The organism is Shinella zoogloeoides (assembly GCF_003574625.1).
In the GTDB taxonomy this organism is placed as follows: Bacteria; Pseudomonadota; Alphaproteobacteria; order Rhizobiales; family Rhizobiaceae; genus Shinella; species Shinella zoogloeoides_A.
Genome location: NZ_QNUJ01000001.1, coordinates 563,332 through 675,932, shown reverse-complemented (window position 1 = coordinate 675,932; position 112,601 = coordinate 563,332). Strand labels below are relative to the sequence as shown.

Annotated in this window: 112 protein-coding genes, 4 pseudogenes and 1 other annotated feature (2 of these 117 only partly in view); of the genes and pseudogenes, 44 read left to right on the top strand and 72 right to left on the bottom strand. The window is 63.9% G+C overall.

The genetic code is table 11. The features are described 5' to 3' along the window. The 4 genes from DSD28_RS03295 to DSD28_RS03280 all read right to left on the bottom strand — a co-directional run. Positions 1-435 carry the 5' portion of an ABC transporter ATP-binding protein gene (locus DSD28_RS03295; protein ID WP_119254902.1) on the bottom strand. It extends 666 nt beyond the left edge of the window, so only the first 435 of its 1,101 coding nucleotides appear in the window; it begins with the start codon at positions 433-435; its stop codon lies beyond the left edge, outside the window. Beyond that, positions 432-2,177: an ABC transporter permease gene (locus tag DSD28_RS03290; protein ID WP_119254901.1), complete on the bottom strand. Its 1,746-nt coding sequence runs from the start codon at positions 2,175-2,177 to the stop codon at positions 432-434. The genes DSD28_RS03295 and DSD28_RS03290 overlap by 4 nt, the downstream gene beginning before the upstream one ends. 88 nt (positions 2,178-2,265) lie before the next feature. After that, positions 2,266-3,384 carry an ABC transporter substrate-binding protein gene (locus DSD28_RS03285; protein WP_432430836.1) on the bottom strand — a complete coding sequence of 373 codons (1,119 nt, stop codon included), beginning with the start codon at positions 3,382-3,384 and terminating at the stop codon, positions 2,266-2,268. Between the two features lie 25 nt (positions 3,385-3,409). After that, complete coding sequence (locus DSD28_RS03280; RefSeq protein ID WP_119254899.1) at positions 3,410-4,246, bottom strand: MurR/RpiR family transcriptional regulator; 837 nt, start codon at positions 4,244-4,246, stop codon at positions 3,410-3,412. Positions 4,247-4,500: 254 nt separating this feature from the next. On the opposite strand from DSD28_RS03280, the gene DSD28_RS03275 reads away from it, so the two are divergent. Genes DSD28_RS03275 through DSD28_RS03265 form a run of 3 tightly spaced genes read left to right on the top strand, consistent with a single transcriptional unit; the run spans position 4,501 to position 6,424 of the window. Then, the gene (locus tag DSD28_RS03275; protein ID WP_119254898.1) at positions 4,501-5,244 is read left to right on the top strand and encodes a GntR family transcriptional regulator; all 744 of its coding nucleotides are present in this window, start codon (positions 4,501-4,503) and stop codon (positions 5,242-5,244) included. Between the two features lie 14 nt (positions 5,245-5,258). Further along, complete coding sequence (locus tag DSD28_RS03270) at positions 5,259-6,110, top strand: sulfite exporter TauE/SafE family protein (RefSeq protein ID WP_119254897.1); 852 nt, start codon at positions 5,259-5,261, stop codon at positions 6,108-6,110. Further along, positions 6,107-6,424 (top strand): DUF1634 domain-containing protein, encoded by a 318-nt coding sequence (locus tag DSD28_RS03265; RefSeq protein WP_119254896.1) that lies wholly within the window; start codon positions 6,107-6,109, stop codon positions 6,422-6,424. Before DSD28_RS03270 ends, DSD28_RS03265 begins: the two co-directional genes overlap by 4 nt. Positions 6,425-6,509: 85 nt before the next feature. Here DSD28_RS03265 and DSD28_RS03260 read toward each other — a convergent pair whose 3' ends face one another. The 6 genes from DSD28_RS03260 to DSD28_RS03235 form a co-directional block, all read right to left on the bottom strand. Next, positions 6,510-7,295 (bottom strand): inositol monophosphatase family protein, encoded by a 786-nt coding sequence (locus DSD28_RS03260; protein WP_119254895.1) that lies wholly within the window; start codon positions 7,293-7,295, stop codon positions 6,510-6,512. Beyond that, the gene (locus DSD28_RS03255; RefSeq protein WP_162911209.1) at positions 7,292-8,272 is read right to left on the bottom strand and encodes a sugar phosphate isomerase/epimerase family protein; all 981 of its coding nucleotides are present in this window, start codon (positions 8,270-8,272) and stop codon (positions 7,292-7,294) included. Before DSD28_RS03255 ends, DSD28_RS03260 begins: the two co-directional genes overlap by 4 nt. Before the next feature lie 89 nt (positions 8,273-8,361). Next, positions 8,362-9,420, bottom strand: a complete 1,059-nt coding sequence (locus DSD28_RS03250; RefSeq protein WP_119254893.1) for an ABC transporter ATP-binding protein — start codon at positions 9,418-9,420, stop codon at positions 8,362-8,364. A gap of 2 nt (positions 9,421-9,422) precedes the next feature. Next, complete coding sequence (locus DSD28_RS03245; RefSeq protein WP_119254892.1) at positions 9,423-10,211, bottom strand: ABC transporter permease; 789 nt, start codon at positions 10,209-10,211, stop codon at positions 9,423-9,425. Next, positions 10,208-11,092, bottom strand: coding sequence for an ABC transporter permease (locus DSD28_RS03240; RefSeq protein WP_119254891.1), 885 nt, complete (start codon positions 11,090-11,092; stop codon positions 10,208-10,210). Before DSD28_RS03240 ends, DSD28_RS03245 begins: the two co-directional genes overlap by 4 nt. A 66-nt stretch (positions 11,093-11,158) precedes the next feature. Further along, a complete protein-coding gene (locus DSD28_RS03235) occupies positions 11,159-12,277 on the bottom strand; it encodes an ABC transporter substrate-binding protein (RefSeq protein WP_119254890.1) in 1,119 nt (372 codons plus the stop codon). 220 nt (positions 12,278-12,497) lie between these two features. Here DSD28_RS03235 and DSD28_RS03230 point away from each other — a divergent pair, with 220 nt between their 5' ends. Beyond that, on the top strand, positions 12,498-13,979 hold the full coding sequence (locus DSD28_RS03230; protein ID WP_162911208.1) for a PLP-dependent aminotransferase family protein: 1,482 nt from the start codon (positions 12,498-12,500) through the stop codon (positions 13,977-13,979). Positions 13,980-14,136: 157 nt separating this feature from the next. Here DSD28_RS03230 and betA read toward each other — a convergent pair whose 3' ends face one another. The 5 genes from betA to speB form a co-directional block, all read right to left on the bottom strand. Continuing rightward, complete coding sequence (gene betA, locus DSD28_RS03225; RefSeq protein ID WP_119254888.1) at positions 14,137-15,825, bottom strand: choline dehydrogenase; 1,689 nt, start codon at positions 15,823-15,825, stop codon at positions 14,137-14,139. 16 nt (positions 15,826-15,841) lie between these two features. Continuing rightward, positions 15,842-17,305, bottom strand: a complete 1,464-nt coding sequence (locus tag DSD28_RS03220) for a purine-cytosine permease family protein (RefSeq protein WP_119254887.1) — start codon at positions 17,303-17,305, stop codon at positions 15,842-15,844. 1 nt (position 17,306) lies between these two features. Next, positions 17,307-17,474: a hypothetical protein gene (locus tag DSD28_RS03215; protein WP_119254886.1), complete on the bottom strand. Its 168-nt coding sequence runs from the start codon at positions 17,472-17,474 to the stop codon at positions 17,307-17,309. A 111-nt stretch (positions 17,475-17,585) separates the two neighbouring features. Next, positions 17,586-19,094 (bottom strand): aldehyde dehydrogenase family protein, encoded by a 1,509-nt coding sequence (locus DSD28_RS03210; protein WP_119254885.1) that lies wholly within the window; start codon positions 19,092-19,094, stop codon positions 17,586-17,588. Positions 19,095-19,152: 58 nt separating this feature from the next. Further along, entirely contained in the window at positions 19,153-20,124 is a 972-nt protein-coding gene (gene speB, locus DSD28_RS03205; protein WP_119254884.1) for an agmatinase, read from the bottom strand. A gap of 93 nt (positions 20,125-20,217) precedes the next feature. Between speB and DSD28_RS03200 the strand changes: the two genes are divergently transcribed. The 8 genes from DSD28_RS03200 to DSD28_RS03165 all read left to right on the top strand — a co-directional run bounded on the left by DSD28_RS03200 (position 20,218) and on the right by DSD28_RS03165 (position 26,873). Then, positions 20,218-21,150 (top strand): LysR family transcriptional regulator, encoded by a 933-nt coding sequence (locus tag DSD28_RS03200; protein ID WP_119254883.1) that lies wholly within the window; start codon positions 20,218-20,220, stop codon positions 21,148-21,150. 109 nt (positions 21,151-21,259) lie between these two features. Continuing rightward, the gene (locus tag DSD28_RS03195) at positions 21,260-22,186 is read left to right on the top strand and encodes an amino acid ABC transporter permease (RefSeq protein ID WP_119254977.1); all 927 of its coding nucleotides are present in this window, start codon (positions 21,260-21,262) and stop codon (positions 22,184-22,186) included. After that, the gene (locus DSD28_RS03190) at positions 22,183-22,947 is read left to right on the top strand and encodes an amino acid ABC transporter ATP-binding protein (protein ID WP_119254882.1); all 765 of its coding nucleotides are present in this window, start codon (positions 22,183-22,185) and stop codon (positions 22,945-22,947) included. The genes DSD28_RS03195 and DSD28_RS03190 overlap by 4 nt, the downstream gene beginning before the upstream one ends. A 61-nt stretch (positions 22,948-23,008) precedes the next feature. After that, positions 23,009-23,866 carry an ABC transporter substrate-binding protein gene (locus tag DSD28_RS03185; RefSeq protein ID WP_119254881.1) on the top strand — a complete coding sequence of 286 codons (858 nt, stop codon included), beginning with the start codon at positions 23,009-23,011 and terminating at the stop codon, positions 23,864-23,866. Positions 23,867-23,888: 22 nt separating this feature from the next. Beyond that, positions 23,889-24,674, top strand: a complete 786-nt coding sequence (locus DSD28_RS03180; protein WP_119254880.1) for a GntR family transcriptional regulator — start codon at positions 23,889-23,891, stop codon at positions 24,672-24,674. A gap of 26 nt (positions 24,675-24,700) precedes the next feature. Beyond that, positions 24,701-25,441, top strand: coding sequence for a BtpA/SgcQ family protein (locus DSD28_RS03175; protein ID WP_119254879.1), 741 nt, complete (start codon positions 24,701-24,703; stop codon positions 25,439-25,441). After that, positions 25,438-25,941 carry an ureidoglycolate lyase gene (locus DSD28_RS03170; RefSeq protein ID WP_119254878.1) on the top strand — a complete coding sequence of 168 codons (504 nt, stop codon included), beginning with the start codon at positions 25,438-25,440 and terminating at the stop codon, positions 25,939-25,941. Before DSD28_RS03175 ends, DSD28_RS03170 begins: the two co-directional genes overlap by 4 nt. Further along, a complete protein-coding gene (locus DSD28_RS03165) occupies positions 25,938-26,873 on the top strand; it encodes a carbohydrate kinase family protein (protein ID WP_119254877.1) in 936 nt (311 codons plus the stop codon). Before DSD28_RS03170 ends, DSD28_RS03165 begins: the two co-directional genes overlap by 4 nt. A 131-nt stretch (positions 26,874-27,004) precedes the next feature. On the opposite strand, the gene DSD28_RS03160 is transcribed toward DSD28_RS03165, so the two are convergent. The 9 genes from DSD28_RS03160 to DSD28_RS03120 form a co-directional block, all read right to left on the bottom strand. Then, positions 27,005-28,630, bottom strand: a complete 1,626-nt coding sequence (locus tag DSD28_RS03160; protein ID WP_119254876.1) for a GMC family oxidoreductase — start codon at positions 28,628-28,630, stop codon at positions 27,005-27,007. Next, positions 28,627-30,156 (bottom strand): FGGY-family carbohydrate kinase, encoded by a 1,530-nt coding sequence (locus DSD28_RS03155; protein ID WP_119254875.1) that lies wholly within the window; start codon positions 30,154-30,156, stop codon positions 28,627-28,629. Before DSD28_RS03155 ends, DSD28_RS03160 begins: the two co-directional genes overlap by 4 nt. A gap of 79 nt (positions 30,157-30,235) precedes the next feature. Then, entirely contained in the window at positions 30,236-31,078 is an 843-nt protein-coding gene (locus DSD28_RS03150; RefSeq protein WP_119254874.1) for a class I fructose-bisphosphate aldolase, read from the bottom strand. Beyond that, the gene (locus DSD28_RS03145) at positions 31,051-32,799 is read right to left on the bottom strand and encodes a glycerol-3-phosphate dehydrogenase/oxidase (protein WP_162911207.1); all 1,749 of its coding nucleotides are present in this window, start codon (positions 32,797-32,799) and stop codon (positions 31,051-31,053) included. Before DSD28_RS03145 ends, DSD28_RS03150 begins: the two co-directional genes overlap by 28 nt. 12 nt (positions 32,800-32,811) lie before the next feature. Then, positions 32,812-33,807: an aldo/keto reductase gene (locus DSD28_RS03140; RefSeq protein ID WP_119254872.1), complete on the bottom strand. Its 996-nt coding sequence runs from the start codon at positions 33,805-33,807 to the stop codon at positions 32,812-32,814. Continuing rightward, positions 33,804-34,811: a sugar-binding transcriptional regulator gene (locus tag DSD28_RS03135; protein WP_119254871.1), complete on the bottom strand. Its 1,008-nt coding sequence runs from the start codon at positions 34,809-34,811 to the stop codon at positions 33,804-33,806. The genes DSD28_RS03140 and DSD28_RS03135 overlap by 4 nt, the downstream gene beginning before the upstream one ends. 1 nt (position 34,812) lies before the next feature. Then, positions 34,813-35,802 (bottom strand): ABC transporter permease, encoded by a 990-nt coding sequence (locus tag DSD28_RS03130; RefSeq protein WP_162911206.1) that lies wholly within the window; start codon positions 35,800-35,802, stop codon positions 34,813-34,815. 22 nt (positions 35,803-35,824) lie between these two features. Further along, positions 35,825-37,351 (bottom strand): sugar ABC transporter ATP-binding protein, encoded by a 1,527-nt coding sequence (locus DSD28_RS03125; protein WP_119254869.1) that lies wholly within the window; start codon positions 37,349-37,351, stop codon positions 35,825-35,827. 64 nt (positions 37,352-37,415) lie between these two features. Continuing rightward, positions 37,416-38,417 carry a substrate-binding domain-containing protein gene (locus tag DSD28_RS03120; protein ID WP_413251198.1) on the bottom strand — a complete coding sequence of 334 codons (1,002 nt, stop codon included), beginning with the start codon at positions 38,415-38,417 and terminating at the stop codon, positions 37,416-37,418. A 411-nt stretch (positions 38,418-38,828) separates the two neighbouring features. Between DSD28_RS03120 and DSD28_RS03115 the strand changes: the two genes are divergently transcribed. The 5 genes from DSD28_RS03115 to DSD28_RS03095 all read left to right on the top strand — a co-directional run bounded on the left by DSD28_RS03115 (position 38,829) and on the right by DSD28_RS03095 (position 43,680). After that, positions 38,829-39,689, top strand: coding sequence for an ABC transporter substrate-binding protein (locus DSD28_RS03115; RefSeq protein WP_119254867.1), 861 nt, complete (start codon positions 38,829-38,831; stop codon positions 39,687-39,689). Positions 39,690-39,762: 73 nt separating this feature from the next. Next, entirely contained in the window at positions 39,763-41,286 is a 1,524-nt protein-coding gene (locus DSD28_RS03110; RefSeq protein WP_119254866.1) for an amino acid ABC transporter permease/ATP-binding protein, read from the top strand. Between the two features lie 8 nt (positions 41,287-41,294). Then, positions 41,295-41,939 (top strand): GntR family transcriptional regulator, encoded by a 645-nt coding sequence (locus DSD28_RS03105; RefSeq protein ID WP_119254865.1) that lies wholly within the window; start codon positions 41,295-41,297, stop codon positions 41,937-41,939. Between the two features lie 19 nt (positions 41,940-41,958). Next, a complete protein-coding gene (locus DSD28_RS03100; protein ID WP_245424730.1) occupies positions 41,959-43,278 on the top strand; it encodes an amidase in 1,320 nt (439 codons plus the stop codon). Positions 43,279-43,296: 18 nt separating this feature from the next. Continuing rightward, positions 43,297-43,680 (top strand): ectoine synthase, encoded by a 384-nt coding sequence (locus DSD28_RS03095; protein ID WP_119254863.1) that lies wholly within the window; start codon positions 43,297-43,299, stop codon positions 43,678-43,680. 364 nt (positions 43,681-44,044) lie between these two features. Here DSD28_RS03095 and DSD28_RS26465 read toward each other — a convergent pair. The 10 genes and pseudogenes from DSD28_RS26465 to DSD28_RS03040 all read right to left on the bottom strand — a co-directional run. Then, positions 44,045-44,380 (bottom strand): annotated as a pseudogene (locus DSD28_RS26465) (FCD domain-containing protein); the annotation flags it as partial. Positions 44,381-44,513: 133 nt separating this feature from the next. Next, a complete protein-coding gene (locus DSD28_RS03080; RefSeq protein ID WP_119254861.1) occupies positions 44,514-45,512 on the bottom strand; it encodes an ROK family protein in 999 nt (332 codons plus the stop codon). A 138-nt stretch (positions 45,513-45,650) separates the two neighbouring features. Further along, positions 45,651-46,454 (bottom strand): alpha/beta fold hydrolase, encoded by an 804-nt coding sequence (locus DSD28_RS03075; RefSeq protein WP_119254860.1) that lies wholly within the window; start codon positions 46,452-46,454, stop codon positions 45,651-45,653. Continuing rightward, on the bottom strand, positions 46,451-47,290 hold the full coding sequence (locus tag DSD28_RS03070) for a sugar phosphate isomerase/epimerase family protein (RefSeq protein ID WP_119254859.1): 840 nt from the start codon (positions 47,288-47,290) through the stop codon (positions 46,451-46,453). Before DSD28_RS03070 ends, DSD28_RS03075 begins: the two co-directional genes overlap by 4 nt. Further along, positions 47,290-48,363 (bottom strand): Gfo/Idh/MocA family protein, encoded by a 1,074-nt coding sequence (locus DSD28_RS03065; protein ID WP_119254858.1) that lies wholly within the window; start codon positions 48,361-48,363, stop codon positions 47,290-47,292. Before DSD28_RS03065 ends, DSD28_RS03070 begins: the two co-directional genes overlap by 1 nt. A 51-nt stretch (positions 48,364-48,414) precedes the next feature. After that, positions 48,415-49,443, bottom strand: coding sequence for a hydroxyacid dehydrogenase (locus DSD28_RS03060; protein ID WP_119254857.1), 1,029 nt, complete (start codon positions 49,441-49,443; stop codon positions 48,415-48,417). Between the two features lie 12 nt (positions 49,444-49,455). After that, complete coding sequence (locus DSD28_RS03055) at positions 49,456-50,580, bottom strand: Gfo/Idh/MocA family protein (RefSeq protein ID WP_205536144.1); 1,125 nt, start codon at positions 50,578-50,580, stop codon at positions 49,456-49,458. 65 nt (positions 50,581-50,645) lie between these two features. Beyond that, positions 50,646-51,662 carry a sugar-binding protein gene (locus tag DSD28_RS03050; RefSeq protein WP_119254855.1) on the bottom strand — a complete coding sequence of 339 codons (1,017 nt, stop codon included), beginning with the start codon at positions 51,660-51,662 and terminating at the stop codon, positions 50,646-50,648. Between the two features lie 93 nt (positions 51,663-51,755). After that, positions 51,756-52,736 carry an ABC transporter permease gene (locus DSD28_RS03045; RefSeq protein ID WP_119254976.1) on the bottom strand — a complete coding sequence of 327 codons (981 nt, stop codon included), beginning with the start codon at positions 52,734-52,736 and terminating at the stop codon, positions 51,756-51,758. Between the two features lie 38 nt (positions 52,737-52,774). Continuing rightward, positions 52,775-53,518, bottom strand: coding sequence for an ATP-binding cassette domain-containing protein (locus DSD28_RS03040; protein WP_119254854.1), 744 nt, complete (start codon positions 53,516-53,518; stop codon positions 52,775-52,777). Between the two features lie 273 nt (positions 53,519-53,791). Here DSD28_RS03040 and DSD28_RS03035 point away from each other — a divergent pair, with 273 nt between their 5' ends. Next, entirely contained in the window at positions 53,792-54,991 is a 1,200-nt protein-coding gene (locus tag DSD28_RS03035; protein WP_119254853.1) for an ROK family transcriptional regulator, read from the top strand. A gap of 63 nt (positions 54,992-55,054) precedes the next feature. Here DSD28_RS03035 and DSD28_RS03030 read toward each other — a convergent pair whose 3' ends face one another. The 3 genes from DSD28_RS03030 to DSD28_RS03020 form a co-directional block, all read right to left on the bottom strand. After that, positions 55,055-55,537 (bottom strand): DUF2269 family protein, encoded by a 483-nt coding sequence (locus tag DSD28_RS03030; RefSeq protein ID WP_432430832.1) that lies wholly within the window; start codon positions 55,535-55,537, stop codon positions 55,055-55,057. Then, positions 55,537-56,838 (bottom strand): SDR family oxidoreductase, encoded by a 1,302-nt coding sequence (locus tag DSD28_RS03025; RefSeq protein WP_119254852.1) that lies wholly within the window; start codon positions 56,836-56,838, stop codon positions 55,537-55,539. Before DSD28_RS03025 ends, DSD28_RS03030 begins: the two co-directional genes overlap by 1 nt. Positions 56,839-56,982: 144 nt before the next feature. Next, positions 56,983-57,708 carry a FadR/GntR family transcriptional regulator gene (locus DSD28_RS03020; RefSeq protein WP_119254851.1) on the bottom strand — a complete coding sequence of 242 codons (726 nt, stop codon included), beginning with the start codon at positions 57,706-57,708 and terminating at the stop codon, positions 56,983-56,985. Positions 57,709-57,783: 75 nt separating this feature from the next. Between DSD28_RS03020 and DSD28_RS03015 the strand changes: the two genes are divergently transcribed. Both DSD28_RS03015 and DSD28_RS03010 read left to right on the top strand, forming a co-directional pair. Continuing rightward, complete coding sequence (locus DSD28_RS03015) at positions 57,784-58,800, top strand: bile acid:sodium symporter (protein ID WP_119254850.1); 1,017 nt, start codon at positions 57,784-57,786, stop codon at positions 58,798-58,800. After that, entirely contained in the window at positions 58,797-59,078 is a 282-nt protein-coding gene (locus tag DSD28_RS03010; RefSeq protein WP_119254849.1) for a GntR family transcriptional regulator, read from the top strand. The genes DSD28_RS03015 and DSD28_RS03010 overlap by 4 nt, the downstream gene beginning before the upstream one ends. A gap of 169 nt (positions 59,079-59,247) precedes the next feature. Here DSD28_RS03010 and DSD28_RS03005 read toward each other — a convergent pair whose 3' ends face one another. The 7 genes from DSD28_RS03005 to DSD28_RS02975 all read right to left on the bottom strand — a co-directional run bounded on the left by DSD28_RS03005 (position 59,248) and on the right by DSD28_RS02975 (position 65,718). After that, the gene (locus DSD28_RS03005; RefSeq protein ID WP_119254848.1) at positions 59,248-59,586 is read right to left on the bottom strand and encodes a cupin domain-containing protein; all 339 of its coding nucleotides are present in this window, start codon (positions 59,584-59,586) and stop codon (positions 59,248-59,250) included. Between the two features lie 8 nt (positions 59,587-59,594). After that, positions 59,595-60,350, bottom strand: coding sequence for a 2-dehydro-3-deoxy-D-gluconate 5-dehydrogenase KduD (kduD, locus tag DSD28_RS03000; RefSeq protein WP_119254847.1), 756 nt, complete (start codon positions 60,348-60,350; stop codon positions 59,595-59,597). Further along, a complete protein-coding gene (gene kduI, locus DSD28_RS02995; RefSeq protein WP_119254846.1) occupies positions 60,347-61,189 on the bottom strand; it encodes a 5-dehydro-4-deoxy-D-glucuronate isomerase in 843 nt (280 codons plus the stop codon). Before kduI ends, kduD begins: the two co-directional genes overlap by 4 nt. A 25-nt stretch (positions 61,190-61,214) precedes the next feature. Then, positions 61,215-61,946 carry an ATP-binding cassette domain-containing protein gene (locus DSD28_RS02990; protein ID WP_119254845.1) on the bottom strand — a complete coding sequence of 244 codons (732 nt, stop codon included), beginning with the start codon at positions 61,944-61,946 and terminating at the stop codon, positions 61,215-61,217. Then, entirely contained in the window at positions 61,946-62,965 is a 1,020-nt protein-coding gene (locus DSD28_RS02985; protein WP_205536142.1) for an ABC transporter permease, read from the bottom strand. The genes DSD28_RS02990 and DSD28_RS02985 overlap by 1 nt, the downstream gene beginning before the upstream one ends. A gap of 70 nt (positions 62,966-63,035) precedes the next feature. Continuing rightward, positions 63,036-63,986: a sugar ABC transporter substrate-binding protein gene (locus DSD28_RS02980; RefSeq protein WP_119254843.1), complete on the bottom strand. Its 951-nt coding sequence runs from the start codon at positions 63,984-63,986 to the stop codon at positions 63,036-63,038. A 217-nt stretch (positions 63,987-64,203) separates the two neighbouring features. After that, positions 64,204-65,718 (bottom strand): aldehyde dehydrogenase family protein, encoded by a 1,515-nt coding sequence (locus DSD28_RS02975; protein ID WP_119254842.1) that lies wholly within the window; start codon positions 65,716-65,718, stop codon positions 64,204-64,206. Positions 65,719-65,842: 124 nt separating this feature from the next. On the opposite strand from DSD28_RS02975, the gene DSD28_RS02970 reads away from it, so the two are divergent. After that, positions 65,843-66,544 carry a GntR family transcriptional regulator gene (locus DSD28_RS02970; protein ID WP_162911204.1) on the top strand — a complete coding sequence of 234 codons (702 nt, stop codon included), beginning with the start codon at positions 65,843-65,845 and terminating at the stop codon, positions 66,542-66,544. A 5-nt stretch (positions 66,545-66,549) separates the two neighbouring features. Here DSD28_RS02970 and DSD28_RS02965 read toward each other — a convergent pair whose 3' ends face one another. After that, positions 66,550-67,623 (bottom strand): LacI family DNA-binding transcriptional regulator, encoded by a 1,074-nt coding sequence (locus tag DSD28_RS02965; RefSeq protein ID WP_162911203.1) that lies wholly within the window; start codon positions 67,621-67,623, stop codon positions 66,550-66,552. A 174-nt stretch (positions 67,624-67,797) separates the two neighbouring features. Between DSD28_RS02965 and DSD28_RS02960 the strand changes: the two genes are divergently transcribed. From DSD28_RS02960 to DSD28_RS02945, 4 genes are all read left to right on the top strand, one after another. Next, a complete protein-coding gene (locus DSD28_RS02960; protein ID WP_119254839.1) occupies positions 67,798-68,778 on the top strand; it encodes an ABC transporter substrate-binding protein in 981 nt (326 codons plus the stop codon). 114 nt (positions 68,779-68,892) lie between these two features. After that, positions 68,893-70,401, top strand: a complete 1,509-nt coding sequence (locus DSD28_RS02955; protein ID WP_119254838.1) for a sugar ABC transporter ATP-binding protein — start codon at positions 68,893-68,895, stop codon at positions 70,399-70,401. Beyond that, positions 70,398-71,408 (top strand): ABC transporter permease, encoded by a 1,011-nt coding sequence (locus DSD28_RS02950; protein WP_119254837.1) that lies wholly within the window; start codon positions 70,398-70,400, stop codon positions 71,406-71,408. The genes DSD28_RS02955 and DSD28_RS02950 overlap by 4 nt, the downstream gene beginning before the upstream one ends. A gap of 11 nt (positions 71,409-71,419) precedes the next feature. Further along, a complete protein-coding gene (locus DSD28_RS02945; protein WP_119254836.1) occupies positions 71,420-72,403 on the top strand; it encodes an ABC transporter permease in 984 nt (327 codons plus the stop codon). On the opposite strand, the gene DSD28_RS02940 is transcribed toward DSD28_RS02945, so the two are convergent. From DSD28_RS02940 to DSD28_RS02930, 3 genes are all read right to left on the bottom strand, one after another. Further along, positions 72,316-72,588, bottom strand: a complete 273-nt coding sequence (locus DSD28_RS02940; protein ID WP_119254835.1) for a hypothetical protein — start codon at positions 72,586-72,588, stop codon at positions 72,316-72,318. The two genes, DSD28_RS02945 and DSD28_RS02940, sit on opposite strands and share 88 nt — an antisense overlap. Positions 72,589-72,695: 107 nt before the next feature. Then, a complete protein-coding gene (locus DSD28_RS02935) occupies positions 72,696-73,331 on the bottom strand; it encodes an NrsF family protein (RefSeq protein ID WP_119254834.1) in 636 nt (211 codons plus the stop codon). Between the two features lie 3 nt (positions 73,332-73,334). Further along, on the bottom strand, positions 73,335-73,889 hold the full coding sequence (locus DSD28_RS02930; RefSeq protein WP_119254833.1) for a sigma-70 family RNA polymerase sigma factor: 555 nt from the start codon (positions 73,887-73,889) through the stop codon (positions 73,335-73,337). Positions 73,890-74,116: 227 nt separating this feature from the next. Here DSD28_RS02930 and DSD28_RS02925 point away from each other — a divergent pair, with 227 nt between their 5' ends. The 8 genes and pseudogenes from DSD28_RS02925 to DSD28_RS02895 all read left to right on the top strand — a co-directional run. Further along, a complete protein-coding gene (locus DSD28_RS02925) occupies positions 74,117-74,398 on the top strand; it encodes a BufA1 family periplasmic bufferin-type metallophore (protein ID WP_119254832.1) in 282 nt (93 codons plus the stop codon). 63 nt (positions 74,399-74,461) lie between these two features. Next, entirely contained in the window at positions 74,462-75,316 is an 855-nt protein-coding gene (gene bufB / locus DSD28_RS02920) for an MNIO family bufferin maturase (protein ID WP_119254831.1), read from the top strand. Between the two features lie 2 nt (positions 75,317-75,318). Continuing rightward, positions 75,319-76,077, top strand: a complete 759-nt coding sequence (locus tag DSD28_RS02915; RefSeq protein WP_119254830.1) for an HvfC/BufC N-terminal domain-containing protein — start codon at positions 75,319-75,321, stop codon at positions 76,075-76,077. After that, positions 76,074-76,553: a DoxX family protein gene (locus tag DSD28_RS02910; RefSeq protein ID WP_432430831.1), complete on the top strand. Its 480-nt coding sequence runs from the start codon at positions 76,074-76,076 to the stop codon at positions 76,551-76,553. The genes DSD28_RS02915 and DSD28_RS02910 overlap by 4 nt, the downstream gene beginning before the upstream one ends. Positions 76,554-76,744: 191 nt before the next feature. After that, positions 76,745-77,239: a hypothetical protein gene (locus DSD28_RS25740; protein ID WP_162911202.1), complete on the top strand. Its 495-nt coding sequence runs from the start codon at positions 76,745-76,747 to the stop codon at positions 77,237-77,239. A 109-nt stretch (positions 77,240-77,348) separates the two neighbouring features. Further along, a complete protein-coding gene (locus DSD28_RS02905) occupies positions 77,349-78,572 on the top strand; it encodes a mechanosensitive ion channel family protein (RefSeq protein WP_119254829.1) in 1,224 nt (407 codons plus the stop codon). 205 nt (positions 78,573-78,777) lie between these two features. Beyond that, positions 78,778-80,139 (top strand): chloride channel protein, encoded by a 1,362-nt coding sequence (locus DSD28_RS02900; protein WP_119254828.1) that lies wholly within the window; start codon positions 78,778-78,780, stop codon positions 80,137-80,139. 72 nt (positions 80,140-80,211) lie between these two features. Then, positions 80,212-80,267, top strand: a sequence feature (sul1 is cis-regulatory element that is thought to sense ions involved in sulfur or methionine metabolism; They are found in Alphaproteobacteria). Next, positions 80,267-80,457: pseudogene (locus tag DSD28_RS02895) on the top strand (sodium-independent anion transporter); the annotation flags it as partial. (Overlaps the previous feature by 1 nt.) A gap of 236 nt (positions 80,458-80,693) precedes the next feature. Here the strand turns inward: DSD28_RS02895 and DSD28_RS02890 are convergent. From DSD28_RS02890 to DSD28_RS02865, 6 genes are all read right to left on the bottom strand, one after another. Continuing rightward, entirely contained in the window at positions 80,694-82,346 is a 1,653-nt protein-coding gene (locus DSD28_RS02890) for an OFA family MFS transporter (protein ID WP_119254827.1), read from the bottom strand. A gap of 233 nt (positions 82,347-82,579) precedes the next feature. Beyond that, positions 82,580-84,589 (bottom strand): sensor histidine kinase, encoded by a 2,010-nt coding sequence (locus tag DSD28_RS02885; RefSeq protein WP_119254826.1) that lies wholly within the window; start codon positions 84,587-84,589, stop codon positions 82,580-82,582. Beyond that, the gene (locus DSD28_RS02880; protein WP_245424717.1) at positions 84,582-85,967 is read right to left on the bottom strand and encodes a sigma-54-dependent transcriptional regulator; all 1,386 of its coding nucleotides are present in this window, start codon (positions 85,965-85,967) and stop codon (positions 84,582-84,584) included. Before DSD28_RS02880 ends, DSD28_RS02885 begins: the two co-directional genes overlap by 8 nt. A gap of 427 nt (positions 85,968-86,394) precedes the next feature. After that, on the bottom strand, positions 86,395-86,613 hold the full coding sequence (locus DSD28_RS02875) for a hypothetical protein (protein ID WP_162911201.1): 219 nt from the start codon (positions 86,611-86,613) through the stop codon (positions 86,395-86,397). Between the two features lie 68 nt (positions 86,614-86,681). Continuing rightward, entirely contained in the window at positions 86,682-87,701 is a 1,020-nt protein-coding gene (locus DSD28_RS02870; RefSeq protein ID WP_119254823.1) for a GntR family transcriptional regulator, read from the bottom strand. Then, entirely contained in the window at positions 87,677-89,218 is a 1,542-nt protein-coding gene (locus DSD28_RS02865; protein WP_119254822.1) for a UxaA family hydrolase, read from the bottom strand. Before DSD28_RS02865 ends, DSD28_RS02870 begins: the two co-directional genes overlap by 25 nt. 201 nt (positions 89,219-89,419) lie before the next feature. Between DSD28_RS02865 and DSD28_RS02860 the strand changes: the two genes are divergently transcribed. From DSD28_RS02860 to DSD28_RS02820, 9 genes and pseudogenes are all read left to right on the top strand, one after another. After that, a complete protein-coding gene (locus DSD28_RS02860; RefSeq protein WP_119254821.1) occupies positions 89,420-90,100 on the top strand; it encodes an amino acid ABC transporter permease in 681 nt (226 codons plus the stop codon). 9 nt (positions 90,101-90,109) lie between these two features. Then, positions 90,110-90,754 carry an amino acid ABC transporter permease gene (locus DSD28_RS02855; protein WP_119254820.1) on the top strand — a complete coding sequence of 215 codons (645 nt, stop codon included), beginning with the start codon at positions 90,110-90,112 and terminating at the stop codon, positions 90,752-90,754. A gap of 74 nt (positions 90,755-90,828) precedes the next feature. Continuing rightward, positions 90,829-91,548: an amino acid ABC transporter ATP-binding protein gene (locus DSD28_RS02850; protein ID WP_245424716.1), complete on the top strand. Its 720-nt coding sequence runs from the start codon at positions 90,829-90,831 to the stop codon at positions 91,546-91,548. A gap of 26 nt (positions 91,549-91,574) precedes the next feature. Next, positions 91,575-92,384 carry a transporter substrate-binding domain-containing protein gene (locus DSD28_RS02845; protein WP_119254818.1) on the top strand — a complete coding sequence of 270 codons (810 nt, stop codon included), beginning with the start codon at positions 91,575-91,577 and terminating at the stop codon, positions 92,382-92,384. A gap of 67 nt (positions 92,385-92,451) precedes the next feature. Then, positions 92,452-93,381 carry a dihydrodipicolinate synthase family protein gene (locus DSD28_RS02840; RefSeq protein ID WP_205536141.1) on the top strand — a complete coding sequence of 310 codons (930 nt, stop codon included), beginning with the start codon at positions 92,452-92,454 and terminating at the stop codon, positions 93,379-93,381. A gap of 3 nt (positions 93,382-93,384) precedes the next feature. Next, positions 93,385-94,191, top strand: a complete 807-nt coding sequence (locus DSD28_RS02835) for a shikimate dehydrogenase family protein (protein ID WP_119254817.1) — start codon at positions 93,385-93,387, stop codon at positions 94,189-94,191. A 1,327-nt stretch (positions 94,192-95,518) separates the two neighbouring features. Continuing rightward, positions 95,519-95,959, top strand: a pseudogene (locus DSD28_RS02830) (TIM barrel protein); the annotation flags it as partial. Between the two features lie 25 nt (positions 95,960-95,984). Continuing rightward, positions 95,985-97,007 (top strand): Gfo/Idh/MocA family oxidoreductase, encoded by a 1,023-nt coding sequence (locus DSD28_RS02825; protein ID WP_119254816.1) that lies wholly within the window; start codon positions 95,985-95,987, stop codon positions 97,005-97,007. A gap of 13 nt (positions 97,008-97,020) precedes the next feature. After that, complete coding sequence (locus DSD28_RS02820) at positions 97,021-97,332, top strand: MurR/RpiR family transcriptional regulator (protein ID WP_119254815.1); 312 nt, start codon at positions 97,021-97,023, stop codon at positions 97,330-97,332. 100 nt (positions 97,333-97,432) lie between these two features. Here DSD28_RS02820 and DSD28_RS02815 read toward each other — a convergent pair whose 3' ends face one another. The 6 genes from DSD28_RS02815 to DSD28_RS02790 form a co-directional block, all read right to left on the bottom strand. Next, positions 97,433-98,158 (bottom strand): MBL fold metallo-hydrolase, encoded by a 726-nt coding sequence (locus DSD28_RS02815; protein ID WP_245424715.1) that lies wholly within the window; start codon positions 98,156-98,158, stop codon positions 97,433-97,435. A gap of 8 nt (positions 98,159-98,166) precedes the next feature. Beyond that, positions 98,167-98,907 (bottom strand): amino acid ABC transporter ATP-binding protein, encoded by a 741-nt coding sequence (locus DSD28_RS02810; RefSeq protein ID WP_119254813.1) that lies wholly within the window; start codon positions 98,905-98,907, stop codon positions 98,167-98,169. A gap of 24 nt (positions 98,908-98,931) precedes the next feature. After that, complete coding sequence (locus DSD28_RS02805; RefSeq protein ID WP_119254812.1) at positions 98,932-99,609, bottom strand: amino acid ABC transporter permease; 678 nt, start codon at positions 99,607-99,609, stop codon at positions 98,932-98,934. 16 nt (positions 99,610-99,625) lie between these two features. Beyond that, entirely contained in the window at positions 99,626-100,438 is an 813-nt protein-coding gene (locus DSD28_RS02800) for a transporter substrate-binding domain-containing protein (protein WP_245424714.1), read from the bottom strand. A gap of 147 nt (positions 100,439-100,585) precedes the next feature. After that, positions 100,586-100,888 (bottom strand): GYD domain-containing protein, encoded by a 303-nt coding sequence (locus DSD28_RS02795; RefSeq protein ID WP_119254810.1) that lies wholly within the window; start codon positions 100,886-100,888, stop codon positions 100,586-100,588. Next, positions 100,885-101,559 carry a cysteine hydrolase family protein gene (locus DSD28_RS02790; protein ID WP_119254809.1) on the bottom strand — a complete coding sequence of 225 codons (675 nt, stop codon included), beginning with the start codon at positions 101,557-101,559 and terminating at the stop codon, positions 100,885-100,887. Before DSD28_RS02790 ends, DSD28_RS02795 begins: the two co-directional genes overlap by 4 nt. A gap of 108 nt (positions 101,560-101,667) precedes the next feature. On the opposite strand from DSD28_RS02790, the gene DSD28_RS02785 reads away from it, so the two are divergent. Continuing rightward, entirely contained in the window at positions 101,668-102,576 is a 909-nt protein-coding gene (locus DSD28_RS02785; protein WP_245424713.1) for a LysR substrate-binding domain-containing protein, read from the top strand. Between the two features lie 31 nt (positions 102,577-102,607). After that, on the top strand, positions 102,608-103,543 hold the full coding sequence (locus tag DSD28_RS02780; RefSeq protein ID WP_119254807.1) for a LysR substrate-binding domain-containing protein: 936 nt from the start codon (positions 102,608-102,610) through the stop codon (positions 103,541-103,543). A gap of 122 nt (positions 103,544-103,665) precedes the next feature. Here DSD28_RS02780 and DSD28_RS02775 read toward each other — a convergent pair. From DSD28_RS02775 to DSD28_RS02720, 12 genes and pseudogenes are all read right to left on the bottom strand, one after another. Next, positions 103,666-103,776 (bottom strand): annotated as a pseudogene (locus tag DSD28_RS02775) (type II toxin-antitoxin system RelB/DinJ family antitoxin); the annotation flags it as partial. 153 nt (positions 103,777-103,929) lie between these two features. Continuing rightward, positions 103,930-104,694, bottom strand: coding sequence for an SDR family NAD(P)-dependent oxidoreductase (locus DSD28_RS02770; protein WP_119254806.1), 765 nt, complete (start codon positions 104,692-104,694; stop codon positions 103,930-103,932). A 20-nt stretch (positions 104,695-104,714) separates the two neighbouring features. After that, positions 104,715-105,299: a helix-turn-helix domain-containing protein gene (locus DSD28_RS02765; protein ID WP_117372207.1), complete on the bottom strand. Its 585-nt coding sequence runs from the start codon at positions 105,297-105,299 to the stop codon at positions 104,715-104,717. 119 nt (positions 105,300-105,418) lie between these two features. Next, entirely contained in the window at positions 105,419-106,186 is a 768-nt protein-coding gene (locus DSD28_RS02760; protein WP_119254805.1) for an SDR family NAD(P)-dependent oxidoreductase, read from the bottom strand. A gap of 21 nt (positions 106,187-106,207) precedes the next feature. Further along, positions 106,208-106,909, bottom strand: a complete 702-nt coding sequence (locus DSD28_RS02755) for an ABC transporter ATP-binding protein (protein WP_205536140.1) — start codon at positions 106,907-106,909, stop codon at positions 106,208-106,210. Further along, positions 106,848-107,606: an ABC transporter ATP-binding protein gene (locus DSD28_RS02750; protein WP_162911200.1), complete on the bottom strand. Its 759-nt coding sequence runs from the start codon at positions 107,604-107,606 to the stop codon at positions 106,848-106,850. Before DSD28_RS02750 ends, DSD28_RS02755 begins: the two co-directional genes overlap by 62 nt. Before the next feature lie 41 nt (positions 107,607-107,647). Next, positions 107,648-108,643, bottom strand: a complete 996-nt coding sequence (locus DSD28_RS02745) for a branched-chain amino acid ABC transporter permease (RefSeq protein ID WP_119254802.1) — start codon at positions 108,641-108,643, stop codon at positions 107,648-107,650. A gap of 3 nt (positions 108,644-108,646) precedes the next feature. Continuing rightward, on the bottom strand, positions 108,647-109,597 hold the full coding sequence (locus DSD28_RS02740; protein WP_119254801.1) for a branched-chain amino acid ABC transporter permease: 951 nt from the start codon (positions 109,595-109,597) through the stop codon (positions 108,647-108,649). A gap of 68 nt (positions 109,598-109,665) precedes the next feature. Further along, complete coding sequence (locus DSD28_RS02735) at positions 109,666-110,784, bottom strand: branched-chain amino acid ABC transporter substrate-binding protein (protein WP_162911199.1); 1,119 nt, start codon at positions 110,782-110,784, stop codon at positions 109,666-109,668. A gap of 133 nt (positions 110,785-110,917) precedes the next feature. Continuing rightward, positions 110,918-111,706: an SDR family NAD(P)-dependent oxidoreductase gene (locus tag DSD28_RS02730; protein WP_245424712.1), complete on the bottom strand. Its 789-nt coding sequence runs from the start codon at positions 111,704-111,706 to the stop codon at positions 110,918-110,920. Positions 111,707-111,733: 27 nt separating this feature from the next. Next, positions 111,734-112,429: an acetoacetate decarboxylase family protein gene (locus DSD28_RS02725; protein WP_119254799.1), complete on the bottom strand. Its 696-nt coding sequence runs from the start codon at positions 112,427-112,429 to the stop codon at positions 111,734-111,736. A gap of 87 nt (positions 112,430-112,516) precedes the next feature. Continuing rightward, a protein-coding gene (locus tag DSD28_RS02720; RefSeq protein WP_119254798.1) for an NAD-dependent succinate-semialdehyde dehydrogenase crosses the window boundary here: on the bottom strand, positions 112,517-112,601 show its 3' portion. It continues 1,349 nt past the right edge of the window; 85 of the gene's 1,434 nt are visible here — the last part of the coding sequence; the start codon falls outside the window, past its right edge — the gene reads right to left on this strand; it ends in the stop codon at positions 112,517-112,519.

Sequence of the window (112,601 nt, the reverse complement as noted above, 5' to 3'; positions counted from 1 at the left end):
CGGGTAGCGCTCGCCGAGCGCATCGATGCCGAGAAGGGCGAGGACTTCCTTCACCCGCTTCTCGCGCTTTTCCCGCGGCCAGCCGGCAACCTTCAGCGGCCAGGCGATATTGCCCGCGACGGTCATGTGCGGCCAGAGCGCGTAGCTCTGGAAGACGAGGCCGGCATTGCGGCGGCCGGCATCGGCGATGACGCCGCCCGCCCCGCTGGAAACCGTCTTGCCGACGAAGGCTATCTCCCCTTCGCTCGGGCTTTCGAGGCCGGCCAGCATACGCAGCAGCGTGGACTTGCCGCAGCCGGAGGGACCGACCAGCACCAGGAAGGAGCCGGCGGGCACGGAGATATCGACGTCCTTGACGGCGGTGAAGGCGCCGAAGCGTTTGACGAGATTGCGGATTTGTATGGCGTCCGCAGCGCCGGTGGCGATGGCGTTCATTGCTCTTTCCATTTCTGGACGCGGTTCTGCAGAACATGGGCCAGGAACGAGGCCGCAAGGCAGACGACGAGGATGACGAGGGTGATGGCATTGGCGAACTGCATGAAGCCTTCCGACGCATAGCGGTAGGCGACCATGCTGAGCACCGGCGAGGTGGCGGTGAAGAGAAGCACGACCAGCGAGAGGTCACGCACCATCTTCACGAAGACGAGGATCGCCCCGGCGAAGAGACCGCGGATCGCCAGCGGGAAGATGATGGCGACGAGCCGGCGGATGAGGCCCGCACCGGTCAGCCGCGCGCTCTCCTCGATATCCGCCGAGATCTGGCCGAGCACCGAGCGGCCGGACTGCACCGCGAAAGGCAGGTTATGCGCGGAAGCCGCGACGACGAGCAGCGCGAAGGTGCCGTAGAGCGAGGGGAACGGGCCGATGGGCGCACCGAACAGCGCGATATAGGCCGCGGCGAAGGCGATGCTCGGCACCAGCAGGGGCAGGAAGGCGAGCTGGCTGAGCAGCGTCGCGAGGAGAGTGCCCTTGCGCTGCACGATCGTATAGGCGAGCGCCAGCCCGAGCAGCATGGTGGTGAAGGCGACGACGAGGCCGAGGCGGATGGTGTTCCAGAGCGCGTCGATCAGCACCGGATTGCGGAAGATGCCTGCCTGGCCCTGCGCGATCTCGCCGCCCCCCTCGCCGATCCAGAAATGCAGCGTCCAGTTGGAGAACAGCGCTCCGCTCTGCGGCGCGAGGCTGGATGCGGCCAGCACCAGCACCGGCGTGACGGTGGTCAGGAGGCCGATCAGCAGTGCGACGGCAAAGAGCGGCCAGCGCCAGGCGCCGAGTGGAAAGCGCTTCGTGCGGCCGCCCTTGCCCGTGACCGTGATGAAGGCCTTGCGACCCGACACCAGACGGTCGGACAGGAAGAGGAACAGCGCGGAAACGGCGATGAGCAGCAGCGCGAGCACGAAGCCGCGTTCGTTCTGCCCCGTCTCGATCATGCCGAAGAGGCGGGTGGAGAGCGTCTGCATGCGCACCGGCAGGCCGAGCAGCGCGGGCGCCGCGAAATTGGCGACGGCACCGGCGAAGGTGAGCGAGGCCGCGGCGATCAGCGCCGGCGTGACGACGGGCAGGATGATGCCGAAGAAGATGCGCGGCCGCCTTGCGCCCGCCATCTGCCCGGCCTCGACGAGATCGGCCCCGACGGAGCCGAGCGCGGCGGCGATGATGGTGTAGGCGAGCGAATAATAGTGGGCGATCAGCACGATGGCCGTGGGGATGAGGCCCCAGGCGAGCCAGTCTGGAATGGCAAGGCCGTTCGTCTCGAAGAAGCCGGCCGAACCGCCGAGGCGTGAATTGCGGAACAGCGTGCCCCAGGCGAGCGCGGCGGCAAAGCTCGGGATCATGTAGGGCAGCGAGGCCATCATGCCGAGGAAGCGCCGACCGGGCACATCGGTAAGCACGACGAGCCAGGCGAGGAAGCCGCCGATCAGCAGGCAGCCGCTGGCGACGCTGAAGCCGAGCAGCATGGTGTTCAGCAGCGGCCGCCACCAAAGATTGGTCGAAAGCGGGCTGGCGAGCACCGCCGTCCAGGCGGCAAACCCCTCCGGCGTCAGTGTCGACAGGAGAATGCGCAGGAGCGGCGCGACCACCAGCACGGCGACGATGAGCACCAGCGCGGCCGGCAACAGGAAGCCCGATCGGAACAGCCGGCTGCCCGATGGCACGGAAAGCGAAGTCGATGTCATGAAAACCCTCCGCGCGGACCGGCGCGCCCGTGTTGATGCCTTTGCAGCTCCCACAAGGAACCGCGCGACACGCCGGCCTGCGGGTTCGTTACTGGAGCGTGATGATGAGGTCGGAAATGCGCCCGCGCGCAGCCGCCGTCTTTGCCGGATCGATCGTCCAGGCCTTCAGTTCGCCGAGCTTCACGGAATCGGGATGATCGGCGATGGACGGACGCACCGCATAGTCGCCCGGCACGTTGAAGGGCTCGAAGCCCGGACCGCCGGTCGGCGTGTCGTCACCGAACATGAAGTCGATGAGCAGGCGCGCGGCCGCCGGATGCGGCGCCTTGTCGGCGATGGTCAGGATCGCCGGGAAGAGGATGCCGTTGGCAGGCTCGACATTGTTGGCGACCTGCAGGGCCCAGCCCTCCTTCTCGTTGTCGCGGCGGTCGGAATAGGTGCCGAAGCCGACGGGCGGGTTCTTGGCGTTGACGTCGCCGACCGACTTGTTGAGCACGTCGCTGTTGGGCAGCATGATCAGGTCGTTTTCGATGAGTGCCTTGATGAACTGCTCCCCGGCGCCTTCAAGCCCGTCCTCGACTTCGATATCCTTGCCGAACTCGGCCTTGTAGGCGGCCGCCATCTCGTCGGGATGGAGCGAGATTTCAGTGAGCAGATCAAGCAGTTCGCCGCGCTGGCTCGGATCGACCATCAGCACCCGGCCCTGCCATTCCGGCTTGGTGAGCTGCCAGAGATTGGTGACGGGCGAACCATCCGGGAAGGCCTTCTCGTTGTACATCAGCACCTTGGTCGACAGACGCTGCGTGAGGAGCGGCGCCTTGTAGCGATCCTCCAGCACGCCCGCGACGCGCGGCGGCACGTAGTTCACGATGCGCTTCTCCTCCAGGAGCTTCGTGAAGACGACCGGGGAATCGGCGATGTAGAGCACGTCGACGGCATGCACGCCGGCCTGCTGCTCAGCCTCCACACGGGCGATCTGCTTTGTCGAGCTCATGTCGAGGCCGATGAGGTCGATGCCCGGATAGGCCGCCTCGAAAGCTGCTTCGATCTTGGCGATGCGGCTCGACAGCGAGAACACGGTGACGCTGCCCTCCTTCTGGGCGAGCGGCAGCAATTGCTCCGGCGTCAGCCCGTCGAGATCGTCGGCCATCGCGGCGGCCGGCAGAACGAGAAAGGCCGCAAGGGCGGTCGAACACAGTCGTTTCAGCATGGTTTCCTCCTCCAGGTTTCGTTCAGTTGAAGTCGTTGAAAAGCCCCGACAGTTTTTCCAGTCTTCCAATGATCTCCCGTTCATGCCGCCCCGCGATCGTCAGCACGATGCCGTTGACGATGGCGAAGGGGATGGTCGGGGTCTGGAATTCGCTTCCCGAGCGGCCGCGCGGGGCGGCCAGCATGAGATCGGCCGGCGGCTCCATCAGCGGACCGGCGAGGTCCGAGATCAGGATGGTGCGCGCGCCGACGCGGGCGGCATGGCGCACCAGCGGCGCATAGCTTTGCGGCTGCTTGCGGAAGGCGAGCGAGATGACGATGTCGTTGCCGTCCATGCCGACGAGACGCTCGGCGATGTCGCGGCCGCGGCCGGTGAGCGCGATGGTCGTCATGCCGAAACGGTCGAGCCGGCGCTGCAGGAAGCCGGCGACGGACTGCGCATGGCCCTGCCCGAAGACGAAGACCCGGCGTGCCTCGAAGATCATGTCGGCGGCGCGGTCGATATCGGCCTGCGGCACGGCGCGGGCGAGCGTTTCCAGCGCGGCGATCTCGGCATCGATGAGGTCCGTCAGATAGTCGCCGTGCTCGACCTTGGCGACCGAGCGGCGCATGCGGTTCGCCGCATCCTGGTCCAGCAGCACTTCGCGCTGTAGCTCTGCGCGCAGGTCCGGAAAGCCCTTGTAGCCGAGCTTCTGCGCCAGCCTTGTCGCGGTCGCTTCATGAACGCCTGCACGCTGGGCGATCTGCGGCCCCGACAGGAAGGCTGCCTCCGCGCGGTTCGTCAGCATGGTCGCGACCAGCTTCTGATCCGCGTCTGTCAGCTTCTTCGACTTGGCCTTTATGCGATCAAGAATGTTCATTGCGCCCGACAAAGTTGTTTGCAGCGCCGATTGTGTTGGCAAAGATGTTTGCAGTCAAGTTGCGTCGGGTAAGAATCCTTGCAAAGGCCTGCAAGGCGGAACCCTTTCCCGTAGCGCCCGGCTCCCGACAACAAACGATGCCTTCACCACGTTCGCTCCGTTACGCAGGACCGCTCGCGATCGGCATCTCATGTCAAATGTGGCGTAACGGGAAAGCATCGACATAGTGACGTCATTATGTCATTACGACCGTCATGAACATTGACGATGACCACAGCCCCCTCTACGCAAAAGTTGAAGCGGCGCTGATATCCGACATATCCGCCGGCGTGCTTCATCCCGGCAACCAACTTCCACCGGAAGATCGTCTGATTGAACGCTTCGGCGTCAGCCGCACGACGGTTCGCAAAGCGATCGCAAACCTTGTGTCGCGTGGACGGGTCGAAATCCGTCGCGGCAAAGGCACCTTCATCGCGCCGCCGAAGGTGACCCAGGAACTGACCCAGTTGACAGGCTTTGTCGAGGACATGCGGGCGCTTGGCCGCACGGCGACCACCCAGCTGCTGGACAAGCAAAGCGTGCCTGCCGATGAGGTCGCCGGCAGGCAACTGGCCGTGCCGCCCGGGAGCCTCGTCATGCGGATTCAGCGCGTCCGGATGGCCGATGGCGTCGCCATGTCATTTGATGAAACCTACTTGCCGCACGAGATCGGGAAGAAGATCGTCACCCATGATCTGGATGCCGAGCCTATCTTTTCGCTGCTCGAAGACAGGTATGACCTGCCGCTTGTCGAAGCGGAGTACCGGCTGGAAGCCACGACCGCCGCGCCTGACGTAGCACAGGCCCTCTGCATCGAGCCCGGCAGCGCGATTTTCCTGATCGAGCGGACGTCCTACACCGAAGGGCATCGCCCCGTCGATTATGAAAGGCTCTACTATCGCGGCGACCTGATCAGCTTTGTCACGCGTCTGGAACGGCGCCCGCGCAGCCGTTCGTGACGGGAGGCGGGGCAATGGAAACCCTGTGGCTATTCGTGGCCGCGTTCGGCGCCAGTGCTCTCGGCGGTGTGCTGGGCATGGCCAGCGGCATTTTCATCGTGCCGATCCTCACCTTGCTGTTCGGCGTGGACATTCATGTCGCGATTGGCGCGAGCATCGTTTCGGTTATCGCATGCTCATGCGGCAGTGCGGCCCCGTTTCTGGAAGGACGCCTGACCAATATCCGCCTTGCCATCGTGCTGGAGACGGCCACCACGCTCGGGGCCCTGACCGGCGTGCTCCTCGTCGGGATCGTCTCGACGCGAGCCCTCTACGGTCTCTTTGCGGCCATTCTGGCGATTTCTGCCAAGCAGATGCTTGCGCGACGGCACGAGGCGATTGATACGGCCGCACCGAACGTGAAGGATTGGGGTTCGGTCCTGCGCTTGCATTCCAGCTTTCCCGATCCGGCGTCGGGGCAGATCGTATCGTACCAGGTTGGCCGCGTCCCGCTCGGCATGGCGCTGATGTATGGCGCAGGCCTCATCTCCGCACTGCTGGGGATCGGCTCCGGCGTCCTGAAAATCCCGGCCATGGACACCGCCTTGCGGCTTCCCATCAAAGTCTCGTCCGCCACCTCGAATTTCATGATCGGCGTCACCGCAGCCGCCAGTGCCGGCGCTTATTTCGTCAGAGGCGATATCAACATCGGCATTGCCGGCCCCATCGCGATCGGCTCGGTCGGCGGCGCGCTTCTGGGCGCGCGCCTGCTGATATGGCTTCCGGCCGACAGGCTGCGCGTCTTCTTCGTGATCGTGCTTTCGCTGCTGGCGGTTTTGATGGTGCTGAGCGCCTTCGATCTCAACTTTGCCGGAGGATTTGCATGAAGCCCGGGACAGACGATTTCGAACGGCGGGACCAGATCATTGCCGGACTTCTCCGATATGGAACCTGGCTCGCCACCGCGCTGGTCGCCTTCGGTCTTCTCCTGACCCTTTTCGAACCGGTGCCACGCTGGCCGGCCCTCCCGCTGAGCGGACATGACGCCATGAGAGCGGGCATCGTGATGTTCATCTCGCTGCCGGTCGCGCGCGTGGCGTTGCTGCTGGCCATCTTTTTGCGAGAAAGAGACTACGCCTACACGGCTATCGCGGCGCTTGTGCTGGCAATCATCGCCGCCGGCCTCATCCTTGAAGCGTGAACGGCCTGATGCCGGAGTAAATTCAATTCAGGCTTTCATTCCCGAGCTTATGCATGATCAGGCCATGGATTTACCGTCCGCCGTATTATTGGTTCAATATGTCCAAGGCCCTACGGTGAATCTCCTGATTGGCCGCCATCAGCACAGCCTCGTATCGACGGGCATCGACAAGCGGCCGCCCCTCCCAGTCGGTCACGATGCCGCCAGCCGCCTCCACGATGGGCATCTGGGGCAGGATGTCGTAGTCGAAGACGTTGCTTTCAACGAGCAGGTCGATGCCGCCGAGCGCGAGCATGCCGGCGGCGTAGCAATCGTGCGAGAACCGGCTGAAGCTGACCTTCGCCGCAAGCGCCGCGAAACGGTCGTGGCCCACGCGGTCGAACTGCTCCGGGGCGGATGTATAGAGAATGGCCTCAGCGAGCCCGGTTTTGTCGCTGGTGCGGATCGGCTCGCCGTTAAGGGTCGCCGCCGCGTCTGTGCCGAGCCAGCGCTCGCCGGTGATCGGCTGGTTGATCAGGCCGAGAACGGGCTCGCCACGATGAAGAAGCGCGATCTGGGTGCCAAAGGCGAATGACCCCGAAAGGAAGGATTTCGTGCCGTCGATCGGATCCAGAACCCAGACCCAGTCCGCATCGCTACGGCAGACACCGAATTCCTCACCCCTGATGCCATGGTCCGGGAATGCAGCTTCGATCATGCCGCGCATGACCGTTTCCGCGTTGCGGTCGGCGATCGTGACGGGACTGGCGTCGGCCTTGGCATCGATGGCGATCCGTTTGCGAAACCACGGCCGGATCGCTTCGGCGGCGGCATCGGCCATGGCGTGCGCCAAGGCCAGGAATTCCGGCGGGCAAGTGATATGGGCGCTCATCCTTCGGTCCTTTCAGCTTCATGGGCGATGTCTTCGAGCATGGCGCGGATCGTTTCCACCTGCCGTCGGGCGGCAGCCGCCTCCCGGCTCAGGCGCACCTCGATATTGCCCGGACCGATATCGGTAAAGCTTGCCGTACGGCCGGGAATGAAGGGATCCGGTCCGTCCGAGGGCCGGCGTAAAGCCGGTGCGAAATAACCTTCCTCTTCCTCCAGGCCGAAGGCCAGGACCTGGGGCCGGTCTCGCCCCAGCACAAGCAGGTCCACGAACATCGCCTGCATCGGCAGATGGCCCTCGCCCGACAGGCAGGCAAGGTGCGCCCAGCCACCATTATCAGGCTGCACGAGGCAGTCCTTGACATGGACTTCGGTGACATATGGCGCCTGGATCGCGAGCGCCGGCATCGGCAGTTCATAGGCATTGATCATGTTGCCGAAGTCGAAAAGCAGGCCGAGGCGCGGATTGGCGACGGCATTCACGATATGAACGAGCTCTTCCGATTTCAGGTCCTCATGCTGTTCGAGCGTCAAGCGCAACCGGCCCTCGGGATCGAAATCGGCAAGGCGGCGCAGATCGGCGATCGTCCAGGCGATGATTTGCGATACCCGCCCCTCGTAGCGCGGATAGCACCGCAGGGAGGTCGCCTCCGTGGCCAGCCCGATACGCACGGCGTCTGCAAGACCGCTCGCATGCGTCGTGCTGGTTTCGATATGAAGTTCCAATCCCCGCGCCTTCAGTTGCGCGGCGAAGGCAGTGAGCGCATCGTCGCTCATCCGGCTGAGGCTGGCCTGTTCTCCGTCGTCGACATGCAGCTTGAGACCGGCAAGGCATTGCGCTTCGGCAAAATCCACGAGCTGCAGCGGCGTCATGCCGCCGAAGCGCATGTTGAGATGGAAGGCATAAGCGTGGGCGAAGAGCGGTGCGCTGCGTGCCCGAGCGGCAAGCCGGAGGCGGCTTGCCGCAGGCAACGCGGCCACTCTTTCACGCCAATCCCGAGACGCTTCCCGGCCCCATGGCATTTCCGTCACGATGTCGGCTCCTCCTTGAGAATGACTGTGCTCCGCGTTCAGGCGGCGAGCACCAGCAGATCGCGCCCGGATACGCTGACCTCGACAGGCGCGCCCACCGCCGGGGGTGGCCGGTCGGGCTGGTTGAATGTATCGAGGGAGAGAATCTGGCCGCCCACCGCCACGCGGATACGGATCACCGACCCGAGGAAATGCACTTCGGCGATGCGGCCGGAAAGCACGACGTCATGCCCCTCGGCGCGCCCGAGCGCCACGATTTCCGGCCGCAGCGCCAGACTGATGCGCTCACCGGCGCGCGCAGACAGGGGACGATTCAGCGCGACGGGCACTTCGCCGAAGCGCACCCTGCCGCTCTCCGCCTCGACCACATCGGCATCGACAAGATTGAGCGTGCCGACGAATTCCGCCACGAAACGCGTCGCCGGGCGGTTGTAGATCTCGAAAGGCGTGCCGACCTGATCGGCGATACCCTGATGCATGACGACAATGCGGTCCGAGATGGAGAGGGCTTCCTCCTGATCGTGCGTGACGAAGATGGTGGTAATGCCAAGCTCCTGTTGGATGCGGCGAATTTCCTCGCGCAGGCTGATGCGGATTTTTGCATCGAGCGCCGAAAGCGGTTCATCGAGCAGCAGAACCTGCGGGCGCGGGGCAAGCGCGCGGGCAAGCGCCACGCGCTGCTGCTGGCCGCCGGAAAGCTGGAAGGGATAGCGCTCGCCCAGTTGCGGCAGGCCGATCAGTTCCAGCATTTCCGAAACGCGGCGGGCAATCTGCGCCTTCCCCTCCCCGGCAACCTTGAGGCCGAAGCCGATATTGTCGGCCACCGTCAGGTTGGGAAAAAGCGCATAGGCCTGGAAGACCATGCCGATCTTGCGCCGGTTGGCAGGAAGGTCCGTCACATCCCGCCCGTCGATGCGGATCGTGCCGGATGTCTGCGTCTCGAAACCGGCGACCATGCGCAGCACCGTGGTCTTCCCGCAACCGGACGGGCCGAGGAAGGAAACGAACTCGCCCTTTTCGATGCCGAGATTGAAATCCTTGACGACGCGGAGCGAGCCGAAGGTTTTTTCCAGATGCTGGATGTCGAGAAAAGCCATGGTCAGCGCCTCGCAGTGGAGAATTTCGAAAAACGGGTGAAGAGCTGGATCAGCCCCATGCAGGCCCAGGTGATGGCAAAGGCGACAACGGCGAGCGCAGAAGGCTCATAGGCGCGGTTGCTGCCCATCCAGACCATGTAGGGCCCGAAGGAATTGACGTTCAGCAGGGCGGCGAAGACATATTCGCCGATAACGATCGCAAAGGTCAGGAACGCCCCCGACAGGACCGAGACGAAGACATTCGGCAGGATGACGACCGCAAGGATTCGCGCCCAGCCGGCCCCCAGCGACTGCGCCGCCTCGGTAAGGCTGGCGATATCGATGGTGCGCAGGCCCGTATCGACCGAGCGGTACATGTAGGGCAGCGCAAGCGTCGCATAGCCGAAGAGCAGGAGGAGGTTGGTGCCCCACCAGGTTCCCGTCAACGGCAGGATGGAGGACGTGTTGTAGATACGAATATAGCCGAAGACGATGACGATGGGCGGAATGACCAGCGGCAGCAGCGTGATGAACTCGATGACAGGCCGCAGGCCCGGAAGTTTCAGCCGTACGAAGAAGGCGGTCGGTACGACAAGGAGAATACCGAGGGCGATGGTGAGCAACGCCAGCCCGACCGAATAGAGGAAAGTCTGCTGGAACTGCGGATCGGCCAGCACGATGCGATAGGCTTCGAAGCTGTATTCGCCGCGTTTCATGCGCATCGAAAAATCGACCATGCCGGCGAGCGGCAGCAGGAAATAGAGGCCGCCCAGCGCGACGGCGACAAGAGACCAGAAGCGTTTTCCCGTCATTTGACCCACCGTTCGGCGCGCATGCGCAGGAGGATGTAGATGCCGTTGGCAATCGCGGTCAGCAGGATCATGCCGAAGGCGATGGCATAGCCGAGATGCGGATCGTTCAGCACGTCGCCGCGGATCTGCGCAAAGAGCACGATGGGTGCGATGGAGAGTGAGGAACCGGTGAGCGCGATGGCCGTGGCGACGGCGCCGAAGGCATTGGCGAAGAGCAGCGCCAGCGTACCCAGCAGCGACGGCCACAGGACGGGCAGGGCCACCATCCGCCAATATTGCGCACCGGAGGCACCGAGGCTTTCGGCCGCCTCGCGCCATTCGCGGCGCAAGCCTTCGAGCGCGGGAGCGATGATCAAGACCATCAACGGGATCTGGAAATAAAGATAGGTGAGCGCCAGCCCGAGGAACGAGACGATGTTGAACCCGGAGCCATAGAGATTGATGCCGAACCAGTTACGCAGCAGCATCGTCACGAAACCGAGCCGGCCGAGCGTGGCGATGAACGCGAAGGCGAGCGGCACGCCGGCGAAATTGGAAGCGACACCGGAGAAGGTGACGATACCGTTGCGCAGCCAGCGCGGCAGGCCGCCGAGCGTGATGGCGGCTGCGATGAGGAAGCCGAAAAGGCAGCCAAGCACCGCCGTCAGCAGGCTGAGCTCGATGGAAATCCAAAAGGCCGCGCTGATCGAGGGCGAGAGCAGCTTGCCGAGATTTTCGAGGGTCACCTCACCCTGTGCGTTGCGGAAGGCGCCGACGACGATGTTGAGCGTCGGCAGGATCAGGAACAACGTGGCAAAGAGAAAGAAGGGGGCGACCCCGACCCAGTTGAGAAGCCGCCGCGGCCGCAAGGCCGCCGGCAGCAGTGCGGCGCTTGTCGTCATCGGATTGTTTCCTGAGGGGAGTTCGGCCGGACGCCGGGTAGAAAGCTGGGCCTCCGGCCGGGTCTGTTACTTCACGTTGGCGCCGACGACCTTGTCCCAGCCTTCGATGATCGCGCCCTTGTTGGCGTCAAGCGCCTCGACGCTCGGGAAGGCCGCCTTTTCGTAGGCTTCGGCCGGCGGCAGCTTGTCGAGCAGGTCCTGGGGGAACTTCCCCGCCTTCAGCATGGCGTTGAAGCGGGCGGGATGGCAGTAGCCCTTCAGCCAGCCGATCTGCCCCTCGTCAGAGTAAAGATACTCCATCCAGAGCTTGGCCGCGTTCGGGTGCGGCGCATAGGCCGAGATGGCCTGCACATAGACGCCGGCGACCACGCCCGTCTTCGGCACGATGACATCCATCGGCGGGTTGCCGTTCAGCGCATCGCGCCAGGCGAGCAGGTTGTAGTCCCAGGCCGCGATGATCGGCGTCTGGCCCTGCGCGATGGTTCCGGCCTTGCCGAGGACGGGCACGAAATTGCCGGCCTTGTTCAGTTCGGCGAAGAGTTCCAGCCCCTTCCTGCCGGATTCCGCACCTGGTTCTGCGCCGCGCGAAATGCCGGCCGACATCAGGGCGAGGATCGCCTGTGCGGAGGAACGCGGATCGCCGGTTAGTGCGACCGAACCGGAATATTCAGCCTTGGTAAGATCGGACCAGTCGGCCGGCGAGGTCTGGATCAGGTCCTTGTTGATGCCGAAGGCCATGACGCCGTAGTAATCGCCGTACCAGTTGCCGTCCGCATCCTTGATGTTGTCGGGAATTTCGTCCCAGGTCGCCACCTTGTAGGGCTGCAGCAGACCTTCCTTCGTGGCAGCCGGCGCAAAGGCGAGGCCAAGGTCCACAACGTCAGGAGCCTGCGAGCCCGTATTGCCCTTGTTGGAACGGATCGCTTCCAGCTCGTCAGCCGTGCCGGCGTCGGGATTCAGCTCATTGACGGTGATGCCTGCATACTTCGCCTTGAAGCCTTCGATGACTTCGCCGTAGTTGCACCAGTCGTGCGGCAACGCGATGACCGTCAGCATGCCCTCTTTCTTGGCTGCATCGATGAGTTCCTGGGGCGCTTCGGCGCGGGCAAGGCCCGGTAGCGCAGCAGCAATGGCGAGCGTGGAGACGAACGTCGAGCGGACGGTGTGGGATAGGTGCTTCTTCATGAATTCCTCCTGTTTGGCATCTTCGACAATTGGTGGTCGCTGGCTACTGGCCGGCCCTGGCAATGGGCCGCAGTGCCGCCGCGTATTCCGGTTCCCCCGCACTCTGTCTGCGTCCCGGGGGCTGCATCGGTGCGTTTCGTGTAGATGGAGCATGTAACAATTGGACAACAATAAAATGTCCATTATTGTGCTTTTGATTGTACCAATTTACGAGGTCGCCATGGCCAAGCAGTTCGAAGGCCCGATCTTGCCTTTCCTTCGCCTGGATGCGGCGGCGGCCGTCCCGAAATTCCGGCAGGTGCAGGACCAGTTGCGCCAGGCGATCCTCAAGGGATATCTGCGTGCAGGCACGCGCCTGCCGGCAAGCCGCATTCTCTGCGAGGAGCTCGGCCTGTCACGCCAGACGCTGGTGCGCGTGCTGGAGAACCTGAAAGCCGAGGGATATCTCGAGGCGCGCCAGGGAGCCGGCACCTTCGTCTCTGCCGCCCTGCCGACACCGGCGGCAAGACCGTACAGGCGCAAACCCGTGGCCAATGCACCCGATACGCTGCCGCTCCGGCTGTCGCGGATCGGCACTCTCTCCCGGCAGATGTCGGCCGATATCGGCCAGTTCGAGGCGATGCCCTTCCTTCCCAACCGACCGGCTATCGACCGCTTTCCCTTTGCACTGTGGCGCAAATGCTGGAATTCGGTGACGCGCGGCGGCAGGGTGGCCGCGCTTGGCTATGGCGATCTTGGCGGCGAACTCATTCTGCGCCAGCGGATCGCCGAATATCTCGCCGTGCATCGGCACGACCCTTGCGATCCCGAGCAGATTGTCATCACACCCGGCGGGCACGCGGCCTTCACGCTCGCGGTGCTCGCGCTGGCCGATCCGGGTGACGGCATCTGGTTCGAGGATCCTGGCCCTGTCACCGCCTACAACCTCTTCCATACGCTTGGCTTCCGGATGTGCCTTGCCGATGTCGACAGCGAAGGCATGGACGTCGCCGGTGCGGCGATGCGCTATCCGGATGCACGGATCGCCTTCGTCATGCCCTCACGGCACCATCCGCTCGGCGTGACGCTTTCGCTTCCGCGCCGGCTCGCGCTTCTCGAATGGGCACGGATGAACGATGCCTGGATTATCGAGGACGACTATGACAGCGAGTTCCGCTACGACGGTGCCCCGCTGCCCTCGATGCGTTCCATCGACGGCCATGACCGCGTCATCTACGCCGGAAGCTTCAGCAAGGCACTTTATCCCGGGGTGCGCGTAGGCTATCTCGTGCTGCCGCCGCGGCTTGTCGATACCTTCCGCAACCTTTCGGGCCTGATCAATCGAAGCGTGCCCGTGGAAACCCAGCTCGTGCTCGCAGAATTCATCGGCGGAGGCCACTTCGCCAGCCATCTACGCCGCATGCGCAGCCTTTATTCGGAGCGCCGCGAAGCCTTTCTGGAGGCGGGTCAAGCCGCGCTCGCCGGGCTCGCCCGCATCGACTGTTCCGAAAGCGGTCTCAACGCGCTTGCCTGGCTTTCGAGCGAACGGGAGGACAGCGCCGTTCGCCGCGATGTTCTCGAAGCGGGCCTGCAATGCTACCCGCTCTCCGATTACACCGTCGCGATCCCAAAGCCTGGTGCGCTCATCCTCGGCTATGCCGGCGTGCCCGCCGAACGGATGAAGCCCTATCTCGGGCGCCTCGCAGAGGCTCTTTCCCGATAATGCCCCCCGTGAATCCGCGAGGACCAGATGGCGAAGCGGGCCTGCAGGCCACGAAACAGGGCCTCTATGAAGAGCGCCCAATCGTGCCGTTCCTCCGGGTCTTCCCGTTCCCGCCGGGCAACAACATGTCCTATCACCCGCGGCATCGTTGATCCCCTCAATGCTGCAGGGTACGCACCGGCGAGCCGCTGCGCTGGGTCGTGCCAACACCGGGCGCAACACCGACCTCCGCATTCGAGGCGGCGAGCAGCGGCTTGCCGCGCACGATATCCGAGGCACGTTCGGCCAGCATGATGGTCGGCGCGTTGAGGTTCGCATTCGGCTCGGCCGGGAAGACGGAGCTGTCGATCACCCGCAGCCCTTCGAGGCCGCGCACCTTGAGGTCGCTGTCGACGACCGCCATGGCGTCCTCGCCCATGCGGCAGGAGCCACAGGGATGATAGGTGCTCTCCATGGTCTCGCGCACCCAGGCGTCGATCTCGTCATTGCTGCGCACATCCTTGCCCGGCGCGATCTCCTCGCCGCGGAACCGGTCGAAGGCCGGCTGGGCGATGATCTCGCGGGTAAGCCGCAGGCAGCGGCGGAAGCCTTCGCGGTCCTCCTCGCGGTCGAGATAGTTGAAGAGGATATCCGGCTGCTCGTGCGCCTCCGGCGAGCGCAGGCGCACATGGCCGCGACTCTTCGGCTTGTTCGGGCCGGTCAGCACCATGAAGCCGTGCCCGTCGAGCGGTTTCTTGCCGTCGTAGCGCATGGCGGCTGGCAGGAAGTGGAACTGGATATCCGGCCATTGCAGCGACGCATCGGAACGGATGAAGCCGCCGCTCTCGAAATGGTTGGAGACCGAAAGGCCTTTCTTGAACAGCAGCCACTCCGCGCCGATCATGGCGCGGCTCAGCAGCCCCATCTTGCCGTTCAGCGTGATCGGCTCCTTGCAGGCATACTGGATATAGACCTCGGAATGATCCTGCAGGTTCTCGCCGACGCCCGGCAGATCATGCAGCACCGCGACGCCCGCCTTCCGCAGCACGGCGGCCGGGCCGATGCCGGAGCGCTGCAGGAGATGCGGCGAGCCGATCGGGCCGGAGGAGATCAGAACCTCGCGGCTGGCCTTCGCCACGATGCGCTCGCCGCCGGCCAGTTCGTATTCGACACCGACGGCGCGCTTGCCTTCCAGCAGCACGCGCCGCGTCATGGCGTGGGTGACGACCCTGAGGTTCGGCCGGCTCATCGCCGGCTTCAGGTAGGCGTTGGCCGTCGACCAGCGCACGCCGTCCTTGACGGTCATGTGCATGGGGCCGAAGCCCTCCTGCATATGGCCGTTCGGATCGTTCGTGGTGATGTATCCCGCCTCGTGCCCGGCATCGACGAAGGCCTTGTAGAGCGGGTTCTTCATCTTGTTGCCGGCATTGGTGGCGAGCGGGCCGTCGGCACCGCGATAAGCATCGCTGCCGTCCTGCCAGCTTTCGGCCCGCTGGAAATAGGGCAGGCAATTGGCATAGCGCCAGCCGCGCGCGCCCAGTTCCTCCCACTCGTCGAAGTCACGCGCATTGCCGCGCATGTAGACGAGCCCGTTGATCGAGGAAGAGCCGCCGATGACTTTTCCACGCGGGCAATGCACCTGCCGGCCGTCGAGGCCCGGCTCCGGCAGGGTCATGTATTTCCAGTTGTACTTGGTACCGTTCATCGGAATGGACAGCGCCGTCGGCATCTGGATGAAGATCGACTTGTCGCTGCCGCCATATTCGAGAACCAGAACCCTGGTGGCCGGGTCCTCCGAAAGACGGTTGGCAAGCACGCAGCCGGCCGATCCGGCGCCGATGATGATGTAGTCGTAGGTCTCGGTCATGGCGGTCATCCAGAGGTTACGGGTAGAGGCCCCAGCCGCGCCCGCGGGCGAAGAGCCGGGTCAGGACATAGTGAACCGTGCCGGCCGCAAGGCAGGAGGGCACGGAGGCGGTGAGGTATTTGAAGACCGGCAGGCTCGCGAGCGTCTGCGGATTGAAGACGAGCACGTAGACGCCGAAGCCGATGGCAAGCGCGAAGAGGCCGATCGGGTTGAAGCCACCCCAGAACCGGTAGGGACCGTTTTCCTGCGGGCCATGCAGGCTACGCATGTCGAGCTTCTGGCGGCGCAGGAAGAAGTAGTCGGCGATGCCGATGCCGGCGAGCGCGGAATTCAGCGCCGAGGTCCAGACGAGGAAGATGAAGAAGCCGTCGTACATCTGCGGATAGAAGACCACGAGGCCGAGCGGGATGATGCAGAACAGGAAGAGGATCGCCCCCCAGGAGATGGCGCGGATCGACGCCGTGCCCACCTGCCGCAGGCCGACGATGGAGGTGTAGAGGATATTGGCCATCGAGGTCATGTTGGCGAAGGCGACGAAGAGCAGCGCGATGATACCGATGACGGGACCTGCGATCTTGGTCATCCAGATCGTCGGGTCGCTGTCGCCGAGTGCGACGGCGGCAAGCAGGCCGACGATCTCACCGAGAGCCGCCGCCCCGAAGATGCCGACGACGTTGGGCCAGAAGGCCGTGCGTTCGTTCTTCGTCAGGCGAGCCAGGTTGCCGATATAGGGCCACCAGGAGAAGCCGGCGGCAAGGTTGACCTCCACGGCGATGATGAAGTTGAGCGTGTTGTCCTCGAAGGGCGGGGCGAGCGCGGGCATCGCCAGCAATTCGGAGAAGGAACGATGCTGGAGGATAAGGTACAGCATCACGATCATCAGGATCACCAGCGCGGGCGAGACGACCATGTTGAAGAACTTGATCGAGGTCGGCCCCTTCGCGACGATGAACCAGGTGACGAGAATGGCGCCGACGGCGGCGACGATCATCTTGATGCCGGTGGGATTGGCCGCCTCGCCGGCGCTCAGCGCCGTCAGCCCGTCGATCGACCGGCCGAACATCATCGCAAGCACGGCAAGCCAGCCCATGGTGAGAATGACCACGGCGAGCACGTAGACGATGCGGCTGCCATTATAGCCGAACTGGCTTCGCAGGGCGATGAACTGCTCGATGCCGTAGCGGCCGGAAAGCGGCGTGGTGGAAAGGGCCGTCAGCATGACGCCGACGATATTGCCCATGATGATGGCGGCGATGCCCTCCTTGGGCCCGACGAAGAGACCGACCGACCCGCCGATCAGGAAGGCCCAGGTGGCGATGGCAAGCGCCGAATTGGCGTAGGTGAACTCCCAGAAGCCCCATAGACGCTCGGAGGGAAGCAGCGGCGCATCGCCCCGCTCGGCGGCGGCACGGTTGCGCTCGGCTTCCGCCCGTTCGGTTTCGGCGATGGCAAAGCCGCCCTGGCTGACGTGATCGGTCATGTCAGCCTCCCCAGACCCAGAAGGCGACGACCAGCACGAGCGTCAGCGCCATCATGCAGGCATAGTCGATGACGGTCATCGTGCCCTCGAAGCGATGCCCCGCCTCGATGTCCTCGTAGATGCGGGCGCGGCGCGCCAGTTCGTTCTGCCAGGCGATATCGTTTTCCATGTTCGGTTCCCCTTTCGCGTCGCGCCTTGGGCGTCTTTCCGCGATGAAAGGCGGCTCCATCGGCCGCCGATGGTCGTGAGGCGGCCGCCCATGGGCGGCGGCCGGCTGGATCTATGGCAGCGTAATCCACACCGCCTTGGTCTCCATGAGATAGTCGAGCTGTTCCGGCCCGAGATCCTTGCCGAAGCCGGAATCCTTGAAGCCGCCGAACGGCATGGAAGGATCGATCGTGCTATGCGCGTTGACATAGACCGAACCGGCATGCAGTTGCGGGATGAGCGTGTGCACGCGGGCGAGATCGTTCGAATAGATCGCGGCGGCGAGCCCGAAGGGCGTGTCGTTCGCCAGCGAAACCGCTTCCTCCAGCGTATCGAACGGGCTTGTCACCAGCACCGGCCCGAAGATCTCCTCACGCACGATGCTCATGTCCGGCGTGCAATGGGCGAAGATCGCAGGCTCGATGAAATGACCCGGACCTTCCGGAGTTGCGCCGCCATGGACGAGCTTCGCGCCCTCGCGCCGGCCGGCCTCGATATAGCCTGCGACGACCTTCTTCTGCTGGGCCGAGACCATCGGGCCGATATAGCAATCCCGGTCGAGGCCCGGCGCGAGTTTCAGCGTGCGCGTGACCGCGATCAGCTCGTCGAGGAAGGCGTCGTGCACCGAGCGCTGGACATAGACGCGGGTGCCGGCATCGCAGACCTGGCCGGAGTTGAAGAACACGCCGTTTGCCACCGCGCGGGCGGCGCTCGCCAGATCCGCGTCGTCGAGCACCAGCACCGGCGACTTGCCGCCAAGCTCCAGCGTGACATGCTTGAGATTGCCGACCGCCGTGCGGCCGACTTCCTGCCCGACGGGCGTCGAGCCGGTGAAGGTCACCTTGTTGATGCCGGGATGGGCCGACATGGCCGCGCCGATGACGCTGCCCTTGCCCGTGACGATATTGACGACGCCATCGGGGAAGCCGGCCTCCTCGACCAGTTCCGCAAAGCGCAGGGTGGACAGCGAGGTCAGCTCCGCCGGCTTGACGATGACCGTGCAGCCGGCGGCCAGCGCCGCCGCGACCTTCCACGCCATGGTCTGCAGCGGAAAGTTCCACGGCACGATGGCCGCGACCACGCCCAGCGGTTCCTTGCGGGTATAGGCAAGGTAGTTGCCGGGAATGGACGGCTCGACCGTGCGCCCATGCAGCTTGGAGGGCCAGCCGGCGAAATAGCGGAACGTATCGACCGTCCCCTGGATATCGATCTCCCGGGCGAAGGTCACGGACTTGCCCATGTCGATGGCTTCGATTTCGGCAAGTTCGTCGCCATGGGTCTCGATGAGGTCGGCAAGGCGGTGCAGCAGCCGCTCCCGCTCCAGCGGCTTCAGGCGGCGCCATTCACCGCCGTCGAACTGGCGGCGCGCGGCCCGGACGGCCCTGTCCAGATCATCCGCCGTGCCCGAAGGCGCGTGGGTGACGAGACCGCCCGTCGACGGCTCGAAGATGTCGAAGGTCGCGCCGTTTGCGCTATCGACCCAGGCGCCGTCGATGAACATCTTCTGCGGCTTGGCGAGAAACCGGCGCGTCGCGTCGCTGACGCCGTATTGATCCAGATAATTGCGGACGACCGAGTCCATGCTTTCCTCCTCCCCGGCCGGCCGCCATGGGCGCGCCGGTTCTCCCGGGCCTGTTCGATCAGCGTTTTTTGGCGTGCATGATGCGGCCGATGAGGTTCATGAGAACCTGTGCGGCCAGAATGGCGGTGCCTCCGGTGTGGTCGTAGTCGGGCGCGACCTCGACCAGGTCGACGCCGACGATATCGCCGCGCTTGGCCAGTGCCGCCAGGATCTCCAGCACCTCGTAATAGATGAAGCCGCCATGCGACGGCGTGCCCGTGCCCGGCGCGATCGACGGATCGAAGCCGTCGATATCGATCGTCACATAGTAGCGCGCGCCCGCCGGAATGCGCTCGACCACGCCTTCCGTGCCCAGCGCCCGGATCTGGCGCACGGACAGGATATCGGAGCCCATTTTGCGCGCATCCTCATAGCCTTCCTTGGCCGTGGAGGAGACGTTGCGGATGCCGAGTTGCGACAGGCCGCTGACATAGGGCTTTTCCGCCGCGCGGCGCATCGGGTTGCCGTGGCCGTAGCGGACGCCGTGGCGCTCGTCGACGAAATCGAGATGGGCGTCGATCTGCACGATGTGGATCGGGCCGTTCTTCTCGCAGTCCTCGGCAAAGGCGTTGATGCAGGGAATGTTGATCGAGTGGTCGCCGCCCAGCACCACCGGCAGCGCGCCGGCTTCGAGTATCTTGCGCACGCCGAATTCGATGTTGGCATGGCTCTTCATCGTGTCGGTATGCACGATGTCGGCGTCGCCGATATCGACGATGGAGACTTCGCCGCTCGGCAGGTAGGTGACGTCGTCCTCGTGGTCGTAGGCGCCGCCATGGCCGAAGGAGAACAGGGTCGAGGCCTCACGGATGGAACGGGGCCCGAAGCGGGTGCCGGCGCGCCACTGCGTGCCGCAGTCGAAGGGCGCGCCGAGGATCGCGACATCCGCGTCGATAGCGTCCCAATCCGGCTGGTAGGGATACTTGCCGAAGGTGCAGATGCCGACGAACGGCAGGTTCAGGCGCCCGGTCTCATACGAATTGCTGGTCATGTGCCCTCCTCCAAAGGTGCGAAGGAGTGTGCCAAAGGCCGAAACGTTTAAAAGTATCTATGATTGGATGTTCACTTGTGCATTAATCAATGAATGATCAACAAGGTCCGGCACCGTGTCCTCAATCTGTCGCTTGGCGATGCCGAGCTTCGGCTGCTGCGCGTCTTCGCCTCGGTGGTGCAGCATGGCGGCTTTTCCGCCGCGCAATCGGCGCTCGGCATGACGCAAGCGACCATCTCCACCCACATGCGGCACCTGGAGGAGCGCATCGGCCTGCGCCTGTGCACCCGCGGACGCGGCGGTTTCCAGCTGACGGAGGAAGGGCGGCTCGTCTATGACGCGGCACTCGAGCTTTTCGGCTCGCTGGAGAAATTCCAGAGCCGTATCGGCGAGGCGCAGGGCGAGCTTTCCGGCAATCTCAGCTTCGGCACGGTCGATGCGATGATCAGCAACCGCGACCTCAATCTTCCCGGTGCCCTCGCCGCCTTTCACGCGGAAGCGCCGCGCGTGCATCTGGAGATCGACGTTGCGGCGCCGCAGGTCCTGCATCAGGGGCTGCTGAACGGTTCCTACCAGATCGTCCTCATGCCATCGGTCGGCAGCGTCATGCCGAACGTCCGCAGCCAGCCGGTCTTTTCGGAAATGCAGAAACTCTACTGCGCCGACGGCCACCCTCTCTTCGACCGCCCCGATGCCGACCTCACCGACGCGCTTCTGGAAGCCCAGTCCTTCGCCGGCCGCACCTATATGCTGAACGAGACGATCTGCGGCGTCAATTTCAACTGGGCGGCGGCGACGCCGCATATGGAAGGCACGCTGCTTCTGCTGCTTTCCGGCGCCTATATCGGCTTCCTGCCCGATCATTACGCCGAGGAATGGGTGCGCAACGGCCGTTTGCGGATCCTCGCACCCGAGCGCATGACCTTCGAGGACATGTTCCACATCGCGTATCCACGCAACAAGCCCTCGCGGGCCGCCGAGACCTTGGCGGCAGCCATCGCCAGGAGCGTGCGCAAACCGCACTGACATTCCTTCGCGGCAATCTTGGTGGGTCTTCAGGTGTCGCAGAACGCGTATTGACTCCCGGATGAATGCTGCCTAGTAAGTTGTAGGCCTAACCCTACAATTGGATGCCATGCAACAGCCCGCCCCGAAATCAACCGCAACGCTCGCGCCCGCCGACCTTCCCGGTCCGGACGTGGCCGTGCGCCGCCTGCGACATCCCGGCCGCTGGATCAGCGGCGGCATCGTCCTTCTTCTTCTCGCCGTGATCGGCCGGGCCTTCGCCGTCGGGCAAATCCAGTGGACCGTCGTCGGGCAATTCCTGACGGCGGGGGTCATCGTCACCGGTTTCGGCTGGACGCTGCTGATCTCGGCCTGCGCGCTGGCGCTCGGCGTCGCGCTCGGTTTTGCCTTCGGCATCATGCGGCTTTCCGAAAACCCGATCCTGCGCTTCGCTGCCTGGCTCTATGTCTGGATCTTCCGCGGCACGCCGGTGCTTCTCCAGCTGCTGATCTGGTTCAACATCGCGCTGGTCTTTCCGCGGCTCTATATTCCCGGCCTCGTCGATGCACGCATGGTCGATGTCGTGACGCCCTTCGTCGCCGCCGTGCTCGGGCTTGGCGTCAACGAGGGCTCCTATCTCACCGAAGTCGTGCGCGGCGGCATCGGCGCCGTCGACAAGGGCCAGAAGGAGGCAGCGCATACGCTCGGCATGACGCCCGGCCAGACCATGCGCCGCATCGTCCTGCCGCAGACGCTGCGGCTGATCCTGCCGGTGCTCGGCAACAGCGCCATCGGCATGCTGAAATTCTCCTCGCTCGCCGCCACGATCGCCATGGGCGAAATGCTGAACGCGGCGCAGCGCATCTACTTCATCAACGGCGCCGTCATCGAACTGCTGTTCGTCTGCGCCGCCTGGTATCTCGCCGGCACGACGGTGCTTTCCATCGGCCAGTATTACCTCGAACGCCATTTCGGCCGCGACGCCTCCGCCACGAGCGACGAGCGGGCGTGGTTCAAGGGCTGGGCGCGCCGCCCGGCCGCCCCGGAGGAAGCATGAGCCTCGCAGTCAAGGCGGTCGGTATCCGCAAGAGTTTCGGCAGCCACGAGGTCCTGAAGGGGCTCGACCTGGATGTCGCCCATGGCGAGGTGCTCTGCATCCTCGGCCCCTCCGGCAGCGGCAAGAGCACTTTCCTGCGCTGCATCAATCACCTGGAGACGCCGAACGGAGGCTATGTCTGGGTCGATGGCGCCATCATGGGCTACGCGCTTTCCCGCGGCGCCCTGCAGGAGCTGCCGGTCAAGCGCCTGCGCGCCCAGCAAAGCCAGCTCGGCATGGTGTTCCAGCACTTCAACCTCTTTGCCCACCGCACCGTGCTCGGCAATGTCATCGAGGGTCCGATGGTGGTGCGCGGCCTCAAGCGCGCCGAGGCGGAGGCGCGCGCCATGGGACTGCTGGAGCAGGTCGGCATGGCCGGCAAGGCCGCAAGCTACCCCTCGCAGCTTTCCGGCGGCCAGAAGCAGCGCGTGGCGATCGCCCGGGCGCTGGCCATGGAGCCGCGCGTCATGCTGTTCGACGAGCCGACCAGCGCGCTCGATCCGGAACTCGTCGGCGAGGTGCTGGAGGTGATGCGCACGCTCGCCCGCGGCGGAACCACCATGATCGTCGTCACCCACGAGATCGGCTTCGCCCGCGAAGTGGCCGACCGCGTCGTGGTCATGATCGACGGCGAGATCCGCGAGACGGGCGCGCCCGGCGATGTCCTCAGCAACCCCGCAGATCCGCGCGTGCGCTCGTTCCTGAGCCGCGTGCTCGCCTAAAAAAAGCGTTCCCGCCCGGGAATGCTCGAAAAGAAATCAGTCCAACAATGGGAGAACGGACATGAAGACGATACTGCCGATGGTTCTGGGGCTCGCTTCCGCCACCTTCATCAGCCTTGCCGGCGCCGCACAGGCGGCCGGCGACGAAAAGCTTGCCGCCGCCCTGCCGGAGGCCGTGCGTACCGCCGGCAAGCTGAACTTCACGATCAGCCTTGCCTACCCGCCGATGGAATACAACGACGCCGGCTCGACGGAGCTGAAGGGCTTCGACATCGACCTTGCCAAGGCGATCGCCGAGCGCCTCGGCCTGACGGCGGAATTCCAGAACGTCGAATTTCCGCAGCTCATCCCGCAGGTCGTCACCGGTCGCTCCGACATGATCATCACGGCTTTCTCCGACAAGGTGGAGCGCCAGACGCAGCTTGACTTCATCGATTACTTCAAGACCGGCAACGTCTTCTATTCGAGCATCGACCATCAGGACAAGATCAAGACCGAGGCCGACCTCTGCGGCAAGACGGTCGCCGTCGCGACCGGAACGAGCTGGGTCACCTGGGCCGAAGAGCTCGGCAAGTCGATCTGCCCGGCCGACAAGCTGATCACCGTCATCCAGATTCCGACCCAGGCCGAGCACATCATGCAGATCCGCCAGGGCCGCGCCCAGGCGTCCGTCATCGGCCTCGAAGGCCTGCTCGACCTGATGAAGCAGGAGCCGGGCAAGTTCTACCAGATCGGCGAGGTCGGCGACGTCAACCACTACGGCATCGCCTTCGCCAAGGCCAATGGCGAGCTGCGCGACGCCGTGCACGCCACGCTCGATGCGCTCAAGGCAGACGGCACTTATGCACAGATCCTCGACCGCTACGGCTTGAAAGAGGCGGGCGTCGAAGAGTTCAAGATAAACGGAGCCACGAAGTAACGGAACCGCACCGGAGCCTGCCTTGACCCACCCTTCCACACCAGATGCCAGCGTTGCGGGCGAAAATCCGGATGACCGGCTGTCGCGCTTTCGCCTCGATCCCTATTCGAGCGAACAGCTTTACCGCCAGCTCTACCGGGCGCTGCGCGCCGCGATCCTCAGCGGAGACTTTTCCGAAGGCGAAGCCATTCCCTCGGAAAACCAGATGCGCGATCAGTTCGGCATCGCCCGCACGACGGTTCGAAACGCCATGGCGCTTCTGGTGTCGGAAGGCCTGGTCCAGCAGGTGCGCGGGCGGGGCACGATCGTCTCGCACAGGCCGATCAGCCACAATATCTGGAATTTCGGCAGCTTTACCGAGCTTGCCCGCCGGCAGGGCCAGCGCCCGGTGACCCGCGTGCTCGACCATCGGGTGGAAGACGGCGAGCTCATCCTCGTGCGCGCCCGCGGGCTCGCCAATGACGAAACGGTCAGCTGGCTGAACGTCGATACGTCCCGGCTCGATCTCGCCCTCTATCCGGGCATCGAGACCTATGATTTCGCCGCGCAATCGCTCTACGAGGTGTTGCGCCGCGACTATGACCGCCATCCCCTGCGCTCGGAACTGCTGCTCACCGTCGTGCCGCCGTCCGATCGCCTGCGGGAGGTCTTCGGCCCGGCAGCGCCCCAGGTGCCGGGCTACCTTTGCGCCAGCGGAGATGTACTGGACGCCGACGACCGTTTGGTCGAGCGCACGTCGATCGTCTACTCGCCGGCCGTCCAGATGAAATTCGCAACGCGCTGGGGGCGCGATACCGCGCCGGCCTGAGGGCGGCGCGACGCAGGAGAAATGACATGAGCCGTCTCAGCGAGACCTTCGCCACCGTGAAGCCCATTCTCGGCATGCTGCATCTTGCCGGTGAAGACCCCGCCGCAAAACTCGCCCAGGCCGAGGAAGAGGCCCGCATCATGGCCGGCGAAGGTGTCGACGGGCTGGTGGTGGAAAACTATTTCGGCGATGCCGACGATGTCGAGCGTGTGCTCGACCGGCTGAGCGGCCTCGGCCTCGGCGCGAAGATCGGCGTCAACGTCCTGCGTGATGACACACGCGCGTTTGCGCTGGCCCGGCAATATCCCGTTTCCTTCATTCAGGTCGATTCCGTCGCCGGTCACCTGTCGCCGGAAGACGATGCCGCCTTCGCCGCCGATTTCACCGCCCGGCGGGCGAGCGTTTCCGCGCTTTTGCTCGGCGGGGTGCGGTTCAAGTACCAGCCGGTTCTTTCCGGCCGGCCGGAGGAAGAGGACGTGCGCCTCGGCGCTCAGCGCTGCGACGGCCTGGTGGTGACGTCGGATGCCACCGGCCAGCCAACCGACATGGACAAGGTCGCCCGTTTCCGCGCCGCGGCCGGTGGGACCGTCCCGCTTCTCATCGGCGCCGGTCTTACCGAAACGAACGCGGTCGAACAGCTTGCCCATGCCGATGGCGCGATCGTCGGAAGCTGGTTCAAGCACGACCACAAGGATACCGGCCGCGTCGAGGCGTCCCACGTCGCCCGCCTGATGCGCTCCGTCCGCCTCGCAAGGAGCGCTGCATGACCCCCGTTATCGCACGGCCCGTGACGGCCGAAAATTTCGCCCGCTACGGCAGGGTCTACGATCTTGCGGGCGATACCGATCCCAACGTGATCTGGACGAAGGGCGACGGCTGGAACGACGGCTTTACCCGCACCCCGCTGATCGACGGTTCGGGCCATCTCGGCATGACGCGCGGCGGCAGCGCGCCATGGCCGTGCACCGCCATGGAACGGCACCCGCAGACCGAGGAGGCGCTTTTCTGCGCGGCCGAGCCGATCGTGCTCGCCGTGGCTCCCGCCTCCGAGGCCGATGCACCGCATCGCGACGAAATCGAGGCCTTCGTCATCGCGCCCGGACAGGTGGTGGTGATGCACCGGAACGTCTGGCACGATGCCTGCCGGGGCGCTACGCGCGCCACGCCCTATTACTGGATGGCAATCTGCGGCCTCGGGGAAAGCCCGTGGGTTCCGGTCAAGGGCGGACCGCGTCGAATCCAGATGAATGACGAGCCCTCAGCATGACCGCCTTCTTCATCGGAGACGTGGCGCTCGACGAATATTACACCGCCGACCGCTGGCCCGGCCGCGCCGACAAGGGCATGGTACAGGAACTGCCGGCCGAGATCGGGGGCTCCATCGCCAATGCCGCCGTCGTGCATGCCGCACTCGGCGGTGAGACACAGTTCATTTCCCTGCTGAACGACAGCCCGCTGTCGGGGCGGCTCACGGACGACCTCCGGCAGAACGGCGTCGGTATCGAGCACATGCTGGTCGATCCCGCCATCGCGGAATCACGCAACCTGATCTTCCTGATCGACGGCGAGCATGTCGTGCTGACGGTCGAGATGGGCGAGCAGCCGATGTGGCTGGCGCCGGCGACCCTGGCGGCGCTGCGCCGGCCGGGCCTTCTCTATACGACGCTCTACCGCGTGCGCCGGCTGCACAGCCGGACGGGGAGTGACGTGCTCAAACAGGCAGACCTTCTGTCCGACCTGAGGCGCCACGGCCGCCGCGCCATCTTCGACCTCGATGTCGGCGGCTGCACGCCGGAAGACATGCCCTACCTCACCGGCGCCGCCGTCGTCATCTTCAACCAGGTCGGCTTCCGCACCGCCTTCGGCCATAACGACATGGCTCGCATCGGCGGATGGATCCGCGACCACGAAATCGGCTGGGTGGTACGCACGATGGCCGCGGACGGCGCCGAGGCATTCGACGGCGAGACGCGACTGCAGGCCGCCGGCTATCCCGTGAACGTGGTCGACGTGACCGGCGCCGGGGACACCTTCGGCGGTGCATTGACCTGGTGCTTGGGAGAGGGCCGGTCCTTCGCCGAAGCGCTGGACTTTTCCATCGCGGCCGCTTCCCGCTCCGTCACGATCCACGGCCCGCGCGGCGGCAAAGCCACTTCCGGCGAGGTGCTTGCCTGGCGCAAGGAAGAACACGATCGCTAAGGCACAAGGATTAAAACGCATGGTGTCTCTCACCCCCATGCCGAGTTGATCCCTGGCAGCACTCTGCGATGGCACGTTGACATTGGCACAGCGCGAAGCTTGAACAACCCGGCGGAAGAAACATCTTCCATCTATTGCGTGCTCAGTACCATCTCCGCCGCCTTTTCCGCGATCATGATCACCGGCGAGTTGGTGTTGCCCGAAACGATGGTCGGCATGATGGAGGCGTCGACGACGCGCAGCCCGTCGAGACCGCGCACCCGCAGCCTGGCATCCACCACCGCCATCGGATCGTCGCCCATCCGGCAGGTGCCGACGGGATGGAAGATGGTCGTCGCGATGTCGCCGGCGCGCCGGATGAGCTCGTCGTCGCTCTGATATTCCTTACCCGGCAGCATTTCCTGCGGCCGGAAGCGGGTGATCGCCCGGGTCTCCATCAGACTTCGCGCATGGCGGATGGATCTGGCCGCCAGCAGACGGTCGCCCGGCGTCGACAGGTAATTCGGCCGGATTTCCGGGGCGAGCGCCGCATCGTCCGCCGTCACATGCACCGTGCCGCGGCTTTCCGGCCGGAGATTGCAGACGGAGACCGTCACGGCCGGATAGCGGTGCAGCGGCTCGCCGAGCCGGTCGGTGCTGAGCGGCTGTAAGTGATATTCCAGGTCGGCCGTGGCGACCGCCGGGTCGCTCCGCGCGAAGATGCCGAGCTGGCTCGGCGCCATGGAGAGCGGGCCGGAGCGGCGGAACGCATATTCCAGACCCATGCCCGCGCGGCTCAGGAGGTTGTGATAGAGCTGGTTCAGCGTCCTTGCGCCTTCGATGCGGAACACCGTGCGGATCTGGAGATGGTCCTGCAGGTTCTCGCCGACGCCGGCAAGCGCATGGCGCAGCGGAATGCCGAGCGCGGAGAGCAGGTCCGGCCGGCCGATGCCCGACAGTTCGAGGAGTTTTGGCGAATTGATCGCGCCCGCCGACAGTATGACCTCGCGGGAGGCGCGCGCGACGGCGGGCCGGCCGTTCAGCCGGAAGCGCACGCCAGTCGCCCGTTTGCCGTCGAATTCCAGGCGGTGCGTCTCCGCGCCGGTGAGCACGCGCAGGTTCGGGCGCTTCATCGCCGGGCGCAGGAACGCCTTGGTCGTGTTCCACCGCAGGCCGCAGCGCTGGTTGACCTCGAAATAGCCCGAGCCCTCGTTGTCCCCGCCGTTGAAATCGTCGGTCTTCGGGATGCCGAGTTCCTCGGCAGCGTCGCGGAAGGCGTCGAGGATGGGCCAGGAAAGGCGCTGACGCTCGACGCGCCACTCGCCGCCCGCCCCGTGGACGGCGGACGAGCCGCGATAATTATCCTCCGACTTCAGGAAATAGGGCAGCACATCATCCCAGCCCCAGCCGGCATTGCCCGCCTGCCGCCAGCCATCGTAATCGGCCGCCTGCCCGCGCATGTAGATCATGCCGTTGATCGACGAGCAGCCGCCCAGCACCTTGCCGCGCGGATAGTTGAGCGCGCGGCCGTTGAGCCCGGCCTCCGCCGCCGTCTTCATCATCCAGTCCGTGCGCGGATTGCCCATGCAGTAGAGATAGCCGATCGGCACATGGACCCAGTGGTAGCGGTCCGACCCGCCCGCCTCGAGCAGCAGGACGCGGTTTCCGGGGTCCGCGGAGAGCCGGTTCGCCAGAACGCAGCCGGCCGAACCGGCACCGACCACGATGAAATCGTAGCTGCCCTCATCGACCGGCGTTTCATTGACAGGATGGTTCACGCCGCAACTCCCGTTGCCATTTTTTCCGAAGCCGCCAGCCGCCGCCAGAGCGGCGTCATCGCCTCGGCGATATCCGTGTAAAGCGCGTAGCGCCTCGCATAGTGCGCGGCAAGGCCGACATTCGGCCTGTAGTGCCGCTCTGTCCGCACCATGGCCTCGGCCCCCGCCGCGAAATCGTCAAAGAGGCCGACGCCCGTGCCGGCCGCGATCGCCGCGCCGAGGGCGCCCGTCTCCCGCGAGGCGGCAACCGAGACCGGCACGCCGAGCACATCCGCAAAAATCTGCGGCCAAAGCTTGCTGCGCGAACCACCGCCCGACAACACCGCCTCTTCGAACGTCGCGCCCGCCTTTCGGATCGTCTCGACATGCTGGCGGTGGCCGAAGGCGACGCCCTCCAGCAGGGCGCGGATCAGATGGCCCCTGGTGTGCCAGCCGGCTACGCCGTAAAAGCCTGCCCGCGCGTGCCCATCCTGCTGGGCGCCGTAGAGATAAGGGTGGTAGAGCGGATCGTCCGCCGCAGGCTCCACGGCCGCCGCAAGCGCGCAGCAGGCATCGAAGGGCGAGACGGCGGCATGGTGATCGCCGTCGAAGAATTCCCGCACCAGCCATTCGAGATTGGCCGCCGAGGTCGCGCTGTTTTCCATCGCCATGTAGCGCGTGCGGTCGAAGGTGGAAGACATGAACACCGGCCCCTTCAAATCCGGGCCATCGACGATCACCTGGTTGATGCTCCAGGTGCCGGCGATGATCGAGGCGCTGCCCGTGCGCGAAACGCCGGAGCCGAGCGCCGAGGCGACGACATCGAACAGCCCGCCGATGACGGGCGTGCCCGCGGCAAGCCCGGTTTCGGCCGCAACGGCCCCCGTCACGCGCCCCGCAATGTCGGCGCTCTCGATAAGCGGCGGCAGAAGGTCCATGCAATCGCCGAGGCCATAGGCCTCCATCAGCGTCCTGTCATAACGGCGCGCCGCCAGATCGAGCAGCCCGGCGCCGGACATGTCCGAGACCTCGCTGACACGCTGGCCCGTCAGGCGGTTCACCACGAAATCCTTGGAGTAGAACACCGTGCCGATGTGCTTGAACACATCGGGCCTGAAACGCTTCAGCCAGGCGAGCAGCGTCGGCGTCTGGGCCGGCCAGGGGCGCTGCCGGGCGATCGGATAGGTGCGGTCGCCCACGCCTTCGGTCAGCCATTCCTCAACCAGACCGGTCGCGCGCGTATCGATCGACTGGATGCCGATCAGCGGCGCGCCGTCGCGGTCGAGCGCATAGAGCCCGTTGCCATGGCCGGCGCAGCCGATCGCGGCGATGTCGACGGCCGCTATTCCCGCCTTGTCGAGGCAGGTACGGATGACGCGTCTGGCGTTGGCCCAGAGTTCGTCGAGATCGCGTTCGACATGGCCGGGGCACGGCATGCGGCTATGCCCCTCCTCCCCGGCATGGGCGAGTTCGCGCCCTTCGAGGTCGAAGATGACGGCCTTGATGACCGTGTTGCCCGCATCGAGCCCCAGAAGATATTTTTGCATGCAGAACCCCTCCCAGGTTCACTTTACTCGCGCGATCGCGGGAAATCGCCTCGCGTATTTCCCGCGACCACCCGGCGTCTCATCCCTGCTGGTAAAGTGCGAAGGCCTCCTCGCCGCTCGCATCCGCATGGATGATCGCCATCAGCCCGCGCACCACGGCGCTCGGATTGGCGTGCTGGTAGATGTTGCGGCCATAGACCATGCCCATTGCGCCCTGCCGCATCAAGGCGGCAGATTTCGCAAAGACCGCGGAAAGATCTTCCTTGCCGCCACCGCGCACCAGAACCGGGCAGCGCGCCGCCTCGACGACGCGATGGAAATCCTCCGCGTTGGTCGTCGGATCGGCCTTGACGATATCGGCGCCCATCTCGCGGGCAAGCCGCGTCAGCGTGACGATCTTGTCGGCGTCGCCGTCGACCATATAGCCGCCGCGCTCGGTGACGGGCTGCATGACGAGCGGCTCGATCATCAGCGGCATGCCATATTTCTCGCAATCGGCCCGGACGCGCGCGATGTTCTGCACGCATTGGCGGAAAAGATCCGGTTCATCCGGCAGCATGAAGAGGTTGACGACCACGCAGGCCGCATCCATCTGCAACGCACCGATCAGCGGCTCGGCCTCATTCTGCAGCACCGCCCACATGTCACGATGGCGGATGCGGTTATAGGGGTTGCCCATGTCGATGCGCATGACCAGCGCCGGCTTGTCCCTGCCGGGAATGTCCTGCAGCAGGTCGGCCTGGCCGTAATTCATCTGGATCGCATCCGGCCCGGCATCGACCAGCGCCTTCACCACGGCCGGAACATCCTCCAGCCCATCGAGGAAGGACGGCTCGTTGCACACGCCATGGTCGATCGCCACGTCCAGGCAACGGCCTTTGCCGAACAGCCGGTTCATCCGGACTTTGCGGTTGTCTCGCATAATTCACTCCTGTGTTCATTCCGTACGGAAAGGGTTTGTTCGGTAACGCCGTGGCGTTCACGCATGAGATCCAGAAAACGGCCGCGCTCTTCGACCGCCCGTTGCGCGGACCAGCCCTTTTCGGCGGCGAGCAACTCAAGCACGGCCTCCGCCATGGCGAGCGAAAGATCGCCCGAGACCGCCAGCGTCGTGCGGCGCAGCAGCAGGTCGTCCAGATGCTCGGCCGCCTCGGCACGGATGAGATATTGCAGCTCCCGTGCGCTGTAGAGAGCATGCGGCAGCGCGTGATCCGGTTTTGCCGCGATGAAACGGGCGACGTTCTCGGCCTCCGTACCGTAGCGACCGAAGAGAACCGTGACGCGCGCGACGGAAAGACCGGTCGATGCGGCAAGGTCGCGGATCCAGGTCCCGGGATCTTTGGGGAAGACGCGGCCACCGCCGATCGCCCGTTCAGCGGTATCGATACGGCGCGTCACGCCCAGATGTTTGAGCGCCATGTCGGCGGCGAGCGCCCCGAAGGAGCGGAAGGTCGTCCACTTGCCGCCGATCATGCAGAGCACCGGCGGCCCGCCATTCCGGCCATCCAGCACGGTGCAGAAATGGTCGCGCGGGATGCGGCCGGTAAAACTGTCCTTGCTCGCCGGCAGCGGGCGCACGCCGGCAAACTGGAAGACGATCTCCTCCGGCCGGATCGTGACGCCCGGCAGCACGAAGGCGAGCGATTGCAGGATGTAATCACGCTCGTCCGCCTCGCAGCGCACCGTGCCGGGATCGTCGACGCGGATATCCGTTGAACCGACCAGCACCTTGCCGAGATAGGGAAACAGGATGCAGATGCGCCCATCCTCGTTCTCGTAATAGATCATGTGGCCGTCGAGCATGTCGCGGAGTGACGGGTTGTCGATGATGAGATGCGAGCCCTTGGTGCCGCCCATCAGCGGCGCCGGCCGTGCCTCGCCTGAAAACAGCGTGGCATTCGCAATGTCGATCCAGCCGCCCGTCGCATTGACGATCAGCCGCGGCTCGAGGGGCAGCGCCTCGCCGGACAGACCGTCGCGCAGGACGAAGCGACCGGCGCCGGCTTCCTCGATCGTCGCATAGTTCAGCGCTCCGGCATTCGCGCCGGCGGACAGGCCGTCGCGCAGAAGCTCGATGCCGATGCGCTCGGGATGGCTGACCCAGGCGTCGTAATAGGTCGCGGAATTGCGGATCGACGAATTGAGCGCCGGCCATTTCGAGAGCGTCGCCCTGCGGCTGCGGAATTCGTGTTTCGGCATCAGGGCGCGCCTGCGCGTCAGAAAGTCGTAGATGCCGAGCCCCGCCTTGATGGCGATGGCGCCGCGGCGACTGGGGCGGCGGGTAAGGCCGAGGAAGCGCACCACGCCATTGGCGAGACCGGAAAAGGTGTCGAAGATCGGCACCGTGGTCGGCAAGGGCGCGACATAATGCGGGGCGTTGCGCAGCAGTCGATCGCGCTCCACGAGCGATTCCTTGACCAGGCTGAACTCGCCGTTCTCGAGATAACGCAGGCCGCCATGAACCATGCGCGAGAGCGCCGCACTCGCGCCGGAGCAATAGTCCGCCTTTTCGACGAGCAGCACGTTGACGCCCTGCAGCGCCAGCTCGCGGAAGACGCTGAGCCCGTTGATGCCGCCGCCGAGGACGCACACGTCCACCTTCGGGCTCTGACGGAGCCCGTTCAATGTCTCTGTCCGGTTCATGATGGCAGTCCGTTATCCGTCCATATCGGCCAGTTTTGCCGCAATACCGGCGTCGATGGCCGCAAGATCGTCGTGATCGAGCCGGAGCGTTCCGGCCCGTGCATTGTCGAGCGCCTGCGTCGGGTTTCGGGCGCCGCAGAGCGCAAAGGTCACGCCGGGCTGCGCCAGCGTCCAGGCGATCACCACCTGCGCGATGCTGGCGCCGTGCCGTTCCGCGACCGGGCGGATAGCATCGGAGAAATCCCTGGCCTTCTGCCTGTTCGCAACGGAGAAACGCGGATTGTCCTTGCGCTGGTCGTCGCCGGCAAAGACCCGGTCCGGCCCGATCGTGCCCGAGAGCAGGCCGAGCGCCAGCGAGGAATAGCTGAGCGTCGCCACGTCGTTTTGAAGGGTGAGCGGCAGCAGGTCCGCCTCGATCTCGCGATCGATCATGCTGAACCGCTCCTGGATCGCATCGAGCGACCCGGTCTCGATGTATTTTTCCAGTTCCGGCCGGTTGACGTTGCTGGCGCCGATTGCCCGGATCTTTCCGGCTTTCTTCAAATCTTCCAGCGCCGCGACGGTCTCCTCGACGGGCGTCGTCGGATCCTGCCAATGGGTGATGTAAAGGTCGATATAGTCGGTGCCGAGCCGGCGCAGGCTTTCCTCGACCTCGTGGATTATCCCGTCGCGGCCGAGATAACGATGAACCGGCCTGCCGTCCTGATCGAAGAAATGCCTGCCCTTCCCCGTATGCCAGACGAGGCCGCATTTCGTGGCGATGACGGCCTTGTCGCGGCGGCCGGCGATGGCCTTGCCGACGATCTCTTCCGAGCGGCCGAGACCGTAGGCCGGGGCTGTATCGATCAGCGTCACGCCGGCATCGAGCGAGGCCTGGATCGCGGCGATGGATTCGGCCTCGTCCGTGCCGCCCCACATCCATCCGCCGATGGCCCAGGTGCCGAGGCCGACGGCCGAGGCCCTGACGCCGGAGCGTCCGATTTCACGGTTCAACTGTTCGCCGCTCATGCGGAAAGTCCTTCTTCGGATGCAAGGTCGAGAATGCGCGCGCCGGTCGCTTCGTCCGTGACGAGCGTGTCGAGATGGCCGCCGCGCAGCACGGAGAGGATCGAGCCGGCCTTGTTGAGGCCGCTCGCCACCCCGATCTTCGTCGGGATCGAGGCGAATTCCGTCAGCGTCAGTGAAACGAGCGCGCGGTTGAGGGCGTAGTCGCAAACCCGCCCCTCGCCGTCGAGCAGATGGGCGAGCAGTTCTGCGCTCGCACCGGACTGTTCGATGGCATTGCGGTCCTCGCTGGAGGAGGGATGCAGGTCGTAATAGGTCGAATCCTGGCTGAGGATCGAGCCGATGCCGACCAATGCCACCTTGGCCTCGCGCGCCCGCTGAAAGACATCGGCGACGGAGCGCATGTTGATCAGCATCGCGCGCTGCGCGGCGTCGTCGGCAAAGAGCGGCGCGTGGATCTGCCAGGAGCGGCCACCCAACCGGTCGGCCATCAGCGTCGAGACGTGGTTGACGTCGGTATAGTGTTTTCCCTGCACGCAGCCGGTCGCCGGGATGACCTCGACATCGTAACGGCGCGCGGCCTGCAGTCCGGCGACGACGGCGCCGACACCCTTGCCGCCGGTGATGCAGATCGTATCGCCATCGGCGATCTCCTCCAGAAGCAGCCGCGCCGCCGCCTCTCCCACCGCGAGCAGCGCGGTCTGCGGATTGTCCGAGACGGTCGGCACCACCACGGCGCGGCTGATGCCGCCGAGCGCCAGAAGCCGCTCCTCCATGTCCACCAGCGGCTCGACCGGCGACTTGATCTTGATCTCGACGAGGCCGAGCTGGCGGCCGCGCTTGATAAGGCGGTTGACGGTGGCATGCGAGATGCCGAGCTGATCGGCGATCTGCGCCTGAGTCAGGCCTTCCAGGAAGTGCAGGACGAGCGCCTGATGCATCTGGCGGGCGATGACGATTTCCTCGCGCGGGGCGGTCGTCTTGGGTTTCAGTTTGGCGATCGGCATATCAGCTGGCCTTCCGCTTGTGCATGAAATGATCGATGGAGACGGCGGCGAGCAGAATGCAGCCCTTGATCATGTCCTGCCAATAGACCGATACGTTGAGCAGGATGAGCGACGAGGTGACGAGCGAGAGCAAGGCCATGCCGAGGATGGCCCCGAGGACCGTGCCCGAGCCGCCGCTGAGCGAGGCCCCGCCGATGACGGCGGCTGCGATGATGTTCAGCTCCATGCCCGCGCCGAAGGTGGGTGTGGCGGCGCCGAAGCGGGACATGTAGATCACGCCGGCCACGCCTGCGAGGGTCGAGCACAGCACCGTCACCCAGAACTTCACCTGATTGGTCTTGATGCCGGAATAGAGCGCGGCCTTCTCGTTGCTGCCGGTGTAGAACACCTTGCGGAACGCGGTCGCCCGGCGCAGCAGGAAATCGAACAGGATGACGATAGCCACGAAGATCAGGATGACATAGGGCACGCCGTAGAAGGTACCCTGCCCGACCTCCTTGAAGGCCGCCGGCAGCGTGAAGAGCGACAGCGGCGTGCCTTTGGTGATGATGAGGCAGAGACCGCGCACGATCACCATGGCCGCGAGCGACGTGATGAAGTGGTTGAGCCCGACGACAGTGACGAAGAAACCCATCGCGCCGCCGATGGCGCTCGAGGCGGCAATGCCGATCAGCGAGGCGGTCCACGGGTCGAGTCCGGCAAGGAAGAGCGAACCCGACAGTACCATCGCAAAGCAGACGACGGATCCGACGGCCAGGTCGATGCCGCCGACGATGAGCAGGATCGTCATGCCGACGACGACGATGCCTTCGACCGAGAAGCTCATCAGCATGGCGCGAAAATTGCCGAGCGTCAGGAAGTGCGGCGAGGCGAAGCTCATGATCACGCCGAGCGTCAGGATGATCGCGATCAGCCCGGCCTCGCGCATCGAACCGATGCGCCTGAAGGACGATGTTTTCGGCGCTGCACCCGCCATCGTGTCGATTGCCATTTCCCGCTCTCCCAGTTTCTTCTCACGCCGCATGATCTGCCACCCGCGCCGCGCCGAGCCCCGAGGCAAGACGGATCACGGCCTCCTCCGACATCTCGTCAGCTCCCAGTTCGCCTGCGATGCGCCCCTCCCGGACGACCAGCACGCGATCGCAAAGACCGAGCAGTTCCGGCATTTCCGAGGAGATGACGACGATGCCGATGCCCGAGCCCGCAAGCTCGCGCAGCAGGCGATGGATTTCGGTCTTGGCGCCGACATCGATGCCGCGCGTCGGCTCGTCCATCAGGATGACCTTCGGCTTCACGGCCAGTTGCTTGGCGATCGCCACCTTCTGCTGGTTGCCGCCGGACAGCGATTTGACCGGCGCCTCGATACCGCCCATGCGAACGGCGAGCCGCCTTGCGAAATCCTCGGCCAGAGCCGCTTCGGCACGGCCATCGAGCAGGCCGGCGGCATTGGTCAGCGATTTCAGGTCCAGTACGGAAATGTTCTGCGCGATGGACATATCGAGGAAGACGCCGGAACCCTTCCGGTCTTCGGACAGGTAGACGATGCCCGCCTTCACCGCATCGGAATAGGTGGCGATCTTCTGTACGGCGCCATGCAGCCGCACCATGCCTTCGGTACAAGGCCGCAGACCGCAGATACTCTCGGCGATCTCCGTTCGACCGGAGCCGATCAGGCCGCCAATGCCGAGGATCTCGCCCTTGCGTAAATTGAAGCTGACATTCTGGAAGCGGGAGCCGTCGCCGATGCCGTCGACCTCGAGAATCGTTTCGGCCGTCTTCTCGTCCGGCCGCAGCTTGTCGGGATAAAGCTGGGTGATCTCGCGGCCCACCATGCGGCGCACCACGTCGTCGGGCGTCACGTCCGAAATACGGTCCGTGCAGACATAGCGGCCGTCGCGGAAGACGGTCACACGGTCGCAAAGGCTGAAAATCTCGGCCATGCGGTGGCTGATATAGATGATCGATATGCCATTCGCCTTGAGATCGCGGATGATCGAGAAGAGCTGCTGCGCCTCGGTTTCGGTCAGCGCCGCGGTCGGCTCGTCGAGGATCAGCACGCGGCAGTCGAGCGTCAGCGCCTTGGCGATCTCGACGAGCTGCTGGCTGGAAATCGGCAGATCGGCGACCTTGCGGCGAACGTCGATGGCGGCGAGACGGTTCATCACGGCCTGCGCATCGCGCTCCAGCGCGCGGTAATTCATGAGGGGCGAGCGGCGGCGGTTGGTGGCCGCCATGAACATGTTTTCGGCAACCGTCGCATCCGGGCAGAGCGCGATTTCCTGATGCACCAGGCCGATGCCGAGCGACTGCGCGGCGGCGGGGGACGCGATACGCACCGGCTGGCCGTCGACGCGGATTTCGCCCGCGGTCGGCTGCAAGACGCCGGCGATGATGTTCATCAGCGTCGACTTGCCGGCACCGTTCTCGCCGCAGAGCGCATGGACCTCGCCGCGTTCGAGCGTGAAGCCGACATCCGTCAAAGCCTTCACCGCCCCGAAATGCTTGGTCACGCCATGAATGGTGAGCACCGGCTCCGCCATCGTCTTCCTCCCTCTCCCCGAAGCCCATCCGCGCCGCACGGCGCGGATGGCGTCTCTTGGGAGATTACTCCTCGATACCCTTGGTGCCACGGCGCTTCAGGTACTTGTCCCAGTAGAAATCGTCGGCATTTTCGGCCGTGACGATCGACAGGCCGTTGTCGACGACCGGGATGCTCATCGGGTTGAAGCCCGAGCGCTTGGCATCGTTCATCGGGTCGATCAATTCCGGGTGCTTGGCAAGCCACAGCAGCATGAAGCCCATGTAACCCTGCATGCCCTGGTTCGGATTGATCGAGCCAAAGACTTCGCCGGCCTTGATCATGTCGAGAATATTGGCGTTGACGTCGGCGCACATGACGAGGACCTTGCCGCCGGCTTCCTTGTTGGCCTGCGCCGCACCGATCGCCGAGTTGGCTTCCGGCATGAAGACCGCGCCGAGGTTCGGGTTGGCCTGGATGAGGCTCGACAGGCCCTGATAGGCCTTGGTCGGATCCTGGTTGGAGGCCGCGCGGCCGACCAGCTTCATGTCGGGCCACTTCTCCTCCATGCGGGCGATGAAGGCGGCGATGCGCTTGTCGTGGTTGTCCTGGCCCGGGTTCTCGAGCACCGCATATTCGCCCTTGCCGCCCATCTTTTCGGCGATCGCATCGGCCGCGTAGGTGCCTTCGCGAGTATTGTCCGAGGTGATGAACGAGACGCGCTTGGAGAGCGGCGAGTCTGCGGCGAAGGTCACGACGGCCGTGCCCTGATCGATGGCGCGATTGATCGGCTCGATGAACGGATCGGAGTTCATCGGGTGCACGAGAATGCCGGCCGGGTTCTGCGCCAGCGCCTGGTCGAAGGTGGCGATCTGCTTGTTGACGTCATATTCCGGCGTGCCGGTATATTCCGTCTCGCAGCCGAGCTGCTGGCCCGCCTGCTTGAACATTTCATAGACCGGGAACCAGTATTCGACGCCCGAAACCATGACGTTCATGACGTATTTCTCGCCCGGCTTGCAGCGGAACGGGTTGTCCGTCTCCGCAGATGCCGTGCCGGCAAAAAGCGTTGCCGCAAGGACCGCCATGGCGGTCGAGCCGATAAATTTGCGCAAGTTTCCTCCTCGAGGCCGAAGCCCCTCCCAAAAGCCCGAGGGCGTCCCGAAGACGCCGCAGATCGCGTTGAAACCGAACTTCCTCCTCGAAGTCCGATGAAGGGCAATAGAGGCGAAGATGAAACGCATGTCAATATAATTCATCATCTGAAATATATTTCAGAAACTATAGGCGGACCGCACTCATTGCGGGCCGCTGCAGTGCGGTCCTCGCAGAGACTGCGCCAGCGCGTGCACGCACATCCACTGTAGCCCCCCGGACTCCATACCTCACGAAAGGAAGGAGGATCGGGGACAGCCTGGCTCGGTAAATCCCCTCTTGACTCTCGCAAATTGATGAACAAAACTGTTCAACAATCTTGTTGAGCAATATGGGAGGTTGATATGCTCGATCCATCGCGAATTCTCTCCGGACTATGCGCTGCCGGCACCGTGGCCGCGTCCCTGCTGCTGGCGTCCGCCACGATGCAGCCCGCGCAGGCCGCGCCGCTTCCGACGATCAAGGAGGGAACGCTTTCCGTCGGTTCGGACCTGACCTATCCGCCCTTCGCCTATCTGAAGGACGGCGTGCCGGCGGGCTTCGACGTCGAATTCATGCAGGCCCTTTCCAAGCGCCTGGAGCTGGGCTCCGAGTTCATCGACACCCGCTTCGCAAGCCTGATCACGGGTATCCGGGCCAACCATTTCGACGTCGTGGCCTCCGCCCTCTACGTCACGCCGGAGCGGCAGAAGATCCTGAACTTCATTCCCTATCTCAAGGCCGGCTCTTCGCTGCTGGTGCTGAAGGACGCGACGTTCCGTCCTACCGGGGAAGCCGAATTGTGCGGCAAGGTCGTCGGCTCGATGCAGGGCGCATCCTGGCTGCCCAAACTCAAGAAATTCTCGGACGAGCACTGCGCGGCGAACGGCCTCGGCGCCATCGAGACCCGCGAATTCGATACGGACGCCCAGGTCACGCAGGCGCTCCGTTCCCGCTCCATCGATGTCGAGTTCATGGACAATGTCGTGGCGGCCGAACTCCTGAAGAAGTTCCCGAGTGACTATGAGGTGACGTCGAAGGACCTCATCTATCCGGTGCTGATCGGCGTCGCCGTCAGCCCGCAGAACAAGGACCTCTACGGCGCCGTCAGCGAAGCCTTCTCGAAGATGCGCCAGGACGGCAGCTATGCCGCTCTCGCCGACGCATATGGCATGCCGACGGTAAGCGACGCGGACATCGAGAGCGTCACGTCCACCGCGCAGTAAATCCGTCTTCCAGGCGTATCGAAACGCCGGCCCGCGAGGCCGGCGTCCCCCTCTTATTTTCGAGCAGTTTCCCATGGGTTTCGACTGGCACTATACCGTTGGCCTTCTGGCCGATACCGATTTCTGGCTGGCGTCCTGGACGGTCGTGCAACTGAGTCTGGCGAGCTGGCTCGTCGCCGCCGTCGTCGGCTTCGCTCTCGCTCTTGCCAAGAGATCCCGGTGGAAGGTGCTGGCCCGCGCGACGCAAACCTATATCTGGTTCTTCAGAAGCCTGCCTCTGCTGGTCCTGCTCATCTTCATCTACAGCATGCCGCAGGTCTTCCCCGCGCTCCGGTCGGTCCTGTCGAATGCCTTCACGGCCGGTTTCATCGCCCTCGTCGTCAGCGAGGCGGCCTATATGGCCGAGATCCATCGAGGCGGGCTCATCGCCATACCGAAAGGCCAGGTCGAGGCCGGCCGCGCGCTCGGGCTCTCCTTTTTCGGGATACAGCGCCTGATCGTCATTCCGCAGGCGATCCGCGTCGCTCTTCCCGCCCTTGCGAACGAGCTCGTGACGATCGTGAAGCTGACCTCGCTCGTTTCCGTCATCTCGCTTGCGGAAATCCTGCTTGTCGGCCAGCGGCTCTACACCCAGAACTTCCTGATCCTCGAGACGCTCACGGCCGTCGCCTTCTATTACATCCTTATCGTCACGATCTTCGATCGCAGCATCACCTTTCTCGAGCGATCGGCTGACGTGAACCGGCTGGGACAGAAGGCCCAGCCGCTCTCGGAAGGGGAAGTCGCGGCGAAGATCGCGCGCTTCACCGCCCGGCCGGCCTCCAGGCGCCAGCCGGCGGACGTTCCGGCGCTGGAGGCGAAGGGCGTCCACAAGGCCTTCGGCGACCTGCAGGTTCTCAAGGGCGTCGATCTGACGGTCCAGCCGGGCGAGGTGATCTCTATCATCGGGCGCTCCGGTTCCGGCAAGACCACCTTCATCCGGACCTTGAACGGACTGGAGCACATGGATAGCGGCTCGGTGCGCCTGCATGGCGAACCCTTCATCTCCGCCGGGGCGTCCGCGTCGGGTGCCCACCTGTTCAAGGAGGATTTCCGGCTGATCCGCGATGTCGGCATGGTCTTCCAGAGCTTCAACCTGTTCAACCACCGCACCATCCTCGACAATGTCCTGCTCGCCCCGCTCTACCATGGTCTCGGCACGCGCGCCGACCTTGAGGCCGAAGCCTTCCACTATCTGGCGAAAGTCGGCATGGCCGCGCATGCCCGCAAATATCCTCACCAGCTTTCGGGCGGCCAGCAGCAGCGCGTTGCCATCGCGCGCGCCCTGATGATGTCGCCGAGCATCATCCTGTTCGACGAGCCCACCTCCGCGCTCGACCCGGAGACCGTGGACGAGGTCCTGGGCGTCATCCGTTCCCTGGCAGGCGACGGCGTCACGATGGTGATCGTCACGCACGAGATGAATTTCGCCTTCGATGTGTCCGATCGCATTTTGTTTATGGAGCAGGGCAAGGTGATCTGCGACGATACGCCCGCGAACATCAAGGCGGGCCTGTATCCTCAGCTCAGGACCTTCTTGAAGAACCTGACAAACTGAGATCCGACATGACCGAAACCGCTCCAAACGAACCAGCTTTCATCCGGGTTGCGAATGAAATCCGCAACAGCATTCTTTGCGGACGGATCCTGAGCGGCGCCGCCCTGATCGAGGCCGAGCTGATCGACGTCTATAACGTATCCCGCAACACGCTGCGGGAATCCCTGCAATTGCTTCGCCAGCAGGGGCTGCTGTCGCAGGAGCGCAACAAGAGCGTTCGGGTCAAGCGCCTTTCCGCGGCCGAGCTGAAGGACATCTTCATCGTGCGCCGCGTCGTCGAACTGAGCGCGCTGCGCGGCCGACAGTCCGTGCCGGCCGACTGGCTGCAACGGCTCGGGGACCTCACGCGTGAAGGCACGGGGGCCATCGAGCGGGCCGACTGGCAGGTCGGGGCAACGACGAGCCTGCGCTTCCATCAGGAGATCGTCGCCCTTCATGGCAGCCCGATCTTCGACCAGATGTTTTCGCTCCTCGTCACCCAGTTGCGCCTCGTCTTCGTGACCGGGGCGCAGGAGCGCGCATTCCAGGAACCGTGGCTGATGAGGGAAACCGAAATCCACGGACTTCTGGCCGAGGGCCGATACGAGACCGCCGCCGACCGCCTCGAGATCTATCTCGCCGATGCCGAGGCGATGCTGATGACGCTGATGTAGAATGAGAAACGTGACCGACATGCCGAACGCGCCGACCGACCCTCGTTCCCCGCACGCCAAATTTGCGGCTGCCATCGCGGACTATCAGGCCCGCTCCTGGCAAGGCCAGGCGATTTTTCTTGCGGAACGCTTCGCCGACGCGGGCCAAGAGCTGGCCGATTGGGAACGCCTTCGGCAGGAAGGGGCCTCGCTGCCGCCGCTCGCGGGCCTGACGATGACGGCGAAGGCCTGTTTCGACGTCGAGGGGTGGCCCACCAGCTGCGCGTCGAGAGCATTGGCGGGCTCACCGGCGGCAACGCAAACGGCGCCCATGGTCGCCCGACTGCGCACTTGCGGCGCGACCCTTGTCGCGCAGACCAACATGACGGAATTCGCCTATGGCGCCCTTGGCCTGAACTTGGCCTTCGGCACGCCCCGCACGCCGCTCGATGCGACGGGAGAGCGGGTGGCGGGAGGGTCCAGTTCCGGAGGGGCGGTCGCCGTTGCGCGGGGATATTGCGATATCGCGGTATGCTCGGACACCAGCGGCTCTGCCCGTATCCCCGCGGCGTTCTGCGGCGTCGTGGGCTTCAAGCCCAGCCGTGGCCGCTATTCGAGCGACGGCATGAAATGGCTGTCGACGTCCTTCGATGTGCCCGGCCTCATAACCCGCTCGGCGGACCTGTGCCGGATCGTCGATGCGCTCCTCGCGCATGGGGAAATCTCCGAGCCGGAGCCCACGCCGTTTCGTCTGGCCATCCCGGCCTTCTACAAGGAAGCCACCATCGACGCGGACGTCCGCGACACCTTCACGCGCTGCATGAACGCCCTGGCGGATGAAGGCGTGGAGATCACGGAAATCCCACTCCCGAGCCTGCAGTCGGCGACGCGGATCACCGTCGAGGGGCGGATCATCGGCTATGAGGCCTACAGGTACCACGAGGCGCTCCTGAAGGCTGCGGAACATCTCTACGACCCGTTGATCGCGACACGCCTCAGGCAGGGGGCGGAGGCGCCCGAAGGTGAATATCGCCGGGCGCTCGTCGAGCTGGACACATGCCGGAAACAGTTCGACCGGGAAATCGAGGGCTTCGGCGCGTTCGTGCTGCCGACGGTGCCGATGATGCCGCCACGCGCCGGCGACCTTGACGAGCAGTCTCGCTATCTCGCGATGAACAGCCGTTCCTTTTCCCTCACCGAATTCGCAAACCGGCTCGACCTGCCGAGCGTCACGCTGCCCGCCGGCGGCCTGCCCATCGGCATGATGCTGACGGGCACCCGCGGCGCCGACGACAAGCTCCTGGCCATCGCCGGGATGCTTGAACCGGTCCTTGCGAAAGCCATCCGAAACCCCCTTTGAAAAAACCAGGAGTTTGAAATGATCGTCGTCACCTCACAGGAAATGGCAGGATCCGCACGGGATGTCTCCGGGCCGGGCTGGCAGAGCAAGCGCATGATCGTACGCGAGCACGGCATGGGCCACTCGGTGCATGAAACCCGTGTCCTCGAAGGCGCCGAACTGCATCTTCACTACAAGAACCACTTCGAAAGCAACTACTGCATTTCGGGTGAGGGCGAAGTCGAGCATAAGGTGACCGGGGAAGTGTTCCCGATCAAGCCGGGCACGATCTATTCGCTCAACGAAAACGATCCGCACATCCTGCGCGCCACGAAAGGCGACCTGCTGCTCGTCTGCGTCTTCACGCCGCCTCTTTCCGGCAACGAAACGCACAAGGCGGATGGAAGCTACGCAAGCGAATAGAGGAATCCGTCGCTCTAAAGGTCAGATCCTCAAATCACCTTCGAGACACAGCGACGAACCTCGATAAATCCTGCACCACGCTCGCAGGCCCGGCATAGAAAAGGCTATGCCGGGCCTGCGCCGGGAACGAAGGACCGCGATAGTCCAAAGGCGCGCATTTCGGGGAGAGGTAGAAGCCCCCTCCGGCGCACGAACCTCAAGGCCGGGGATCGCGCCAAACCCCTTTGACGCGTTCACCGCGTGCCCGATATTCGACGACGGCCGACGTCACGAAGTCCGGCGGGCCGTTCAGCGCCGCCGCCGCGGACGGCGATGATCTCCTTGCCCTTGCGTGCGGCCATCCTTGCGGGGGGCAAATATTCAATCAAGGGAGTTCGATTTCAGAATTCGACAATTGCTCAAACACCCTCGACATACGCGCGGCAATTTGCTCCGCGCGAGCCCTGCTCAAGCGATCGGCTTCTTCGACATTCTTCTCGACGATTGCCGTAATGATAGCGGAGTGGTCATCAAGGACGATGGGCAGCTCAGCAGTCCTCGAATTGGGGCGGTGCCAGTGCCATAACCGTTGCTGCTTGGTGAGAAGGCGAGAGAGAAGCCATGAAAAGTGAGGATTTCGGCCAACAGCCGCGATCTTTTCGTGAAACGCGGCATTCGCACCAATCACCTGGTTAGTAGGCGATAGTTCGTCAGCCGAGGCCCGGACCGCCTCTCGACCGAGTCGCGCCTACTGGCAGGAAAGGCTCTTCGGTCGAGAGATCAAAAGGTCCGTGTTCTTGAATGGATATGAGCCGGCGCGCGCTCGAGCGGCAAGTGCTTGAAAGGTATAACCTTCAAGGCATGCCGCTGAATTCCGAACATGCCGGCCGACGTAATGTATTCGATGCCCGCTGCCGGATAATCGCGAGATCGGCCACCCCGACGAGACCGGCATCGTCGCCAAGGCTTGCAGGTACGACCGGCACCTCCCGAAAGGGGGCCATGGCATCGCGGCGGATGCGCGCACGAATGCCTGGTTCGAGCAAATCGAAAGCGGCCGACACGCCGCCGCCCATGACGATCATCTGCGGGCTGTAGAGATGCAGCAGGCTGGCAAAACCGGAGCCGAGCCAATCAGCCTCTTCAGCGACGAGGGCGAGGCAGGCGGCATCGCCTGCTCGCGCCCCCTCCACAGCGTGGCGGCCTTCGAGCGTCTCGTGCTCGGCCATCCTGCCAAGGTAGGAGGCGGGGTTTCCGCTTGCCGACGCGCGGACCCGCTTGCCGAAGGCCGTACCGGCGGCAACCGCTTCGAAGCAACCGACGCGCCCGCACGAGCAGACAGGCCCTTCCGCAACCAGCGTGAAATGCCCGACATGGCCGCCCATGCCCCGCGCCCCGTGCATCAGCCGGCCGTCGACAACGACACCGCCGCCGATGCCCGTGCTGACCGTGACATAGACCATGTGGTCCAGCCCGCGCGCAGCCCCGTATTGCCATTCGCCGAAGGCGGCCGCGATGCCATCGTTCTCGACGATGGCCGGAAGGCCGAAAAGCTCCGACAGGCGGTCGCGCAGGGGGAATTGCTCCCAGCCGGGAAGGGTCGGAATATGGTCGATAACGCCGCTCACGGTATCGAGCGGCCCCGGGGCGCACATGCCGATCGCGCGGACCGGGGCGCTGCCTGCCGCCCGCGACACCTCCGCGACAAGCGCACCGAACTGGCGCATCACCTCTTCCGGACCACTGATATCCGTGCGCGCCGCCGTGCGCGCAAAAACCTTTCCGGCGCGCACCAGCGCGGCGCGAACCTGTGTGCCGCCGAGATCGAGGCCGATGGTGAAATCGTCGTTCATACAAGGCCTCTTGTCGTTCCACCGGTTGCGGACGAGGCCAGCCCCTCCGCCTCGAAGGCGGGCGACCTCGTGACGACGGTCTCGGCCATCAGCCGGTCCTCGGGCAAGGTTTCAATCCAATCGGAAGGCGGCCGCATCTCAGAGCTCCTTGAGGAAGGCCGACAGGGCGGCGCGGAAATCGGCACGATAGGCGTCGGCATCGTCCGCCTTCGGCGTGATCTCCACCAGCCGCGCGCCCGGGATCATCCCGGCAAGCGACCGGGCATGACCAAGCGGATGAACGAGGTCGCGCCCATGGCCGATCACGAGCGTCGGCACGGCAATGGCGGAGACCTCCGCCTCGGTGACGTCGGGGCCGTCCATCGAGATTGCCCGGAGCAGCGCTGCGGTAACGTCGATCGGCTCGCGCGTGAAGAAGCCGCGGATCGAAGCAAGATTGTCCGGTGCTTCCCGTTCCAGCTCTGCCGCCAGGGGCAAGGCCTCGTACTGCCGGCGCGCCTCCTGCGGCGGATAGCGGTCGAGAAGTTCACCGGCAATGCGGTTCGGCGCCATGTTTGCCGGATTGGCGGCACAAATCCAGGCGGGCCGCGCGATCACGAGCGCCCGAACCCGTTCAGGCCGGCGGACGGCAAGCCGCAGCGCGATCGCCGCCCCCATCGAGATTCCACCCACCACGGCTCGTCCGGCACCTTGCGCCGCAAGATAGCCGGCAATGTCGTCGGCGAAGGTGGCGATCGAAAAGGCCGCCTTGGAACCCGCATCCGAGGCACCGTGGCCGCGGCATTCGACGGTGATGCGCCTGAAGCCGGCAGCGGCCGGAAAGACCTGGCCCGGCTGGGCCTGATCCCCGCAAAGGCCATGCTGGAAGACGAAGGGCATGCCCTCGCCCTCCTCGTAGACCGCGAGGTTCGCGCCTTCGACGGGATGGCGGATCGGATTCATGCGTTGCGACCCTCCGGGGCGATGAGGGGCGCGAGGAAGGCGGCGACGCCCGGCGCTTCTGCCGCCGAAAGCCCGTGGGTGATCATATCGCCGTCGAAGCCTGCCCGCTTCAGCGAGGCCACGTAGCGCGGATAGTCGATGACGCCCCTGCCCGCGGTAGCGAAGGAGCTGTCGGCGTTGCGATCCTTGGCGTGCGCGATGGCGATCCGGTCTTTCAGCAGGTCGATAGCCGCGTCGATGATGCGGCCGCGCGTTTCAGCGTCCTCGTTCTCGAAGAGATTGGCCGGATCCAGCACGATGCGGATGCGCTCGCTCGCCATCGTTTCGATCAGCCGCCGCGCCTTCGCGGCGGAGTTGATGACATTGGCGAGCTCCGGCTCGACGCCGATGAAGATATCGTGCCGTTCCGCGATGGCGAGCAGATGGCCGAACTCGGCGATCATGTCCTGCCAGGCCTCGGCCCCCTGGTTGTCTGGATGGTCGCGCCACTGGTCGGCGGCATCCCGGCTTCCCGTGCAGACGGTCAGAAGGGTCGAACCGGCCGCATGCGCCGCTGCGGCAATCGCCGCAAAGCTGCGCCGGCCGGCTTCCCGCACGGCGATATCCGGGTGGATCATGTTGTAGGTTGCGGAGATCGCCGCGATGGCGACACCGGTTCGTTCCGATGCCTCACGGATCGCCGCGACGGCAGCGTCCGGGATCGCCTCCGGCAAGGCCCCAAGGCCAGAGCAGGCGAAATTGTACTGCACCGACGCGTAGCCGGCATCGCGCGCGGCGGCGAGCACGACATCCGGCGTCGTGCCTGCGAAGGTCTTGGCGAAGATACCGGCGCGCATCACACGCTCCCATGCGCGTCGGCGAGCTTGACCGGCGCCTTTGCGCGAACCGACTGCATCACCGCCGCCATGCCGCGCACCGAGGCGATGCCGTCATCGATGCCCGCGCCGGTCAGCGGCCCGCCATCGAGAATCGTATCCGCAAACCCCTCCAGCTGGCGCCGGTAGAAGTGGCCGTCCGCACCCAGCACGCGGCTGGTCGCCCCGGTCTTTTCGCTGAAGATGTCCACCTCGCTGCTCTTGAACAGCCAGGGATTGTAGGTCTTGCCGAGAATGCTGCCGTACTCGCCGTAGATCTGGAAGCCTTCGTGCCAGTCCATGCGCACGGCAACCGTCAGATCCAGATGGCCCATGGCGCCATTTTCGAACTCGACGTCGATGAACCAGGAATATGCGCCGAACCGCTGGCGCAGCCGCGCATCGACCGCGAGGATGGGACCGGCAAAATAGCGGGCGGTATCCAGCAGGTGGCTGCCATGGGCGAGCATGAAATACTGCTCGAGATCGGCCTTCGGATTTCGCGACGGCTTCTTCGCGTTGGCGCTGCGGATCATGTAGGGCTGCACCGCGTCGGTGACGGCATAGCGATGGGTGGAATCGCAATACCAGGCCTTCAGCGCGAGCATCTCGCCCATTTCCGTATCGATGAAGCTCCTGGCGCTCTGGAGGCCGGCGTCGTAGCGCTTCATATGGCCGACCTGGAAGACCTTGCCGCTCTTCTCGACGACGGGCCGCAGGCCCTCGACCTCCTCGACGGTCATTCCGAGCGGCTTTTCACAGAGCACATGCTTGCCGGCCTCGAGCGCGCGGGCTGCGGCGGCGACGTGGAAGGCATCCGCCGTCGCGATGATGACCGCATCGACATCCGGGTCGGCCAGCATCGCATCGTAGTCGGAGAAAGCCTTTTTCGGCGCATGGGTCGCGGCCATGCGGGCGCGCAGGTCGTCCGCGACGTCGCAGATGGCGTAAAGCTCGGCATTGCGCGCTTTCACGGCGCTTTCGAAATGGCCGGCCTGCGAGATCGGCCCGCAACCGAGAATTCCGACCTTCAGCAGCGGCTTGCCCTCATTCATCTCATTGTCCTTTCCATGGTGGACGGCGCTTTCAGGACCGGTCCTTATTCTTCAGCTCTTCGACACAGGCATGCTGCGGAAGCGCATGGCGGTCTCCGGCTGCGCCACCTTGCAGACGGCGGGCGGAAGACCGCGGGCGATCAGTTCGATATCGGCGGTGATCGACGCGCCCATGGCGTTCAGCGTCGATTCCATGGCGCCGGCCTGATGGGGCGAAAGGATGATGTTCGGCGTCCCGCGCACCGGATCGTCGGCCGCGACCGGCTCGACGGGAAAGACATCGGTCGCAACCCGGATCCGGCCGGAAGCGGCCGCCTCCAGCATGTCCGGAAAATTGACGACCGCAGCGCGGCTCAAAAGCAGCAGGCACGCCCCCTGTTTCATCGTTTCGAACGCATGCTTGTCGAGGAAACCGGCATTGTCGGAGGTCACCCCGGCGAGCACGAAGACGAAATCGCTCTCGGCAAGCACGGTCTCCAGCGCCACCGGCCGGCAGCCGGCCTGCTCGACCAGGAGGGCCGGCACCCACGGATCGTAGACGTCGATGGTCGAGGTGAACGGTTTCAGCAAGGGCAGCAGCGCGCGGGCAAGATCGCCGAAGCCGATCAGCCCGACCCGGGCACGCATCAAAGGCAGCGCCGTGCGGTTGGCCGCAAATCCGTATTCTTCCCTGCCCTCTCGCATCAGCCGGTCGGCCTCGGTAATGCCGCGGCCGAGGTCGATCGCCATGGCCAGCCCGATTTCGGCGACCGGCTCGGCAAAGACATGGCTCGCCGACAGCACGCGGATGCCATGCTCGAAGCAATGGCGGTAGTCGATATTGGGCAGGAAATTTCCCTCGCTGTTGACGAAGGCCTTGAGGCTTCGGCACCGCGCCAGCCGCTCGGCCGGCATGTCGAAAATGCCCATCGCGATATCGGCCGGCGCAACGTGGCGTTCGAAATCCTCATCCGTCAGCACATCGCCCTCATGGATGACGACGTCGCCAAGCGCACGGAGCCGCGCAAGATGGTCGTCCGTGAAGACATCTTCCACGAGGCGCGGATGTGCCATGATGAAGATACGGAAAGGTGTGGTCATGAACGGTTCCCTTCAGATGTCTGTCCAGCGGCCGTCTTCAGCGCCCGAGCGAAGGGCGGCATCGACGAAACGCAGGCCGCGCACGCCATCGCGAATACCGGGCAGCAGCAGGGCGTCCGCCGCCGGAGCGCGGCCGTCGCGACGCGCGTCGATCTGGTCGGCCATGTCGAGATAGAGCCGCGCCAGCGCCTCGATGAACCCCTGGGGATGTCCGGGCGGCATCGTTCCCTTGAAGGCCGTTCCGTGCGAGGCCCGGTCGATCACCATGCGCCGGCCGCCGAGCGGCGCGAAGGCCAGTTGGTTCGCCGCCTCGACCGTCCAGCCGAGCGAGCCCTTGTCGCCATGCACATCGATCCTGAGCCCGTTGGTCTCGCCGATCGCCACCTGGCTTGCCCAGAGCAGCCCCTTGGCGCCGCCGTCAAAGCGCAGCTTTGCCGTGACGTTGTCATCGACGCGGCGGCCGGCAACGAAGGTATCGACTTCGGCCGAAAGGGCAGTCGCCGTGAGGCCCGTGATGAATTCTGCAAGATGGAAGGCGTGGGTGCCGATATCGCCGAGACTGCCGGCGCCGCTTCTTGCCGGATCGGTGCGCCATTCGGCCTGCTTGTTGCCGGTCGCCTCGGTGGCAGTGGCCAGCCATTCCTGCGGAAAGACGACGCGCACCAGGCGCACCGTGCCGATTTCCCCGGCCGCCACCATGGCACGCGCTTCGCGCACCATGTCGAAGCCGGCATTGGTGTAGGCGACACCGAAAAGAGAGGGGTTGCCCTCCGCTGCCGCTTGAAGTGCGAGCGCCTCATCCAGCGTGGCGGTCAGCGGCTTGTCGCAGAGAATGTTGATGCCGGCGCCGAGGAAGGCGCGGCAGGCGGGCGCATGCAGGTGGTTCGGCGTCACCACGGCGACGAGGTCGATGCCGCCATGGTTTGCCTCGCGCTTCGCCATCGTCTCGAAATCGTCATAGCAGCGCTCGGGGGCGAGACCGAGATCGTGCCCGCTTTCCCGCGCGCGAACCGGATCGCTCGAAAGGGCGCCCGCGACCATCGAAAAGCGTCCCGTCATCGCGGCGGCGGCACGGTGTGCGGCGCCGAAGAACGCACCGTTCCCACCGCCGACCATACCCAGTTTCAGCGTTCTCATATCCCTATCCTGTCTGGAATGGGGTGGGCCGACGTTTTCCGCCGGCCCACCCCTCTGGCGACGTGTTACTTGGCGGCCACCTTGCCGCAGGTGGTCAGCGCATCGGCCGGGGTGCAGGTCTCGGTGCCGGTCTGGATGAACGGCTCGAGCTTTTCGCCCTTGGTCAGCTTGTCGAGGGCCATGATCGTCTCGTAGCCCATGTCATAGGGACGCTGGCCGATATTGTAGTGGCTGAGGCCCTCGGCGAGCAGCGGAAGCTGCGGGCCGAAATTGTCGCCGAAGACCACGACGAGATCCTTCTTGTCGAGGCGTTCCTTCAGCGGCTCCATCGCCTGCTTATAGGCCTGCGGCGCATACTGCGCCCAGCCGCCGACGGCGACGAAGGCGGAGAGGTCCGGATGGTTGGTCATGACGTCGCGAACCTGCTGGGCGGCGAGCGCGATGTCGTCGTTGTTGTAGACCGGGCAACCGGCCGGCTCGGTCCAGCCGTTCTGGCCGGTGAGCGTGTCGACCGGCTGGTCCTTCGAGGCGCCGGCGAGCGTGTCGCGAATGCCCTGGACGCGGGCTTTCAGGTTTTCAGAAGCCGGCGCACCGGACTGGATGCAGACCGTGCCGCCCTCCTTCTTGTTCTCCAGCACCTTCTTGGCGAGCTCCACGCCGAAGGAGTAGTTGTCCGTGCCGATATAGGTGGCGCGCAGCCCGGCATCTTCGGGCAGCACGTCGGTGTCGAAGGTGACGACCGGGATGCCCTTGTCGTTCGCCATCTTGAGGATGCGCGCCATCGCCTTCGGGTTGCCGGCGGAAATGCCGAGCCCGTCGACGCCGCGGGTGATCATGTCCTGCGCAAGCTGCACCTGCTTGGCTTCGTCATATTCCGTCGGGCCGATATAGGTGCAGGTGACGTCGCCGAGCTTTTTGGCAGCGTCCTTGCAGCCGGCGTCGATCGGCGGGCTGAAGGCGTTGTTGAGCACCTTGAAGACCAGTGCGAATTCCCGGTCTGCGGCATTGGCCGTCGAGGCAAAGGCGCAAAGCGCGATCGCCGCGGACGACAGGGTAAATTTCAGGCTTCCTGACAGCGACATGGTATCTCCTCCTTGGTTCGCTGTTAAAGACGTTTCGTTTCACGGCGCAGCGGCACTCCTCCCCCGCGCCCTGACCTTATGCGGGCGCGGCCGTCAGCGGCGCAGCGACCGGATGCGTTCGAGGAGCACCGCGGCGAGGATGAAGCCGCCGACGAACGTGCCCTGCCAGAACGGATTGACGCCGGCGATCAGCAGCGCGTTGCGGATCACCTCGATCAGGATCGAGCCGATCGCGGCACCGAGCGCCGTGCCGAAACCACCGGTCAGGGACGCGCCGCCGATGACCGTCGAGGCGATGGTCTGCAATTCGTAGCCCGTGCCGATGGCGTTCGTGACGGCGCCGAGCCAGCCGACGAGGAAGATCGCGCTGACCGCGGCCATCAGGCCACTGAAGGCATAGGCCGAGACCTTGATGGCATCGACCGAGATGCCCGCAAGACGCGCAGCGCTCTCGTTGCCGCCGATGGCGAAGATGTAGCGGCCCCAGCGCGTCATGGTCAGGAGGCAATGCAGCACGATGACGAAGACCACGAGCGCATAGACGACATTGGGAACGCCGAGCGTGTAGCCGCCGCCGAGCGCCAGGATCGATTCCGTCGCCGTGCCAAACTCGTAAAACACCTGATTGTCGCTGATGACGAGCGCAAGGCTGCGCCCGATCGACAGGGTCGCCAGTGTCACGATAAACGGTGGCAACTTGGCGAACGTGATGACGGCGCCGTTGAGTCCGCCGAAAACGAGGCCGACGGCAAGCGTCCCGGCGATGCCGACCGGCAAGGGCGCGCCGGCATTCAGCAGGACGCCGAGGGTCACGCCGCTGAGCCCGAGGATCGAACCGACGGAAATGTCGATCCCGCCGCTGATCAGCACCGGTGTCATGCCGAGCGCCATCAGGCCGATGAAGCAGGCATTCTGCAGCACGTTCAAGAGGTTGCCGGACGTGGCGAACTTGCCGGAGATCATCGAGACGGCAAGGCCAAGCACGACGATGGCAATCGCGATCCACATTTCCTGCGTGAGCATCAGCCGGCGCAGAAGCGATCGGTCATGGCGCTTCAGGAGGTCGATGTTCATGTCGGGGACGTCTTGCTGGGACATGGTTTCCTCCCTTCTCAGGCGGCGTGGATGGCACCGGTGATGAGGCCGGTGACCTCCTCCGGGCTGGATTGGTTTATCGGCTTGTCGGCGACCTTGCGGCCGCGCCGCATGACCACGACACGATCGCAGACGTCGAAGACATCGGGCATGCGGTGGCTGATGAGGATGACCGAGAGGCCCTGTTCCTTCATCCGCCGGATCAGCGCCAGCACCTCGGCCACCTGCCGCACGCTGATGGCTGCGGTCGGCTCGTCCATCAGCACCAGCTTGGAGTTGGAAAGGCGCGTGCGGGCTATCGCCACGGCCTGCCGCTGGCCGCCTGACATGCGATCGACGAGATCAGCCGGCCGCGTCTCGGATTTCAGCTCGCGGAAGATTTCGGCAGAACGCGTGTTCATCAGCTTCTTGTCGAGCACCCGGAACGGTCCGACCTGCCGCATCGGCTCGCGGCCGAGGAAGACATTGGCTGCGGCCGTAAGGTTGTTGCAGAGCGCCAGGTCCTGGTAGACGACCTCGATGCCGTGCCGGCGGGCATCGGCCGGGCCGGAGAAACTGACATCCTGGTCCTCGAAGACGTAGCGGCCGGCGGTCGGCTGGAAGTTTCCGGCGATGGTTTTCACCAGCGTCGACTTGCCCGCGCCGTTGTCGCCCATCAAGCCGAGCACTTCGCCACGGTTGATATCGATCGACACGCCGTCGAGTGCGCGGATGGCGCCAAATTCCATGACAATGTTTTCGAGACTGGCAAGCTTGCTCATCCAACCTCCTCCCTGAGCCTGGATAAATATCTTTCTTAAAGTAAGAAATAGAACGCATTTACCTTTGTCAACGAGGAATGTTTTTGCGCTCCCGCGGGCAAATTGCGTCAATAAGGCTGACATAATGGACTCAAGGCCCGATTTTCGTGAATTTTTCTCGTGGACGGCAAATCATGAGCCGTGAATTTGCCCGAAACAAAATGACATTTTTTTATAAAAGTAATAAACGCAATGACTCCAGACATCGCATGCTGAAAGGCGGGGGATTCCGACATGGCAGACCAGACCCTTGCCAAGGAAATCAACGAGCGGCAGATCCTTCGTTTCCTGCGGCTGGGCGGGTCGGCGAGCCGGGCCGATATCGCCCGTCATCTCGAGGTGACACCGGCCTCGGTGACGCGCCTCGTCAACGGTCTCGCTCTGCGCGGACTGGTGCGCGAGGTGCAGCCTGAAGAAAAGACGCCGGGGGCAGCACGCGATGCCGGGCGGCCGGGCGTGGCACTCGCGCTCAACCCGAGTGCGATCTATTTCCTCGGCGTCGAGATCGGCGTCGGCATTCTGCGCTATGCCCTTATCGACCTGACGGCAAACAGCGTCGCCACGTCCGATGTGCATGTCAGCCGCACGATCACGCCGGAAGAGGTCGTCGACGCGATCGCCGCGCATGTAGCGATGCTGGAGCGCGATCTTCGTTATGCCGGCCGCGTTCAGAGCGTCGGCGTCACGGTACCCGGCGTGGTCAATCTGGAAGGTTTTGTCATCAATCTGCCGATCCTTGGCTGGAAGGAAGTCGATCTCCTGACCCCCCTGCAAGCCGCCGTCGGCCGGCCCTGTTTCGTGGAAAACGACGCCGGCGCCGCGGCGTTTGGATCCGTCTACACCATGCCGGAACTCCAGACCGGCTGCTCCGTCTTTCTCGTGATCGGCCGGGGATGCGGCGGGGCGGCGGTGATGAACGGCCGGCTCCTGCGCGGCGCGAGCGGCGCCACCGGCGAGCTCGGCCACATGCGCATCGCCCGCGATGGCGCCGTTTGCAGCTGCGGACACCGCGGTTGCCTTGAAAGCCATGTCGGGCTCGACGCGCTGGCGCGGTCCTATCTGGGGACAGACAGTCTCGAAGAGGCGCAATTCGAGGCGCTTTCGGCGGAAGTGGCCGACCGTTTCAATTCCGGCGATCCCACGGCGATGGCGTCCGTGGCCGATCTTGCAGGATGGCTTTCGCTGGCTATCGTCAGCCTTGCCAATATCTTCAATCCTTCGACGGTCTTCCTCGGCGGCGCGCTGGGCCCGGTACTCTCCCTCATCATCGAGGGCCTCCGCCGGGATGTCGCCGCCGGCATCGTTCCCGGTCTGCCGGCGCCGGAGGTTCGCCTGTTCAGTCTCGAACCCTACGAATGCGCCATCGGCGTTGCTGCCATCGCCCATCAGCGCTGCTTTGACAGCTCCCGCGTCGACAAGGATATGGCCGGCTGATCATCCGTCGCTCCCGTCAGGCCATTCCGTCGTTCGGTTTCAACAACGGACGCTCGAGACACGTCAGAAGAACGCAAAAGACGGTTTCACAAGCATGAGCCAGAGAATGCCGATAACCGCGAAGAACGCCGGAAAACCGCACAGAAACCAGATGCGATAGAGACGAAAGTAGGCTGGCGGAAGTACCTCGTTGTTGATCGCGGCAACGTGGGCGAGGTTTCTCAGCCTGATTTGAATGGCCACAACCGGCAGCCAGAACAGGCCGGTCAGAACATAGAGAAGAAGCGACAGGACGATCCAGCCTTCGGTGAGCGACCATCCGATCTCTCGGGCGAGCAGGTATCCCGTGACCGGCTGGAGGACGACGGCTGTGGCGGTGAAAAGCGTATCGGCGACGACGACCGTTCCCGCGACATGGGCGATGAGGGAGGAATTACGGGTCCGATGAGCCATGACCATGAAGAAGGCGATGCCCGCGCCCGTGCCGAACAGAACGGTCGCGCCGACGACATGCAGCAGCCGCAGGATATCCACCCATTCCGGCATCAGCGCTCCTCCAATATCGCGATGGCGACACCCGCCAGGACCATGGAGGGAAGAACCTTCACGAACGGGCCGAGCGGGTCGAGCCAGAGGCCCGGCGTGAGGATCGTTCCACCGGCAAGATAGGCCGCAGAGACGATGAGCATGCCGAGCAGGGCGCGGCGCGTCCATGGTCGATAGAGAACGGCGAGCCCCAGCGCGATATCGACGGCGCACGTGGCGAAGGTCACGAACCAGACGGCAGCGACGGGCATGAACGGCCGCAAGAAAGAGGCCGCGCCTGCGGGGTCGAAAAGCGGGATCAGCCCGGACAGCATCCAGAAGATCGACAATACCACCACGATCAGCGGCTTGAGCAGGTAGAGCCGCGCGAACCAAAGGTCCTGCACACCCGCAGGATGGCGCGCGAGGGCCTGCGATGCCTTCATGAAGGTCACGCCGGCCGGCACGGCACCCTGACGCCCCGACGATACGCCGCCAGCCATCACGGCTATCGCGGTCGACCGCATCGCAGACCGCCAGCCGAACTTGCCCGCCAGATCGGCAAGCGCGCTGACCGGTCCGGCAAGAAAGCCGGGAAGCGCCAGGATACGGGCCGGCGGAAGCCCCAGCCACGCGCGATGCAGCGTCACCAGATCGCGGAAGCTCATGTCTTCCGCTGCCGCGAGATCGTAATCGCCGTCGGCGGGGATCATGCCGGTAACGGCTCTGGCGACACAGGTTGCGACGTCCTCCACCGAAACGGTGGCTACGGGACTGTCGGCATAGGCAAGGGGGATCGGTCCCGGCAGCGCGGAGAGCGAACGCAACAGCGCCGTGCCGCCGAATGCATTGCGGCCGATGACGACGGCTGGGCGCAGGATGATATATGGCACGCCGCTGGAAGCGAGCGCACGGTCGGCCGCGCGCTTGGTGCTGAGAAAGGCCGTCTCGGCGCCGGCATCCATCGTGTTGGCGGAAATCTGAATGACGAGGCGGAGGCCCGCCTGCTTGGCGGCCTCGTATAGCGCCAGCATGGCTCGCTCCTGCGCGGCGGCGAGATCGTCATGGAGGCCGTTCTGCAGGGCCCCGGCGCAATTGACAACGACATCCTGATCCCGAAGGAGCGGCGCCCAATCCCCGGCCCGGCCGAGATCGTTGAGGTCAGCCTTCAACCACCGGATATCGGGATGCTGGTTTCTCGCACGGTCGGGATGCCGGCCAAGCCCTGTGACGGCATGCCCTTCTTCGCGAAGCCTGCCAGCGATGACGGAACCGATAAAGCCCGTGGCTCCCAGTACCAGGACGCTGAAGCGTTGGGACATATACGACTCGTCTTCTTCCAGATGTTCAGTTCAAGGGCCGGTCTCGGCGTGCCACCTTTTCCGAGATTTGACAATTCCCTTGGCAATGACCACGCGGCGGATGGTCGATCCGAGCGGGCGACGCCGCCGCAGGCTCTGCCGAATTCAGGGTGCGGTGTCTTGGCGGACGACCCGGCCGGGCTGCTCGCAAAGGATCAGAAGCCGGCGGATGGCTTCCAGATGGAGCTTCATGCTCGCGTGAGCCTGAACGCTGTCGCCCGCTTCGATCGCCGTGACGACAGACATGTGCATCGCGCTCTGGGCGGTCGCATATTCGCGTTTGCGGGCCTCCCGGAAAATCGCATCGTGGCGCCGTTGCCATGCGGCGCGACCGCGAACGGAAGCCAGAGACGTCAGCATCGCCGCAAGAAGCGCGTTGCCGCTGGCGCGCGCCACGGCCTTGTGAAAGGCATCGTCGAGCGTCTCGTATTCCCGCCAGTCGCGAGCCGCGCCCGTCGCGGCCGCCAGACGCCGCAGCACGACAAGGTCTTCGGGCGTCGCCGACCGTGCCGCTGCCGCCGCCAGTGCCGGCTCGTAAACAAGCCGCGCCTCCATCAGATCCATACTCGATACGGTATCGATCACCCGATCCAGAGAGCGTTCGACGGTTGCGGGCGCGCCGCCGACAAACGTCCCCTGTCCCTGATGGCGCCAGAGAACGCCATCACGCTCGAACCGGCGCAGGGCCTTTCGAACCGTCTCCCGGCTACAGCCGAACAGGTCCGCAAGGGCGCGCTCCGATGGAAGCCGGTCCTGTGCGCCGAGATTGTGACGCTCCAGCAAGGCGCGCAGCTCCTGCTCAACCTCATGGACGGACTTGCGCTCTGCCATCGTGCCGATCCTTTCCAGACCAATTTGTAGACCATTTCCCAAGATCAATACACGAAATCCAGGACAACAAGTCGAATGAGACACGTCTCGGAAAGTTATGGATCGCAAATGCGCATGGACCCCTTCCTCATCCTGATGATCGCTGCGGTGATCGTCGCGACAATTTTCCCGGCAACGGGTCGCTGGGCTGACAATGTCGATCTGCTCGGAACGATCGGCGTCGCCCTGCTTTTCTTCGGCCATGGCGCCGCATTGTCGCATAGGGCGATCCTGACGGGCCTCAAGCAATGGCAGCTCCACGCCTTCATCTTCGCCACGACGTTCCTGGTCTTTCCCCTCATCGTCCAGCCGCTGCGTCTCCTCCCGCAAGGCATATTCCCGCCGGACCTTCTCCTCGGGTTCATCTATGTCGGCGTGCTCCCTTCCGCGATTTCCTCTTCGATTGCCTACACGGCCATGGCGAAGGGTAATGTGCCGGCCGCCGTGTGCAACTCCGCCGGCTCCAACGTATTCGGACTGCTGCTCACGCCGCTCCTCATGACCATCTTCATGCGCTCTTCCGGCTCGATCGACCTGGGCCAGGCGCTGCATGACGTCGTTCTCGAATTGCTCCTGCCCTTTGGTCTCGGACAGCTTTCGCATCGCTGGCTCGGCCCTCTACTCGCCAGCCGCAAACACTGGCTGGAGAACTACGATCAGTCGGTCATCGTGCTCATCATCTATTCGGCGTTCTCCAAATCCGTGACCGCAGGGCTTTGGCAGGTTCTGCCGGCCGCCGGTTTGTGCCTGGCCGTGGTCCTGTGCACCATCCTGCTCGCCGCGGTGGTCGCCTTCACGACCTGTGGCTCCCGCCTGCTCGGCTTCTCCCGTGAGGACGAGATCGCGGCCGTTTTCTGCGGCTCCAAGAAAAGTCTGGCCTCGGGCCTGCCGCTAGCCCAGGTGCTCTTCGCGGGCACGTCCGGCTTCGGCATGATCGTGCTCCCGATCATGCTTTATAACCAGATCCAGATACTTGTCGGCGCGGTCCTGGCGCGCCGATATGCCGTCCGGCTCACGCCGGCCGATCCTGTCGGGCAGAACGGCGCGGCATGAAACGCAACCCCTCGGACCTCGCCGCATCGGCCGATCGGCTCGCCCCCCTGGAACGCCAGCCCCTGAATATCCAGGTCGCGGCACGGCTGCGCGCCGAAATCCTCACCGGCCACCGGCTGCCCGGCGAGAAGCTGCCCAACGAACTCGATCTCAGCGGCCGTTATGCAGTCTCCCGCGCAACGATACGCGAGGCCATCGGCATGCTGGTCTTTGCCGGACTGGTCGAAAGACGTCACGGCTCGGGGACGTATGTTACGCTGGGACATCCCCCGGCCTGAATTTATCCAGCCCGCCCCTTCCGACCGCGCGCCGGACAGCGAGAATTCCAGGGCGCGCGTGAAGGTACCCTTGTCGGGGTACCAGCACCCTTGCCGCAGACGACTGTCCGGCTTTTGAAGTTTAGGTGAAGCGCGCTTATCCTTCTCCAAGCAAGGGGACCAGCCTCACTCAATTTTGGTCAGCGAGAAAATCACGCCTGCATGGCGTGAAGGTGTCGATCAGCAGGCCATCTGTCAGCGCCACAACCCCATGCACGAGGTTCGGCGCGACGATGAAGCTGCTTGCGGGGCCGAGCCGCGTGGTGACGCCGTCGACGGTCACGTCGAAGTGGCCTTCGGCGACATAGCTCACCTGGGTATGCGGATGCGAATGCAGGGCGCCGATGGCCCCCTCCTCGAAGCGGAATGCGACGAGCATCAGTTCCGGGCGGTGGCTCAGCACGGCGCGGCGGTTGCCGGGGGCGACTTCGGTCCAGACGGTGTCTTCGGGTAGCGTATAGGGCTGCATGGGTCCTCTCATCGGGCAAGCCAGCCGCCATCGACGGGCAGGATGGCGCCATGAACGTAATCGGCGGCCGGGCTTGCGAGGAAAACCGCCGCGCCGGCCATGTCCTCGGGCCGCGCCCAGCGGCCGGCGGGAATTCTCTTCAGGATATCGGCATTGCGCTCGGCATCGGCACGCAGGGCCGTCGTGTTGTTCGTCTCGACATAGCCGGGGGCGATGGCATTCACATTGATGCCATGCGCCGCCCATTCGTTCGCCAGAAGCCGGGTTATGCCGGCAAGGCCGCTCTTGGCCGCCGTGTAGGACGGCACCCGGATGCCGCCCTGGAATGACAGCAGCGAGGCGATATTGACGATCTTCGCCGGCCGCCCCGCCGCTATCGCGGCTCTGGCGAAGGCCTGGCAGAGGAAGAAGACCGATTTCAGGTTGGTATCGAGCACGACATCCCAATCCTCCTCCGTGAAGTCGAGCGAATCCGCGCGGCGGATGATGCCGGCATTGTTGACGAGGATGTCCGGCGTCGCGCCGGCAGCCAGCGCCTCGGAAATGACGGCGGCGGCGCCGCCCGGTCTTGAAAGGTCCACCGTCACGCTCTTGAACTGCCGGCCGGCCGCCCTCACCTCCGCCTCGGTGTCCGCCATGGCGGAGCGCCCGACGCCGACGATATCCGCGCCCGCCGCCGCGAGCCCGACGGCGATGGCGCGGCCGATGCCGGTATTGGCCCCCGTGACGATGGCCCAGCGGCCGGAAAGGTCGAAAAGGCTCATCGCAGCGCTTCCATCGGAACCTTGTCCATGTCGGTGAAGCTCATATTGTCGCCAGCCATGGCCCAGATGAAGGCGTAGCGCCCGGTGCCAGCGCCGGAATGGATCGACCAGCCCGGCGAGAGCACCGCCTCGTGGTTCTTCAAGACGACATGCCGGGTCTCGCCGGGCTCGCCCATGAAGTGGAAGATGCGCGTCGCCGCCTCCATGCCGAAATAGAGATAGACCTCCATGCGCCGGTCATGCACATGCGCCGGCATGGTGTTCCAGACGGAGCCCGGCTCGAACATGGTGAGACCGACCAGAAGCTGGCAGCTCTCGCAGACATCGGGATGGACATACTGGTTGATGGTGCGATGGTTGGATTCCTCCGCCGAGCCGAGATGCACCTTCCTTGCCATCTCGCGGGTGATGTGCACCGTCGGGCAGGCCCGGTGGGCCGGTGCACTGAGGACGTAGAACAGCGCGGGCGCCGCCGGGTCGCCGCTGGCGAAGCCGAGCGCACCCTCGCCCATGCCGATATAGATCGCCTCCTGGAAGCCGAGCGCATGGTCCCTGCCGCCGACGCTCACCGTTCCGGCGCCGCCGATATTGATGACGGCGGCCTCGCGACGCTCGAGGAAGCTGTCCGTACCGGTTTCGGCGACATGGCCGATTTCGAGCCTCTTGTCGGTCGGGACCACGCCGCCGACGATCATGCGGTCGAGATGGCTGTAGGTGAGGTTGACCTCGCCGGGCTGGAACAGGCCCTCGATGACGAAGCCGTCGCGCAGCCCCTGTGTGTTGCGCCTTGCGGCGTCCTCGGGTCCTACGGCTTGGCGTACGGATACGGAAAGTGTCACGGCATCTGCCTTTCAAGATTGGGGATCAGGTGAGCACGACGTAGTCGGTGAGCTGGCTGATCGTCGTGTCGGCCTTGGCGACATCGAAGACCTTGGTGCCGTGGCTCATGATCACGAAGCGGTCGCAGACCTGGTAGGCGTGGTAGATGTTGTGCGTCACCAGCACGCTGGAGACGTTCTCCGCCTTCAGCTTCAGCACCTGGTTCAGCAGTGCCTCCGTCTCGCGCACGGAGAGCGCCGAGGTCGGCTCGTCGAGCAGCAGCACGCGCTTCTTGAAATAGACCGCGCGGGCGATGGCGACGGCCTGTTTCTGGCCACCGGAAAGATTGCCGACCAGCGTGTCGGGGGAGTCGATACCGGAAATGTGCACGGCGTTCTGCAGCACCTCCATGGCGATGGTCCGCATCTCGGCCTGCCGGAGGAAGCCGAAGCGATCCGTCAGCTCGCGGCCCATGAAGATGTTGCGGGTGATGGAGAGGCTGTCGACCAGCGCGGTGTGCTGGTAGATCGTCTCGATGCCGGCATCGGCCGAATCCGACCGGCAGGTGAAGAGCGTCTTCCTGCCGTCCACGCTAAGATAGCCATCCGTCGGCTTGTGAATGCCTGAGATGAGGTTGACCGTCGTCGACTTGCCGGCGCCGTTGTCGCCGAGGAGGCCCACCACCTCCCCCTCGCCTATATGGAAGCTGAGATCGCGCAGCGCCGTCAGCGCGCCGAAGCTTTTCGAGATGTTGTGCAGTTCGAGAAGATGGGACATCACGCAACGCCTCGCCGCTCGATAAGATGGTTGAAGATGGCGGCCAGCACGATCAGCGTCGCGATGAACATGTCGAGATAGAAACCGGGTGCGCGCAGCAGCAGAAGCACGTCGGTGATGGTGTGGATCAGCAGCACGCCGAGAAAGATGCCGACGATCGAGCCGCGCCCGCCGCGCAGGGACAGGCCGCCGATGACGCAGGCGGCGATCGCCTGGAGTTCGAGGCCGGCGCCCTGACCGGGCTGCACGCTTCCGACGCGGGCCGTCGCCAGGATGCCCGCCATCGCAGCCATGCCGCCGGCAATGGCGAAGGCGATCAGCTTGACGCGGTTGGTATTGATGCCGATGGCCTCGGCCGCGCCGCGATTGCCGCCCGTCGCGAAGACATGGTTGCCGAAGCGGTGGCGGTGGAGCAGGAAATGGAAGCCGACGACGAAGAGCACGATCCAGATGAAGGCCGCGTTGATGCCGAGGAGTGTGCCGGAAAACAGGCTGGTGAAGATCGGCTCGGGATCGAAGCGCACCTGCACCGCGCCGTTGTAGAGCAGCACCGCGCCGCGCCAGAACAGGAGGCCGCCGAGCGTCACGATGAAGGACGGCAGGCCGAAGCGCAGCGTTATATGGCCGTTCAGAAACCCGATCATGAGGCCGACGACGATGCCGAGAGGGGCGGCGACGAAGGCGCTGACGCCGGCCCCGACGAGGCTTGCCATCAGGACGGCGGTGAAGGTGTAGACGGAGCCGATGGAAAGGTCGAACTCCCCCGCGATCATCAGCACGCCGGCGCCGAGCGCCAGGCACCCGAGCACGGGGATCGCCTTCATCAGGATCGTCAGGTTCTGCGGCGAGAGATAGCGGAACTCGTTCGGATAGATCAGCGCACCGGCGATGCAGACGATCTGCAACGCCATAAAGACGAGGAAGATCGCGCCGGCGGGCATCGCCATGATCTGCTTCAGAAGGGATTGTCTTTGCGTGCGCGAACGGGGCGCGGCACTGTCGGCAAGGATGGGTGTCACGGTCTGGCACTCGATCGTTAGGGAACGGGGAACCCGCCGGTTCATGCCGGCAGGTTCCCGCGATATCCGGTTAGCGGTAGCTGCCGATCAGCGGCTTGACCGAGCTGATGCGCGACTTGTCGAGGAAGGCGCCCTGCCCCGTATCGACATCCGTCGGGGTCAGCCCGTACTTCTTGGCAAGCGCGATCTGGGCGATCGGGTAGTAACCCTGGAGATAGGGCTGCTGGTCCATGGTCGCGAACATCGCGCCGGACTCCACCGCGTTGACGATCTCGACCGCAAGGTCGAAGCCGCCGAACGGGATATCGACGCCGGCGTCCTTGATGGCGCCCGCGCCGACCGTCGAGGTGACCGACCCCGTGCCGAACAGCGCCTTGACGTTCGGATTGGCGATGAGGAACTGGGCGATGATATTCTGTGCTTCGGCCGGATCGAGACCGGCGCGCACCGTCTCCACCTTGATGCCGGCTTCCGTCATCGCCTTCTCGATGCCGCCGCCGCGGGCGACGGCGAAGCTCGCCTCGGGAATTTCGCGCGGGTTGAAGACGACGTCGCCGGACTTCAGGCCGAATTCCTTGATCATCCGGTTGCCGAGCTCGTAGCCCGAGGCGAACTCGTCCATGCCGACATAGGCCTGGCGGCAATTGCCCTTGGCGCCTTCGAGGTCGTCGTTGTTGAAGCCGATGACGATGATGCCGGCCTTGACCGCCGCGCAGATGCTCTCGTCGAAGGCATCCGACGAGGAGATCGCGACGGCGATGCCGTCGACGCCGCTCGCCGTCGCGCTCTCGATCAGGTCGTTCTGGCGTACCGGATCGTTGTTGGCATATTGCACGTCGAGATCGACGCCGAACTGGGCGGCTGCGTCTTGCGCACCCTTCACCACGGGATTAAAGAACTGGACACTCGGATCGAGGTAGATGATCATCGTGGCCTTGACGTCCGCGGCAAGCGCCGTGGTCGCCATCATGGTGGCGGCAGCCGCGGCCAGGCCTGCGGCTTTCAACCTGGTCAATCTCATTTGCGTATCCTCCCTTTGGATGTGCAATGCGGGTCCAAAAGACCCAAGTCTCGGCTGGCGGGCTCCGACCAAAGATCACGCCAGCCGAGATTTTCCTCCGGAACCTTTCCGCGCTTCTACGAAACGCGAAAACGCCCTATCTCTTTGTTTTTTTTGCAATTCCGGACGCAAAACCGCTTCACACTTTTGCTGGAATTGCCCCTGCCGAAGCAGCCGGTCATGCGAACCAGGGCGCCGGGCGCCCGAGCGTGACGTGCACGCCCTTGAACTGGGAATATTCGTCGAAGCCGTAGCGGCCGAGCTCGCGGCCGAGGCCGCTCTTCTTGTAGCCGCCGATCGGCAGTTCCGGCGTGCCGTCGATCACGCTGTTGATCCAGCAGCGGCCGGCGCGGATACGGCGGATGCTCTGCAGGGCGTTTTCCAGATTGGTCGACCAGACGGAGGCCGACAGGCCGAATTCCGTGGCATTGGCCATCGCGACCGCCTCGTCCGCCGTCCTGAAGGTCAGCGTCGAGAGCACCGGCCCGAAGATCTCCTCGCGGGCAATCGACATGTCGGGCGTGACGCCGGCAAAGACCGTCGGCGCATAGTAGAGCCCGGCCTCCCTGCCGACCCTCTCGCCGCCGAGCAGCAGTTCCGCGCCGGCGGCAACGCCCGCCTCGACATAGGAATGCACCTTCTGCGCATGCGCCTCCGAGATCATCGCGCCGATCCTGGTGCGCTCGTTGAGCGGATCGCCGAACGTCACCTTGCGGGAAATGTCGAGCAGGCGCTCCATCAGCGCGTCGCGGATGCTTTCCTCGACCAGCAGTCGGCTGCCGGAAATGCAGCACTGGCCGGCATTGTGATAGACGCCATAGGCGATGCCGTCGGCCGCAGCGTCCAGATCCGCATCGGCAAAGACGATCTGCGGGCCCTTGCCGCCGAGCTCCAGCCCGACGCGCTTGACGCTGCGCGCCGCGATCTCGCCGAGCCTGGTGCCGACGCGCACGGAGCCGGTGAAGGCGACCATGTCGACGCCGGGGTCTTCCGCCAGCACCTGTCCCGCCGGATCGCCATAGCCGGTGACGACGTTGAAGACGCCGTCGGGAATACCGGCTTCCCGGGCCAGCTCCGCCATGCGGATCGAGGTGCCGGAGGTGAATTCTGATGGCTTCAGTACCACCGTGCAGCCGGCGCCGATGGCCCACGGCACGCGCTCGGAGGCGATGATGAAGGGAAAGTTCCAGGGCGTGATGATGCCGACGACGCCGACCGGCTCGCGCAGCACGAGGCCGAGGCGGTCATCGCCGATATTGTTGTGGCTCTGCCCTTCGAGCGCGCGCGCCTGCCCGGCCGCATAAGACCAGAGGTCCGCGCAGAAGCCGATCTCGCCGCGCGCCTGGGCGATCGGCTTGCCGACCTCCAGGCTTTCGGCAAGCGCCAGTTCCTCCTGATGCGCAAGGATAAGGTCCGCCACCTTGAACATCAGGCGCGAGCGCTCGGCGCCCGACATGCGCGGCCACGGGCCGGTATCGAAAGCCCGGCGGGCCGCCGCGATCGCAAGGCGCACGTCATCCGCCGAAGCCTCCGGCCAGGTGCCGACGACCACGCCCGCATGGCCGGGGCTCACGCGGTCGATCGTCCTGCCGGATGCCGCATCGACGGACTTGCCATCGACAAGCATCCGGTAGCGGGATTTAATATTCAGCCGCGGGTCGCGGGAATCGGGTGCAATGAAATTGGACAGCAATATCGTCTTCCGGCCGGGCAATGGTTGCCGGCCCCTCCCTGTTGATCCGGCTGTCAGGCCGCCGGATTTCTGTTGCGCATGAATTGTATGGTACTGTATGGTGGCTTCAAATGGATGTCAACGCATGACGGCGGTAAAAGAGATGAACCTTGAATCCCTCAAGATCGACACCGGCGAAACCGCGGCGGCGCAGGTCGAGCGCGACCTGCGGGAATCGATCATCCGCCTGGAGCTCGCCCCCGGCATGCGGCTTTCCGAACAGGAGATCGCAACCCGCATGGGCGTCTCGCGCCAGCCGGTGCGCGAGGCGCTGATCGCGCTCGGGAAATCGAAGCTGGTGGATATCCGCCCCAACCGGGGCACGGTCGTCGTGCGCATCTCGGCGCGCCAGATGATGGAGGCGCGCTTCGTGCGGGAAGCGCTGGAGACCGCCGTCGCCCGCCGCGCCAGCGAGGCTTTCGACAGCTGGACGCGGCGCAGGATCGACACGATCCTTTCCCGCCAGAAGGCGGCGATGGAGGCGCACGACCACAATGCCTTCCGCCGCGAGGACGAACAGTTCCACATCGCGATTGCCGAGGGGGCGGGCTGCGGCCTAGCCTGGAGCGCCATATCGGACATCAAGGCGCATATGGACCGGGTCTGCAATCTCCAGCTCCGCCATCCCGATTCCATGACCCGGCTGATCGCCGAGCACGAGGCGATCATCGACGCCATCGACACGCGCAACGCCGACGCGGCAGAGGCCGCCATGCGCAGCCACCTCAACGGCATCCTGGCCGACCTGCCGCAGATCGAGGCCGACAATCCGGACCTGTTCGAGTAAGGCGGCTAGCTTTTGCGGGTGGCGCCCGTGGTTTCGCGCACCACCAGCGGCCCATCGACCTTGATGGTCATCGGACGCATCTGCTTGCCGTGGATCGCCATGTCGATGAGGATTTCGGCCGCCTTCTGGCCCATCTCGTAGTTCGGCAGCACCAGCGTCGAGAGCGGCGGGTGGGTGTAGCGGGCGAGTTCCTGGTCGTCGTAGCCCATGACGGAAAGGTCGTGCGGCACGCGTAGCCCCTTTTCCTGCGCCGCCTCCATGACGCCGATGGCCATCAGGTCGTTGCCGCAGAAGATCGCCGTCGGGGGATTGTCCAGCGAAAGAAGCTCGAGGCCCGCCTCGTAGCCGCGCAGCGGCAGCCAGTCGCCGTCGCGCACGAGGCTCTCGTCGAAAGCGATGTCGGCGGTGGCGAGCGCCTGCTTGTAGCCCTTGAGGCGATCCATCGCCGCGTCCATCCACGGTTCGCCATTGATGAAGCCGATGCGCTTGTGGCCGAGCGACGTCAGATGCGCCGTCGCGGCAAAGCCGCCCGCCACCTCGCCCGGCACGATCGCCACATGCTGGCGCGGCTCGCAGTAGCAATTGAGGAGGACCGTCGGGATGGATTTCAGCGCCTTGGGCACCGAGACCTTGCGCGTGAAGATCGTCGCATAGATGACGCCGGCGATCGACGGGTCGCGCAGCACCGAGCGCAGCACGGCCGCCTCCAGATCCGGATTGGAGCGCGTGGCATGGGCGGAAACGAGCAGCCCCTGCTCGAAGGCATGGTCGCGTATGCCGTCGAGGCTGACGACGGGATGGGGGCTGGTGGAGATTTCGTCGACGATGAAGGCTATGGTATCCTTCTCGACGGCGGGTGCGGCGGCGACAGGGCTGCGCGTCGCAGGTAATTTATAACCTATTTTATGAGCAGCCTCGCGCACTTTCTGCTGTGTCTCGGGCGAGATGCGCGAACCCGACATCTCATTGAGCACGAGCGAAACGCTGGACTGCGAAACGCCGGCAATGCGCGCAATATCCGTCATGGTCGGGCGTCCGCTGCCCTGCCTGTCCGAATTGCGCCCGTTTCCTCTTGCCATGCGTCGCTCCCTGCCCTCGACGTGCTTTGCACTGCACACGGACTTTTTGCAAGTGCTCATAATTTTGGCTCTTGACTGCTAATATTATTAGCGCAAGATTTGCGCATGTGAAGCAGGAATTTGCTCACGTCCGGTAGAGGAGCACCGGCCAGAACCTGGGAGGAGAAACCGCTCATGACATCCATGTCCCGTCGCACCTTCATGCTTGCGGCAACGGCCATCGGCGCGCTTGCCGTCGCCGGCGTCGCAATCGCCGAAGTGCCGAAGCTCGCACAGAAGGACACCTACAAGGTGGGCTTCGCGCAGACCGAATCCAACAATCCCTGGCGCATCGCCCAGACGAACAGCATGAAGGCCGAGGCCGAGAAGCTCGGCTACCAACTCGTCTATACCGACGCCGCAGGCTCGGCCGCCAAGCAGGTCGCTGACGTCAACTCGATGATCGCCCAGGGCGTCGACGTCATCTTCCTCGCGCCGCGCGAGGAAAAGCCGCTGATCCCGGCCGTCATGGCCGCCAAGAAGGCCGGCATCCCGGTCATCCTGCTCGACCGCTCGGTCGATCCCTCGCTCGCCAAGGCCGGCGAGGACTACCTGACCTTCATCGGCTCGAACTTCGTCGAGGAAGGCAAGCGCATCGCCGAATGGCTCGCCAAGAACGCCAATGGCAAGTCGAAGATCATCGAGCTGGAAGGTACGACCGGCTCGTCGCCGGCCAACGACCGCAAGAAGGGCTTCGACGAGGCGATCAAGGCGGCCGGCGGCTTCGAGATCGTCGCCTCGCAGACCGGCGACTTCGCCCGCGACAAGGGCCGCCAGGTGGCCGAGGCGCTGCTTCAGGCGCATCCGGATGCCGACATCATCTACGCTCACAACGATGAGATGGCGATGGGCGCCATCGCGGCGCTGGAAGCGGCCGGCAAGGTGCCGGGCAAGGATGTGCTGGTGCTCTCCATCGATGGCGGCAAGGAAGCCGTGCAGGCGGTGGTCGACGGCAAGATCGCGGCCGTCGTCGAGTGCAACCCGCGCTTCGGGCCGAAGGCGTTCGAGACGATGCAGCGCTACGCCAAGGGCGAGGCCATCGACCCGATCCTCGTCAACGACGACAAGTTCTACGACGCGTCCAACGCGGCCGCGGAACTCGACGGCGCCTATTGATCGAAACTCCCAAGCCATATGCGGCCGGGGCGGCACCACCGTCTCGGCCGTTTTCGAGCGATCTTCCGCCGGTTCGGGTGTAGGTTCGTCATGGGTGGGATAGAGGAGGAACCGATGCTTCTGTCCATGCAGGGCATTTCCAAGGTGTTCGCCGGCGTCGCCGCGCTGAAATCCGCCTCGCTCGACGTCGAGCCGGCGGAGGTCATGGCGCTGGTCGGGCAGAACGGCGCGGGAAAATCCACGCTGATCAAGATCCTCACCGGCGTCTATCGCCGCGACGAAGGCAGCATCACCTTCGACGGCAGGGAGGTCGATTTCTCCATGCCTGCGGAGGCCCAGTCCGCCGGCATCGCGACGATCTACCAGGAAATCAACCTCGCCCCGCAGCGTTCGGTGGCAGAGAATATTTACCTCTCCCGCGAGCCCAGGCGCTTCGGCCTGATCGACCACGCCGCCATGCGGCGCGGCGCGGAGGCGGTGCTGAAGACCTTCAACCTTTCCATCGACGTCGACCGTCCCGTCGCGCATTTCGATGCCGCGACCCGGCAGATGGTGGCGATCGCCCGCGCGGTCACGCAGAACGCCCGCCTCGTCATCATGGACGAGCCGACCTCCTCGCTCGACGAGCGGGAGGTCGCGGTGCTCTTCGAGACGATCCGCACGCTGAAGCGCTCCGGCGTCGCCGTCATCTTCATCGGCCACCGGCTGGACGAACTCTATGCGATCTGCGACCGCGTGACGATCATGCGGGACGGCCAGACGGTGGCGAAAAGCCCGATGGCCGACATGCCCAAGATGGCGCTGGTGCGCCACATGCTCGGCAAGGAGCTCGCCGCCTTCCAGGCAATGGCGCCGGACGGGGACGTGCCCGACCGGCCCGTCCGCCTTTCCGTCGAGCATGCCGGTGCGGGCGTGCGCGTGCGCGACGTGAGCCTCGACGTGCGCGAGGGCGAGATCTCGGGCCTTGCGGGCCTGCTCGGCGCCGGCCGCACGGAGACCGCCCGCCTCGTCTTCGGCGCGGACAGGATGCAGCGTGGCACCATCCGCATGGACGGACGGGAGCGCGCCTATCGCGAGCCGGCGGATGCGATCGCCGACGGCATCGGCCTCGTTTCCGAGGACCGCAAGATCGACGGCATCGTGCCCGACATGAGCATCCGCGAGAACATGACGCTGGCGCTGCTGCCGAAGCTGAGGAAGGCCGGCATCGTCGACCGCGCGCGGCAGAACGAGATCGTCACCCGCTACATCCGGGCGCTCGGCGTCAAATGCGCCTCGCCCGACCAGCCGATCAAGGAACTCTCCGGCGGCAACCAGCAGAAGGTGCTGCTTGCCCGCTGGCTGGCCACCGATCCGCGCGTCCTCATCATCGACGAGCCGACCCGCGGCATCGATGTCGGCGCGAAGTCGGAAATCCTCAAGCTCCTGCGCAGCCTCGCCGACGAGGGCCTCAGCGTGCTGATGATCTCCTCCGAGCTGGAAGAGCTTCTCGCCGCCGCCGACCGCGTCACCGTGCTCAGCGACGGCACATCGGTCGCGACCCTGCCGCGCGGGGAGCTGAGCGAGGCGGCGCTGCTTTCGGCCATGGCCCATCAGGTGGACCCATCAGGTGAAATGACATGACGACGATCGAGACCCCCGCCCCGCAGCCGCCGGGCACGCTCTCTTCGGGCGGCCGGCTGTTTTCGCTGGCGAGCCGCTACGGCACCTTCGTCGCCTTCCTGGCGCTCATCGTCTTCAACATCGCGGTGACGCCGAACTTCCTGTCCTGGCAGACGCTGAACGTGAACCTCACGCAGGTCGCCACCATCGTCATCGTCGCCACCGGCATGACGCTGGTCATCGCCACCGGCGGCATCGACCTTTCGGTCGGCTCGCTGATGGCGATATCGGGGGCGCTGGCGCCGATGATCTTCATGAGCCAGTTCTGGCAGGTGGAGAACATGGCCTTCGCCGTGGCGCTCGCCTTCGTCATCCCGGTCGCGGTCGCCGGCCTGTTCGGCCTGTTCAACGGGCTGCTCGTGACCCGCTTCTCGATCCAGCCGATCATCGCGACGCTGGTGCTGTTCATCGCCGGCCGCGGCATCGCGCAGGTCATGACCAACGGCAATCTGCAGGTCTTCAGAAACGAAGGATTCCAGTTCATCGCCATGGGCCGCGTCGCCGGCATTCCGGCGCAGGTCGTGCTGATGATCGTCATCGTCGCGCTCGCCTCCGCCATGATCCGCTACACCGTCATCGGCCGCCAGGTCATCGCCGTCGGCGGCAACGAGAAGGCGGCGCGGCTGACGGGCATTCCGGTCAAGCGCGTCAAGCTGCTGGTCTACATGATCAGCGGTGCGCTGGCCGGTCTTGCCGGCCTCGTCGTGGTCGCGCGCAATTCGGCGAGCGACGCCAATCTCGTCGGCCTCGGCATGGAGCTCGACGCCATCGCGGCCGTCGCCGTCGGCGGCACGCTCCTGACGGGCGGGCGGGCCAACATCGTCGGCACCGTCATCGGCGCCTTCGTCATCCAGCTCGTGCGCTACACGCTGCTGGCCAATGGCGTGCCGGATGCCGCCGCCCTCATCGTCAAGGCCGGGCTCATCGTGCTCGCCGTCTTCATCCAGCAGCGCGCCGACAGGCATTGAGGAGACCCATCATGCACGCCCTCCTCCGCCCCTTCGCCATCAAGTCCTCGGGCGATCTCGCCCGCGCCGGCGTCATTCTCGCGCTCGCCGGCCTCATCCTGTTCGGCGCGCTGCGCTACGACAACTTCCTGTCATCGTTCAATATCCTCAGCTTCCTGCGCTACAATTCCATGTTCGCGCTGATCGCGCTCGGCATGGCCTTCGTCATCATCACCGGCGGCATCGATCTTTCGGTCGGCGGCACGGCGGCGATGGCAAGCGTGGTGGCGGCCCTCCTGTCGCCCTATCACTGGGCGGCCGGCCTCCTCGGCGGCATGGCGGCGGGCTTCGCCGTCGGTGCGCTGAACGGCTTCATCATCACGAAGATGCGCATCCAGCCCTTCATCGCCACGCTCGCGACCATGCTGGCGGCCTATGGCACAGGGCTGCTGCTTGCCGACAATCAGTCGGTCTCCGTCTCCTACGACAGCGGCTTCACTACCATCGGCCAGGACGATTTCCTGGGCTTTCCCATCCCTGCCTGGATCGGCATCGCCGCCTATGTCCTCGGCTGGCTGGTGCTCGAGAAGCTGCCGGTCGGCCGCCATATCCTCGCCATCGGCGACGGCGAGGCGACGGCCGGCCTGATGGGCCTCAAGGTCGAGCGCACGCTGGCCGCCGTCTATCTCGCCTCCGGCACGCTCGCCGGCCTTGCCGGCGTCATCCTCGCCGCGCAGTTCGGCGCGGGCCAGCCGACGGAGGGCGTCGGCTGGGAGCTCTTCGCCATCGCCTCCGTCGTGGTGGGCGGCACGCTGCTTACCGGCGGCTCGGGTTCCGTCGGGGCGACGCTCGCCGGCGCCCTGCTCCTCGCCATGGTCTTCAACATCCTCAACTTCGAAAACGGCCTCGGCTGGATCTCGCTTTCCGCCTACTGGCAATCCGTCATCCGGGGCGCCTTCCTGCTCGTCGTCGTCGTGCTGCAGGCAAAGCTGATGGCGCGGCACCGCAGCGCTTGAAGGGTTCTAGCCGAGGGCACCGGCAGCGAGGCGCCGGGGATGACATTGCCGCCATTGTCGAAGCTCGTGTTCATCAGGCCCTTCGCAAGCGGTTCGCCCTTGAGGAGCGCGACGGAGATATCCGCCGCGGCGCGCGCCTGGATGCGCAGGTCCTTGAAGACCGTGTCGTCCTGCCAGCCCTGCACGATGAAGACACCGGCAGAAATCTGTCTAACACTACGATTGCAGAAAGCCCTGCCGTACCTGTGATGTCACAGCCTTTCGCTGATCACACGCCAGCTCGGTTCGCGATTTACCAGCGCAACAATCGCCGGCCAAGCAGTGCGCCTGCGACGGTCACGCCGGCGATGGCGATCGTGTACCAGGTGGCAAGAAAGAGTGGGCTGTCGTCAGGGCAATGCCAGGCGTAAATCGCTGCGGCAATTGCGCTTGCCGCAAGGCCGGCAGCGGCACCGGCCGCCGTCGGATTTTCGGGTGCGCCTTTTTTCAGCGCCCAGAACAGGCCCGTCAAGGGCGCAAGCGACAGGACCGGCACGAAGAACAGACAGAACAGCGCGTTGCGTCCGACGAGACTCGTCCGCCAAGCATCAACCGGCAGCGTGGTGAGTTCGATGATGACGGCGACAGCGACCATGGCAAAGGGCACGCCGAGCAGGAGAGCGGGGAAACGCATCTCCGCCCCCGGCCGGCCGATGCGCATGGCAAGCCGGGCTGCAAGGACGGCGAGCACCAAGGTAACGCTTATCTTGAAGAGCACACGCACCGTCTCGAAGACACTCGCCATGTCGTGCCGCAGACCGATCGTGACGATCAGCAGCACCGCGGAAAAGACAGTGCCCGTCCCGAGCGCAAGTACAAGCGCCCGGCCGTAGCGCAGGTCGACAGATGCATCTTGCGTCATCAGGGTGATCAGGTCGTCGGTCTTCATATGTCATTCGCTCCGATAAAGGGCCGCCAGCGATTTCAGCGCCCGGTGGAGGGATACGCGCACCGCGACCTCCGTCATCTTCAACCTCTCCGCCGTCTCCCTGACGCTCGCACCTTCCAGGGAAATCGAGCGCACGATGTCACGCTGCGGATCCTTCAGCCGGTCGAGCATGGTCTTCGCATCGAGCCGGTCGGCAGCCTCGTGCGTCTCGTCCTCCGCCTCCAGGAAATCCGCAACATCCTCCAGCGGCACATTGCCGTGTCGACCACGGCGCCGCAGGCTATCGACCAGCTTGTTGCGCACGATGGTCGTCAACCAGGGGCCGAGCGGTCGGGCGGGGTCCCATGTGCCGCGCTTGAGATGGATGGCGAGCAGCACCTCCTGCACGACATCCTCCGCCTCGCTCGCCGGAGCGCCGTACTGGTCGCAACGCCGCCGCGCCATGGCGCGCAGATACGGCGTTACCGCCACGAGGAAACGGCTATAGGCCTGCGTCTCGCCCTTCATGGCAAGGCGCAGCCATGCTGCCCATTCCTCTTCGCGCGCCGACTGTTTCACTGCTGTCTACCCTACGCCGGGAGACACGAATTTGTTACCGCGCGTGCAGCGAGAAATGCACGGAACGCCCAAACAGCTGATACAAAAGGATTTTTTCTTAAACGGATCGATCCATCGTCAAGGTTTTCGTGAAAAATCGATAGGCCCCGCTGTAACGAGCCGTCTCCTTCCCTCCGTAGCCGATCCTGCACAGCCAATTGCGGCTGGCCCCAAAACGGAGACAGAGAATGAAGACCACGATCGCCACCCTCGCCCTTGCCGGTTCGCTTGCTTCCGCGCTTGCCGCCATTGCCACGCCCGCCGCCGCCGATGACGCCAAGGAGAAGTGCTACGGCATCGCGATGAAGGGCCAGAACGACTGCGCCGCAGGCCCGGGCACGACCTGCGCCGGCACCTCGAAGATCGACTATCAGAAGAACGCCTTCAAGCTGGTTCCCAAGGGCACCTGCATGTCGATGAAGACCCCCGACGGGCACGGCATGCTGGAACAGGGCCCGGCCCCGGCCTGACGCGAGTCCTGCAGCGGACGGCGCCGGCCCGGCGCCGTCACCTCTCTTCAGAAAGGTCTCGTCATGATCCCTTCCACGCTTCCGCGCCGTGCCGGCGCCGGCTTCAAGCCCGAGCATTTCGCCGATATCCTCGCCGCGCCGGAGCCCATCGGCTTCTTCGAGGTCCATGCGGAAAACTACATGGGCGCAGGCGGCCCGCCGCATGCGCAGCTCGGCAAGCTGCGCGAGGACCATGCCATCTCCATTCACGGCGTCGGCCTTTCCATCGGCTCCCTGCAGCCGCTCGACCGTGATCATCTCGCCCGGCTGAAGGCGCTCTGCGACCGCTATCAGCCGGAGAGCTTCTCCGAGCATCTCGCCTGGTCGACCCATGACAGCGTCTTCCTCAACGACCTCCTGCCCCTGCCCTATACGGGGGAAACGCTCGTCCGCGTCGCCGATCACATCGACGAGGTACAGTCGGCACTGGGCCGGCAGATGCTGCTCGAAAACCCCGCGACCTACCTGCTCTTTACCGAAAGTACGATCGAGGAAACCGCCTTCCTGGCCGAGATCGTCCGGCGCACCGGCTGCGGCCTGCTGCTCGACGTCAACAATGTCTTCGTCGCCGCAACGAACCATAATCTCGATCCCGACGCCTATGTCGCCCGCTTCCCGCTCGAAGCCGTGCGGGAAATCCACCTCAGCGGCCATTCCGAAACGGTGGACGATCTCGGTGCGCCCCTGCTCATAGACAGCCACGACACGCCGGTGAAGGACCCCGTCTGGGCGCTCTACCAGACCGTTCTTCGCCGTATCGGGCCGGTGGCAAGCCTCATCGAATGGGACAATGACGTGCCGGCCTGGCCGGTGCTGCGCAAGGAAGTGGTCTCGGCGCAGCGCATGCTCGACGATGCCGCACGGCAGAGAGCGGCCTGACCATGTCAGAGATCACCCAGAACGCCTTTGCCGCCGGACTTTTCGGAACAAGCCTGCCGCCCGATGGCCTGGTGGCATGGAACGAAGCCGTGCCGCAGCGCCGCTACGACGTCTATCGGAACAATGTCAAGGCAAGCCTCGCGGGTGCCCTGGCCTCGCGCTTTCCCGCGGCGGAAAGCATCGTCGGGGCGGATTTCTTCCGGGCCATGGCAGCGGACTTCATAAAAGACCATCCGCCACACTCGCCGGTGCTACTCGCCTATGGCGACGATTTTCCGGACTTCGCAGCGGCTTTCGAGCCTGCACGGCCGCTGGCCTATCTGCCCGATGTGATGCGTCTCGAAGTGGCGCGCGGACGCGCCTATCACGCGGCCAACGCGCGACCGCTCGATCCGGCAGCGCTGGCCGCGGTCGATCCGGCCCGGCTCGGCAGCCTCGTTCTCGTACCGCACCCCGCACTGTCCATCCTCTCCTCACCCCATCCCATGGTGACGATCTGGGCGATGAATGCCGGCGAGAGGCCGCTCGGCCCGATAGATCCCTGGCAAGGAGAACATGCGCTCATCGTTCGCCCGCGCCTTGCCGTCGAAGTTATTCCCCTGCCGCCGGCCGGCGCGCGGTTCTTCCGCCGCCTCGCCGCAGGAGCGAACCTCGCGCAAGCGGCCGCGGCTTTGGACGACAACGGCTTCGATCTCACCGAAGCGCTCGCCATCCTGCTCCGTTCCGGCGCATTCACGACATTCAAGGAGGACGTTCCATGAAGACCGACACGATGTCTGACCCCGTAACTTCCGCGCCGCAGGGTCTCGGCGGACAGGTCATTGCTGCACTCGACCGCATCCCGAACGATCTCATCGCACTGGTTGCCCGGCTCTCGATCGCCGCCGTCTTCTGGCAATCCGGCCAGACGAAGGTGAACGGCTGGATGCTCTCCGATAATGCGCTCTATCTCTTCGAGAACGAGTACAAGCTGCCCCTCATCGATCCATGGCTCGCCGCGCATCTTGCGGCTCTTGCCGAACATGTCTTCCCGGTCCTGCTGGTCGTCGGCCTTGCAAGCCGCCTGTCGGCGCTGGCGCTTCTGGGCATGACGCTGGTGATCGAGATCTTCGTCTATCCCGACGCATGGCCGACGCATGGCACCTGGGCCGTCTGCCTGCTGTTCATCGCCGCTCGGGGCCCGGGGCTGCTGTCGCTGGATGCGATGATTGTTCGCCGGGTCCGACGCCCGGGATGACGGGCGCGGAGTGCTCGTCATCGCCAAACGCAAGGCGACTGCCTGTTTCCTTAGACGCCCGTTCAACGTCCGGCGCAACATCGCGGGGCCGTCCGGCCAACTGTTTTGCGGAGCGTAAACAAGAGGCTGGTACGCGGCCTTGACGCGGCCGCCTCTAAAGTTGCGGTTTTATAACGCCTGCATACCGATCGATGACCGGGACAACCACGGCGCTGGGTGCCTGGTTTCCTGTCGGGTGCATAGCGCGCCGCGTCCGCCACCCGAGCAGCGCGGCCAGTCGCCCCGGAGCGATGCAGGCCGCCCGCACTGTTTTTCATCACAGATTTGCCCTGCCCGGCAATTCATGGAATAAGAACGTATTGATCCCGACCGGAGGAATGTGTCCGAATATGCCTGCGGACAAAAAGCGAAAGGAATCGCCGATGACAGAGATTGGAAAGAACACCATCAAAGCATCTTCCGGATCAATCGCTCTCTTTGTCTTTATATTATCATTCTTCCAGTGTTTCGCGACACGGATTATCAATTGGTATCGGCCAGAATCCGCAGATTTTTTCGGATTGTTTCTTTCATCGGCAGGGAAAAACTCAGCCCTATTCTGCATCGCACCGACCTTCCCACCTTTCGGGAATATTCGCCCGGAAGGCAAAGACGCCACGCCCGGTGTCGCATTGAAGGCCGCCTGAAGCCCCTTTTTGGCCGGTCGAAGAAGACGCCGAAGCGTTGCGCAGCCGGTACAATTCCTTTCAGCGGCAGGCTCCGCAAGGGGCGCCGCACAGACGTTCAGGAGTGACGATGATTTCAAACTTTGCCGATATCCACCCGATCCTCACGACCGGGATAGCGCTTCTCGCTCTCGGCTTTGCCGCGCTGTTCGCCAATTATGTGGTGAAGGCACTGCTGGTGCGTACGCTCAACCGCGTGCTTGCCTTCACCGCCTTTGGCCGCGACCCGGAACTACGCCGGCATGGCCTGATCGAGAGGCTTGCCAATGTCATGCCGGCGCTCGTCGTCTCGGCGGGCATCGCGCTCGTGCCCAATCTGCCAGCCTTCGTCGTCGTCGTGGTGCGTAACGTCTCCAGCGCCTTCATGATCCTGACGGTCGCCATGGCCATCAGCGCGGCACTCAACATCGTCGACACCACCTATCATCGCCGTCCCGACGCGCGGCTGAAGCCGATCAAGGGCTATATCCAGGTCGTCAAGATCGCGGTCTACGTCATCGCCGCACTCCTGATGATCGCCACGCTGATAGATCGCTCGCCGCTGATCCTGTTGTCCGGCCTCGGCGCGATGGCCGCCGTCCTCATCCTGGTCTTCCAGGACACGCTGCTGTCGCTGGTAGCCGGCATCCAGATATCCTCCACGGACATGGTGCGTGTCGGCGACTGGATCGAGATGCCCGGCCAGAATGCCGACGGCGACATCGTCGAGATCGCCCTTCACACCGTCAAGGTGCAGAACTTCGACAAGACCGTGACCACGATCCCCATCCGCAAGCTCGTGACCGAGCCGGTGAAGAACTGGCGCGGCATGCAGGAAGCGGGCGGCCGGCGCATCAAGCGCGCGCTCTATCTGGACCAGACGAGCATCCGCTTCCTCGACACCGAGGAGGAGGAAAGGCTTTCCAGGCTCGACCGGCTGGAAACCTATCTCAAGCACAAGCAGGAGGAACTGTCCGAATGGAACGGCAGGCTTGGCGAGCGTGCCCGCATTCCCGCCAATACGCGCCGCGCGACCAATGTCGGCACCTTCCGCGCCTATGTGGAGGATTATCTGCGCAATCATCCCGGCGTCCATCAGGGCATGACGATCATGGTGCGTCAGCTCCCGCCCCAGCCCGAAGGCCTGCCACTGGAAATCTATTGCTTCGCCAACACCACGGCCTGGGCCAGATACGAAGGCACCCAGTCGGACATCTTCGACCACCTGTTCGCGATCCTTCCGGAATTCGGCTTGCGTGTATTCCAGAGCCCAACCGGCAGCGACCTTCAGGTTCTTTCAAGGGTGCCGGCATGAACGAATCTCTTCGAGCAAACCGGGCCGGATTTTCCAATCGCAGGGCCCTCAACGGGACCAGATATGCTCAACCAGCCCCGGCGAGGCGACAATGGAAGGCATTTGCGGAGCAGGAAATTGGCGGGAAGGGCTGGACAGGGTACTGGGATTTGCGTGAAATCGGCTGCCCGTCCGGTTCTTCCAACCACGATGCCTGAAGTCGAGAATGCCCACCTTCTACAGAAAATCCAAGCTGCTCCGCCGATCCCGCGTTTTCTGGGGTTCTTTCTCCCTCTGGCGCCCGCGGCTCGTCTTCTGGTGCGGGGCGCTGGCGACCGGGGTGATCAGCGTCGGCTTCGCCAAGCTGGCCGACCTGGCGCAGCATGGGTTCGGCCGCCTGACGACGGCGACGGAATGGAGCTTTCTGCTGCCGCTGCTTCTGACGCCGGCGGGCTTCGCCCTCTCCGCCTATCTTGCGATCCGTTTCTTCCCGAACGCACAGGGTAGCGGCATTCCGCAGGCGATCGCCGCGCGGCATCTCAAAGATGACGAGGATCGCGGCAGGCTGCTCTCGTTGCGTATCGCTTTCGGCAAGATTCTCCTGACCGTGCTCGGCCTCTTCTCCGGCGCCTCCATCGGCCGCGAGGGCCCGACAGTGCAGGTCGGCGCGTCGATCATGTTGGCAGTCGCCCGCTTCGGCGGCATGGCACAGGCACGCGGCCTGATCCTCGCGGGTTCGGCCGCCGGCATCGCCGCCGCCTTCAACACGCCGCTCGCCGGCATCGTCTTCGCCATCGAGGAGATGGGCCGCACCTACGAGGCCCGCACCAATGGCATCGTTCTCGCCGCCGTCATCCTCTCAGGCCTTGCCGCGCTCGGCCTTTCCGGCAGCTATCATTATTTCGGCTCCACCTCCGTCGCACCGCTAAGCATGCGGGACTGGGGGCTCGTTCTGGCCTGCGGCATCGGCGGCGGCGCGCTCGGCGCCGCCTTCAGCGGCATGGCACTGCATTTCGGCCAGCGCATCCGTCGCTGGGCGCAGCCGGCGCCGATGAGGCGCATGGTGCTGCTGGCGCTCTGCTGCGGCCTTGCCATCGCCGCCATCGGCGTCATCTCCGGCGGCAAGACCTTCGGCACAGGCTACGAGCAGGCCAAGGGCGCCGTGCAGGGCGAAGCCCTGCCGCTGCTTTTCTTCCTCGAAAAATTCGCAGCCGGCTTCCTCTCCATGCTTTCAGGCATACCCGGCGGCATCTTCGCGCCATCGCTTTCGGTCGGGGCCGGCCTCGGCAGCACGCTTGGCTCGCTCCTCGGCACGAGCATCGCCCTTTCGGCGGTGCTCGGCATGGCGGGATACTTCGCCGGCGTCGTGCAGGCGCCGATGACCGCCTTCGTCATCATCCTCGAAATGACCGGCGACCACGAGGCCGTGATCCCCATCATGGCCGTGGCAATGCTCGGCTACCTGACGTCGCGCATCCTCTCGCGCGAACCGCTCTACCATGGACTGTCGCGCGTCTTCATCGCCGCGGCCATCCGGGCGCGGCGGGCAGCGGAGAAGGGACAGGAAGAAATTCCGCCAAGCGCATGAATGCGCTCCGATGCATGTGGAAAGCGGAACGGTGTTGAGCCGCGCGCAACATTTTCTATAACGGCTTCGTTTCCCGGATCTGGTAAAACTCCGAGTGGCTCTTCTGGCCGCCGATCGGCCAGACAACATATCGATCGGCACGTTTTCCTGGTGCTCGATCCTGAACCTGCGCCGATCGTGACGCCGGCGACGATGGCCACTGTGGTCGGTATACACGACCTTGCAAAGGGCGTTCTCGTCGGCGTGTTGCTCCCAGACCTGTTCTTCGCCGGCAAGATTGCGAGGCTCTTCCACGTTCGCTCCACCCTGAACGAGGAGGAGAGCGAGCTCCGCCCGATTCCGCAATTGCACGCGCAGCCCTTCCGCGACGTCATTCCAAGGCCCGGCTTCGGCCGGGCCCTTCCGGTCCGAACGGCATTTTATTGCCGAACCAAGCCGGGATCTGGCAAATTCCTGCCAGATCGATCCTCCATCAGCCCCGGCCGATGGCCGGGACTGTAGCCAGTATCCTCAGAGCACTTTCAGCAAAAGTGCGCAGCGGTTTTACTGGAACTCTAGAACAGTGCCGCCGTGTTTTTCAGCGTTACCCAGATACCCCAGAGCAGCGGAATGCCGACGGCAGCCCAGGCAAGCACCGCCTTGGCATCGAGGCCGCCCGTGCCGATGCCGAACGAACCGCTCGGACCGGCACTTGCCGCCGCGGATTTGGCTTGTAGCGAAGCGACCTCCTCGTCAGACATGAACCACTTGTCGGCGAGCGGGCGTACCAGAAGATTAGCGATGAAACCGAGTGCCAGCATGCCGGCCAGGATATACATCGTTCCGGTATAAAGCGCCGGGCCCGGCTCCACGCCGGCGGAGATCTGCGCCTCGCGGATATAGTTGACGACGACCGGACCTACGATGCCGGCCGTCGCCCAGGCCGTCAGCAGGCGGCCGTGGATGGCTCCCACGAACTGCGTGCCGAATATGTCGGCGAGATAGGCGGGAACGGTAGAGAAACCACCACCATACATCGACAGGATGATGCCAAGGGCCAGCACGAAGAGCGCCTTGCTGCCCATATCCGCCAGCGTCGGCGCCAGGGCGTAAAGAACGATACCGAGGATGAAGAAGGTGTAGTAGGTGTTCTTGCGGCCGATCTTGTCGGACAACGAGGCCCAGAAGAAGCGCCCGCCGATGTTGAAGAGCGACAGAAGGCCGGTAAAGCCCGCCGCGATGGCGGCAATGGCCGCCTTCTGGTCCGTGTCGAGCTGGCCGAAGCTGAGTTCCGGCTGGCCGATGAGGCGACCGCCGAAGATTTCCTGCAGCATCGGCGAAGCCATGCCGATCACACCGATACCGGCGGAGACGTTGAGGCAGAGGACGAGCCAGATCAGCCAGAACTGCGCGGTCTTGTGCGCGTCGCGCAGATGGACATGGCGGGCGGTGACCATGGTCGACTTGGCCGCCGGCGGCGTCCAGCCCTCGGGCCGCCAGCCGGCCGGCGGGATGCGGTAGCCGAAGGCGCCCCCCATCATGAAGCAGAAATAAATCGCCGCCATGACGAGGAAGGTCTGCCAGACGCCGGCGGACGTATCGGTCTTGAAGACGTTCATCAGGAGATTGGCAAGCGGCGCGCCGATCATCGCTCCGCCGCCAAAGCCCATGATCGCCATGCCGGTCGCCATGCCGCGCCGGTCCGGGAACCACTTGATCAGCGTGGAGACCGGCGAGATATAGCCGAGCCCGAGGCCGATACCGCCGATGACGCCGGCGCCGAGCCACATCAGCCAGAGCTGGTGCGTCATGACGCCGACGGCTGCGACAGCAATGCCGCCGCACCAGCAGCAGGCCGAGACGAAACCCGCCTTGCGCGGGCCGACGCGCTCCAGCCATCCGCCCCAGATGGCGGCCGAACAGCCAAGGAGCACAAAGAACAGCGTGTAGATCCAGCCGAGATCGGCAACCCGCCAGTTGCAGCTCGTGGTGACAAGCGCGGACAGGAGATTGATATCCGCGCAGGTCCCATCGGCAGCGCCCGGAATCGCCTTGGACAGCGGCAGCCAGAACACGCTGAAGCCATAGGCCATGCCGATGCACAGATGGATGGCGAGCGCAGCCGGCGGAACGAGCCAGCGATTGAAGCCGGGCCTGGCGACGATGCGCTCCCGGTCAAGGATGCTGCCGGAATAGCCGCCGGCATAGGTTTCGGTCGATACAGTCATGTTTCTCCTCCGCAACGCATCGTCCTGATGCGCAGATGTCGCGACAGGGAGAGGAACGATTTCCCCCGCACCCGGCAAAACGCCCGCATCCTCCATGCAGACGACAGGCCGGGCCTCCCGCAACGAACCCTGCAAGGCGCATGCCAAAGAGTATGACTTTTCAAATCAGGGATTTAGCAAAGCGCCGACGGAGAAACCGGACAATTTGTCCGTCCGGCAGACAAATTGTCCCTTCATTCCGCCTCCGGCAGCCAGACGATGAAGGTCGCGCCCTCGCCCGGCCGGCTGGCGAGCGAGATGGCTCCGCCCTGCCGCGTCACCAGCGTCTGACTGATGGAAAGGCCGAGGCCCGTGCCCTCCTGCCGCTTGGTGGTGAAGAATGGATCGAACACCCTCGCCGCCACCTCCGGATCCATGCCAACGCCGCTGTCGCTGACGACGATCTCCACGCCGCGCCGCCCCCCGCGCGTGCTGTCGTGCGTCTCGATACCGAGCCTGCCGCCGTCGGGCATGGCATGAATGGCGTTCACTACCAGATTGACGACGACCTGCTGCAGCTCCGTGCGGTTCATCAGCACCAGCCGCTCCGCCGTATTCTCCAGCCGCACCTCGATTGCCGCCTTGGCGAGCAGATGCTGGACGAGCGGCAGGCAATCGGCGATCACCATATCGGGTGCATGGCGGTCGACGAAACCCGCGAATTCCTCCGGTTTGGCGAATTGCAGGAGTTTGGTGACGATCAAGCTGATGCGCTGGATCTGATCATCGAGAAGCTGGAACTCCACCTTCGCCTGCTCGGCCTGTTCTCCCACCACGGACCGGATGACCTCCAGATTGCCCTGCATGACAGCGATGGGATTGTTGATCTCATGCGCCACGCCAGCCGTGATCTCACCGATGGCGGCAAGCTTTTCCGACATGATGAGCTGCTTGGTGGTCGCCTCGAGTTGCCGGTTGGCAAGCTTGAGTTCACGCGTGCGCTCGTCGACGCGGGCGTTCAGCTCCTCGTTCCAACGCCTCAATTGCCGGTCGCTGCGCTCCAACTGGTCGAGCAGATCATCGAGATGCACGGCAACCCGGCCGATCTCGTCCCGGCTGTCAACTGCGCCGGTACGTGCGCCGAGATTCCCGCTCTCGACCTTGGCGATGGTCGCGTCGACGCGCTCGAGCGGCTCGAAGATACCGCGCGCCCAGCGCAGGAAGATCGGCACGCTCGCCGCCGTGATCGCCAGGAAGGCGAGAACGATGGTGAGCAGCGTCTGGCGTTTCGCAGCGGTGAAAGGCGTTTCCAGAAATCCGACATAGAGCATGCCGACGCGCTTCCCGCGACTGTCGGTGATCGGCTCATAGGCGGAGATATACCAGTCGTTGACGACGAAGGCGCTGTCGAGCCATGTACGCCCCTCGCCGAGCACGGCCGAACGCACCGCCGCGGAAACACGCGTGCCGAGCGCGCGGCGGCCTTCGAAGAGGCGTACATTGGTGCTGATGCGCACGTCATCGAGGAACAGCGTCGCCGTTCCCTGGCTGCCCTCCGGCAAACTCGCCTCGCGATAGACGAGATCATTGATCGTATCGATGAAATTGAGGTTCTGGTTGAGCAGCATGCCGCCGACAAGCACGGCCCTGCGTCCCTCGGCGAGGGTCACCGGGCTGGCGCTCTGCACTACCATGCCACGCGTCTCCTCCAGCCGTTCCGTCGGCATCGCATTCGGCGTCGGGACGAGCGGCAGGCGCGCGCGGGCGGCAAGGCCCGGAGAGAGCTTTTCGAGATCGGCATTGTCGAAAATGGCGATGCCCGTCGATGGCGTGCCCGAGAGCGCATCGCGGATGACGGGCCAGTCGGTGCGAAGGACGCTGGCGGTCTGCGCCGTCACGGATGTGACGAGCCGTCCCTCCGGATCGATCAGATAGAGAAAATCGAGATCCAGCCGCGACCTCGCCTCATCGAGAAGAGCCGTCAGCCGGGATTTGTCACCGACGACATCCCGGAAACGCACCGAACCGCCGAGCGCAGTGATGTGCTCGCCGGTATTGTCGAGAATATGGGCAAGGTACTGGTGTGCGATGGTGAGGTCACCATTGACCTTGGAGATCAACGCTGCATCGAACTTCTCGTTCCAGCGATAGACGGTGACGCCAAGCAGCAGCGGCAGGATAACCAGCATGGGCAGCAGCGCGATGGCGAGCAACCTGTAGCGCACGGAGCGCACCGGGCGAATCCCGTGCCCACGGTCAGCCATCCCAGGCAGCCAGCTTCCGGTCGATGGTCTTGCGGGAGACGCCAAGCTGGCGCGCCGCCTCTTCGCGCTGGCCGTTACAGGCAGCGAGAACCGCAAGGATGTGCCGGCGCTCCACGTCCGCCAGCGACCCGCCCTCACCGGCGGCAGCAGCTCCAGATCCGAAGCTTTCGGGAAAGCGGCCGAGGATTAAGGCCCGCTCGACGAGGTTGCGCAGTTCGCGCACATTGCCTGGCCAGGCATAGGATGCAAGCGCCCGCCGCGCCGCACTGTCGATTGGCACTACCGGCATGGCGAGCTGCGCGGAAAGCTTCTTCATAAAGAGGGTCGCAAGCTCCACCGCGTCGCCATCCCGTTCCTTCAAAGGCGGCAGATGAATATGCATAACGTTGATGCGGAAGAAGAGATCGGCGCGAAAACGACCAGCCTGCACCTCCTTTTCCAGTTCCGCATTGGTGGCGAAGACGAAGCGCAGATCGACCGGAACCTCACGTTCGGAACCGACCGGCCGCACCCTGCGATCCTCCAGCACGCGCAGCAGCTTGGCTTGCGTGGCGGGCGGCATCTCGCTGATTTCGTCGAGGAACAGCGTACCGCCCTGCGCATGCTGAAATAGGCCCTCCCGCCCTCGGTCGGCACCAGTGAAGGCGCCCTTCAGGTGACCGAACAGCTCGCTTTCGATCATATCCGCGGGGATCGCGCCGCAATTGACCGGAACGAAGGGTTTGCCAGCCCGATCGGATAATGCGTGCAGCGAACGAGCCGCCACCTCCTTGCCCGTGCCGGACTGGCCTGTCAGCAGCACGGAGGTCGGCAGCGGTGCAACGCGGGCAATCGTTTCGCGCACCCCGGCGATCGCGGCGGATTCGCCGATTAGCCGGTCACGCAGCAGCATGTGGTCGGACGCCGCCTTCAGCTCGTAGCGCAGCACGTAGTTCTCGCGCTGCAGCCGAATCCGATCAAGACAGCGGGCAACCGCATTGAGCAGTTGGTTCGACCGAAAGGGCTTGAGGATGAAATCGACGGCTCCGGCACGCAGCGCCTGGATCGCGGTTTCGAGATCGGCATAGGCGGTCATCAGAATGGCATCGGCGAAGAAGCCGATCGCCCGCTGCTCGGCAAGCCATTCTACCCCGTTCTTCCTGGGCATGATGTTGTCGAGGATGACGATGTCGAAATGATGCCGATCAAGCTTCTGCGAAGCCTCGTTCGTATCGGCCGCCAGCTCCAGCCGCTTGCAGCGCGGACCGAGCGTGCGCATGAGGAAGTTGCGCATCCCCGGCTCGTCATCGACGATGAGAATGGAGGCTTGCGCCAGCCAGGGGCCGAATTCCGGATCGGCGGACGTGTCGCGCGATGCACGCGCGGCTTCAGTCGGCACCTGCGATCCTCCCGATCGTTTGTCGCCTCGAACGCGGCCACCATAGGAAACCGCCCTCGATAGCACAAGGCGAAGGAGCACGGCGGAATTCAGGGATTCACGCTGCAGTATTGCGCCGGGATGTGTCATTGGCCGAAATTGCACGGCGAGCCGGCCATGGCGTGAGTTCCCCAAAGCGGATCACCGCTCGGTCTCACTTCCGCTGGGCGTGGCGGCGGTGAGTGACCCCTCGTCGATGACACGCCCAGGGCCCGCTTCAAGGGCAAAGACCGGTTCTCCACCCGCAACGCGACGACCAAGGTGAGGGGACAAACCCTGTCCGGCTGCGTGACGGTGACGGTCCGCTAAGCGGGTTCGGGGGCCGGTGGCGCCGACGCGCGGCTCCTCATCGTCTGCTTCCTTTCTCACCCCTTCGTCGGGCGCGGCGCTACAAGGCATGGGCCATGGGCGCCTCGCCACCCGGGTCCCAGCCCGTTACGATGATCTTTTCCGACGTGCCGAAGCCCTTCGCCATGTCCAATGTGCGGCAAGGTGCTGGTCGAAAGAAACCGGTGATCTTGTCGAGCGGGATCACCTCCACCCTATCATAGAGGTTCACCCGGCTTGCACTCGGGACGATCATGAACGACATCGGCTTCGTGCCCATCCCCTTCATTCCGACGCCTGCAACCGGTCGCTGACGAGCTCAACGTCCATATCCCGGCGGCGCGGTCTCTAGTCGAAGACGTAAGGCAAATCGGCCATGACCTGGGAACTGCGGAAGGACTGAAGCCGGAGGGCGGCTTTTTCCGCCGAGAGCGCAAGATGGCGGATGAGGCGGCTGCGAAGGGCCTCCCCATCCTTGTCACGCAAGGCCTGTACGATCTCCAGATGCTCTTCCATGAAGGGATCGACGCCGTTGCCGTTCTCGAGTGCGAGTTGGATATGCTTGCCCGCCACCAGGATACAGCGGCTGCGCCTCAAGGCTTCGACGATCTCGGGATTGGGGCTGTAGCTGATGCAGTCGATGTGGAGATCGGCCTCCAGTCGGTCGAAGTCGGCGCCGGGAACGGCGGGAAATTCGCGCTGCACACGGTGAAGCCGCACTTCGACCGCGTCGAGCTTGGCAGGGGGTATGTGCTCCATCGCGCCGGTGAGGGCGACCGGTTCGAGAAGGATTCGCAACTGGTAGAGATTCTCGAAACGTACCTCGTCGAGCGGCACGATCCACCAGCGCGACCCGTCGTCCTTCTGCAGGATGCCAACCTCACGGGCATGGGTCAGAAGATCGTGGGCGACAGTGCGGCCGACATCGAGGTGGCGTGCCAGCGCCAGTTCGTTGACGCGCGCCCTGCCGAAGACCGAGCGCAGAATGATCTCGCGTTCGAATTCGTAGTAGAAGGGCTGCCAAGCGAAGATCTTGGCGTTCAAACCATCCTCGTCGTCGAGCATCAACATCTTCGGAGTAATCTTCAGCCTGCGCGGCGCCTCGCCCTTGCCGACGAGGAGCCCGCGCCCGTCGAAGCGACTGACGAGGCCCTCCTCTTCCAGCGAGGCGAGCGCACGCTTGACCGGCGAGCGGCTGGAACCGAACATTGCAGCAAGCGGCCCTTCCAACAGCACCGTCCCTTCCGACAGGGCGCTGGCCTCGATGCTTTTGCGGATCTGCGCCGCGATCGTCGCATAGGTGGTCGAGCCCGCCGGAGCGGCGGGCTCGGTCGCGGATGCTGTCAGGTTACGGCTCCGATCTGCCATGGCACAAACTCGTTGTCTCCGAATCCGAAATCCTCGCTTAGCGTGTGCTCGCCCGAAGCGACAGTCAGAATCTTCTCGAAGATACGTCGGCCGGCCGCCTCGATGCTATCCGTTCCGTTGACGATGTCACCGCAGTTGATGTCCATGTCGTCACTCATGTGCTCGTACATCTCGGTATTGGTGGCGACCTTGATGCAAGGGGCGGGCTTGAAGCCGGAGACCGAGCCACGGCCGGTGGTGAAGACGATGACGTTGCAGCCGCCCGCCACCTGTCCCGTTACGGCGACGGGGTCGTAGCCGGGCGTGTCCATGAAGACGAAGCCGGTGCGGTCGATGATCTCGCCATATTCGTAGACCGCCTCCAGCGGCATCGAACCGCCCTTGGCGACCGCGCCCAGCGATTTCTCGAGAATGGTTGTCAGCCCGCCAAGCTTGTTGCCATGGGAGGGATTGTTGTTGAGCTCGGCACCGTTACGCTCGGTATAGTGGCGCCACCACTCGATGCGGTCCATCAGCTTCTGCGCCACTTCGGCGCTGACGGCCCGGCGCGTCAGAAGATGTTCGGCGCCATAGATTTCCGGTGTCTCACTGAGGACGGCAGTGCCGCCGTGCTGGACGATGAGGTCGGCCGCATAGCCGAGCGCCGGGTTGGCGGAAATGCCGGAATAGCCATCTGAGCCGCCGCACTGCAGCGCGACCTTGAGGCCGGTGAGCGTCACGGTCGTGCGCTTGGCGGCGTTCACTTCCGGTAACATCTCGCGGATGATGTCGCTCGCCACCTCGATGGTCCTGCGCGTGCCGCCGAGGTTCTGGATCGTCATGGTGCGAAGGAGCGGGCCTTCCGTCAGCCCGAATTTCTGGACGATCGGGTCAATCTGGTTCGTTTCGCAGCCGAGGCCGATGAAGAGGATGCCGGCGAAATTGGGGTTGCGCGCATAGCCGGAAAGCACGCGCTGGAGATAGAGGTAGCCCTCCGTCTTCATGTTGATGGCGCAGCCCGTGCCGTGCGTCAGCGCGACCACCCCGTCCACGTTATCGTAGCCGTCGAGCCCGCCGCCGCGATTGAAATGGTCGGCGATGGCGCGCGCCACCGTGGCAGAACAGTTCACAGAGGTGACAATGCCGATGAAATTGCGTGTACCGACCTGCCCATCGGGCCGCACATAGCCTTCAAAGCCGCGACGCTCGCCTTCAGGAAGAAGAGGCGTTTCGCGGGCGTCCTCGGCGAAATGATGGGTCGCGTGGCTTTCCTGCATAGCGAGGTTGTGCAGGTGCACATGGTCGCCCGGCGCGATAGTTCCGGTCGAAACGCCAATGACCTGGCCGTATTTCAGGACGGCTTCACCCGGCGCGATGGTGCGTAGCGCGACCTTGTGGCCGCTCGGGATGTCCGTATGCGCGATGACGATTTCCCCACCCTCGGCAATCGCCGTGCCGCTGGGTATCGCCGTACGCGCCACGCCCACATTGTCGGCCGGGTTGAGCCTGATCACCGGGGAGATCGTATCCGTCGTCATGAGAGAAATCCTAAAATGAATATTGCGTGCATAGATCATTCATGGTAGAGGCCGGAAAGTCAACTGCCAGTCGAGGGAAAATTGGCGTGGGGAGGAGGCCCGGACAGATGCCTGTTGCGATCTTGCGATGTCGCCCGATGCCCGCTCGAAATGCGGGGGCTGCACTGCCTTCCGTCGTGAAGTCCGGAATCGCGTGCCGCCATGTATGAATTCGATTTCTCGTTCCTGAACGATTACCTGCTGGACCTCATCAATGGCGTCTGGCTGACCATCGGCATGACGGTCGCCTCGATCCTGCCGGGCTTCCTTCTCGGCACCCTCGTCGCCGTCGCGCGCCTTCGCGGCGGGCCGTGGGCGCAGCGCATCGCCACGGTCTATGTCGAGGCCATCCGCAACACGCCGCTGATCATTCAGGTGTTCTGGCTATTCTTCGGCCTTGCCTCGCTGCAGGTCCATGTCGGCCCCTTCGCCGCAGCGGTGATCGCGCTCGTCATCAATGTCGGGGCCTATACCGCCGAGATCATGCGCGCTGGCTTCCAGACCATTCCGCGCGGTCAGCTCGAGGCGGCATCCTGTCTTTCGCTGAGCCCGTTCCAGTCCCTCGTCTATGTCGAGGTGCCGCAGGCGGTGGAGCGGGTCTATCCCGCCCTCGTCAGCCAGTTCGTGCTGATGATGCTGGCCACTTCCATCATGTCGCAGATTTCCGCTGAGGAACTGACGGGCGTCGCCTACATGATTCAGTCCTTCACCTTCCGCGGGTTTGAGGTTTACCTCGTCATCGCCGTCTTCTATCTCGGCCTCGCCTCGCTGCTGCGCGTGGTCCTGATGGGCATCGCGGAAGTCTCCTTCCCCCGCCGCCGCCGGCTACGCACGCCCCTCTGAGGTAGAACCATGCTGGGACTCACCATCCAACAGATCGCCTATATCTTCCAAGGCGCCGGCTGGACCATCGTCCTGTCGCTGCTCGGCTTCGTCGGCGGCACGATCCTCGGCCTGCCGCTGGCGCTCGCCCGCTCGGCCAAAGCCAGGTGGCTGCGCATCGTCTCCTCGGGCCTCGTCCAATTCATCCAGGGCGTGCCGCTGCCGGTTATCATGTTCGTCGTCTATTTCGGCATCAGTATCGGTGGCTTCGAGGTGCCCGCGCTGGCGGCCGCCGGCCTTGCCATGACGCTCTATTCCGGCGCTTATCTCGGCGAGATCTGGAAGGGCTGCATCCAGGCCGTGCCGAAGACCCAGTGGGAGGCGGCCGAATGTCTGGCGCTGACCAAGCCGCAGCGCTTCATCTATGTCATCCTGCCACAGGCCTTGCGCATCGCTATCCCGCCGACGGTCGGCTTCCTGGTGCAGATCGTCAAGAACACGTCCTACGCGGTCGTCATCAACTTCTTCGACCTCACCTATTCGGCCAAGGTCATCAACAACTCGACCTTCAAGCCCTTCACCGTCTTCACCATCGCCGCGCTGATCTACTTCGCCATCTGCTTCCCGATGTCGGTCATCGCGCGCCGCTTCGAACGAAAGCTTCACCGCAATTGAACCGCCGGGCCCAGACTCCATCATCGGCTCAATCACACGAAGGACAATCCATTATGTCAGGCGTAACCCAACCGATGGTTCGTTTCCATAACCTGCGCAAGAGCTATGGCCAGATCGAGGTGCTGAAGGGCATCGATCTCGAAGTGGCGCCCGGCCAGGTCGTCGCGCTGATCGGACGCTCCGGCTCCGGCAAGAGCACGGCGCTGCGCTGCGTCAACGGACTAGAACGCTTCCAGGCCGGCGAGCTGCAGGTTTGCGGCCATGACCTCGCCGCGGCGAAGGTCGACCTGCGCACGCTGCGCCAGGACGTCGGCATCGTCTTCCAGAGCTACAACCTCTTCCCGCATCTGACGGTCGAGCAGAACGTCACGCTCGCCCCGCGCAAGGTCAAGGGCATCGCCCCGGCCGAGGCGCGGGAGCTTGCCAAGGAGGTGCTGGCGCAGGTCGGCTTGTCCGACAAAATCTCGTCCTACCCCGAGGAGCTTTCCGGCGGCCAGCAACAGCGCGTGGCCATCGCCCGCTCGCTCGCCATGCATCCGCGCCTGATGCTCTTCGATGAGGTCACCTCGGCGCTCGACCCCGAACTGACCGGCGAGGTGCTGAAGGCCATCGAGCGCCTCGCCTCGAACGGCATGACGATGATGCTGGTGACACACGAGATGGCCTTCGCGCGCTCGGTCGCCGACCAGGTGGTCTTCATGCATCAGGGCCGTGTCTGGGAAACCGGACCCGGTGACATGCTGCTCGATCCGCAAACGGCCGAACTTCGGCAGTTTGTCGGCAACGGGCTTTGAACCATTCAACCCAAGGAGGAGAAACCATGTTGAAACTCAAACTGGCCGCAACGGCCGCAAGCCTCGTGATCGGCCTTGCCTTCGGCGTCACCGCCGCCGGCGCGGCCGATGTGCCCGCCGCCATCAAGGAACGCGGCAAAGTGATCGTCGCCATTGACGTCAGCCACCCGCCCTACGGCATGCTGGATTCAGAGGCGAAGGAAACCGGCTCGGACGTCGAGACGGCCAAGCTGCTCGCCGAAGACATGGGCGTCCCGCTGGAGATCGTCCCGGTTTCCGGTGCCAACCGGGTGCCCTCGCTGATCAGCCGCAAGGTAGACATGGTGATCGCCTCGTTCTCGATCACCGCCGAGCGCAAGAAAGTCATTGATTATTCCAAGCCCTACGGCGTCATTCCGGTCGTCGTCTCGGCCTCCAAGGACACAGCCATCAAGGCGCCCGCCGATCTGGCCGGCAAGTCGCTCGCCGTGGCGCGCGGCACTACCGCTGACATCGAGTTGACCCGCATCGTCAAGGACAATGGCGTCGACGCCAATATCGTGCGCTACGAGGACGAGGCGACCACGAACACCGCGGTCGCGACCGGCCAGCAGAACATTCTCGCCGCCGCGCTTTCGACGGCGAACGAGGTGGCCGAGCAGAACCCGGCACTCAACCTGGAAGTCAAGCTCGACATGGCCGCCTATCCGATGGCCGTCGGCCTGCGCAAGGGCGACGACGAGCTGAAGGCCTGGGTCGACGAATGGGTTGCCAAAAATCTCGAAAACGGCAAGCTGAACGCGATCTACGAGAAGTATTTCCACCAGTCGCTGCCAAAGACCATTCCGGAAGAATAAGCCGTTTGCCGGCGCGGGAAAAACCCGCGCCGGTCCTCTCATGACCGTTTTCAGTACAGGATAGACCATGACCGCCGACGCTATGCCCTATCGCGGATTGTTCCCCGTTGCACCGACGCCCTTCCATGACAATGGCGATATCGACCTGGAGGGTCAGCGCCGCGTGCTCGATTGCATGATCGACCAGGGCGTGGACGGCATCTGCCTGCTTGCCAACTATTCCGAACAGTTCCTCCTGACCGACGAGGAGCGCCGCATCCTCACCGAGGACAGTCTTGCCCATGTCGCCGGCCGCGTGCCGGTCATGGTGACGTGCAGCCACTTTTCCACGCGCATCGCCGCCGAGCGCGGCGCCCATGCGCGAAAGCACGGCGCGAGCCTCCTGATGATGATGCCGCCCTATCATGGCGCGGGCGCGCTGCGCGTCGACGAGCAGGCGATCTTCGACCATTTCGCCCGCGTGCAGGACGCCGCCGGCATTCCGATCATGGTGCAGGATGCACCGCTCAGCGGTGTACACCTGTCCGTGCCCTTCCTTGTGCGGCTGGCGCGCGAACTGCCGCTGGTGCGCTATTTCAAGATCGAGGTGCCAGGCACCGCTGCCAAGCTGCGCGCACTGATCGCCGCCGGCGGCGCGGTGATCGAGGGGCCGTTCGACGGTGAGGAAGCGATCACGCTGATGGCCGACCTCGATGCGGGTGCGACGGGCGTTATGTCGAGCGCACTGCTGCCCGATCTCATCCGACCGGTGATTGAGCATCACGTTGCCGGCCGGCGCGATCTCGCCGCCGCCGCGTACCAGCGCATCCTGCCGCTTATCAACTACGAGAACCGCCAGTGCGGTCTTCGTGCCGCCAAGATCGTCATGGCAGAGGGCGGCGTGATCGGCTCGGATGCCGTGCGCCATCCACTGGAGCCGGTCCATCCGGCTATGCGCGAAGGGCTGCTGGAGCTGGCGCGCGAAGTGAACCCGCTCGCGCTCACCTGGGGCAAGTAAGAGATGCCGGGCCGCGACCTCACCGCCATCACCGGCAAGACCCGCGTCCTCGGCATCCTTGCCGATCCGATCGGCCATGTGAAGGCGCCGCCCGGCATCAATGCCATCGCTATCCGGCGCGAGCGGGATGCGGTCATGGTGCCGTTCCAGGTCGCGCCGGAGCACCTCGCGGCCTTCGCCACCTCGCTACGCACGCTGAAGAGCTTCGACGGCGGCATCGTTACGGTGCCGCACAAAGGCGCGATGGCGGATATCTGCGACGAGATCACCCCGCGCGCCCGGATGATGGGCGCGGTCAACGTCATCCGTCGCGAGGATGACGGCCGGCTCGTCGGCGACATGCTGGACGGGGCGGGCTTCGTCGCTGGGCTCGCGTCCGAGGGTGTTTCCGTCAAAGGCAGGCGGGTCTATCTCGTCGGCGCCGGCGGGGCGGCGAGCGCCATCGCCTTCGCCATGATCGAGGCGGGCGTTTCCCACCTGACGCTGGCGAACCGCACGTCGGCCAAGGCGCAGGATCTCTGCGACCGAATCCGCGACCATGCGCCCGACGTCTCCGTCAGCGTCGGCACGGCCGACCCGGCGGGCCATGACATCGTGATTAACGGCACTTCCCTCGGCATGAAGCCCGGCGATCCGCTACCGCTCGACGGAGCGGGCCTTGCGCCCGGAATGGTCGTCGCCGAGGTCGTCATGGAGCCGGAGATCACCCCCCTGCTGGCCGCCGCCCGCGACGCGGGCTGCCGCATCCATCTCGGCAAGCCGATGCTGGAACAGCAGCTCGAACTGATGGCGAGCTTCTTCAAGCTTTGACGTCCCCGTACCGATCCGGTGGTGCGATTCCGATGCGTCAATCGGATCCACGACCCAATCCTTTGGCTATTGCCACCCGCATGAGAGCCGCCCGCCCCGCATCTTCTCGAGGTGGCGTTCTATGTCTTGCGTAGATCATTTCTGCCGGGCGGAAGTTGTCGGTGGCACGAAGCGCATTTATCAAGCGAGATTTCAAGATGGGTCGCGGCATTCTTCTCTGCCGCCGCCAACGCTTCAGCACGATCGCCATGTAGCCGGTTTTTTAGCTGCAAACTAAGGCGGCGCGAGGCGGTCATCGACAGACGGAGGAGTTCGCCGAAAGATAGCCCTCCTCCGTGGCAGACGGCACCTCTCCCTCCCGGTCGCTTTCACACCAAAAACCGTAATCGATGCAAATCGGCCTAAGTGATCGTCGGGAAGAACAGGTCGGGGCGCGACATGCGCCACAAGACTTTCCTTTCGTTTGGGCGGCAAACCAGCGCCGCAGCCGCTCCGTCGACCGTGTCGCCTCCCCGCCGGCAACCTCATGCAACGCCCCGAAGGCCAGCCCTCCTCCCGGTAAGGCCCGATCGATATCGGGAACCGCGAAGGACAGTGAAGAGGGGGGGGCGCACGACCGCACCTTCAAGCGGACCATGCGCTCGCGAAGCTCGACAAGCACGGGATCGATGGCATGGCTCGCCACGGCAGAACTGCCGCTTCTTCAGGGTTTTCAGCCGCCGTTTAAGCCGATAAGTTCTTTATTCGTTCCGATTGACGAAGCGAGTCAATCGGGCCTCCGACCGAGAAGTCTCACCACAGCTAAAGCGTTGAAACGAAGACCATAGCTGAATCAAGGGAATATCCGCCGCTAGGAGAGACAGGGAATTTACTTAGGCGCTGGGGACACATGGCGGCGGCATATCTGGAAAACTCAACGATCGTCAGAGGGAGGCGGTCGAGCACGGCGTCGGGCTGGCCGACGGCGCGGTCGGCGGGCCGCTGCTGATCATCGCGCCGTTGTCGCTGGTTCGCTCGCTGAGGCACTGAAGGCGAAGGCTATGCCCGAGGATTCCTTGGCTTGGCTGAAGGCAAATTTCTTTTGAACCGAACTTGAGCTGGGCCATTGCCTCCGGCCGCCGGAAGAAGGGCTACGTTCCTCACAGATGAAATCGATGCTCATGAGGTCTTACCTTCGTGATGGCAGACCGATCAGCACCAGGAATTCTCAATCCGAATAGACCAAAGCCAGCAGCCAAGCCGAAAGGACGGGCTGAAGCCGCTTGGTCCATTGCGACGATGCGATCCTGGTTCTGTTCATCGGCGCGCGGCGGACGCATTTCGTCACGGCGCCATGTGGCTCAAGGCCCGTGACACCCTTTGCCGCATCGTCGATCTGGCGGAAGCGGAAGACGTCACTTTCACGCTTGAGAACCTCAACCTACCGGTCGACCATCCTGGTGTTCCCTTCGGCCGCGCCGAGGACACGCTTGCCCTCGTCTCCAGCATTGATCATCCGCGCCTGCGGCTCAACCTCGATCTCTACCACGCGCAGATCGGCGAGGGGAATCTCATCGAACTCTGCCGCAAATGCTTGCCGTGGATCGGAGAAATCCAGGTGGCCGATGTTCCCGGACGCTGCGAACCGGGAACCGGCGAGGTCAATTGGCCCGGTGTCACCAAAGCGCTCCACGCCATGGGCTACTCCGGCCCCATCGGCCTTGAAGCCTGGGCGGCGGGTGATTCCGATATCGCTCTCGATGCTTTCCGCACCGCCTTCACCCTTTGAATTCTTCCCAATCAAGGACAATCCCATGCCCAAGACCAACCCCGTTTCCGTCGGCCTGATCGGCGCCGGTCGCATCGGTTCCTTCCACGGCGAAACTGTTGCGCGTCGCCTTGTCGACGCCGACCTCGTCGCCATCGCAGACCCTGCGCCGGACGCAGCCGCGAAACTCGCTAAAAACCTCGAAGTGGACGCAGCCTATACCAATATTGCCGACCTTCTCGCCCATCCCGGCCTGGAAGCCGTGATCATCGCGACGCCCGCGCGCTTCCACACCAACGTGCTCGTACAAGCTGCCGAAGCCGGCAAGGCGATCTTCTGCGAGAAACCCATGGCTCTTACCCTCGATGAAGCCGACAGGGCCATTGCCGCGGCGAAGGCCGCCGGCGTACCGCTTCAGGTCGGCTTCAACCGCCGCTGGGACCAGGCTTTTGCCGAGGGCCGTGCTGCTATCGACGCCGGCAAGATCGGCACGCCGCAATTGATTCGCTCGCTGACGCGCGACCCCGGCCCCTTCGGCGCCGATCCGGAGAAGATCCCGCTCTGGACGATCTTCTACGAGACCCTGATCCATGACTTCGACACATTGCTCTGGTTGAACCCCGGCGCGCGACCGGTCGAGGTTTACGCCACGGCCGATGCTCTGGTTCGTCCGGATTCCCGCGACAAAGGCTTTCTCGACACCGCGGTCGTCACCATTCGCTTCGACAATGGATCGGTCGCCGTCGCAGAAGCCAATTTCTCCGCCCTCTATGGCTATGACATTCGTGGCGAGGTTTTCGGTTCCGCCGGCATGGTGACGATGGGTGACGTCCGCCGCTCCAGCATGACGCTCTTCGACGCCAATGGTGTTTCGAACGACACGTGGCGCCGCGACACCGACCATTTCATTCACGGCTACACGGCCCAGCTCGCCTCTTTCGTCCGATCCGTCCGTGGCGAAGGCGTCGCGCACGCGCCCACCGGCGCCGACGCCCGCAATGCCCTGGCAATTGCCTTGGCCTGCATCGATTCGGTCAAAACAAAGTCCGCCGTTTCAATGCTTTCGTAAAAAGGATGCGGCCATGGAACAGCCAAAGGACATGGCCGCGCTAAAGCTGCAGATCGCCAATCGCGCCGTTCGCCTTCCCGCACAATGCGAGCGCATCGCTCGCATTGTTTTCCAGCGGCCCGAGATCGTCGCATTCGGCACGGCGAGATCCATCGCACAGACCTTTACGGTGTCGCCGTCGACAATCATGCGATTGATACGCGCACTTGGTTTTGCTCGTTTTCGCGACTTTCGAGCGCTGTTTCAGGACCATTTGCGAAGTGCCTCGGCAGCAGGCCAGCGCATGGAAGCATCAACTCTCGATAGGGTAAGAGCGGTCCCTTGAAAGGAGATGAACCGGCGACTACCCATATTTGGCGAACATTACGTCCGTGCCTAAAAATGAAGCATCGCTCCGGATTGATCACCTGGATCGTTTGCCTTCTTCACCCTTCCTTCGAAGCCAGATAGCTCATTGCGATTTCCCACAGCCGATCTCTGCCAAACATCAGTCCATGACCGCCGTGAACGACATCGACGTCGAGGTCTGATAGGCGATTCATGGTAATTTTGTAGGCTTCGATATCGCATCCCGGCAAATCATCGACGAGGCCACCCTCATATATGGCGTCCCCGCTGAAGAACTCCCCCGTCCTCTGGTCGAGCAGGCCAATGGAACCGGGAGAGTGGCCGGGAAGATGCAGAACCGTGTAGCTGGCATCGCCGATGTCGATGATGTCGTTCTCTGCCAGGGCCTTGGTGAGCGGAGCCGGCGAAATTTTGTAGGCTTCCGGCGTAGTGCCGGTGGGTGCTGCTGCGGTCAGGGCGTCCGGCTGCTTGCGAAAATAGTCGGCGAGCGTGTCCGCATCCGGCATGCGTGCGAAGGCCTCGGCTTCGACGGCGTGGCCCAGCCGCGTCTCAAATTCGTGAAACGAGCCGACATGATCGACATGCACATGGGTCGCTACAGCCAGCACCGGTTTCCCGGAAGGGATGCGGAGCGCGCTCCGGAGATCGGCTAGGCCCATGCCGAAATCAATGACGAGGTCGGCATCCCTGCCGACGACGTGGAACATATTGGCCCGGAAAAAACCATGAACATGCGGCTCCCAGACACGGGTAAGCCGGTCCGAGATCGCCTGCGTTGAAAACCAGTTCGTATTGCTCAACATGGCCTGGCTCAATGCAGCAGCTTGCCGAGGAAGCGCCTTGTGCGCTCATGTGCCGGCGCGGAAAACAGGATGTCGGGCTTGTTGCGTTCGATGATCTGGCCACCATCCATGAAGACGACTTCGCTGGCGACCTCGCGCGCGAAGTTCATCTCGTGGGTGACGCAGATCATCGTCATGCCATCGGCGGCAAGAGAGATCATCGTGTCCAGCACTTCCTTGACCATTTCGGGATCGAGCGCCGAAGTCGGCTCGTCGAACAGCATGATGCTGGGGTTCATGCAAAGGGCGCGCGCGATGGCGACGCGCTGCTGCTGTCCGCCGGAAAGCTGGCCGGGATACTTGTCGGCCTTTTCCGGAATGTGCACGCGTTCAAGGTACTTCATGGCGATCTCGGTCGCCTGCTTTTTCGGCAGCTTGCGCACCCAGCGCTGGGCGACCGTGCAGTTTTCCAGAACCGTCAGGTGCGGGAACAGGTTGAAGTGCTGGAAGACCATGCCGACGTCGCTTCGCACGCGATCGATGCGCTTGAGCTGACTGGTCAGCTCGACCCCGTTGACAGTAATCGAACCTTCCTGATGCACCTCCAGCCGATTCATGCAACGGATCAGCGTCGATTTTCCCGAGCCCGACGGACCACAGATGACAATGCGTTCGCCCTTGTTCACAGTCAGATCAATGTCCTTGAGGACCTGGAAGGCGCCATACCATTTGTTGACGCCGGCAACCTGAATTGCGGTTTGCATGTTCATATCCAACCCGTGGGTTTGCGGCGATCAGCGATAGCCGCGCGACAGCACATATTCGATGCGGTTCTGGGCGAGCGTCAGCACCGAGACGATGACGAGATAGTAGACAAGGGCCGCGCCGTACCACTCCAGGAAGCGGAAGCTGGTGGCGATCGCAAACTGCGAGACAGTCATCAGTTCCTTGAGCGAGATCACGGTCGCAAGCGACGTGGTCTTCAACAGAGAGATGAACTCGTTCATCAGCGAGGGGACCGCGATGCGAAGCGCCTGCGGCATGGTGATGACGAGGAAGATCTGCCAGCGGTGCATGCCGAGCGCCGCCGCACCCTCGCGCTGCCCATGTCCGACGGCGGCAAAGGCACTTCGCAGGATCTCCGCCAGATAGGCGATCTGGATCAGGGACAGCGCCAGGAAGGCCGCGAAGAACGGCGTGAACCAGCCGGCCCGAAAGATTTCGGAGATCTGCGGCAGGCCGTTCCACACGAACAGCAGCACGAGCAATGCCGGTGCGCCGCGGAACAGCCAGACATAGAGCGTCGCCAGCCAACGGGCGGAGCGGCGCGGCGAGCCTGCCATGGAGCCAAGCCCCATGCCGAGCACGAGGGACACGGCCATGACACAGAGGGAGAGGCCAATCGTCAGGAGCGCCCCCTTGAAAAGGGGGGCGCTGAAGATCGCCTGCAGGAAGAGGTCGAGCTCAAACAACGGAAACCGCCTATCGTCAGTTCACGTCGTGCGAAACGTTGGTCGAGGTTTCCGGCAGGTTCCACTTCTTGAGAAACGCCTTCATCTCGCCGCTCGCCTGCAGGGCCTCGATCGCCTCTTTCAGCATCTGCCGGTCGCCATCGCTTTTGCGCAGGTAGATGCCGTAGTTCTCGCTTTCCTCATAGGTGTAGGGAATGGCCAGCCGGCCCGGCACCTGCAGCATGCGATAGGCAGCGGTCGTGTCCTGCGTGATCGTCGCGGTCGCGCGGCCGACCAGGATCTGCTCGATGACGCCTGATGCGGACGGGTAGGTCTGTGCCTGGATCGGGTCCTTGCCGGCTGCTTCCAGTTCGGCATTGAGATCGGCGACCGTCTTTTCGTAGGTCGTGCCGGCTTCGATCGCCATGATCTTGCCGCTGACATCGGCCGGGACTTTCGTCTCCGTGTCGCTCGCCGCGGTGACAAGCACGACGTGAGAGCCGAAATACGGGATGCCGTCGTATTTTTCGAGGCGAGCCGGCGTGATCATGATGCCGCTTGCGACGAGGTCGCAGCGCTTGGAATCGAGCGACGGAAGCAGCCCCTTGAAGTCGCCGACGACATACTCGGCCTTCGCACCCCACCGTTTGGCGATGGCATCCATGACATCGATCTCGAAGCCGACAAGGTCCTTGTCGCCCGGATTTTCATAATATTCCATCGGCGGGAACTCGCCGCTGGTGCAGATCTTCAAGACGCCACCCGATACGAAATCGGGTTTCTGATCGGCGGAGAGGGCGGTACCGGCGCTGGACATGGCGGCAAATATAGTGCCTGCCAGAAGCGACATTTTCATTCCCAGTGTTGCTTTCATCATGGTCGTGTTCCCTTGTTTTTGATGTCTTGCATCGGTGTTTTGTGAAGTCGTATACGAGTGCCTTTCGCAAACAAGCTAAATGTTTTCCTCAAAAAACCGCAGGAAAACTAAAATGTTTGATCAGCCTACGGCGTTGATAATCTGGCCGTATGTCTCGGTGTCGAATGCGGGGAGGATGAGTGGCTCGACATGGCCGTCCCGGCGCGCCGTAAGCACGTATTGCATCATCGCTTCATTGCTCGGCATTTCGAAAACCTGCATGAAATCATAGTTCCCAAGCAGGGCGTAAAAGGCGATCGACCGCCCGCCGAGCGCAGCGACGCGGTCCTCACTGACCTTCCGGCGCTTCGCGCTATCGGTCAGTTCGTCAAGCCCCTTCTGCGTCAGGCGCATCAGCGAAACGTATTTCTGGATCTCACTCATGCCTTCGAATTCCTGAGCTTCTTCAGGCCTTCGAGCACCGCCGCCGTATCGGTCAGCGCGCCGAAAATGCCGTTCTCGACGGTGACCATGTGCAGGGCAGCCTCATGGGCATATTGATCGCCGCTGGCGCAGGCGTCCGAGATCGTCAGGCACTGGAAATTCCGGTCGCAGGCTTCGCGCAGCGTCGTGTGAACGCAGACGTCGGTGGTGCAGCCGGAAAACAACAGATGTGTAATGCCCTGTGCGCGCAAGACATGCTCGAAATCGGTATAGGTGAAGGCACTGTTGCAGGTCTTGTCGACGATGATGTCTTCCGGTCGCACATCGAGTTCGGGAACGATCTGGAAACCGGGGCTCGACCGCAGCAACGCCGTCGTGCCCTCAAGACCCGACCGCTGCCGGCGCCATTTTTCGTAAGGGGTCATGTCCGCGAGGTCTTCGCGATAACCCTGTCGCGTGTGGATGATCAGGATGCCCGCCTCGCGGCAGGCAGCGATGAGCTGGTTTACCGCGGGAAGGATCGCGCGCAGCGGTGCGGGATCATATCCCTGCTTTGCGAAATAGCCCGTGGTGGAAAGGAAATCCTCCTGCAGGTCGATGACGACAAGCGCCGTTTTGCGGACATCGAGATTGCCGTCATAGGGATAGTCGAATGGTTTTGCCGAGATCATGACCACGCTCCTCTTTGTCGATGGGATAGCACCCCTAATAGTTTGAAAAAATCAATTTAAAATCACCGATACCGTTCTATAATGCTAAACGAACAGTCGGATATCCAGATGAGCCGCCTCCCGCCCTACCTGCAATATCTGCCCGCTTTCGAAGCGACTGCACGCCTCGGCGGCGTGCGCCAGGCGGCGGAGGAACTGAACCTCAGCCCGAGCGCCATTTCGTTGCAGCTCAAGAAGCTGAGCGATGCGACGGGCATCATTCTGTTCCGAAAGTCGGGCCGGAATGTTGCCCTCACCCAGGCGGGCAGGGATTTTTCGCAGACCGTCGCCATATCCCTGGGGCAGCTTGATACGGCGACACGGGCATCGCGAAAAATAACCGCCGGCGACCAGCCCGCAGCGCTGTCGGTTTCCGTACCGACCGCGCTCGGGATTGCCTGGCTGACGGCAACCGTCGTCGATTTCGCGCAGTCGCATGGTATTTCCAACCTCACCATCAACGAGGCGATCACCGCTGCGGAGGTGGATTGGGCAGAGAACGATCTGGCTGTTGTCTACGACAATCCACCGTTCACCGGAAAATACTGGCGCTTGCTCAGCGAAGTCCGGCTCTGTGCCGTGTGCTCGCCGACCCTGTTCCCGCGGCTCGACCTGCGCAATCGCGACAGAAAGCTGAGCTCCGTCGCTCTGCTGCATGAAGACGACGGTGGGGAATGGGCAAAATGGTCCGTCGCCGCACGGATCGCCCTTGAGGGCAACACCCGTGTCCGGGTGAACTCGGTGGCGCAGGCGATCGCTTCCGCCGTTCAGGGCCGCGGCGTGGCGCTGGTCTCGGATGTCCTGACGCGAAGCTATCTGAGCGAAGGGCGGCTTATCCAGCCGTTTTCCACCACGATCAATGCGGCGCGGGAATATTACATCGTCTGCCCGGTCGATCGTGCAAACGACCCCGTGCTGCGCGCCCTGGCCGACCGCGTGGTCGAGCAACTACGGCCGGGCCGTGACCAGAATGCCTGATCCGTTGAACATCAATTGAGGGAAGAGACTGATGGCGCTGCCACCCCTTCATGCACTTCGCGTTTTCGAAAGCGTCGCGCGGCTTGGCAATGTCAGCGCGGCGGCGGCCGAGCTGCATGTGACGCCGGGCGCCATCAGCCAGCAGATCCGCGCTCTCCAGGTGACGCTCGGCGTCGATCTCTTTCAAAAACGCGGCCGGCAACTGGCTTTGACGCCGAGCGGGAGCCAACTCCAGCGCTCCGTGGCCAGCGCCATGGAGGCCATCCACACCGGCGTGCGTCAGCTGTCGGCGCATAAATATGGCGGAGCGCCAAAGCGGGCCCTGACCATCTCCATCCCGCAGGTACACGGCGTTGCCTGGCTTGCCACCAGGCTTTTCACCTTCATGGCTGAAAGCCCGAATTTCCAGCTGAAGGTTTTGACCTCTAGCCATTTCCACGGCGTCGACTGGCGCAAGACCGATGTCGCGATCATCTACGGCATGCCGCCATGGCCGGGCTTCTGGTGGCGTCTGCTGCACGGCATCCACATGACGCCGGTTTGCAGCCCGCAACTCCTGCGCGGGCCGAACGCCATCCGCCAGCCCTCGGACCTCGCCTTTCATCGGTTACTGCATGAGGACGACGGCTCGCAGTGGCGACGCTGGCAAGCCGAAGCAGGCATTCCCTATGCCGGCGAGTCCGACGTGCATTTCGACGATTTCGGCATTGTACTCCAGGCAGCTAGAGATGGCTTTGGCGTAGCGCTTAGCGATGAAGTCGTGTCGGCACGCGATCTCGACGAAGGCCGGCTCGTGCAGCCGCTCCGCCTGATCGTGCCAGCTCTTCACAACTACTATTGCATCTGCCCCGACGTGAAGCGCGAAACCGCCGAGGTCAGTTCCTTCATCGACTGGCTCATCGAGGAAGCGGCCTCGCCGTTGGGGCCGCGGGACGAAACAAAAAATACAGCTAACCAAAGCTCTTGAAAGGGCAGGAGCTACCGCCCGACTGATTGGCGTCGAATCACCCGGTTGGCAATGAGTCTGGCCATTCCTGCGCGCCATGTAGGACGCGAAGAATACGTATGTCGTTTCGGTAACGGCATACGCAGGACACGCACCGCATCAGATACCGTAAGCCCCATGCTCTCAAGCACGGCGGAGGCACGATCGCGGACTTCAGAATCAATGCGTGCTTGGACAAGTGCGTTTGCAGCCATAGTTATCTCCACATCCAAGGATAAGGCAATGCAATTGCATGACAAAACCCATAGTGAACCCAAACCATTTCGCGCCGACATGTCCCTATTAAGCTCTTGAAGGGATACGAACCGCTGACTCCATCTTTCATTGAAGCAGGCGGAACAGGGCCATCATTTCGCGAGGTACCCGCCATCGGCATCGAAGCATGCGCCGGTGACGAAGGACGAGGCATCGGATAGCAGGAAGAGAATGACATTGGTGATCTCGTCCGCCTGCCCGACCCGCTGCATCGGATGAAGTGCGGCAGCGGCCCGGCGTTTTTCGTCGTTCAAATGTCCCAGCAGCGGCGTGTCGATAAAGCCCGGCGCGACAGCGTTGATGCGGATGCCTTGTGCTGCATGGTCGAGGGCGGCTGCCTTGGTGAGGCCGATGACGCCATGTTTGGCGGCAGTGTACGCCGGCTGGCCGGCAAAGCCGCGAAACCCCATGATGGAAGAGACATTGACGATGGAACCACCGCCGCGCACCAGCATGGCCGGAACCTGGTGCCGCACCGCGTTGAACACGCCGGTCAGGTTGACCGCAATGATCCTGTCCCATTGCTCAGACGGATAAGACGCGGTTGCGCAGCGCGGCAAGTCGATGCCGGCGGAATTGACGGCGAAATCCAGGCCGCCGAACTTGTCGACACCACGCTTGATAGCCTCTTCCACGCTGGCTATCGTTGTGACATCGACTTCGACCGCCAGCACGGTCTCCGATGGGAGCGTCTTGGCGAAGGCGTCCAGACGTATCTTATCCCGATCCACGAGAACGAGCTTCGCACCGAGATCGGCTAGTCTGCGGGCAGTCGCAGCGCCGATACCCGAAGCGGCGCCTGAAACGAAGGCAACCTTGCCCAAAAATGCCGCGGGATCGAAAAGGGGAGATGCCATGCGTCTACGCCTGCCGTGACCTACTTGTAAACGCCGACCCAGATGATGATGGTCGGTTCAGTCTTTGAGGGATTGTGGGAGCGGTAGGTCGACGAGCGATTGAAGCGGTAGCTGTCGCCCTCGACGAGCTCGAACTTTTCTTCATCCACCCAGAGCTCCAGACGCCCCTTGAGAATGTACCCGTATTCGGCGCCGGACGTCGGCACGTTCTTGGGTTCCGTCTCAAGACCGGGTTCGAAAGTCGACATCATGAATTCGACATCGGAATCGAGCTGCGGCGTCAGGAGTTCGGTTCGTGCACCGCGATGCAGCATGAAGCGGCGTTGCCCGCTGCGAACGACGATATCCTTTTCGCGCTCGGCGTCCGGTTGCTTCTCTTCCAGATCGACAAACCAACTCATCGGCACGCCGAAGATCGTACAGGCTGCGTACAAGTCCTTCAGTGTCGGCTGCGACAGGCCGCGTTCGAGCTGGCTGACATAACCCGTTGAACGGTTCAGCCCTTCGGCAAGCTGCTGGATGGTAATGCGTCGTGAGCGTCGAAGTTCACGCAGCGTCTTGCCTACATGATCGGGCGTCGGGGCTTCGAAAACAGAATTGGACATCGAGCATAACCTGATAAATTCACTTGAATGATGGAATTGATCAAACACTTCATCGAAGTCAACGCCAGCCTTGGATTGCAATCCCCACCGGGCCGGTTGTCCCCATCTACCAGGCCATCTCAGCCAAACGTTCCCGCCGTGGTGCCGCCATCCAACATATAGACCATACCGTTGGCATAACTCGCCTGCGGCGACAGCAGGTGGCCGATCGCATCAGCCACTTCCTCCGGCCGGGCGAAACGGCCGAGCGGCACGCGGCGCTCGTAGAAGGCTCGGTCGTAGCCGCCGCAGCTTTCCTTCAGGAGACCGTCAGCCATCGGCGTGTCGACGAAGCTCGGGCAGACGACGTTGCTGCGCAGGCCTTCGGGGCCATGATCGAGCGCCATGCAACGGATCAGGCCGACCACACCATGCTTTGATGCGCTGTAGGCGGCATAACCACGTGAACCACGCACACCGGAGTCCGAACTGACCGCGACGAAGGCGGAGGACGGGTTGTGCAACAGATGCGGAACCGCATGCCGCGCCAGCAGGAAAGGGCCTGTCAGGTTCACAGCCAGCGTGATCTCCCAGGTCTCGTCGGTTAGCGTCGTGACGTCACCTTTCCGTGCAACGCCGGCTGCGGCGACAACACCGGAGAGAAGGCCGTGTCCTTCGACAGCCCGGCCGACCGCACTCCCGACGTCGTTGTCCGCCGACGCGTCACCCACCACCGCAATGACCGCCGCTCCCCGGCTTTGGCAGGCGCTTGCTACCTCCGCCATCGCCGACGCGTTGCGATCGAACAGGGTGAGCGCGACACCGTCTTTAGCCAGATAAATCGCGGTTGCCCGCCCGATCCCGGAGGCCGCGCCGGAGATCAGGACGGATGTCTGGACCTTAGGCATGTTTCCTCCGTATATGCCCTGTCAGGCGCCGAGATAGGCAGCCTTGAGATCGGGGTCGTTGAGCACATTGTTGGCGCCCCCCTCCACCGAGCAGCAACCGGCATCGATCACATAGGCATAGTCGGCGATTTCCAGGGCCACCGCGGCATTCTGCTCGACAACGATGAGGCTGATGCCGGATTTCGACAGCGTGATAATGATCTCGAAGATCTGGTTGATGATCTTCGGCGCCAGACCGAGCGAAGGCTCATCCAGCATCAGGAGCTCGGGCGTCGCCATCAGCGAGCGGCCGATCGCCAGCATCTGCTGCTGGCCGCCGCTCATCCGGCTCGCCAGCGAATGCCGCCTCTCCCTGAGGATCGGGAACATGTCGTAGACCTGGGTCCTGATCTCGTCGAAGCCGCGCCCACGACCGGGGATGTAGCCGGCCAGCAGGTTCTCCTCGACCGTCAGCCGCTGGAGGATCTGGCGACCCTCCGGGCAATGGGCGAGACCGAGGCGGGTGATCTCTTCAGGCGGCAGGCCCTTGATCGGCCGGCCCTTAAACTCGATCTCACCGGAATAGATCTGTGTCAGGCCGGAAATCGAGCGCAGGGTCGATGTCTTCCCCGCGCCGTTCGCGCCGATGATCGTGACGATCTCGCCGGCGCGGACTTCCAGATCAATACCGAACAATACCTGCGTTCGCCCGTAACCCGCCTTGAGCCCGGCGACTTTGAGCAAGCTTGCGGATATCGTCGAGTTCTTCCGTGGTTCCAAGATAGGCCTCCTGCACTCTTTCGTTCGTGCGCACCAGATCCGGCGTGCCGGAGCAAAGCAGCTCGCCATAGTTCAAGACGTCGATCCGGTCGGAAATGGACATCACCATGTCCATGTCGTGTTCGACGAGGATGATCGCGCGGTCTTCACGTCTCAGGCCGGCGATCATCGCCGCCATGTCCTTCGTTTCGGTATGGTTGAGGCCAGCGGCCGGCTCGTCCAGCAGCACGATCGGCGCCTGTGTGACGAAGGCGCGCGCCAGTTCGAGGATCTTCTGCCGCCCGTACGGCAGGTCGCCGGCCAGAACATCCGCCACATCCGAAAGATGAAATTCGGTGAGGCAGGCGTGGCAGACCTCGAGCCGCTCGGCCTTACTCAGCCGTTTCGCACCGGTCAGGAAGGTCAACCACGACTGCGGGAAGAAGCAGACCTCGAGATTCTCGAGAACCGTCATGCCGTCGAAGAGGCGGAGGTTCTGGTAGGTGCGCGACACGCCGAGCTGGGCGATGCGGTGCTTCGGCAACCTGTTGAGCGCCGTCGCGCCCAGCCGGATCGTACCTGATGTCACCGAATAGGAGCCGGCGATCATGTTGACGACGGTGGATTTGCCGGCACCGTTCGGCCCGATGATCGAATAGATCGAACCGACGTCGAAGGACAACGACAGGCTCCGGATCGCGACGAGTGAACCGAAATGCTTGCTTACGTTTTCGAGGGCGAGAGCCATAGGTTCCGGACCTTTCGAATGATGAAGCCGAGGTTGAAGCGGGGCGAGACGAGACCGGCAGGACGAAGAACGATAACGGTCACGAGGACGACGCCATAGATCAGCAGGCGATATTGCGCGGCGAAATGCAGGACTTCCGGCAGCACGATGAGCACCACGGCCCCGGCGATGACGCCGACGATATTACCAACGCCGCCGATGATGATGATCAGCACGACGAGCAACGACTCCTGGAAGGTGAAGCTTTCCGGGCTGACGAAGCGTTGGAAGGAGCCGAAGATCACGCCGCCGGCACCGCCGATGGCGGCACTCAGCGCAAAGGCCAGCAGCTTCAGCGTCGTGGTGTTGATGCCGAGGCCACGCACCACGTCCTGGTCCTCGCGCAGCGCCCGCCAGGCTTTCCCGAGGATTGAGCGTTCCATGTAGTAGACGCCAGCGCAGACGATGATGGCCAGCATGAGCAGCAGCCAGTAGAAATGCACCGGGCTGGTTAGCGGCAGGCCGAAGAGGCTCGCCCGGTCGAGGCCGGCAATACCCTGCGGACCGTTGGTCAGGTCATCGGCATTGTTGATGGCAATGCGGATGATCTCGCCGAAGGAGAGCGTGACGATGGCGAGATAGTCACCGCGCAGCTTCAGAACCGGAAACCCGAGCAGGATCCCCGCTATGGCGCCGGCTGCGGCTCCTATGAACAGGATGACGACAAACGGCAGGTGGATGTCGAATTGCCCGCTGGCAAGCAGGGCATAGGCATAAGCGCCCACCGCGTAGAAAGCGATGAAGCCAAGATCGAGCAGACCTGCGTAACCGACCACGAGGTTCAGGCCGACAGCCAGGATGATGTAGATCAGGATACTGTCCACGACGCGGACGTAGTAGGATGGAAGGTACGGCACCAGCGCCAACAGAACCACGCAAAGCGCGAGAACCGCAAGAAGACTGAGCCGCCGGGCGATCACCGAATTCCCCATGGATCAGTAATCCTTCTTTGCAACGGTCGTTTCTTCCGAGACGGTCTCGCCGAGCAAGCCGGCGGGCTTGAACAGAAGAACGAGAATGAGAACGGCGAAGGCGAAGACATCGCGATATTCCGTGCCGATGTAGCCGAAGGAGATAATCGGCAGGAAGGCCGTGCCGAAAGTCTCGATAGCGCCGAGCAGGAAGCCGCCGAGCATTGCGCCCGGAATGGACCCGATGCCGCCGAGAATGGCCGCTGTGAAAGCCTTCAGGCCGATGACGGAGCCCATGGTCGGCTGCATGATGCCATAGTAAGATGCGTACATGATGCCGGCCATGGCCCCGAGCCCGGGGCCGATGAAGAAGACAAGGCTGACAGCGCGGTTGACACGGATGCCGAGCAGGCTCGATGTCGTCCAACTCTCGGACGCCGCACGGATCCAGATACCGAGGCGCGTGCCGTTGACGAAGAGCGTCAAGCCCACCATCAACAGGACCGCAGCGACGAGGATACCGAACTGTACCGTTGTCACCATGCCGCCGAGCGCATCGATCGGTGTGCTTGGCACGATCGCCGGGAAATGCACCGGCTGCGGGCCGACCGTCACACGCACCGCACTCTGCAGCACGATGGACATGCCGAGCGCGCTCAACATCGGCGCAAGGCGGCCATAGGCGCGCAGCGGCCGGTAGGCGAAGCGCTCGATCGCCACGCCGAGCAGGCCGACGATAACGAAACTCGCGATGATCGCGACGGCGGAATCGAGCACCGGCGCCAAACCACCCAGGCCGATAAGCCCACTGAAAATGAACGTGTATATATACGGGCCGAGCATGAAGAACTCGCCATGGGCGAAGTTGATCAGGCGCATCACGCCGTAGACCATCGTGTAGCCAAGGGCGATCAATCCGTAGATAGCACCGATAGCGAGCGCGAAGATCAGCTGTTGGAGAAAGTAGTCAAACAAGGGGATCGCCTCTATGACGACGGGCCGGCACGGACTGCGCCGGCCCCGTTGAACAAATGTCCAGCTGATTACTGCTTGATCAGTTCGAACTTGCCGTCCTTGACGACGTAGAGGTACATCGGCGCGGTGGTGTTTTCACCATTCTCATCGAAAGCGACCGGGCCGAGCAATGTCTCTACCGTCACGCCATGCAACTGCGCGAGAACGCCCGTGCGGTCCAGGCTTTCAGCCTTTTCCACCGCGGCGGCCATCACCTGCGCATTGGCGAAGCCGAGCGAGGCATAGGGACCGGGTGCACGGCCGAAGCGGGCCTGGTGGCGGTCGGAGAAGTCCTTCAGTTCCGGCGAGGAATCGTAGGGCGGAAGCTGGAAGGTCATGAGCGCACCCTCAGCGGACGCTGCACCGACCTGTGTGATGAAATCGACGGTAAAACCGATATCCGGGCCGATGAACTGGGCCTTCAGGCCCTGCTCGCGCATCTGCTTGAGGAACAGGGCAAGCTGCGGCATGCCGGCGCCCATATAGACGACATCGGGGTTTTCCAGCTTGATGGAGGCGATCAGCGCCGAGAAATCGACGTCCTCGGGGTTCGTGCCGAAGGTACCGGAGATTTTGCCGCCGCCGGCCTCGAAATTGTCCTTGAAGACGCCCGCGATGCCCTGGCCGAAGACGGTCTTGTCATGCACGAGCACGGCATTCTTCAGGCCGAGCTTCTCCGTCACATATTTCGCCGGCAATGCGCCCTGCACGAAGTCGTTTGCGACGGGGCGCACAACGGTCTTAAAGCCCATGCGCATGAGTTCCGGGTTGGTCGCGGGGACGACCTGCGGCATGCCGCATTCCGAGTAGATATCGAGGGCAGGCATGGTGACGCCGCTGTTCATGTGGCCGATGACGCCGATGACGGCGCTGTCGTCGCAGAACTGCTGGGCAACGAGCGTTCCCTGACGCGGGTCGGCGCGATCATCGAGCGGGCGGAAGACCACCTTGTTGCCCTTGATGCCGCCCTTCTCGTTGAGCTGGTCGAAATAGAGCTGGGCGCCGTCGATCTGCGACTGGCCGAACTCGGCCTGTGCGCCGGACATCGGCGCACTGCCACCCAGCACGATGTCATCTGCCAGCACCGGCATGGCACCGGAGGCGAAGAGGAGTGCTGCGGCAGAAAGAAGTATATGGGTTCTGTTCATTTTGGTTCCCCTTTTGCTCGTTGAGATTCGTCGCACGGAACTCCCGTCCGGGCAACGCACGCATGAAATTATTCGGCACATTCTTCACAGAAGTGACCAGGCACGCGACTACCTGAAGTTTCCCTTCCCTTCCTCATTTCGCGAGATAACCACCGTCAACCGCCAGCACGTGGCCGGTAGTCATTGCCGAGGCCGGTCCGGCCAGAAAAATCATGGCGGAGGCCACCTCGTCCGGTTCGGCCAGGCGCTTCAGTGGCGTCAGGCTGCGGATCTTTTCCATCTGCGATCCGTCGGCCATCAAATGATCGATCAGAGGCGTGCGAACCCAGGTCGGCGCCACCGCGTTGACGCGAATGTCGTGATCGGCCCATTCGACGGCCAGCGTCCGGGTGAGGTTCACCACGCCGGCCTTGGTCGATTGATACGAGAGGTTCGGATGGAGGCCACCACCCGAATAGCTCATGATCGAGGCCGTGTTGATCACCACGCCGGGCATGCCCCGAGCGATCCAGGAGCGGGCAGCCGTCCGCGAGCACAAGAACATGCCCGTCAAATTGACCGAGACGACGCTGTTCCAATCTTCGATCGCAAGCTCGATCGATGGTCGTCGGATCGAGATGCCCGCATTGTTGACCAGAATGTCGAGACCGCCTGCCTCCTGCTCCGCCGCGGCGAAGACAGCCAGAACATCGCCCTCATCGGTAACGTCGAGGGCGAAGGCTGTCGCCGCACCGCCAGCCTCCTGCACCTCCCGGCAAACGGCTTCCGCCGCCGGCCGATCCCGATCGAGAACCACCACATGCGCCCCGAAAGCAGCGAACATCAGCGCCGCAGCGCGACCGATGCCACCACCGCCACCGGTGATGAAGACCCGCTTTTCATCGAGCCTGAACATCTTTTCGGGCGCATTTGCACACATCATGTGTACGGTTCCCTGTTCAGCTCGTTTTCAGCCGACGATCTTGCCGAAGCCGAGGACGAAGTTGGCGACGATCATTTCCGCACCGACGATCTCGCGAATCTGGAAGTCGGAGAACGGATCGCTGGCGCTGCCACCGATCTTGATCTCGGCCCTGCCGAGGGCATGACGGAGCGTTTCGGACTGACCGAGCGAGTTTTCGATGATCTGCGTCTCGACGGCCGCATTTTCCGGCGACGGAATGATACGGGTCTGGAAACGCGGGTGTAGAGCCGGCTTCTCGAAGGCCGGACCATCAGCCTTGAAGTCGATCTCGATCAACGACGTGCCGCGGCGCGAGAGCTTGGCCGTGACTGCCGTTTCGCTCGCCTTCCACTCGACTTCGCCCATTTTCTTCGGATAACCCCAGACCTCGCGGCCGACCGCCATGGAGTCATCATTGGTGACGATCTCGTACAGCACGTGACCGCCCGGGCGACCCTGGTAGCTCATCGGCACCACGATGCCGCCTTCCGCATAGGACCCGAGCGCGCCGCCGGCCGGCACGTCCATGATGAAGAATTCGATAACGTCGCCCCGGACGTCGAACTGCGCCGGCAAAGCCGCGCGGATCGCCGCCTCGTCAACGCGGCAGAACACGCTGACCTTGCTGAAGGCTTTGTAATCGAACGGCGGCGCCTGATAGAGGGGCGCGCGCTGCGGGAGGGCATAGGCGTTCTGGGACATGGCAGAGAGGGTCTTTCCTGTGTGTTCACTTCAGAACGAAATTCACACTAATGAAAAAATGAAGTCAAGATTTCATTTTTGTGATTTTCACAAATTCGTCTGTGAAACGAACTTGATCGTCTGGAATGTCTCAAGTGCCTCAGGCCCGCCCTCGGAGCCGTACCCGGAATCC

Coding starts and splice junctions, on each gene's coding strand:
- DSD28_RS03290 (WP_119254901.1), bottom strand. CDS start 2,177: ATGACATCGACTTCGCTTTCCGTGCCATCGGGCAGCCGGCTGTTCCGA.
- DSD28_RS03280 (WP_119254899.1), bottom strand. CDS start 4,246: ATGAACATTCTTGATCGCATAAAGGCCAAGTCGAAGAAGCTGACAGAC.
- DSD28_RS03275 (WP_119254898.1), top strand. CDS start 4,501: ATGAACATTGACGATGACCACAGCCCCCTCTACGCAAAAGTTGAAGCG.
- DSD28_RS03270 (WP_119254897.1), top strand. CDS start 5,259: ATGGAAACCCTGTGGCTATTCGTGGCCGCGTTCGGCGCCAGTGCTCTC.
- DSD28_RS03265 (WP_119254896.1), top strand. CDS start 6,107: ATGAAGCCCGGGACAGACGATTTCGAACGGCGGGACCAGATCATTGCC.
- DSD28_RS03260 (WP_119254895.1), bottom strand. CDS start 7,295: ATGAGCGCCCATATCACTTGCCCGCCGGAATTCCTGGCCTTGGCGCAC.
- DSD28_RS03250 (WP_119254893.1), bottom strand. CDS start 9,420: ATGGCTTTTCTCGACATCCAGCATCTGGAAAAAACCTTCGGCTCGCTC.
- DSD28_RS03245 (WP_119254892.1), bottom strand. CDS start 10,211: ATGACGGGAAAACGCTTCTGGTCTCTTGTCGCCGTCGCGCTGGGCGGC.
- DSD28_RS03240 (WP_119254891.1), bottom strand. CDS start 11,092: ATGACGACAAGCGCCGCACTGCTGCCGGCGGCCTTGCGGCCGCGGCGG.
- DSD28_RS03235 (WP_119254890.1), bottom strand. CDS start 12,277: ATGAAGAAGCACCTATCCCACACCGTCCGCTCGACGTTCGTCTCCACG.
- DSD28_RS03230 (WP_162911208.1), top strand. CDS start 12,498: ATGGCCAAGCAGTTCGAAGGCCCGATCTTGCCTTTCCTTCGCCTGGAT.
- betA (WP_119254888.1), bottom strand. CDS start 15,825: ATGACCGAGACCTACGACTACATCATCATCGGCGCCGGATCGGCCGGC.
- DSD28_RS03220 (WP_119254887.1), bottom strand. CDS start 17,305: ATGACCGATCACGTCAGCCAGGGCGGCTTTGCCATCGCCGAAACCGAA.
- DSD28_RS03215 (WP_119254886.1), bottom strand. CDS start 17,474: ATGGAAAACGATATCGCCTGGCAGAACGAACTGGCGCGCCGCGCCCGC.
- DSD28_RS03210 (WP_119254885.1), bottom strand. CDS start 19,094: ATGGACTCGGTCGTCCGCAATTATCTGGATCAATACGGCGTCAGCGAC.
- speB (WP_119254884.1), bottom strand. CDS start 20,124: ATGACCAGCAATTCGTATGAGACCGGGCGCCTGAACCTGCCGTTCGTC.
- DSD28_RS03200 (WP_119254883.1), top strand. CDS start 20,218: ATGATCAACAAGGTCCGGCACCGTGTCCTCAATCTGTCGCTTGGCGAT.
- DSD28_RS03195 (WP_119254977.1), top strand. CDS start 21,260: ATGCAACAGCCCGCCCCGAAATCAACCGCAACGCTCGCGCCCGCCGAC.
- DSD28_RS03190 (WP_119254882.1), top strand. CDS start 22,183: ATGAGCCTCGCAGTCAAGGCGGTCGGTATCCGCAAGAGTTTCGGCAGC.
- DSD28_RS03185 (WP_119254881.1), top strand. CDS start 23,009: ATGAAGACGATACTGCCGATGGTTCTGGGGCTCGCTTCCGCCACCTTC.
- DSD28_RS03175 (WP_119254879.1), top strand. CDS start 24,701: ATGAGCCGTCTCAGCGAGACCTTCGCCACCGTGAAGCCCATTCTCGGC.
- DSD28_RS03170 (WP_119254878.1), top strand. CDS start 25,438: ATGACCCCCGTTATCGCACGGCCCGTGACGGCCGAAAATTTCGCCCGC.
- DSD28_RS03165 (WP_119254877.1), top strand. CDS start 25,938: ATGACCGCCTTCTTCATCGGAGACGTGGCGCTCGACGAATATTACACC.
- DSD28_RS03155 (WP_119254875.1), bottom strand. CDS start 30,156: ATGCAAAAATATCTTCTGGGGCTCGATGCGGGCAACACGGTCATCAAG.
- DSD28_RS03150 (WP_119254874.1), bottom strand. CDS start 31,078: ATGCGAGACAACCGCAAAGTCCGGATGAACCGGCTGTTCGGCAAAGGC.
- DSD28_RS03145 (WP_162911207.1), bottom strand. CDS start 32,799: ATGAACCGGACAGAGACATTGAACGGGCTCCGTCAGAGCCCGAAGGTG.
- DSD28_RS03140 (WP_119254872.1), bottom strand. CDS start 33,807: ATGAGCGGCGAACAGTTGAACCGTGAAATCGGACGCTCCGGCGTCAGG.
- DSD28_RS03135 (WP_119254871.1), bottom strand. CDS start 34,811: ATGCCGATCGCCAAACTGAAACCCAAGACGACCGCCCCGCGCGAGGAA.
- DSD28_RS03130 (WP_162911206.1), bottom strand. CDS start 35,802: ATGGCAATCGACACGATGGCGGGTGCAGCGCCGAAAACATCGTCCTTC.
- DSD28_RS03125 (WP_119254869.1), bottom strand. CDS start 37,351: ATGGCGGAGCCGGTGCTCACCATTCATGGCGTGACCAAGCATTTCGGG.
- DSD28_RS03120 (WP_413251198.1), bottom strand. CDS start 38,417: ATGGCGGTCCTTGCGGCAACGCTTTTTGCCGGCACGGCATCTGCGGAG.
- DSD28_RS03115 (WP_119254867.1), top strand. CDS start 38,829: ATGCTCGATCCATCGCGAATTCTCTCCGGACTATGCGCTGCCGGCACC.
- DSD28_RS03110 (WP_119254866.1), top strand. CDS start 39,763: ATGGGTTTCGACTGGCACTATACCGTTGGCCTTCTGGCCGATACCGAT.
- DSD28_RS03105 (WP_119254865.1), top strand. CDS start 41,295: ATGACCGAAACCGCTCCAAACGAACCAGCTTTCATCCGGGTTGCGAAT.
- DSD28_RS03100 (WP_245424730.1), top strand. CDS start 41,959: ATGCCGAACGCGCCGACCGACCCTCGTTCCCCGCACGCCAAATTTGCG.
- DSD28_RS03095 (WP_119254863.1), top strand. CDS start 43,297: ATGATCGTCGTCACCTCACAGGAAATGGCAGGATCCGCACGGGATGTC.
- DSD28_RS03080 (WP_119254861.1), bottom strand. CDS start 45,512: ATGAACGACGATTTCACCATCGGCCTCGATCTCGGCGGCACACAGGTT.
- DSD28_RS03075 (WP_119254860.1), bottom strand. CDS start 46,454: ATGAATCCGATCCGCCATCCCGTCGAAGGCGCGAACCTCGCGGTCTAC.
- DSD28_RS03070 (WP_119254859.1), bottom strand. CDS start 47,290: ATGCGCGCCGGTATCTTCGCCAAGACCTTCGCAGGCACGACGCCGGAT.
- DSD28_RS03065 (WP_119254858.1), bottom strand. CDS start 48,363: ATGAATGAGGGCAAGCCGCTGCTGAAGGTCGGAATTCTCGGTTGCGGG.
- DSD28_RS03060 (WP_119254857.1), bottom strand. CDS start 49,443: ATGACCACACCTTTCCGTATCTTCATCATGGCACATCCGCGCCTCGTG.
- DSD28_RS03055 (WP_205536144.1), bottom strand. CDS start 50,580: ATGAGAACGCTGAAACTGGGTATGGTCGGCGGTGGGAACGGTGCGTTC.
- DSD28_RS03050 (WP_119254855.1), bottom strand. CDS start 51,662: ATGTCGCTGTCAGGAAGCCTGAAATTTACCCTGTCGTCCGCGGCGATC.
- DSD28_RS03045 (WP_119254976.1), bottom strand. CDS start 52,736: ATGAACATCGACCTCCTGAAGCGCCATGACCGATCGCTTCTGCGCCGG.
- DSD28_RS03040 (WP_119254854.1), bottom strand. CDS start 53,518: ATGAGCAAGCTTGCCAGTCTCGAAAACATTGTCATGGAATTTGGCGCC.
- DSD28_RS03035 (WP_119254853.1), top strand. CDS start 53,792: ATGGCAGACCAGACCCTTGCCAAGGAAATCAACGAGCGGCAGATCCTT.
- DSD28_RS03030 (WP_432430832.1), bottom strand. CDS start 55,537: ATGCCGGAATGGGTGGATATCCTGCGGCTGCTGCATGTCGTCGGCGCG.
- DSD28_RS03025 (WP_119254852.1), bottom strand. CDS start 56,838: ATGTCCCAACGCTTCAGCGTCCTGGTACTGGGAGCCACGGGCTTTATC.
- DSD28_RS03020 (WP_119254851.1), bottom strand. CDS start 57,708: ATGGCAGAGCGCAAGTCCGTCCATGAGGTTGAGCAGGAGCTGCGCGCC.
- DSD28_RS03015 (WP_119254850.1), top strand. CDS start 57,784: ATGAGACACGTCTCGGAAAGTTATGGATCGCAAATGCGCATGGACCCC.
- DSD28_RS03010 (WP_119254849.1), top strand. CDS start 58,797: ATGAAACGCAACCCCTCGGACCTCGCCGCATCGGCCGATCGGCTCGCC.
- DSD28_RS03005 (WP_119254848.1), bottom strand. CDS start 59,586: ATGCAGCCCTATACGCTACCCGAAGACACCGTCTGGACCGAAGTCGCC.
- kduD (WP_119254847.1), bottom strand. CDS start 60,350: ATGAGCCTTTTCGACCTTTCCGGCCGCTGGGCCATCGTCACGGGGGCC.
- DSD28_RS02990 (WP_119254845.1), bottom strand. CDS start 61,946: ATGTCCCATCTTCTCGAACTGCACAACATCTCGAAAAGCTTCGGCGCG.
- DSD28_RS02980 (WP_119254843.1), bottom strand. CDS start 63,986: ATGAGATTGACCAGGTTGAAAGCCGCAGGCCTGGCCGCGGCTGCCGCC.
- DSD28_RS02970 (WP_162911204.1), top strand. CDS start 65,843: ATGACGGCGGTAAAAGAGATGAACCTTGAATCCCTCAAGATCGACACC.
- DSD28_RS02965 (WP_162911203.1), bottom strand. CDS start 67,623: ATGGCAAGAGGAAACGGGCGCAATTCGGACAGGCAGGGCAGCGGACGC.
- DSD28_RS02960 (WP_119254839.1), top strand. CDS start 67,798: ATGACATCCATGTCCCGTCGCACCTTCATGCTTGCGGCAACGGCCATC.
- DSD28_RS02955 (WP_119254838.1), top strand. CDS start 68,893: ATGCTTCTGTCCATGCAGGGCATTTCCAAGGTGTTCGCCGGCGTCGCC.
- DSD28_RS02950 (WP_119254837.1), top strand. CDS start 70,398: ATGACGACGATCGAGACCCCCGCCCCGCAGCCGCCGGGCACGCTCTCT.
- DSD28_RS02945 (WP_119254836.1), top strand. CDS start 71,420: ATGCACGCCCTCCTCCGCCCCTTCGCCATCAAGTCCTCGGGCGATCTC.
- DSD28_RS02935 (WP_119254834.1), bottom strand. CDS start 73,331: ATGAAGACCGACGACCTGATCACCCTGATGACGCAAGATGCATCTGTC.
- DSD28_RS02925 (WP_119254832.1), top strand. CDS start 74,117: ATGAAGACCACGATCGCCACCCTCGCCCTTGCCGGTTCGCTTGCTTCC.
- bufB (WP_119254831.1), top strand. CDS start 74,462: ATGATCCCTTCCACGCTTCCGCGCCGTGCCGGCGCCGGCTTCAAGCCC.
- DSD28_RS02915 (WP_119254830.1), top strand. CDS start 75,319: ATGTCAGAGATCACCCAGAACGCCTTTGCCGCCGGACTTTTCGGAACA.
- DSD28_RS02910 (WP_432430831.1), top strand. CDS start 76,074: ATGAAGACCGACACGATGTCTGACCCCGTAACTTCCGCGCCGCAGGGT.
- DSD28_RS25740 (WP_162911202.1), top strand. CDS start 76,745: ATGACCGGGACAACCACGGCGCTGGGTGCCTGGTTTCCTGTCGGGTGC.
- DSD28_RS02905 (WP_119254829.1), top strand. CDS start 77,349: ATGATTTCAAACTTTGCCGATATCCACCCGATCCTCACGACCGGGATA.
- DSD28_RS02900 (WP_119254828.1), top strand. CDS start 78,778: ATGCCCACCTTCTACAGAAAATCCAAGCTGCTCCGCCGATCCCGCGTT.
- DSD28_RS02890 (WP_119254827.1), bottom strand. CDS start 82,346: ATGACTGTATCGACCGAAACCTATGCCGGCGGCTATTCCGGCAGCATC.
- DSD28_RS02885 (WP_119254826.1), bottom strand. CDS start 84,589: ATGGCTGACCGTGGGCACGGGATTCGCCCGGTGCGCTCCGTGCGCTAC.
- DSD28_RS02875 (WP_162911201.1), bottom strand. CDS start 86,613: ATGGGCACGAAGCCGATGTCGTTCATGATCGTCCCGAGTGCAAGCCGG.
- DSD28_RS02870 (WP_119254823.1), bottom strand. CDS start 87,701: ATGGCAGATCGGAGCCGTAACCTGACAGCATCCGCGACCGAGCCCGCC.
- DSD28_RS02865 (WP_119254822.1), bottom strand. CDS start 89,218: ATGACGACGGATACGATCTCCCCGGTGATCAGGCTCAACCCGGCCGAC.
- DSD28_RS02860 (WP_119254821.1), top strand. CDS start 89,420: ATGTATGAATTCGATTTCTCGTTCCTGAACGATTACCTGCTGGACCTC.
- DSD28_RS02855 (WP_119254820.1), top strand. CDS start 90,110: ATGCTGGGACTCACCATCCAACAGATCGCCTATATCTTCCAAGGCGCC.
- DSD28_RS02850 (WP_245424716.1), top strand. CDS start 90,829: ATGGTTCGTTTCCATAACCTGCGCAAGAGCTATGGCCAGATCGAGGTG.
- DSD28_RS02845 (WP_119254818.1), top strand. CDS start 91,575: ATGTTGAAACTCAAACTGGCCGCAACGGCCGCAAGCCTCGTGATCGGC.
- DSD28_RS02840 (WP_205536141.1), top strand. CDS start 92,452: ATGACCGCCGACGCTATGCCCTATCGCGGATTGTTCCCCGTTGCACCG.
- DSD28_RS02835 (WP_119254817.1), top strand. CDS start 93,385: ATGCCGGGCCGCGACCTCACCGCCATCACCGGCAAGACCCGCGTCCTC.
- DSD28_RS02825 (WP_119254816.1), top strand. CDS start 95,985: ATGCCCAAGACCAACCCCGTTTCCGTCGGCCTGATCGGCGCCGGTCGC.
- DSD28_RS02820 (WP_119254815.1), top strand. CDS start 97,021: ATGGAACAGCCAAAGGACATGGCCGCGCTAAAGCTGCAGATCGCCAAT.
- DSD28_RS02815 (WP_245424715.1), bottom strand. CDS start 98,158: ATGTTGAGCAATACGAACTGGTTTTCAACGCAGGCGATCTCGGACCGG.
- DSD28_RS02810 (WP_119254813.1), bottom strand. CDS start 98,907: ATGAACATGCAAACCGCAATTCAGGTTGCCGGCGTCAACAAATGGTAT.
- DSD28_RS02800 (WP_245424714.1), bottom strand. CDS start 100,438: ATGTCGCTTCTGGCAGGCACTATATTTGCCGCCATGTCCAGCGCCGGT.
- DSD28_RS02795 (WP_119254810.1), bottom strand. CDS start 100,888: ATGAGTGAGATCCAGAAATACGTTTCGCTGATGCGCCTGACGCAGAAG.
- DSD28_RS02790 (WP_119254809.1), bottom strand. CDS start 101,559: ATGATCTCGGCAAAACCATTCGACTATCCCTATGACGGCAATCTCGAT.
- DSD28_RS02785 (WP_245424713.1), top strand. CDS start 101,668: ATGAGCCGCCTCCCGCCCTACCTGCAATATCTGCCCGCTTTCGAAGCG.
- DSD28_RS02780 (WP_119254807.1), top strand. CDS start 102,608: ATGGCGCTGCCACCCCTTCATGCACTTCGCGTTTTCGAAAGCGTCGCG.
- DSD28_RS02770 (WP_119254806.1), bottom strand. CDS start 104,694: ATGGCATCTCCCCTTTTCGATCCCGCGGCATTTTTGGGCAAGGTTGCC.
- DSD28_RS02765 (WP_117372207.1), bottom strand. CDS start 105,299: ATGTCCAATTCTGTTTTCGAAGCCCCGACGCCCGATCATGTAGGCAAG.
- DSD28_RS02760 (WP_119254805.1), bottom strand. CDS start 106,186: ATGCCTAAGGTCCAGACATCCGTCCTGATCTCCGGCGCGGCCTCCGGG.
- DSD28_RS02745 (WP_119254802.1), bottom strand. CDS start 108,643: ATGGGGAATTCGGTGATCGCCCGGCGGCTCAGTCTTCTTGCGGTTCTC.
- DSD28_RS02735 (WP_162911199.1), bottom strand. CDS start 110,784: ATGAACAGAACCCATATACTTCTTTCTGCCGCAGCACTCCTCTTCGCC.
- DSD28_RS02730 (WP_245424712.1), bottom strand. CDS start 111,706: ATGATGTGTGCAAATGCGCCCGAAAAGATGTTCAGGCTCGATGAAAAG.
- DSD28_RS02725 (WP_119254799.1), bottom strand. CDS start 112,429: ATGTCCCAGAACGCCTATGCCCTCCCGCAGCGCGCGCCCCTCTATCAG.